Source organism: Maribacter sp. 1_MG-2023 (assembly GCF_030547005.1).
In the GTDB taxonomy this organism is placed as follows: Bacteria; Bacteroidota; Bacteroidia; order Flavobacteriales; family Flavobacteriaceae; genus Maribacter.
The window spans coordinates 1-115343 of the sequence record NZ_JAUOPN010000010.1 but is presented as its reverse complement, the minus strand read 5'-3'; the positions used below and the strand labels follow the sequence as shown (position 1 = coordinate 115343).

111 protein-coding genes and 1 tRNA gene (1 of these 112 running past the window's edge) are annotated in these 115343 nt (G+C 34.9%); 55 read left to right on the top strand and 57 right to left on the bottom strand.

Annotation, left to right across the window (positions count from 1 at the left end):
* The 3 genes in view from Q4500_RS12550 to Q4500_RS12540 are tightly spaced (at most 11 nt apart) and all read left to right on the top strand, a layout consistent with a single transcriptional unit that may run on beyond the window.
* Positions 1 to 897, top strand: the 3' portion of a protein-coding gene (locus Q4500_RS12550; RefSeq protein WP_299323835.1) for a GMC family oxidoreductase. The gene continues 825 nt to the left of window position 1, outside the view; 897 of the gene's 1722 nt are visible here — the last part of the coding sequence; its start codon lies off the left edge, out of view; the stop codon is at positions 895 to 897.
* Between the two features lie 4 nt (positions 898 to 901).
* Positions 902 to 1624 (top strand): gluconate 2-dehydrogenase subunit 3 family protein, encoded by a 723-nt coding sequence (locus tag Q4500_RS12545; protein ID WP_303600031.1) that lies wholly within the window; start codon positions 902 to 904, stop codon positions 1622 to 1624.
* 11 nt (positions 1625 to 1635) lie between these two features.
* On the top strand, positions 1636 to 2457 hold the full coding sequence (locus Q4500_RS12540; protein ID WP_303599995.1) for a sugar phosphate isomerase/epimerase: 822 nt from the start codon (positions 1636 to 1638) through the stop codon (positions 2455 to 2457).
* A 183-nt stretch (positions 2458 to 2640) separates the two neighbouring features.
* On the opposite strand, the gene Q4500_RS12535 is transcribed toward Q4500_RS12540, so the two are convergent.
* Positions 2641 to 3765 carry a glycoside hydrolase family 130 protein gene (locus tag Q4500_RS12535; RefSeq protein ID WP_303599994.1) on the bottom strand — a complete coding sequence of 375 codons (1125 nt, stop codon included), beginning with the start codon at positions 3763 to 3765 and terminating at the stop codon, positions 2641 to 2643.
* 102 nt (positions 3766 to 3867) lie between these two features.
* Between Q4500_RS12535 and Q4500_RS12530 the strand changes: the two genes are divergently transcribed.
* The 4 genes from Q4500_RS12530 (at position 3868) to Q4500_RS12515 (ending at position 7332) form a co-directional block, all read left to right on the top strand.
* Complete coding sequence (locus Q4500_RS12530; RefSeq protein ID WP_303599993.1) at positions 3868 to 4599, top strand: M15 family metallopeptidase; 732 nt, start codon at positions 3868 to 3870, stop codon at positions 4597 to 4599.
* A gap of 15 nt (positions 4600 to 4614) precedes the next feature.
* Positions 4615 to 5526 carry an alpha/beta hydrolase gene (locus Q4500_RS12525; protein ID WP_303599992.1) on the top strand — a complete coding sequence of 304 codons (912 nt, stop codon included), beginning with the start codon at positions 4615 to 4617 and terminating at the stop codon, positions 5524 to 5526.
* 173 nt (positions 5527 to 5699) lie between these two features.
* Positions 5700 to 5773: transfer RNA gene (locus Q4500_RS12520), tRNA-Pro, on the top strand.
* A 404-nt stretch (positions 5774 to 6177) separates the two neighbouring features.
* Positions 6178 to 7332, top strand: coding sequence for a glycoside hydrolase family 5 protein (locus Q4500_RS12515; RefSeq protein WP_303599991.1), 1155 nt, complete (start codon positions 6178 to 6180; stop codon positions 7330 to 7332).
* Positions 7333 to 7435: 103 nt separating this feature from the next.
* Here the strand turns inward: Q4500_RS12515 and Q4500_RS12510 are convergent, their stop codons facing one another.
* From Q4500_RS12510 to Q4500_RS12490, 5 genes are all read right to left on the bottom strand, one after another.
* Positions 7436 to 8716: an MgtC/SapB family protein gene (locus tag Q4500_RS12510; RefSeq protein WP_303599990.1), complete on the bottom strand. Its 1281-nt coding sequence runs from the start codon at positions 8714 to 8716 to the stop codon at positions 7436 to 7438.
* An 11-nt stretch (positions 8717 to 8727) separates the two neighbouring features.
* Positions 8728 to 10410, bottom strand: coding sequence for an AarF/ABC1/UbiB kinase family protein (locus tag Q4500_RS12505; RefSeq protein ID WP_303599989.1), 1683 nt, complete (start codon positions 10408 to 10410; stop codon positions 8728 to 8730).
* Between the two features lie 93 nt (positions 10411 to 10503).
* On the bottom strand, positions 10504 to 10719 hold the full coding sequence (locus tag Q4500_RS12500; protein ID WP_299800257.1) for a hypothetical protein: 216 nt from the start codon (positions 10717 to 10719) through the stop codon (positions 10504 to 10506).
* Between the two features lie 14 nt (positions 10720 to 10733).
* Positions 10734 to 11543 carry a universal stress protein gene (locus Q4500_RS12495; RefSeq protein ID WP_303599988.1) on the bottom strand — a complete coding sequence of 270 codons (810 nt, stop codon included), beginning with the start codon at positions 11541 to 11543 and terminating at the stop codon, positions 10734 to 10736.
* A gap of 42 nt (positions 11544 to 11585) precedes the next feature.
* On the bottom strand, positions 11586 to 12044 hold the full coding sequence (locus Q4500_RS12490; RefSeq protein WP_303599987.1) for a hypothetical protein: 459 nt from the start codon (positions 12042 to 12044) through the stop codon (positions 11586 to 11588).
* Positions 12045 to 12276: 232 nt separating this feature from the next.
* Here Q4500_RS12490 and Q4500_RS12485 point away from each other — a divergent pair, with 232 nt between their 5' ends.
* The 5 genes from Q4500_RS12485 to ccsA all read left to right on the top strand — a co-directional run bounded on the left by Q4500_RS12485 (position 12277) and on the right by ccsA (position 18920).
* A complete protein-coding gene (locus Q4500_RS12485) occupies positions 12277 to 13152 on the top strand; it encodes a universal stress protein (protein ID WP_303599986.1) in 876 nt (291 codons plus the stop codon).
* An 11-nt stretch (positions 13153 to 13163) separates the two neighbouring features.
* On the top strand, positions 13164 to 13457 hold the full coding sequence (locus Q4500_RS12480) for a hypothetical protein (protein WP_303599985.1): 294 nt from the start codon (positions 13164 to 13166) through the stop codon (positions 13455 to 13457).
* A gap of 161 nt (positions 13458 to 13618) precedes the next feature.
* Positions 13619 to 14218: a cytochrome c nitrite reductase small subunit gene (gene nrfH / locus Q4500_RS12475; protein ID WP_303599984.1), complete on the top strand. Its 600-nt coding sequence runs from the start codon at positions 13619 to 13621 to the stop codon at positions 14216 to 14218.
* Between the two features lie 10 nt (positions 14219 to 14228).
* On the top strand, positions 14229 to 15725 hold the full coding sequence (gene nrfA, locus Q4500_RS12470; RefSeq protein WP_303599983.1) for an ammonia-forming cytochrome c nitrite reductase: 1497 nt from the start codon (positions 14229 to 14231) through the stop codon (positions 15723 to 15725).
* Positions 15726 to 15776: 51 nt separating this feature from the next.
* Positions 15777 to 18920, top strand: a complete 3144-nt coding sequence (gene ccsA / locus Q4500_RS12465; RefSeq protein ID WP_303599982.1) for a cytochrome c biogenesis protein — start codon at positions 15777 to 15779, stop codon at positions 18918 to 18920.
* 80 nt (positions 18921 to 19000) lie between these two features.
* On the opposite strand, the gene Q4500_RS12460 is transcribed toward ccsA, so the two are convergent.
* Positions 19001 to 19201, bottom strand: a complete 201-nt coding sequence (locus Q4500_RS12460; protein ID WP_303599981.1) for a hypothetical protein — start codon at positions 19199 to 19201, stop codon at positions 19001 to 19003.
* A gap of 92 nt (positions 19202 to 19293) precedes the next feature.
* Entirely contained in the window at positions 19294 to 19509 is a 216-nt protein-coding gene (locus Q4500_RS12455; RefSeq protein ID WP_303599980.1) for a hypothetical protein, read from the bottom strand.
* Between the two features lie 146 nt (positions 19510 to 19655).
* On the opposite strand from Q4500_RS12455, the gene Q4500_RS12450 reads away from it, so the two are divergent.
* The 7 genes from Q4500_RS12450 (at position 19656) to cls (ending at position 25746) form a co-directional block, all read left to right on the top strand.
* Entirely contained in the window at positions 19656 to 20111 is a 456-nt protein-coding gene (locus Q4500_RS12450; RefSeq protein ID WP_303599979.1) for a universal stress protein, read from the top strand.
* A gap of 11 nt (positions 20112 to 20122) precedes the next feature.
* Positions 20123 to 20419: a hypothetical protein gene (locus Q4500_RS12445; RefSeq protein WP_303599978.1), complete on the top strand. Its 297-nt coding sequence runs from the start codon at positions 20123 to 20125 to the stop codon at positions 20417 to 20419.
* A gap of 169 nt (positions 20420 to 20588) precedes the next feature.
* Positions 20589 to 21017: a hypothetical protein gene (locus tag Q4500_RS12440; protein WP_303599977.1), complete on the top strand. Its 429-nt coding sequence runs from the start codon at positions 20589 to 20591 to the stop codon at positions 21015 to 21017.
* Positions 21018 to 21226: 209 nt separating this feature from the next.
* On the top strand, positions 21227 to 22309 hold the full coding sequence (locus tag Q4500_RS12435; RefSeq protein ID WP_303599976.1) for an efflux RND transporter periplasmic adaptor subunit: 1083 nt from the start codon (positions 21227 to 21229) through the stop codon (positions 22307 to 22309).
* Positions 22306 to 23568, top strand: coding sequence for an FtsX-like permease family protein (locus Q4500_RS12430; RefSeq protein ID WP_303600030.1), 1263 nt, complete (start codon positions 22306 to 22308; stop codon positions 23566 to 23568). The genes Q4500_RS12435 and Q4500_RS12430 overlap by 4 nt, the downstream gene beginning before the upstream one ends.
* A 10-nt stretch (positions 23569 to 23578) precedes the next feature.
* The gene (locus Q4500_RS12425) at positions 23579 to 24268 is read left to right on the top strand and encodes an ABC transporter ATP-binding protein (RefSeq protein ID WP_303599975.1); all 690 of its coding nucleotides are present in this window, start codon (positions 23579 to 23581) and stop codon (positions 24266 to 24268) included.
* Between the two features lie 68 nt (positions 24269 to 24336).
* Entirely contained in the window at positions 24337 to 25746 is a 1410-nt protein-coding gene (gene cls, locus Q4500_RS12420) for a cardiolipin synthase (protein ID WP_303599974.1), read from the top strand.
* Positions 25747 to 25755: 9 nt separating this feature from the next.
* Here cls and Q4500_RS12415 read toward each other — a convergent pair whose 3' ends face one another.
* The 7 genes from Q4500_RS12415 to Q4500_RS12385 form a co-directional block, all read right to left on the bottom strand.
* Positions 25756 to 26394 carry a hypothetical protein gene (locus Q4500_RS12415; RefSeq protein WP_282050473.1) on the bottom strand — a complete coding sequence of 213 codons (639 nt, stop codon included), beginning with the start codon at positions 26392 to 26394 and terminating at the stop codon, positions 25756 to 25758.
* A 110-nt stretch (positions 26395 to 26504) separates the two neighbouring features.
* Entirely contained in the window at positions 26505 to 27875 is a 1371-nt protein-coding gene (locus tag Q4500_RS12410) for an MBL fold metallo-hydrolase RNA specificity domain-containing protein (protein WP_303599973.1), read from the bottom strand.
* Positions 27876 to 27879: 4 nt separating this feature from the next.
* Positions 27880 to 28722 carry an ATP cone domain-containing protein gene (locus Q4500_RS12405; RefSeq protein ID WP_303599972.1) on the bottom strand — a complete coding sequence of 281 codons (843 nt, stop codon included), beginning with the start codon at positions 28720 to 28722 and terminating at the stop codon, positions 27880 to 27882.
* A 1-nt stretch (position 28723) separates the two neighbouring features.
* Entirely contained in the window at positions 28724 to 29035 is a 312-nt protein-coding gene (locus tag Q4500_RS12400) for a hypothetical protein (RefSeq protein WP_303599971.1), read from the bottom strand.
* 300 nt (positions 29036 to 29335) lie between these two features.
* Positions 29336 to 30175: a universal stress protein gene (locus Q4500_RS12395; protein WP_303599970.1), complete on the bottom strand. Its 840-nt coding sequence runs from the start codon at positions 30173 to 30175 to the stop codon at positions 29336 to 29338.
* Positions 30176 to 30239: 64 nt separating this feature from the next.
* Positions 30240 to 31088, bottom strand: a complete 849-nt coding sequence (locus Q4500_RS12390) for a universal stress protein (protein WP_303599969.1) — start codon at positions 31086 to 31088, stop codon at positions 30240 to 30242.
* A 5-nt stretch (positions 31089 to 31093) separates the two neighbouring features.
* Positions 31094 to 31927: a universal stress protein gene (locus Q4500_RS12385; RefSeq protein ID WP_303599968.1), complete on the bottom strand. Its 834-nt coding sequence runs from the start codon at positions 31925 to 31927 to the stop codon at positions 31094 to 31096.
* A 211-nt stretch (positions 31928 to 32138) separates the two neighbouring features.
* On the opposite strand from Q4500_RS12385, the gene Q4500_RS12380 reads away from it, so the two are divergent.
* On the top strand, positions 32139 to 32438 hold the full coding sequence (locus Q4500_RS12380) for a co-chaperone YbbN (RefSeq protein WP_303599967.1): 300 nt from the start codon (positions 32139 to 32141) through the stop codon (positions 32436 to 32438).
* A 24-nt stretch (positions 32439 to 32462) separates the two neighbouring features.
* Here the strand turns inward: Q4500_RS12380 and Q4500_RS12375 are convergent, their stop codons facing one another.
* Genes Q4500_RS12375 through Q4500_RS12365 form a run of 3 tightly spaced genes read right to left on the bottom strand, consistent with a single transcriptional unit; the run spans position 32463 to position 35041 of the window.
* On the bottom strand, positions 32463 to 33302 hold the full coding sequence (locus Q4500_RS12375) for a universal stress protein (protein ID WP_303599966.1): 840 nt from the start codon (positions 33300 to 33302) through the stop codon (positions 32463 to 32465).
* Between the two features lie 34 nt (positions 33303 to 33336).
* Complete coding sequence (locus tag Q4500_RS12370; protein WP_303599965.1) at positions 33337 to 34179, bottom strand: universal stress protein; 843 nt, start codon at positions 34177 to 34179, stop codon at positions 33337 to 33339.
* 16 nt (positions 34180 to 34195) lie between these two features.
* On the bottom strand, positions 34196 to 35041 hold the full coding sequence (locus Q4500_RS12365) for a universal stress protein (RefSeq protein ID WP_303599964.1): 846 nt from the start codon (positions 35039 to 35041) through the stop codon (positions 34196 to 34198).
* A 308-nt stretch (positions 35042 to 35349) separates the two neighbouring features.
* Here Q4500_RS12365 and Q4500_RS12360 point away from each other — a divergent pair, with 308 nt between their 5' ends.
* The 3 genes from Q4500_RS12360 to upp all read left to right on the top strand — a co-directional run bounded on the left by Q4500_RS12360 (position 35350) and on the right by upp (position 37521).
* Positions 35350 to 35988, top strand: coding sequence for a WG repeat-containing protein (locus Q4500_RS12360; RefSeq protein WP_303599963.1), 639 nt, complete (start codon positions 35350 to 35352; stop codon positions 35986 to 35988).
* A 5-nt stretch (positions 35989 to 35993) separates the two neighbouring features.
* A complete protein-coding gene (locus tag Q4500_RS12355; protein WP_303599962.1) occupies positions 35994 to 36755 on the top strand; it encodes an SDR family NAD(P)-dependent oxidoreductase in 762 nt (253 codons plus the stop codon).
* A gap of 112 nt (positions 36756 to 36867) precedes the next feature.
* Entirely contained in the window at positions 36868 to 37521 is a 654-nt protein-coding gene (gene upp / locus Q4500_RS12350) for a uracil phosphoribosyltransferase (RefSeq protein ID WP_303599961.1), read from the top strand.
* Here the strand turns inward: upp and Q4500_RS12345 are convergent, their stop codons facing one another.
* Entirely contained in the window at positions 37522 to 40029 is a 2508-nt protein-coding gene (locus tag Q4500_RS12345) for a cation-translocating P-type ATPase (protein ID WP_303599960.1), read from the bottom strand. It abuts the gene before it with no gap.
* A 146-nt stretch (positions 40030 to 40175) separates the two neighbouring features.
* Here Q4500_RS12345 and Q4500_RS12340 point away from each other — a divergent pair, with 146 nt between their 5' ends.
* Positions 40176 to 40934, top strand: coding sequence for an RNA polymerase sigma factor (locus Q4500_RS12340; RefSeq protein WP_303599959.1), 759 nt, complete (start codon positions 40176 to 40178; stop codon positions 40932 to 40934).
* 106 nt (positions 40935 to 41040) lie between these two features.
* Here Q4500_RS12340 and Q4500_RS12335 read toward each other — a convergent pair whose 3' ends face one another.
* Complete coding sequence (locus Q4500_RS12335) at positions 41041 to 41505, bottom strand: pyridoxamine 5'-phosphate oxidase family protein (RefSeq protein WP_303599958.1); 465 nt, start codon at positions 41503 to 41505, stop codon at positions 41041 to 41043.
* Between the two features lie 194 nt (positions 41506 to 41699).
* On the opposite strand from Q4500_RS12335, the gene Q4500_RS12330 reads away from it, so the two are divergent.
* The 16 genes from Q4500_RS12330 (at position 41700) to Q4500_RS12255 (ending at position 62429) form a co-directional block, all read left to right on the top strand.
* Positions 41700 to 43847, top strand: coding sequence for a VIT domain-containing protein (locus Q4500_RS12330; protein ID WP_303599957.1), 2148 nt, complete (start codon positions 41700 to 41702; stop codon positions 43845 to 43847).
* A gap of 235 nt (positions 43848 to 44082) precedes the next feature.
* Positions 44083 to 44646, top strand: coding sequence for a hypothetical protein (locus tag Q4500_RS12325; protein ID WP_303599956.1), 564 nt, complete (start codon positions 44083 to 44085; stop codon positions 44644 to 44646).
* 21 nt (positions 44647 to 44667) lie between these two features.
* On the top strand, positions 44668 to 45561 hold the full coding sequence (locus Q4500_RS12320; RefSeq protein ID WP_303599955.1) for an SH3 domain-containing protein: 894 nt from the start codon (positions 44668 to 44670) through the stop codon (positions 45559 to 45561).
* Positions 45562 to 45570: 9 nt separating this feature from the next.
* A complete protein-coding gene (locus Q4500_RS12315) occupies positions 45571 to 46602 on the top strand; it encodes a hypothetical protein (RefSeq protein WP_303599954.1) in 1032 nt (343 codons plus the stop codon).
* A 92-nt stretch (positions 46603 to 46694) separates the two neighbouring features.
* Positions 46695 to 49676, top strand: coding sequence for a two-component regulator propeller domain-containing protein (locus Q4500_RS12310; RefSeq protein ID WP_303599953.1), 2982 nt, complete (start codon positions 46695 to 46697; stop codon positions 49674 to 49676).
* Positions 49677 to 49682: 6 nt separating this feature from the next.
* Positions 49683 to 50432 carry a LytTR family DNA-binding domain-containing protein gene (locus Q4500_RS12305; protein ID WP_303599952.1) on the top strand — a complete coding sequence of 250 codons (750 nt, stop codon included), beginning with the start codon at positions 49683 to 49685 and terminating at the stop codon, positions 50430 to 50432.
* A 118-nt stretch (positions 50433 to 50550) separates the two neighbouring features.
* Positions 50551 to 50838, top strand: coding sequence for a hypothetical protein (locus tag Q4500_RS12300; RefSeq protein WP_303599951.1), 288 nt, complete (start codon positions 50551 to 50553; stop codon positions 50836 to 50838).
* 47 nt (positions 50839 to 50885) lie between these two features.
* The gene (locus Q4500_RS12295) at positions 50886 to 51179 is read left to right on the top strand and encodes a hypothetical protein (RefSeq protein WP_303599950.1); all 294 of its coding nucleotides are present in this window, start codon (positions 50886 to 50888) and stop codon (positions 51177 to 51179) included.
* 318 nt (positions 51180 to 51497) lie between these two features.
* Entirely contained in the window at positions 51498 to 53138 is a 1641-nt protein-coding gene (locus tag Q4500_RS12290) for a TldD/PmbA family protein (RefSeq protein WP_303599949.1), read from the top strand.
* A 25-nt stretch (positions 53139 to 53163) separates the two neighbouring features.
* Complete coding sequence (locus Q4500_RS12285; protein ID WP_303599948.1) at positions 53164 to 54480, top strand: TldD/PmbA family protein; 1317 nt, start codon at positions 53164 to 53166, stop codon at positions 54478 to 54480.
* Positions 54481 to 54576: 96 nt separating this feature from the next.
* Positions 54577 to 55197 (top strand): DUF4159 domain-containing protein, encoded by a 621-nt coding sequence (locus Q4500_RS12280; RefSeq protein WP_303599947.1) that lies wholly within the window; start codon positions 54577 to 54579, stop codon positions 55195 to 55197.
* A 12-nt stretch (positions 55198 to 55209) separates the two neighbouring features.
* On the top strand, positions 55210 to 56214 hold the full coding sequence (locus Q4500_RS12275) for a MoxR family ATPase (RefSeq protein WP_303599946.1): 1005 nt from the start codon (positions 55210 to 55212) through the stop codon (positions 56212 to 56214).
* Between the two features lie 22 nt (positions 56215 to 56236).
* Complete coding sequence (locus Q4500_RS12270) at positions 56237 to 57136, top strand: DUF58 domain-containing protein (protein ID WP_303599945.1); 900 nt, start codon at positions 56237 to 56239, stop codon at positions 57134 to 57136.
* A gap of 1 nt (position 57137) precedes the next feature.
* Positions 57138 to 58448: a BatA domain-containing protein gene (locus Q4500_RS12265; RefSeq protein ID WP_303599944.1), complete on the top strand. Its 1311-nt coding sequence runs from the start codon at positions 57138 to 57140 to the stop codon at positions 58446 to 58448.
* A 23-nt stretch (positions 58449 to 58471) separates the two neighbouring features.
* Positions 58472 to 60685: a DUF4175 family protein gene (locus Q4500_RS12260; RefSeq protein WP_303599943.1), complete on the top strand. Its 2214-nt coding sequence runs from the start codon at positions 58472 to 58474 to the stop codon at positions 60683 to 60685.
* Positions 60678 to 62429, top strand: a complete 1752-nt coding sequence (locus Q4500_RS12255; protein ID WP_303599942.1) for a hypothetical protein — start codon at positions 60678 to 60680, stop codon at positions 62427 to 62429. The genes Q4500_RS12260 and Q4500_RS12255 overlap by 8 nt, the downstream gene beginning before the upstream one ends.
* Before the next feature lie 14 nt (positions 62430 to 62443).
* On the opposite strand, the gene Q4500_RS12250 is transcribed toward Q4500_RS12255, so the two are convergent.
* The 15 genes from Q4500_RS12250 to Q4500_RS12180 form a co-directional block, all read right to left on the bottom strand.
* Positions 62444 to 62857, bottom strand: coding sequence for a DUF6691 family protein (locus Q4500_RS12250; RefSeq protein WP_299800204.1), 414 nt, complete (start codon positions 62855 to 62857; stop codon positions 62444 to 62446).
* A gap of 1 nt (position 62858) precedes the next feature.
* Positions 62859 to 63419 carry a YeeE/YedE family protein gene (locus Q4500_RS12245; protein ID WP_303599941.1) on the bottom strand — a complete coding sequence of 187 codons (561 nt, stop codon included), beginning with the start codon at positions 63417 to 63419 and terminating at the stop codon, positions 62859 to 62861.
* 277 nt (positions 63420 to 63696) lie between these two features.
* Positions 63697 to 63882 (bottom strand): DUF2892 domain-containing protein, encoded by a 186-nt coding sequence (locus tag Q4500_RS12240; RefSeq protein WP_299800202.1) that lies wholly within the window; start codon positions 63880 to 63882, stop codon positions 63697 to 63699.
* Positions 63883 to 63940: 58 nt separating this feature from the next.
* On the bottom strand, positions 63941 to 67162 hold the full coding sequence (locus tag Q4500_RS12235; protein WP_303599940.1) for an efflux RND transporter permease subunit: 3222 nt from the start codon (positions 67160 to 67162) through the stop codon (positions 63941 to 63943).
* Between the two features lie 122 nt (positions 67163 to 67284).
* Positions 67285 to 68367, bottom strand: a complete 1083-nt coding sequence (locus tag Q4500_RS12230; protein ID WP_303599939.1) for an efflux RND transporter periplasmic adaptor subunit — start codon at positions 68365 to 68367, stop codon at positions 67285 to 67287.
* 32 nt (positions 68368 to 68399) lie between these two features.
* Positions 68400 to 69704 carry a TolC family protein gene (locus Q4500_RS12225; protein ID WP_303599938.1) on the bottom strand — a complete coding sequence of 435 codons (1305 nt, stop codon included), beginning with the start codon at positions 69702 to 69704 and terminating at the stop codon, positions 68400 to 68402.
* Positions 69705 to 69871: 167 nt separating this feature from the next.
* Positions 69872 to 70066, bottom strand: coding sequence for a DUF6132 family protein (locus Q4500_RS12220; protein ID WP_303599937.1), 195 nt, complete (start codon positions 70064 to 70066; stop codon positions 69872 to 69874).
* Positions 70066 to 70206, bottom strand: coding sequence for a hypothetical protein (locus tag Q4500_RS12215; protein ID WP_170861966.1), 141 nt, complete (start codon positions 70204 to 70206; stop codon positions 70066 to 70068). The genes Q4500_RS12220 and Q4500_RS12215 overlap by 1 nt, the downstream gene beginning before the upstream one ends.
* A 55-nt stretch (positions 70207 to 70261) precedes the next feature.
* Positions 70262 to 71716 carry an NAD(P)/FAD-dependent oxidoreductase gene (locus tag Q4500_RS12210; protein WP_303599936.1) on the bottom strand — a complete coding sequence of 485 codons (1455 nt, stop codon included), beginning with the start codon at positions 71714 to 71716 and terminating at the stop codon, positions 70262 to 70264.
* Between the two features lie 372 nt (positions 71717 to 72088).
* The gene (locus Q4500_RS12205; protein WP_303599935.1) at positions 72089 to 72388 is read right to left on the bottom strand and encodes a hypothetical protein; all 300 of its coding nucleotides are present in this window, start codon (positions 72386 to 72388) and stop codon (positions 72089 to 72091) included.
* 15 nt (positions 72389 to 72403) lie between these two features.
* On the bottom strand, positions 72404 to 73477 hold the full coding sequence (cydB, locus tag Q4500_RS12200) for a cytochrome d ubiquinol oxidase subunit II (protein WP_303599934.1): 1074 nt from the start codon (positions 73475 to 73477) through the stop codon (positions 72404 to 72406).
* A gap of 2 nt (positions 73478 to 73479) precedes the next feature.
* Positions 73480 to 74811, bottom strand: a complete 1332-nt coding sequence (locus Q4500_RS12195) for a cytochrome ubiquinol oxidase subunit I (protein WP_303599933.1) — start codon at positions 74809 to 74811, stop codon at positions 73480 to 73482.
* 269 nt (positions 74812 to 75080) lie between these two features.
* On the bottom strand, positions 75081 to 75560 hold the full coding sequence (locus tag Q4500_RS12190) for a Dps family protein (RefSeq protein ID WP_303599932.1): 480 nt from the start codon (positions 75558 to 75560) through the stop codon (positions 75081 to 75083).
* Between the two features lie 2 nt (positions 75561 to 75562).
* Positions 75563 to 76903 (bottom strand): rhodanese-like domain-containing protein, encoded by a 1341-nt coding sequence (locus tag Q4500_RS12185; RefSeq protein ID WP_303599931.1) that lies wholly within the window; start codon positions 76901 to 76903, stop codon positions 75563 to 75565.
* A gap of 67 nt (positions 76904 to 76970) precedes the next feature.
* On the bottom strand, positions 76971 to 77636 hold the full coding sequence (locus tag Q4500_RS12180; RefSeq protein ID WP_303599930.1) for a peroxiredoxin: 666 nt from the start codon (positions 77634 to 77636) through the stop codon (positions 76971 to 76973).
* Between the two features lie 227 nt (positions 77637 to 77863).
* Between Q4500_RS12180 and Q4500_RS12175 the strand changes: the two genes are divergently transcribed.
* Positions 77864 to 78241 carry a hypothetical protein gene (locus Q4500_RS12175; RefSeq protein WP_303599929.1) on the top strand — a complete coding sequence of 126 codons (378 nt, stop codon included), beginning with the start codon at positions 77864 to 77866 and terminating at the stop codon, positions 78239 to 78241.
* Between the two features lie 81 nt (positions 78242 to 78322).
* Positions 78323 to 80620 carry a TonB-dependent receptor gene (locus tag Q4500_RS12170; RefSeq protein WP_303599928.1) on the top strand — a complete coding sequence of 766 codons (2298 nt, stop codon included), beginning with the start codon at positions 78323 to 78325 and terminating at the stop codon, positions 80618 to 80620.
* A 38-nt stretch (positions 80621 to 80658) separates the two neighbouring features.
* Here the strand turns inward: Q4500_RS12170 and Q4500_RS12165 are convergent, their stop codons facing one another.
* Positions 80659 to 81252, bottom strand: a complete 594-nt coding sequence (locus Q4500_RS12165) for a bifunctional 2-polyprenyl-6-hydroxyphenol methylase/3-demethylubiquinol 3-O-methyltransferase UbiG (RefSeq protein WP_303599927.1) — start codon at positions 81250 to 81252, stop codon at positions 80659 to 80661.
* Between the two features lie 10 nt (positions 81253 to 81262).
* Complete coding sequence (locus tag Q4500_RS12160; RefSeq protein WP_303599926.1) at positions 81263 to 81790, bottom strand: DsrE family protein; 528 nt, start codon at positions 81788 to 81790, stop codon at positions 81263 to 81265.
* 187 nt (positions 81791 to 81977) lie between these two features.
* Between Q4500_RS12160 and Q4500_RS12155 the strand changes: the two genes are divergently transcribed.
* Together Q4500_RS12155 and Q4500_RS12150 are read left to right on the top strand one after the other, a co-directional pair.
* A complete protein-coding gene (locus Q4500_RS12155; RefSeq protein ID WP_303599925.1) occupies positions 81978 to 83015 on the top strand; it encodes a c-type cytochrome in 1038 nt (345 codons plus the stop codon).
* Positions 83016 to 83019: 4 nt separating this feature from the next.
* The gene (locus Q4500_RS12150) at positions 83020 to 84354 is read left to right on the top strand and encodes an OprD family outer membrane porin (protein ID WP_303599924.1); all 1335 of its coding nucleotides are present in this window, start codon (positions 83020 to 83022) and stop codon (positions 84352 to 84354) included.
* A gap of 41 nt (positions 84355 to 84395) precedes the next feature.
* Here Q4500_RS12150 and Q4500_RS12145 read toward each other — a convergent pair whose 3' ends face one another.
* Both Q4500_RS12145 and Q4500_RS12140 read right to left on the bottom strand, forming a co-directional pair.
* A complete protein-coding gene (locus Q4500_RS12145; RefSeq protein ID WP_303599923.1) occupies positions 84396 to 85706 on the bottom strand; it encodes an FAD/NAD(P)-binding oxidoreductase in 1311 nt (436 codons plus the stop codon).
* Between the two features lie 140 nt (positions 85707 to 85846).
* Complete coding sequence (locus tag Q4500_RS12140; RefSeq protein WP_303599922.1) at positions 85847 to 86053, bottom strand: DUF2892 domain-containing protein; 207 nt, start codon at positions 86051 to 86053, stop codon at positions 85847 to 85849.
* 226 nt (positions 86054 to 86279) lie between these two features.
* Here Q4500_RS12140 and Q4500_RS12135 point away from each other — a divergent pair, with 226 nt between their 5' ends.
* Positions 86280 to 87155, top strand: coding sequence for a sterol desaturase family protein (locus Q4500_RS12135; protein WP_303599921.1), 876 nt, complete (start codon positions 86280 to 86282; stop codon positions 87153 to 87155).
* A 32-nt stretch (positions 87156 to 87187) separates the two neighbouring features.
* On the opposite strand, the gene Q4500_RS12130 is transcribed toward Q4500_RS12135, so the two are convergent.
* The 8 genes from Q4500_RS12130 to Q4500_RS12095 all read right to left on the bottom strand — a co-directional run bounded on the left by Q4500_RS12130 (position 87188) and on the right by Q4500_RS12095 (position 93561).
* The gene (locus tag Q4500_RS12130) at positions 87188 to 87457 is read right to left on the bottom strand and encodes a cation transporter (protein WP_303599920.1); all 270 of its coding nucleotides are present in this window, start codon (positions 87455 to 87457) and stop codon (positions 87188 to 87190) included.
* Positions 87458 to 87469: 12 nt separating this feature from the next.
* Complete coding sequence (locus Q4500_RS12125) at positions 87470 to 88102, bottom strand: DUF3365 domain-containing protein (protein WP_303599919.1); 633 nt, start codon at positions 88100 to 88102, stop codon at positions 87470 to 87472.
* Positions 88103 to 88197: 95 nt separating this feature from the next.
* A complete protein-coding gene (locus tag Q4500_RS12120) occupies positions 88198 to 88542 on the bottom strand; it encodes a rhodanese-like domain-containing protein (protein ID WP_303599918.1) in 345 nt (114 codons plus the stop codon).
* A gap of 89 nt (positions 88543 to 88631) precedes the next feature.
* On the bottom strand, positions 88632 to 90041 hold the full coding sequence (locus tag Q4500_RS12115) for a rhodanese-like domain-containing protein (protein ID WP_303599917.1): 1410 nt from the start codon (positions 90039 to 90041) through the stop codon (positions 88632 to 88634).
* 123 nt (positions 90042 to 90164) lie between these two features.
* A complete protein-coding gene (locus Q4500_RS12110; protein WP_303599916.1) occupies positions 90165 to 91580 on the bottom strand; it encodes a rhodanese-like domain-containing protein in 1416 nt (471 codons plus the stop codon).
* An 82-nt stretch (positions 91581 to 91662) separates the two neighbouring features.
* A complete protein-coding gene (locus Q4500_RS12105; RefSeq protein ID WP_303599915.1) occupies positions 91663 to 92463 on the bottom strand; it encodes a sulfite exporter TauE/SafE family protein in 801 nt (266 codons plus the stop codon).
* Between the two features lie 69 nt (positions 92464 to 92532).
* Positions 92533 to 93165, bottom strand: a complete 633-nt coding sequence (locus tag Q4500_RS12100) for a Crp/Fnr family transcriptional regulator (RefSeq protein ID WP_299800170.1) — start codon at positions 93163 to 93165, stop codon at positions 92533 to 92535.
* Positions 93166 to 93171: 6 nt separating this feature from the next.
* Complete coding sequence (locus Q4500_RS12095) at positions 93172 to 93561, bottom strand: DUF983 domain-containing protein (protein WP_303599914.1); 390 nt, start codon at positions 93559 to 93561, stop codon at positions 93172 to 93174.
* A 184-nt stretch (positions 93562 to 93745) separates the two neighbouring features.
* Here Q4500_RS12095 and hemN point away from each other — a divergent pair, with 184 nt between their 5' ends.
* Both hemN and Q4500_RS12085 read left to right on the top strand, forming a co-directional pair.
* On the top strand, positions 93746 to 95107 hold the full coding sequence (gene hemN, locus Q4500_RS12090; RefSeq protein WP_303599913.1) for an oxygen-independent coproporphyrinogen III oxidase: 1362 nt from the start codon (positions 93746 to 93748) through the stop codon (positions 95105 to 95107).
* 48 nt (positions 95108 to 95155) lie between these two features.
* A complete protein-coding gene (locus tag Q4500_RS12085; RefSeq protein WP_303599912.1) occupies positions 95156 to 95977 on the top strand; it encodes a universal stress protein in 822 nt (273 codons plus the stop codon).
* An 82-nt stretch (positions 95978 to 96059) separates the two neighbouring features.
* Here the strand turns inward: Q4500_RS12085 and Q4500_RS12080 are convergent, their stop codons facing one another.
* The 9 genes from Q4500_RS12080 to Q4500_RS12040 form a co-directional block, all read right to left on the bottom strand.
* Positions 96060 to 96557, bottom strand: a complete 498-nt coding sequence (locus tag Q4500_RS12080; RefSeq protein WP_303599911.1) for a GTP-binding protein — start codon at positions 96555 to 96557, stop codon at positions 96060 to 96062.
* A gap of 25 nt (positions 96558 to 96582) precedes the next feature.
* Positions 96583 to 97287 carry a sulfite exporter TauE/SafE family protein gene (locus Q4500_RS12075; protein ID WP_303599910.1) on the bottom strand — a complete coding sequence of 235 codons (705 nt, stop codon included), beginning with the start codon at positions 97285 to 97287 and terminating at the stop codon, positions 96583 to 96585.
* Between the two features lie 2 nt (positions 97288 to 97289).
* The gene (locus Q4500_RS12070) at positions 97290 to 97736 is read right to left on the bottom strand and encodes a FixH family protein (protein WP_303599909.1); all 447 of its coding nucleotides are present in this window, start codon (positions 97734 to 97736) and stop codon (positions 97290 to 97292) included.
* Between the two features lie 17 nt (positions 97737 to 97753).
* Positions 97754 to 99172 (bottom strand): cytochrome c oxidase accessory protein CcoG, encoded by a 1419-nt coding sequence (ccoG, locus tag Q4500_RS12065; protein ID WP_303599908.1) that lies wholly within the window; start codon positions 99170 to 99172, stop codon positions 97754 to 97756.
* A 46-nt stretch (positions 99173 to 99218) separates the two neighbouring features.
* The gene (locus Q4500_RS12060) at positions 99219 to 100175 is read right to left on the bottom strand and encodes a cbb3-type cytochrome c oxidase N-terminal domain-containing protein (protein ID WP_303599907.1); all 957 of its coding nucleotides are present in this window, start codon (positions 100173 to 100175) and stop codon (positions 99219 to 99221) included.
* Entirely contained in the window at positions 100172 to 100363 is a 192-nt protein-coding gene (locus Q4500_RS12055; RefSeq protein WP_303599906.1) for a CcoQ/FixQ family Cbb3-type cytochrome c oxidase assembly chaperone, read from the bottom strand. Before Q4500_RS12055 ends, Q4500_RS12060 begins: the two co-directional genes overlap by 4 nt.
* Positions 100364 to 100374: 11 nt before the next feature.
* Complete coding sequence (gene ccoN, locus Q4500_RS12050) at positions 100375 to 102573, bottom strand: cytochrome-c oxidase, cbb3-type subunit I (protein WP_303599905.1); 2199 nt, start codon at positions 102571 to 102573, stop codon at positions 100375 to 100377.
* A gap of 177 nt (positions 102574 to 102750) precedes the next feature.
* Positions 102751 to 102939, bottom strand: a complete 189-nt coding sequence (gene ccoS / locus Q4500_RS12045; protein ID WP_303600029.1) for a cbb3-type cytochrome oxidase assembly protein CcoS — start codon at positions 102937 to 102939, stop codon at positions 102751 to 102753.
* A gap of 287 nt (positions 102940 to 103226) precedes the next feature.
* Positions 103227 to 105623 (bottom strand): heavy metal translocating P-type ATPase metal-binding domain-containing protein, encoded by a 2397-nt coding sequence (locus tag Q4500_RS12040; protein ID WP_303599904.1) that lies wholly within the window; start codon positions 105621 to 105623, stop codon positions 103227 to 103229.
* A gap of 118 nt (positions 105624 to 105741) precedes the next feature.
* On the opposite strand from Q4500_RS12040, the gene Q4500_RS12035 reads away from it, so the two are divergent.
* From Q4500_RS12035 to Q4500_RS12020, 4 genes are all read left to right on the top strand, one after another.
* Complete coding sequence (locus Q4500_RS12035; RefSeq protein ID WP_303599903.1) at positions 105742 to 106431, top strand: Crp/Fnr family transcriptional regulator; 690 nt, start codon at positions 105742 to 105744, stop codon at positions 106429 to 106431.
* Positions 106432 to 106511: 80 nt separating this feature from the next.
* Positions 106512 to 107384, top strand: a complete 873-nt coding sequence (locus Q4500_RS12030; RefSeq protein ID WP_303599902.1) for a universal stress protein — start codon at positions 106512 to 106514, stop codon at positions 107382 to 107384.
* Positions 107385 to 107514: 130 nt separating this feature from the next.
* A complete protein-coding gene (rpiA, locus tag Q4500_RS12025; RefSeq protein WP_303599901.1) occupies positions 107515 to 108192 on the top strand; it encodes a ribose-5-phosphate isomerase RpiA in 678 nt (225 codons plus the stop codon).
* A 28-nt stretch (positions 108193 to 108220) separates the two neighbouring features.
* Positions 108221 to 108910: a VIT family protein gene (locus Q4500_RS12020; protein ID WP_303599900.1), complete on the top strand. Its 690-nt coding sequence runs from the start codon at positions 108221 to 108223 to the stop codon at positions 108908 to 108910.
* A gap of 12 nt (positions 108911 to 108922) precedes the next feature.
* On the opposite strand, the gene Q4500_RS12015 is transcribed toward Q4500_RS12020, so the two are convergent.
* Positions 108923 to 109849 carry an alpha/beta hydrolase gene (locus tag Q4500_RS12015; protein WP_303599899.1) on the bottom strand — a complete coding sequence of 309 codons (927 nt, stop codon included), beginning with the start codon at positions 109847 to 109849 and terminating at the stop codon, positions 108923 to 108925.
* A 403-nt stretch (positions 109850 to 110252) separates the two neighbouring features.
* On the opposite strand from Q4500_RS12015, the gene Q4500_RS12010 reads away from it, so the two are divergent.
* From Q4500_RS12010 to Q4500_RS11995, 4 genes are all read left to right on the top strand, one after another.
* The gene (locus Q4500_RS12010; RefSeq protein WP_303599898.1) at positions 110253 to 112283 is read left to right on the top strand and encodes a transketolase; all 2031 of its coding nucleotides are present in this window, start codon (positions 110253 to 110255) and stop codon (positions 112281 to 112283) included.
* A gap of 56 nt (positions 112284 to 112339) precedes the next feature.
* Positions 112340 to 112993: a fructose-6-phosphate aldolase gene (gene fsa, locus Q4500_RS12005; RefSeq protein WP_073245215.1), complete on the top strand. Its 654-nt coding sequence runs from the start codon at positions 112340 to 112342 to the stop codon at positions 112991 to 112993.
* Positions 112994 to 113138: 145 nt separating this feature from the next.
* Entirely contained in the window at positions 113139 to 113858 is a 720-nt protein-coding gene (locus Q4500_RS12000) for an endonuclease/exonuclease/phosphatase family protein (RefSeq protein WP_303599897.1), read from the top strand.
* A 226-nt stretch (positions 113859 to 114084) separates the two neighbouring features.
* The gene (locus Q4500_RS11995; protein ID WP_303599896.1) at positions 114085 to 115131 is read left to right on the top strand and encodes a toxin-antitoxin system YwqK family antitoxin; all 1047 of its coding nucleotides are present in this window, start codon (positions 114085 to 114087) and stop codon (positions 115129 to 115131) included.
* Positions 115132 to 115343 lie beyond the last annotated feature (212 nt).

Below are 115343 nucleotides of genomic sequence, written 5' to 3'. Positions count from 1 at the left end.
GATAGAAAAGAATATACACTTAGAGGTAAAGTGGTAGTATTGGCAGCATCAGCATGTAGTTCTGCACGTATACTATTAAACTCTAAGAGTAAGCAACACCCTAACGGGTTAGGTAATAGTAGCAACCTTGTTGGTAGGTATTTACATGATTCAACAGGATCAAGTGCATCGGGTGTAATACCTGGTTTAATGAACAGAAAGACATCTTATAATGAAGATGGTGTAGGTGGTATGCACGTTTACTCACCATGGTGGGGCGATAATTCAAAACTGAATTTCCCAAGAGGATATCATATTGAAGTTTGGGGTGGTATGGGACAGCCAAACTACGGTTTTGGTTGGGATCCAAATGCCATGAACCAGTACTTCGGATTAAAATCAGGAGGTTATGGTGATAGCTTACGTGATGATGTAAAGAAATATTACGGTTCCGTTATAGGATTCGGTGGTCGTGGAGAAGCGATCGCTTACAAAGATAATTACTGTGAAATCGACCCTACTACTGTAGATCAATTTGGTATACCGGTTTTGAAGTTTAACTATAAGCATTCAGAATACGAAGTAAATCAGGCGAAGCACATGCAAGATACTTTTGAGGAGATTATTCATAACATGGGTGGTCACTATTTAGGTGATAAGCCAGGAAAGGATAAAGATTACGGATTAAACAAACCAGGTGAGATTATTCACGAGGTAGGTACCACAAGAATGGGAGATGATCCAAAGACATCGGTTACCAATAAGTTTCAGCAGTTACATGATGCAGACAATGTATTTATAGTAGATGCAGGGGTTTTTGTATCTCAAGCAGATAAGAACTGTACTTGGACGATTATGGCGCTTTCATGGAGAGCATCAGATTATATCATTGAACAATTAAAGGCACAAAATATTTAGGATGATGGATAGAAGAAAGAGTTTACAAACTTTAATACTTGGTGGTGCTGCGGCAACTTCTGGGCTGGTCTTCAATTCATGTAAGACTGAAAATGGCGAATCTGTAGATCAAGATATTGTAGCAAGTAGCGAAAAATATTTTGGTAGAACGCCAGAAGAATTGGATCGTATAGAAAAATTAAATGCAGAGCAATTGTTCAACGAGCATGAGATGGAAACTATTGCAGCTTTAAGCGTAGTGATACTTCCTCCAAAAGAGCCACATGGTGGTCCTATAGAGGCAGAAGTGCCAGCGCTAGTAGAATTTATGGGTAAAGATATTCCAGAAATGGCTCCGACACTATTAGGAGGCTTAATGTGGTTAGATCATAAGAGCAATACTGAATTTGGTACCGAATTTAAGTCGGCTACCTTAGAGCAGAAAAAACAGATTTGCGATGAAATTTGCTGGCATGATACAGAGAAACCTTTAAGTGAGCAACCATTAGAAATTCAATTTTTCTATACCATGCGTGGCTTAACCGTTACAGGGTACTATACCTCTAAAGTAGGTATTGCAGATTTAGGATATAAAGGAAATTCACCAAATGTTTGGGACGGTGTACCCCAAGATATACTTGATCAGCATGGTGTCGCTTATGACCCAGCATGGATTGCAAAATGTGTAGACCAAAGTCAACGTAACGTTATGGCTGAATGGGATGACGAAGGAAATTTACTTACGTAATGAATATCAAGATGATAAAAAAAGTAATGATTGCCACTATCCTTTTGGGTAGTGGTTTTTTAGCGCAAGCCCAAGAGGTAGGTTTACAGTTGTATAGCCTTAGAAATCAATTTAAAATGGATGTTTCTAACACCCTAGGATTGATTAATGAATGGGGAATAACCAAAATTGAAGGTGGCGAAACCTATGATATGCCATTGGAAGATTTTAAAGCTTTACTAGCTGAAAATGATTTAGAGATGGTGAGTGTAGGTGCTGGGTTCGAGGACTTGGAGAATGATGTAGACAAGGTCATAAAAAATGCCAAAGATTTTGGAGCTACATATGTAATGTGCGCATGGGTACCTCATGATGATGATAAATGGGATCTAGAAGAAACAAAACATGCGACAGAAGTATTCAATAAGGCAGGAAAGAAGCTGAAAGAAAACGGACTCGTATTGGCGTATCACCCACATGGGTATGAATTTAGACCTTATGAAAATGGTACTTTATTTGATTATATGGCTAAGAATGCTACAGATTATACGTTTGAATTAGATGTGTTCTGGGCGCAACATGGTGGTGCTGATCCGTTGGCGTTGATGAAGAAATATCCGAAGAAATTTACCCTATTACATTTAAAGGATATGGAAAAAGGTATTGAAGGTAATAATACCGGTCACGAAGAAGATGATACCAATGTTGTTTTAGGAACAGGGCAAATAGATATTGCCGGCATAGTTGCTGAAGCTAAAAAATTAGGCATTGAATATATGTTCATAGAAGATGAATCTAAGAATGTTGTTACGCAAGTACCAAAGAGCTTAGTGTATCTAAAAAGTTTGAAGTAAACCAACAACCAAAAGTGCAATGCAACCTTCTATTTTTAATTAAATAGGAGGTTTTTTATATTTAATAGTAGGAATTAGCTATTCAGAAGTACTGCCAAATAATACACATTTTGCAGCCAAAGCGGTGCGTATAGGTAATCGATATAGTGAAATATTGGTGTGGGAATAAAAATTATTATGTAGTTATTCTTTAATAGCCAAACCAACCATAGAATCGGCGGTTCCGTAATATAAAAACCACTTATTATTGAAATACACCAAACCTTGAATAAAGGTTGTTCCTGCCTTATATTGTCCGCTGATTTCATGAGGTAAGCTTGGGCAAATAAAAGGAACCTCCATTCTTTGAAGCATTTTAGTCGGATCATTTTTATCGAATAAGACTTGCCCACCACAATAAGTACCTTCAGGGTATTTAGTAGTGGCACCATCTCCACTTAAGTTTTTACCGTTGTACAGTAAGAGAATACCCGCATCTGTATATAAGGCTGGCGGTCCTGGTTCGGTTAAATGACTATCAAATTCATTTAAAGTCGGTTTAAAACTATGAAGTAAATCACCTTTTTTAGTTAAGCTAGGTTCCCAATCGACCCCGTTTTCAGAAGTCGCAAGATTGACGAAAAGCTCTCCCCAATACATATGGTATTTACCGTTAATTCTTTTTGCAATTAATCGCTCATCCACTAATTCGGTGACGATTGATCCCGATTTACTCCATTCATCTAAATATTTTCCTTCATAGGCATTTTCAAAAACCGGACCTTCTTTTGTCCACGTTTTTAAATCTTTAGATGTAGCGCTAGAAAGTCTGGCAACATCATTATTCCAACTTGTATAAAGCATAATGAAAGTACCTTCGGGTGTTTCAACAATTCTAGGGTCTTCTACACCACCAGGTTGGTCCCACTGGGCAAATTCATCGTTATCGGGAAAAAGTACAGGTTTTGCATATTTTGTAAAGTGTATTCCGTCAGTACTGTAAGCTAATCCAACGCGTGAGGTTCTTTCTCCTAAAATAGCATCAGGATTATCTTCTGCCCTAAATAATAAAAATACCGTATCATTTTTTACAATAGCTCCCGGATTAAAAACATCGGCCTTTTGCCAACGGACTTCATTCTTTGAAATTGGATCCAAAAATGTATACGTAGAATCTGGTTGCATTATTGGATTAAGCTCAGTTTTCTGAAAACCCAAGAACCAAGGAGATGCCGGTTTTTCTACATCTTTATTCAAAGACTTTTTATCATTCTTACATGAGAAACTTAAAAGCGCTAAGCACAAAATTAGAAATATATGGTTGTTCATGGTTTTGGTTAAATAGAATTGATATTTACTAATTGAAACTACTTTAAAGATAAAGCACCTCTGGTAAAAATCTGTATCTTGAAACACAAATAAAATTAGAACATGTTTAAGAATAGAGTTTGGGTATTGTTAGTATCGGCAATTCTTGTGTTTACGATAGGGTGTAAAGAAGAAGCAAAAAATACAAATACAGCTGCCAATACAAAGCAAGTAGTAGAAATTGTAATAGATTCTATAATAGAACCTAAAGCAGAGAAACCAGTATTTAAAAATCTGGAAGGTATCTCAGATACTACATTCGTTCGATTAGCAGACTATAGTGATGGCTTTGCGTATGACTTAAGATACGCTACAGATAATAATTTCTTAAAAGAGCAGGTATATGATTGTGGTGAATGTTATACAAGAGCAAAAACGGTAAAGGCTTTGCTGAAAGCAAATGAAGAATTTAAAAAGCATGGCGTAAAAATTAAATTTTACGACTGTTACAGACCTAATTCAGTACAGTATAAAATGTGGAAAATTGTTCCTAATCCGCAGTACGTGGCAAACCCTATAAAAGGTTCAATTCATAATAAGGGCGGGGCAGTAGATATTACATTGGTTACTTTAGAAGGAGAGGAATTAAATATGCCTTCGGATTTTGATTTTTTTGGAAAGCGCGCCTATCACGATAATTTTGACTTACCCCAAGACATTCTAGATAATAGAAAGCTGCTTAAAGAAACCATGGAAAAATATGGGTTTTGGTCCACCAGAACAGAGTGGTGGCATTATAATTTACAAGGAGCATCTCATGACCCTATAGCCAACTTTAAATGGGATTGCGAATAACCTAGTATACTACATATGAAAAACACACTATTGTTATTAATGCTAATAGTTATGGGTGATGCCGCTGCCCAAGATACCATTATGCAATTATGGCCAAAAGATAAAATTCCTGATCAGATAAAGAGCTTAGAAAAGGAAGTACATGAGCAAAATGAAATTTTACGAATTAGTAAAGTTCAAGTTCCCACTATTGAGGTGTATTTACCATCAAAACGAGATGCAACAGGAGAAGCAGTTTTAATTTTTCCAGGAGGAGGATATGGTATACTTGCCTATGATTGGGAAGGTACAGATATCGCAAAATTCTTTAACAGTAAGGGAATTGCAGGGGTGGTGGTAAAGTATCGTTTGCCTTCTGATGTTTCTCAAAAAGATAAAAAATATGTACCACTAATAGATGCTCAGAGGGCTATACGGTTAGTAAGAAATAATGCAGAAAAATTTAATGTTGAGGCGGATAAAATAGGAATAATAGGCTTCTCAGCAGGCGGGCATTTAGCATCGACCTTAGGAACACATTTTGACGAAAAAGTGTATAGAACTTTTGATGATATTGATAATGAAAGTGCCCGACCAGATTTTATGGCATTGGGGTATCCTGTAATATCATTTGGCGAAATGACACACCAAGGTTCGAAGATGAATTTAATAGGTGAGAATCCAACGATTGACATGGTCGATTATTTTTCGAATGAAAAACAAGTTACCGAACAAACACCACCAACTTTTTTACTTCATGCTACAGATGACACCGTAGTACCTGTAGAAAATAGCTTGTTATTCTATAAAGCGGTAAAGGATAAAGGGGTTTCTGCAACGATGCATATTTATCCAAAAGGCGGTCACGGATTCGGATTAGGCTTGCATGATGAGCATTTGAAAGATTGGGGAGAGCGAATGATAGACTGGATAGATTCTTTGAGATAGTAATTCAAGTTTTAGTAAAAGATAGATTTTAATCTAAAGAACTTCTCTATTTTTGCAATCGGAATTTTCGGGATGTAGCCCTTCGACTTCTCTCAGGATAAACTGCACTACAGTTCATTTTAAGGCGTTGAAAAACTACGTAATATTTTGGAGACTAATTTCCATTTAAATTTCGGGATGTAGCGCAGTCCGGTAGCGCACTCGGCTGGGGGTCGAGTGGTCGCAGGTTCAAATCCTGTCATCCCGACTGAATAAGAAAATGAACTGTGAGAACAGTTCATTTTTTGTTTTCAAAAGTGTCAAAAACATAGTTTTTGTAAACGATTGGAAACAAAAAATGAAAAGGCGATAGCCTTCATGTTGTTATTTGCAATGAGGGTTCATTAGGATTATTTAAATCCTTTTTTTTTCTTGTTTTTGTAAACGATTGGAAACAAAAAATGAAAAGGCGATAGCCTTCATGTTGTTATTTGCAATGAGGGTTTATTAGGATTATTTAAATCTTATTTTAGTTCAAGAAGCCTTAAAAAGGGGGGTATTTGTCTTGAATAGTATTTTATTTCCTAATTGCTTATATTCCATTTATAAATAAACAAGTCGCAAGTGTAGCATTAATCACACACGATTTGTTCTTTGGATAAGAAGGCGCAAATGAAAAATATTTCTCCGTTTTTAATTCTTTTAAGTATCACTATTTTAATAGGATGCTCTAGTTCAGAAAATCAAGTAAATAATAGTCCTTCAGAAGGTACAGACAGCGTTGAAACACCTGAAAACGATGTTATACCTAGTGAAGTTATTAATGGTGATATGCGAGATATATCGCCCAAAGAATTTGTGTTGGACATGGGTTCTGGTTGGAACTTGGGTAATACTTTAGATACAGAAGATGTAGATAAGACAGCATGGGGAAATCCCTTTACAACCAAGGCAATGATTGATGCGATTTTTGAAAAAGGATTTAAAACTTTACGATTACCTGTTACTTGGAGGTTTCATACAGGTGCGGCACCAGATTATATTTTAGAATCTGACTGGTTAGATAGGGTAGAAGATATTGCAAATTATGCTTTAAATAATGACATGTATGTTATCATCAATATTCATCATGACGATGAGTGGATCATACCTACGTATGAAAATGCACCGGCAGTAAAAGATCGATTAATAAAAACATGGACACAAATAGCTAATAGATTCAAACCTTATGGAGATTATGTAATCTTTGAAACTTTAAATGAGCCACGCCACGAAGGGTCTCCTGAAGAATGGGAAGGTGGTACTGCCGAAGGTCGAGATGTTGTAAATCAATATCACCAAGTAGGTGTTGATGCAATCCGTGCTACGGGAGGCAACAATGCAATTAGAAAAATTATGGTTTCTACTTATGCCGCAGGCACTGGTGACAATGTCTTAGAAGATTATCTAGTTCCTAATAATGATGAAAATATAATTGTATCTATTCATAGTTATTCCCCTTATTTATTCTCTTTAGCGGGTACTGATCCAACTTGGGGTACAGACGCTGATAAGGAGCAGTTAACACAAGAATTTAATACCATTCAAGATAAGTTCGAGACCGAAGGTAGGGCAGTAGTAATGGGTGAATGGGGCTCTACATTTGCAAATAACGTGGCAGATCGTTTAGCACATGCAGAATATTATGCTGAGTTATGCGCTGAGCGCGGTATTTGTCCTATTTGGTGGGACAATGGTAATGCCGATGAATTTGGTCTTTTCAATAGGAACACATTAGAATGGGTTTACCCAGAAATTGCAGATGCTATTGTCAATGCTACGAGGTAATGGGCGAATGTAGAGAATCAACGACTTAAATTTGCTAATTTTATTTTAAAAAAGCGACTTTTTGATAATTTAGATTCAGTAGTGAAGACCTCTATCGCCTAATTTATAATGACCAATTAGCGATTACAACATATAAAACACCAATTACAATAATACCGGCAAAAGTATAGCCCACTAATTTACCAGTTACTTTAGAACCTTTAAATAGGGCAATTCCTAATTTAACAAGCATATTGCTCATTACGGCGGTAACAATTACAGACGATGCTAATTTGATTTTTTCTGTGTCAGAAGCAAATTTTGCCAAACTAATAGTAATGGCATCGGTATCTGCTAACCCGGCAATTAAAGCAGAATAGTACAATCCACTTTCTCCAAAATATTGATTACTATAAAAAACAGCAAAGAGTATTACCACATAAATAACACCGAAACCAATGGCATTAAGAAGATTCATTGGGTTGCCAAGGTTGATATTCGTGTCAGGTTTATTGGTATCTTCTTTAATTAGAATTAAAGAAACTATAAGACATATTACTGAAAACACAGCAAAGGGTATTGCTACATACATAAATAACGCACTATTGAAAATGTAAGTCAACAATGCGAGTCTGGGAAACATAATTGCCGATGCAATGATGATACCCGCAGCATATTTTCTAGACAATTCTGGAGATTCAACACTTCTAGATGCGTAGCTCCATGTCACTGCCGTGCTTGAAATGAGTCCGCCAAGAATAGCAGTCAATAAAATTCCTTTTTTTGAGCCTACAAATTTGACCAGAAAATAACCAATAAAATTTAAGAACGATACAATGACAATAATAGACCCAATCTCAAACGGATTTATTAACTCATTAGGACCGTAATTGTTATTAGGTAAAAACGGTAGGATCAATAAAGCGATTATAGAAAACTTTATCAACGCAAAAAGCTCATCAGAAGTAATGTTTCTAATAACGGTATGAAAACGAGTCTTTAGCGAAAGTAAGGTCACAATAATAACGGCCGTAGCAACTGCATTTCTATAATATTCGGCAGAAACCATTAAGCCTAATATTAGAGTAGCAATTAAAGCAATGTTGGTGGTAAAGCTCCGTTCATACTCAACAGTCTCTTTATATAAATGGTTGAAGCCTAAAAAGAAAATGAAGGCGCCTAAACCAATAATAGGTAACCAGGTAGAGTAGGTTTCGGTTAGGCTACCTAAAGTAAAACCTATAATAGCAACGATAGGGAAAGCTCGTATACCGGCAAATCCTTTATCTTCTTTTAGGTTATTATATTCTCTTTCTAGTCCAAGAATTAGACCTATGCCTAAACTGATGAGTACCCCTAAAATGTAAGGGTCTAAAACTTTGATTATTTTATCAACTTCATCCATTTATGTACTGCTTAAAATTGATCATTTCTGAAAATAGAAATGATAATATAAAACCCTAAAAGTGCAGAAATCACAAAGCCAATAGCACCTAAAAGTGGTATTCCATTAATTAGTGGCGGCATTTTTGCCATTACCAATAATGATGATCCTATTGAAAGTGCAGCTATAATAACGGCGAAAACTAATCGGTTTACAGCTTTACTAGTAGCAGTTTGAAATTCTTTAAGACCGTTATGCTCATGCACAATCTCTAACTTACCCTCTTTTATTTTTTTTACGATGGTGTTTATATCATCGGGCAGTGTATCAGCTAATGCATTAATATCTTTTATACGGTTGAGATTCTTTTTAAACAGGTATTTTAAACTAAATCTCTTTCGTAAAATCTTTGCTGTATATGGCTCTAGATTTTTGGTGATGTTAAATTCGGGATCAAGTTTAAGGCCTACGCCTTCAATAAGAACAATACCTCTTATAAGCATATAAAGGTAATGTGGTATTATAATTTGATTCTCGTATAACACAACTTTGAACTGAGACAAGGTATCGCCAAGTTTAATATTTTGAATGGCGGTATTACTAACACCTTCAAGTAATTGATAAAGGTCTTGTTCTAGTTTTTTATAATCGGGTATATTTGTTCTTATTGCGATTTTTTCAAGTAAGATGATTATTTTTTTAACGTCTTTACTTAAAAAATAGAGTAGTAGATCATTTATAGATTCTTTTTCGTTGGGCAGAATAGTACCCATCATTCCGAAATCTAAAAAGCATACTTTTCCGCTTTCCGGAAGTATAAATATGTTACCAGGATGCGGATCTGCATGAAAAAAACCAAAATCCAATATTTGTTCAATATAAAGGTCTACACCAATTTTGGCAACTGCTTTTGGGTCTATGTTTGTGGTAATCAATGCTTCTACATTAGATACTTTAATGCCATCTATAAACTCCATACAAATAATTTTATCTGTTGAAAGTTCTTTATAGACTTCTGGAACATGAATAAACTCATTACCCGCAAAATTTTGAGCAAAACGTTCGGTATTGTCTATTTCTCTCGCAAACTGAAGTTCTTCTTTTATACTGCGTTCAAAAGATTCTATAATACGAATAGGTTGAAAAGCTTTTGCCTGCGAGCTGTATTTCTCAAGACTATCTGCAACCTGTTTCATGACCATAAGGTCGGCTTCAATAATCTCGGTAATATTTGGTCTTTGAATTTTTAAAATTACCTCTTCGCCGTTTACGAGTTGAGCTCGATGTACCTGTGCTAAAGATGCGGCAGCTAATGGCTCTAATTCAATTGTAGCAAAATACTTGAACTTTTCAATACCTAATTCTTCTTCAACAGTAGCTATAACATCAAAGTCTTTAAGTTTTGGTACATGATCTTGTAATTTTTCTAACTCATCTACTAACTCAAGCGGTAGCATATCTTCACGAGTACTAAAAATCTGTCCGAGTTTTATATAGGTAGGTCCTAATTCCTCTAACACCATTCTTATGCGTTCATATTTAGAAAAGGAAAGATTTGTTTTCGTCTCAGGATGTTTTTCTAAATATTTCTTTGGAATTATTTTAAGAATGGGACTATGTGATAACACATCTTCAAAACCGTATTTAACCAGTACATTGAATAGGGTAGCGTACCGCTTTATTTCTTTTTGAGTTGGAATTCTTAATATGGCCATTTAGTATTGGTCTATTACGGTCTGTTGATTTTTTTAAATATATAAAGTAAGAATAAAAATTGACCCAAGTGTTAGCATAGTATTTTTAAACTGCTATTTAGAACTTATATGCTCCTCTAAATAATGGTTTAAAATCTGTTTTAAACTCTCTAGGTATTCTTGCATAACCACTTTATCCATATGCGGATGTTGACTAACGGGCAAGGTCAAAGGGTTTTCATCTAGCGAACGATATAATTCTGGGTAATTCGTTTCTATATTCAATGTCAACGCGGTAATTTCATTAAGTATTTTATGTAATTGTTTCATATTCTGGTTTTTAATTATTTGACTTGTGATAAAACTAATAAAGGAATTTTTGTTTTAGCACTTAGATTTTTAATGATATTTTCTCTCAAGAGTTGCTTGAAAAAGCCATGTTTGGTTTTTAAAATTATCATGGTATCAATACTCTTATTTTCTTTTTCAATTTGATGAAGAGTATACGCCACATTGTCTTGAAGTTCAATTTCAAAAAAATGATTTTTAACTTCTTTCAATTCACTTTTCAATAATTCTTTGTTCGCTTTTTGTTCATCGCTTAAAGCTTCTTCGGCTTTAACATGCGCAATATTTAATGTAGTTTTTTTTAAGTTAACCATTTTCAAAAGAGGAGATAACTCGGCATTTGTAAACGTATGTTTATAATCGGTGGCCAAAACAATTTCTTTTGAACTAGAGCTCTCATATTCTGGTGGAACAATAATTAAAGCCGAATTTTCTAGATGCTCAATTAAATCTAAAGCATTGCTGCCAATAAAGATCTGACTAAAGTTAGATGCGCCCCTTGTGCCAATAATAACAAAATCGGCATTGATGATTTTTTGAGATTGGTTCGTTAAATTCAAAGCAGATTCCGTTTTCAAAATACCTTCAAAATAGAACTCTTCATCAGCAGTTTGCATTTCTAAACTTTTAACCAAAAGATCTAAAGATTTTTGAGTGGCAGATTTAGACATTTCTGATGAAGGAGCATTATGGTAGCCATGAAGAATATAAAAAGTACACGCTTCATTTTTAAAAAGCTCAAGAGCGTAATCAATTGCCTTTAGTGCATTTAAAGAAAAATCTGTAGGAATAATAACTTTTTTCATAGTTGAATAGCTTTGAGTTTTAATAAGTAAATAGTTTGATTTTTATATCCTTGTAATACCTAATCGTCTTATCATTTCTTCACCATCGATAACATGTTCGGTAATTGCAAATACTTCTTTACGGTTTGCTCTAAATTGCTTTACGAAAAGTGTTAGGTCATCTTCAAGCTGCTCATGTTCAGTTCTAAAGATGTGAGAGTCGTAGGTAAAAGGGTTATCTATTAACTCAGCTAAATGATGTAGGTGCGTATCAATCTTTTTAACTAGTGTATTGCATTTTTTATCTGTATCAATAAGGCTTACTTCAATTTCTCTAACCATATCGATATTATCTTTCTTAGAAATCCACATAAAGTATTTATCTATTAGATGATGTAAAAACTTTAAGTCTTCATTGTAGAAAGCCATATCTGATTTCCAATGTTCGGTCAATACATAGAGCGATTTCCAGTCTGCTTCATGAATGTAATTGTCTTTTGGTCTATTTCTAAAATTGCTCATTTCTACACTTTTTAATTAAAGTATAAAGTTATTACCCCAAGGGTTGAAAATTTATGACCAAAATCATGATTATTATAAAGTTAACCACCAGTCGTGAGTATTTTAAGATAAATCATTCCTATTTAAGATTGTTACCTTAATAATTTATAAAATTTAGTAGACATGATGCTGGTCATGGTCTTTTATTTTGATAGTCAATACTTTAGGTAAAAATATTTAAAATAATAATCTCGTGAAGACCATACTATATTGTACCGATTATTCTGAAAATTCTATAGCAGCATTAAAATATGCGTACCATATGGCTAAGCAAATGGAAACCCGTTTGGTCATTAGTCATGTATTTGATTACCCTACCATATTGGGTACAGATAATCTCGACGAACCTTTTCCACATCTAGACAAAACTGCACATAAATCACACAGATTTAAACTTGAAGAATTCTGCGATGAGCATTTGGGGAGTTCTTGGCAAGATCCCAATGTAGTATTAGAAGCTTATGAAGATAAATCGGTTGTACAAGGTTTAATTTCAGTTGCAGTAGAATGGCATGCTTACCTAATTATTCTTGGCATTAAAGGGGGCAGTACCATTAGAGAAGTGATAATGGGTAGTACTACTAGAAACTTATTAGAAAAATCTCCTTGTCCGGTATTGAGTATACCGTCAGATGCTTCTTATATGCTTATTAAGAATATAGTATATGCAACTGATTTTGAAGAAGAAGATATATATGCCATTCGTAAGTTGGTAGAAATGGCCCAACAGTTAAAAGCAGCTATAAAAGTGGTTCATATTTCTACTAAAGATGAATACAAAGGAGGAATGCAGCTAGAGTGGTTTAAGGAGATGCTCCACGAAAAAGTAAACTATGATCAAATTGATTTTGAATTATTGTTTACAGAAGATGTTTTTGAAACGCTTAGAATTTACCTAGGTGATACAAATGCAGATTTAGTGGTTATTTTAGAAAGAGAACATAAGGGAATTCTAAAAAATGTATTTCATAGAGATTTAGTAAAGAAAATGGAATCTTACGGCAGAGTACCGCTCTTAAGTTTTAGAGGATCAAATCATCAATTATTTTATTTCAAACAGGCACTTTAAAACAGTTAGTCATGGCTAGAAGAGTTTATAGTATTATAATAGCAATTGCATTAGGATTGGGTTTTTATTTGTTCACCATTAGAGACACACATTCAAAAGCATACTTAATTACAATTTTAGCAATCATTTTCACTTTGTTTAGCATGGGTGTTCACAGTCTGCTAGCCCATTCATTAAAACCAAAGGTTAAAGGAGATATTATTATATACCCATTGCTTATGGGCGTACTTTGGGCTGTACTATTTTTCTTGTTCGTATTTGTTTTTCTTCCATTATTGTGTCCAGACTTTTTATTGCATTTATAACATACATCAGCAATAGAGGTAATTTAAATACAAATAAGAAGGGTAATTTTTCCTTATAGGTCATTAAAATGTAATGTTTTTTCTAGAATGGTGTTTGCATAGAATAATTCCTTAAATTGTTATTGAAATACTAATACACATCATTTTGTAAACATTAAGATTTGAGGTTTAAGTCAAAAATACTACCTAAAAAAGGCTCGTCTTTACGTTCTTTTGCTGTTTTTTCTTTAGCGGCAATCATTGGTATTGGCTTTTTTTTAATGAAAGAAGGTGAAGTGCTTTCCTATATGTCAGATAATCCGCAGGCATGTGTCAATTGTCATGTAATGACCCCTGTTTACAATAGTTGGATGCATAGTTCTCATCGAGAATGGGTATCGTGTAACGGTTGTCATGTTCCACAAAATAATGTTGTCAATGCTTATTATTTTAAGGCTATGGACGGGCTTTATCACGCATCAATATTTACGGCCAGGGCAGAACCAGAGGTTATCTTTATGCGAGAAGGCTCTCAAGAAGTAGTTCAAAACAACTGTATTAGATGTCATGTGCAACAAGTTACCCAAACTAAATACGATGGTTTTATAGAAGGTCATAAAGAAAATAGAACTGAGCGTCAATGTTGGAGCTGTCATAAAGAAGTACCTCACGGACGTATTCATGGTATGTCTACCGTTAAATATAATATAGCCCCTTTACCAACCGATCAAGAAGAAACAGTAATTCCCGCTTGGTTAGAAAAAGAAATGGCAACTAAATAACCACCACATTATGAAAAATAAAATTCTATTTGTTGTAACCATTATAGTAGTCTTCTTATTAGGGCTGCTTGCTTCTAGTATTATTAATAGAAAAAGTGAAGCCAAATACCAGTATGTACCTCAAGTAGATATAGGTGAGAATGAACCTAGAAATGAGGAGTGGGGTAAAAATTATCCTAGAGAGTATCAATCTTGGTTGCAAACTTCAGAAACTTCTTTTGCTTCATTTCAAGGAGGTTCTGCCATGAGAGATGTGCTTGAAGAAGATCCACGATTGGTCGTATTATTCGCTGGTTATGGTTTTTCTAAAGACTATAACCAAGGGCGTGGTCATTATTATGCCATTGATGATATTAGAAATACATTAAGAACAGGCGGACCAAAAGGAGACGGGGACGGACCAATGCCCGCTACTTGTTGGACCTGTAAGAGTCCAGATGTTCCACGTTTAATGAATGAAATAGGTGTTGCAGAATTCTACGATGGTAAATGGGCAGATAAAGGTGCTGAAATCGTAAATCCAATTGGTTGTGCAGATTGTCATGATCCAGGTAATATGAAACTACGTATTACTAGACCTGCTCTAGTAGAAGCTTTTGATGCTATGGGCAAGGACATTAATAAAGCTACCCACCAAGAAATGCGTTCTTTAGTTTGTGCACAATGCCATGTAGAGTATTATTTTGATAAGAAAAAACCTGGTGCAGAAGGAACGCCATATTTGACTTTCCCTTGGAAAAATGGTATGACAGTAGAAGCAATGGAGGAGTATTATGATGAAATGGAATTTGCAGACTGGACGCACAAAATAAGTAAAACACCAATGTTGAAGGCTCAGCATCCTGGATACGAAACTTATTTAACCGGTGTTCACGCCGATCGTGGTGTCTCATGTGCTGATTGCCACATGCCTTATAAAAGTGAAGGTGGGCAAAAATTTACCGACCACCATTTACAATCTCCTTTAAACAATGTAGCCAATTCTTGTCAAGTATGTCACAGACAAGAGGCGGATAAACTACGAGAGAATGTTTATGAGCGTCAAAGAAAAGCGACAGAAAATAGATTAAAGCTTGAAGACCTTTTAGTAAAATCTCATATAGAAGCAGGTAAGGCTTGGGAATTAGGCGCTACAGAAGAACAAATGGAATCAATACTTACAGATATTCGTCATGCCCAATGGCGTTGGGATTATGCTGCTGCGTCTCATGGAGCATCATTTCACTCTCCTGTAGAGACCGCACGGGTTTTAGGAGGCGGACTCAATGTTGCCCAAGAGGCTAGAGTGAAATTAGCTAGATTATTGGCTACTTTAGGCTTTAACCAAGAAGTACCAATGCCAGATATTACCTCTAAAGAAAAAGCACAAGCTTTCATAGGTTTGGATATGGAAAAACTAATCAAAGAAAAAGAGGAGTTTAAAACGAATTTATTGCCAAAATGGTTAGAAGAAGCAAAAGCACGTGAAGATAAAATGGATGCCAATGCTGTAAGTATAAACAAATAGGCTTTTAAAAAATAATCTATTTCTAATGGCTTTTATCGCCGTACACTTTTCATGAAAAAAATTTACCGTATTTTTTCTTCTCCAACCTTGGCGTTGGTCTTATTATTGGTCTTTGCCATTGCCATGGGTGCAGCCACATTTATTGAGAACGATTTTGGTACTGCCACTGCTTGGATCAAAGTGTATGATGCTACTTGGTTCGAGTTGGTCATGATAGGCTTAAGCCTTTGCTTTGCTGCTAATATTTTTAAGTATAGACTTTGGCGCAAAGAAAAATGGGCTATTTTAATGTTTCATATTGCATTTATTGTCATTATAATAGGCGCCGGAATTACTAGATATTATTCTTATGGTGGTGTAATGCGTATACGTGAGGGTAAAACATCAAGCACCATAATTTCAGATAAAAATTATTTACAGGTACACATCGCTAAGGGGGAAAAAACAAAACATCTTCAAGAAGAACTGTATTTTTCGCCATTAAGCGATAATGATTTTACCGTCTCTACAGATTTTGAGAATATACCTATCAAGATAACACATAATCAATTTGTAGCAGACGCAACGCCCGAAATTGTAGATGATCAAGAAGCGGGTGTTCCATTATTACAAATGGTGGTAACATCTGGTAATGGACGTGAAACCGTTTTTCTTGAAAAGGGTGAGATAGAAGAAATAGGTAGTCATAAACATAAAATTGGTTTTGAGGCTGCGGGTGAAGATGTTATCAATCTCATTGAAAAAGATGGCAAATTCAAGATATTTTCACCTCATCAGTTAGACTTCTTTATTATGGCAGATCAAACTGCCGGACTTATAAAGGGAGATACGTTACAACCCATGAATTTAAGAACCCTTTACCGTTCTGGAGATCTTTCGTTTGTTCCTTTGTCTTTTCATGACTCTGGTAGTATTGAATTGGTTAGTACATCTGAAAAACCAAAGGATAATGATAAGGTAAAGGATGATGCTCTAGTATTAAATGTACATGTAGAAGATAAAACAGAAGAAATAACATTGCTGTATAGAGATGGTTTTTTACCTACGCATCATGAGATAAATCTAGGAGGTGTTAATCTTCAATTTTCCTATGGTGCTATGCCAATTGAAACTCCGTTTAAAATACAGTTGAATGATTTTCAGTTAGATAGATATCCAGGATCTGAAAGTCCGTCTGCATATGCAAGTGAGGTAATGGTTTTAGATACGAATACAAAAATGCCCTTTAGAATTTTTATGAATAATGTGTTGGATTATGGGGGTTATCGTTTTTATCAAGCAAGTTATGATACAGATGAAAAGGGGACCGTTCTATCTGTAAACCATGATGTATTAGGAACCAACGTTACCTATTTGGGCTATTTTCTTATGATGATAGGGATGTTTTTTACCTTATTTGGGAAAAGTTCACATTTTACAATTATCAATAAAAAGTTGAAAAAGCTAAAAAGTAAAAACAAAGTAATCGCTATGTTTTTATTTGGTTTAATAGCAACAGGGCTAGAGGCGCAACAATCTAATGATTCTATTTCCATTCCAGATTTGGTTGCCCATCAAAATATAGATATACAGCATTCAGATCTTTTCGGTAGGTTAATGGTACAAGATCTTGATGGCCGTGTAAAACCTATAAACACCCTGGCATCTGAATTTTTGCGTAAAGTATCTCGTAAACCTTATTTTACATATAATGTCAACGGAAAAGAAATTCGTTTAGACGCTAACCAAGTATTTTTGGCAATGCATGTTGCGCCAGGAGCTTGGCAACAAATTCCTATCATTAAAATAGATGCAGAAAAAGGGGGTACTTTTTTTGATGCCCTTAAAATTACCGAAGAAGGTCTGATCTCATTTGATGATTTAATAAACCCAAGCGGAGATTATGTACTTACCAAAGTAGCTGAAGAAGCAAATGCAAAAAAACCTGCAGAACATAATGAATTTGATAAAGAAGTTTTAAAAGTTGACGAGCGTTTCAATATCTTGTTCAATATATTTTCAGGAAACTATTTAAAGATTTTTCCCAATAGTTTAGATGAAAATGATACATGGTTTAGTTATACCCATCACTTTAAAGATTTTCCGCCAGAAGATGGGCGTTTTGTTCAGTCGATAACGCCGGCTTATTTTAATGATATTGCAGATAAGAAGTGGGCAGAAGCTAATGAAAAACTATCTTATATTGACACCTATCAAAGTACCTTAGGAGTAGAAATTATACCCAATGACCAAAGGGTAGAAGCAGAATTATGGTATAATGAAATGAACCTTTATTTTTGGCTGTTTCAGGTGTTTTTTACACTTGGTTTTATATTGTTGGCTTTAGCTTTGGCTAGAATATTTATGCAAAAACGGTATATTGATGTACTATGGAATATTTTGGTAATACTCTCCCTTATAAGCTTTTTGGTATTTACAGGTAATATTATTTTAAGATGGTATGTAGCTCAACATGCACCTTGGAGCAATGGTTATGAAATGTTAATTTTTGTTGCGTGGGTATTGATGCTTTGTGGCTTAATGACCTTTAGAAAATCTGATTTCTCTTTGCCTTTGGCAACACTATTTACAGGTTCGCTACTATTTGTTAGTTACCTAGATTGGTTAAGTCCTGAAATTACCAACTTAATGCCGGTATTAAAGTCATTTTGGCTTAAAGTACACGTTGCTACTATTGTAAGTAGTTATGCGCCATTGGCCTTATCGTTTATATTAGGTTTTATGGTATTGCTACTAATGATAATGAAAACTAAAAAATCTAGTGAAGCCATCAATATCAGAATAAAGGAGTTGACCTATATCAATGAAATTTCTATGACCATAGGTGTATTCGTATTATCTGTAGGTACATTTTTGGGTGGTATTTGGGCAAATGAATCATGGGGTCGTTATTGGGCTTGGGACCCAAAAGAAACTTGGGCTTTGATTTCCATAATCATATATGCAATTGTATTGCACTTACGGTTTGTACCGGCACTAAAAAGTAAATATGTTTTGAATGCTGCTAGTGTTTTTGCTTTTGGGTCTATAATAATGACTTCATTTGGAGTTAATTATTATTTATCTGGGTTGCATAGTTATGCTGCTGGCGATCCATTACCGGTACCTAAATTTATTTATGTGCTCATTGCAATTGTTGTAATTACTTCTGCTTTAGCTTACTTTAGAATGCGTCAATTTGATAAGGCAAAATAATAATTAAATTAAGCGGAATATTATAACTAGTCTTGTTTTGTAGTGAATAATGTAGGGTTGATGGTTACCATGATCCATCCTCAATAATTAGAATTATCATCAAAATTATTTTTTAGATATTCCATCCCTTCGGCAGCAAAAAGTTGTGAATAACCCGCTTTAATATTGATGTCTTTTTTAAAATTATAGTTTAGTGTTAGGTCTGTTTCAATACCAAGTTGTATTGTATCTGTGCCTTGTATTTCTGCAGGAGCAGAAAAGTTATGCAGTCGTAGATTCAATGAAGTCTTATCACCGACTTTTACATTTGTCTCTAAATATCTATCCGTTTACCCAACATTATTGGCATGGTTTCCTACGTAGAAATAATCCTTTAGACCGTTAAATTTATGGTTGGTACCATAAAAAGGAGAAAAAGCCTTGTTTTTACATTAGACGAAGATCCATTATCATTACCACTAATAATTTCAACGCCAATATTCAAAGACCACGTAGAATTTAAATGATGGTTGGCTTCCAAGGAAAATAGGTAGGCACTTAAGGCATTATCGTTTACATCTTTCCTAAATTGATAATAAAGATTAGCCATACATGCTAATTTTTGAACATTACCATTTAAATGTGCGCCAATTGTTTGGCTATAACGAGTTTCATTATTTCTGGGTTGATTTGATTTATATATTGAAGTCCCTTATTGAGCAGTAAAAAACTCGAAGAAAGACCATTCCATTCTTGATGAAACTACCCAAATTGCATACTTCTTATATGCCTATTAAGAATATAGTATATGCAACTGATTTTGAAGAAGAAGATATATATGCCATTCGTAAGTTGGTAGAAATGGACCAACAGTTAAAAGCAGCTATAAAAGTGGTTCATATTTCTACTAAAGATGAATACAAAGGAGAAATGCAGCTAGAGTGGTTTAAAGAGATGCTCAATGAAAAAGTAACTTATGATCAAATTGATTTTGAATTATTGTTTACAGAAGATGTATTTGAAACGCTTAGAATGTACCTAGGTGATACAAATGCAGATTTAGTGGTCATGCTTGAAAGAGAACATAAGGGAATTCTAAAAAACGTATTTCATAGAGATTTAGTGAAGAAAATGGAATTTTACGGTAGAGTACCGCTCTTAAGTTTTAGAGGATCAAATTATCAATTATTTTATTTCAAACAAGCACTTTAAAACAGTAAGTCATGGCAAGAAGAATTTATAGTATTAAAATAGCGATTGCATTAGGATTAGGTTTTTATTTGTTCACCATTAGAGACACACATTCAAAAGCATACTTAATTACAATTTCAGCAATCATTTTCACCTTGTTTAGCATGGGTGTTCACGGTCTGCTAGCCCATTCATTAAAACCAAAGGTTAAAGGAGATATTATAATTTACTCACTTCTAATGGGGTACTATGGGCTGTTTTGTTCTTTTTGTTTGTGTTCGTATTTCTGCCGATTCTCTGCCCGAATTTCTTGCTGCAGTTATAGTTAAAAGGTTTAATCGAAGATGATTTAAATATGGTAAATCAATATTTAAGCAAATTATGCTTGATATAGAATACCCCTAGATAGCATGATTTTAAGTTTAATTAAAATACGCTATAGATTTGTTATATGTAAAATTAATGTTAATTTTATGTATATAAATAGTAAACAGAATAATGGTCATAGAAAATAATAATAATGTGTTAGCGGATGAACAACCATTATCACAAGATAGCACGGTAGTACAAGAGCAGGGTGTAACAATTGTTGATGCGATTGAAAATCTAGAAGCAGATTTCGATACAGAGGTGCCGCCTGATGATCCGAAAAAAGAGAAAACGAAGAAAAAGGATATTTCCAAAAAGAAGAGGGAAATTAATAAGCAGATTAAGTCAAGTAATTTTAAATTAAGTAAAAAGATGAAGGCAGCAATTAAAAAAATTAAAAAATCAGCTAAAAAAGTTGATGATTTAAAGAGCAAGTTGAAGAAAGCTAAAAAGAAAGATGCAAAGAAAAGTAAAATCAAAAAAATAAAAAGCAAGTTAAGCACCTCGGTTAAAAGACTGAAAAGTAAAAAGGCAAAACTTAAAAAAGCTTTAAAATAAGATAGAAAAAACCGAGATGAAAATCTCGGTTTTTTTATGCTTTGAAATCGTCAATTTTATTTGAATTTAAAGTGAATACGACTTATATATTCTTTTGATTCACCTTCATAATTTTATGGTGTTTATACCAAGATTCTTCCAGGTATGATTTTACTCATATAATACCACAAAGATTTCCTGTTATTTTGAATTATAATAATCTATAATTCATGCGATATCTGAACATTAGTGTACTATTTCTGCTTTTTCTTTCTTGTGGAGAGAAACAAGAAAAGGTATTTCCGAAAAAATCTCAATTGATATCTTCGGTATATGCGTCTGCCACAGTTCAACCAGATAGCATATATCAAGTTTATGCAGTTGTAGCTGGTATTTTAGATGATAACCTAGTAGAAGAGGGAGATTTGGTCAAAAAGGGAGATCCTATTCTGCAGATAAATAATCGCACTCCTAAATTAAATTCAGAAAACGCATATTTAACCTTACAGCAGTCCAAAGAAAACTTTCAAGGAAATGCCGCTATTTTAAAAAGTATTGAAGATGATATTTACGCAGCAGAACTAAAGTTTAATAACGATTCTATCAATTTTGCTAGGCAGAAACGACTTTGGGAGCAGAATATAGGATCAAAAGCAGAGTTCGATACTCAAAAGTTGAACTATGAGCTTTCAAGAAATCAACTAAATCAACAAAAGTCTAGTTATGAAAGAACAAAAAATGATTTAGAGACTGCTTTACAGCAAGCTAAAAACAGTTATTCATCCTCAAAAATTATAGCAGAAGATTATACTATTAATAGCAAGATTAACGGTAAGGTTTATGCCTTGTTTAAAGAACCTGGTGAACTAATTAATACACTAGAGCCATTAGGTGCAATTGGTAGCGCTACCGACTTTAAAATAGAAATGTTGATAGATGAGGTAGATATCATTAAAATTAAATTAGGTCAGAAAACATTGATAACCTTAGATGCATACCCAATGGAGGTTTTTACGGCTACGGTGAGCAAGATATATCCTCAAAAAGATGAAACATCACAAACATTTAAGGTTGAGGCACTATTTAAAAATCCGCCCAAGGTATTATATCCTGGTCTTGCGGGCGAGGGTAATATTGTAATTTCAGAAAAAGAAGATGCACTTACCATACCCAGAGATTATTTAGTTGATGGTAATAAAGTAATAACTGAAGAGGGTACCGTAACGGTTGAAGTAGGAGCTGAAAACTTAGAAAGGGTCGAAATTATTTCGGGTATAACCGAAAATGATATGATTTTAAAGCCAGTTAAATAATGAATTGGCCAGTTATACTAAATATCGCTAAAACACATCTTCTTACCAAGATGAAATCTACAGCAACGGCAGCACTGGGCGTTACTTTTGGTATAGGTGCTTACATTACCATGGTAAGCTTTATGACCGGTCTAAACAATATGTTAGATGACTTGGTATTGAACCAAACACCACATATTCATTTGTATAATGAAATAGAACCAACCATTGATCAGCCAGTTTCGCTGTATGAGCAGTTTAATAATTCTGTTCAAATGATCAGTTCTATAAAGCCGAAAAACGGACAGAAAAAAATCCATAATGCGCTTCCTATTTTAAATCTTTTAAAGCAAATGGATGAGGTAAAAGGAGCAACGGCACAAGTACGCGCACAGATATTTTATTTATCGGGTTCTATAGAATTGTCGGGTAATTTGATAGGTGTTGACATTATGGAAGAAACTCGGCTTTCTAATATGCGCGATTATATCATTGAGGGCTCACCAGAAGCTTTGAATACTATGGATAATGGAATTTTGTTAGGCTCAGGCCTTGCTAGCAAAATGTCGTTAAGAATTGGCGATAGAGTGCAGATTAGTACTGCGCAAGGAGCTGTTTTTCCATTGAAAATAGTAGGTATTTATCAAAGCGGAGTGGCAGATATCGATAACTCTCAAAGCTATTGTAACTTAAAAACGGTACAACGAATTTTAGGAGAGGCACAAAATTATATCACAGATATAAATATAAAATTAAACAATATTGAAAATGCTCCAATATTGGCAAAGGGTTTCGAAAAACAATTTGATGTTACAGCGACCGATATTAATGAAGCAAATGCCCAATTTGAGACCGGTACCAACATTCGTAACTTAATAACCTATGCGGTTTCAATAACTCTTTTAATAGTAGCAGGCTTCGGAATATATAATATTCTAAACATGCTTATTTATGAAAAAATGAAAGATATAGCCATTTTAAAGGCTACAGGTTTTTCAGGTAAAGATGTACAGTACATTTTTATGAGCCAGGCAATGATTATTGGTATAGTGGGTGGCGTTTTAGGTTTAGTTTTAGGTTTTATTCTTTCGGTATTAATTGATGGGGTTCCCTTTAAGACAGAAGCTTTACCTACAATGACAACGTATCCGGTTGATTTTAGTGTAATGTATTACGTTATAGGTATTGTCTTTGCGTTAATTTCAACTTTTATAGCAGGGTGGTTGCCCTCTATTAAAGCAAAGCATATTGATCCGGTAAAAATTATAAGGGGTACTTAAGAAATAGTAAATGGATATTGTATTAGAAGCAAAAGATATAAATAAGCACTTTCATAAGCCAAAAGATTTTCATGTTTTAAAAGATATTTCCTTTAAAATATTCAATGGGGAATTTGCTTCTATTATGGGGAAATCTGGTTCTGGAAAATCTACATTGTTGTATATTTTGTCAACGATGGATACAGAATATACGGGAGAATTGTTCTTGAACAACAAGTTAGTAACCGGTTTGTCTGCAACCGAATTATCGCTTATTAGGAACGAAAATATAGGCTTCGTATTTCAGTTTCATTATTTATTATCTGAATTTAGTGTGGTTGAAAATGTAATGTTGCCTGCAAAAAAGTTAGCTCGTAAAAGTCATCAAGAGATAGAACATGATGCTATGCAAAAATTGAAAATGTTAGGTATAGAGTCTTTAGCGTTACAAAAAGCATCTCGAATTTCTGGAGGAGAAAAGCAACGTGTAGCGATTGCTAGAGCGCTAATTAATAATCCGTCCATACTTATGGGTGACGAACCTACAGGTAATTTAGATAGTTACAACTCTGATAATGTTTTTAATATTTTCAAGCAATTAAAAGAAGAGGAAGGGTTGTCATTGCTTGTTGTTACGCATGATGAGGACTTTGCCAAACGTACAGATTATATAATTCAAATGGAAGATGGTCGTATTGTTGGTAAATCTAGTAACTTGTAACAAATCACATTTAAAGTCTTTCAAGTAAATAGCACTAGAGGCCATGTGATTTCTAGAATACAAACTTTATGTGGACTTCAATTTTTATTGGTATTTATGTATTAATAGCATTGTCTATAGTGCTGTCTATCTTATTATATGGAGCAAAGCCTACAAAAAACCTGGCTTGGCTTTTAACGATTTTTGCAATGCCTGTGGGTGGTATTTTCCTTTATTTATTATTAGGTCGAAACAGAAGAAGGCACAAGCTTATTCAGAATCAAAAAGAATTGTTCAAAAAGTTACCTAAGCCCAATAAAGAACAGATCAACGTTTTTGATGGTAAGTATGGTAAATTGATTACGCTTAGTTATAAGAATTCTCATTATCCGCCAACTTCAGGCAATGATCTAAAAATATTGAAAGACGGCAGAACAACTTTTGAAACTATATTTGAGGCATTAGAAGGAGCAAAAGTCAGAATACATATTCAGTATTACATTTATGAAGACGGAGATCTAGCCAATAGGTTATTGGTATTATTTAAAGAAAAGATAGCGCATGGTATAGCGGTACGAATGATTTATGATGGTATAGGTAGTTTCTCGTTAAGCAAGAAATACCTAAAGAAACTTTTAGAAATTGGAGTAGAGGTTTATTCTTTTCTGCCATTTAAATTTGGCAGGTACTTTTCTTCCTTAAATTTTAGAAACCATCGTAAAATAATTGTTGTAGATGGTGAAATTGCTTTTACCGGTGGTATTAATGTATCTGATAAATATTTAAAAGGTCAAGTTGGTCTAGGTAAATGGCATGATATGCATTTAAGATTAATAGGTCCTGCTGCTACGCAACTAGATCAGGTTTTTATGACAGATTGGTACTTGGTCAGCACACAATTACTAGAAGCTATAAAATTACCACTGCCTACTGAACCAGAATCTAATGCAAATGAGTTGGTACAAATAGTTGCCGGCGGTCCAGATGATGATTTTCCGGTACTAGAACAAACATATTTTTCTATGATAAATATGGCCAAGAACTATATTTATATCACCAACCCATATATTATACCAGGGCAGGCATTGGTTAGGGCGTTACAAACTGCAGCGTTGAGTGGAGTAGATGTTAGGTTGCTTGTATCAGAAAAGGCAGATAACCAGGTTGTAAGTTGGTCGGTGCATTCTTATTTTGAGCTGTTCTTAAAAGCAGGTATTAAAATATATCTTTTCCCAGACGGCTTTCTACATAGTAAAATAATGGTGAGCGACGACGCCATATCTTCTATCGGTACAGCAAATTTAGATGACCGAAGCTTTGAGCAAAATTATGAGGTAAATGCTATTATGTATCACAAGCAAATTGCCAAACAATTGAAAGAAGATTTTCTAAATGATTGTCTTGTCAGCAATGAATTAACTTATGATGAATTTATAAAAAGACCTTGGAGCAAAAAGCTAAAAGAAGGTGTTGGCAAAGTGCTAAGCCCGTTATTTTAGCATCCAGTTTTATTCTACCTGAGAAGTAAATACCAAATCTTGATCTTCCATAGCAACAATGATCATTTTAACGTAATCATTAATTGCCTTGTTAATGTTGTCTGGCTCAGTAATTTCAATGATCCCCCTCCAAATCATAGCTCTTTCTTTACCTTCACAAATACAATATAATGTTGTCTCCGCATGGTAAATTGTATATTTTTCGTAGTAGTTATCGTCGTAATAAATGCCTTGGTGCTCTAAATAATCGTCATTAAATCTAGACTGGTGGTCATCCCATCTAGAGATTGATTTTACAAAGCTTTCACGATTTTCAGACCCTATTATTTTTGTAAGTAAAATGGCATCAAAATCTTTGTCTAAAAGGCTTTGTTCCACATCGTCTAGTTCTTTATCGGTCTTACGAGAATCGGTAAGAGAAAGGTCAAAAATATCTACACTTCGCCATGCTTCTACATCTCTACTAGTAAATTCTTTTTGTAGTTTGCTTTCAAAGTTTTCTCGCGTATCATCATTTTGTGCCATGCCTACGATTAGAACTTTATTGGCATTGAAAATTACGATATCGGGGTTTTTCCAGTTTTCTACTAAACTAATAGAAGAACAACCCATTAACATCACTGATAATACTACAAATAACTTTTTCATAAGGCAGGTATATTTATATACTAATATCTTTCGAAGATACTATTTAGAAAAAGTTAGAGATATGACCATTGTCAGTCCATAAACATAACAAATCATATTAATAATGCCAGTTATATAAGTAAATCTATCGTTTTTTCTAACTTTGGTATACGACAGTTCCACCCTTTTGTATCTCTTATTTTAACTTTAAAAGCATCTAAAGCACCTGGTTCTCCATGAATTAGGAAAACATTTTCTGGGGTATTTTTAATACCATCAATAAAATGAAGAAGCTCCGCTTGGTCTGCATGTGCAGAAAGGCTCTCAATAAAATGAATACTTGCTTTTACCGGATAATATTTTCCGAATATCTTAAGCTCATGCGTACCCTCTAACAATTGTCTACCTCGTGTACCTTCTGCTTGGTAGCCAACTAATAGAACCTTTGTTTTAGGTTCATCTATCAACTGTTTTAAATAGGTGAGTACTCGCCCACCTGTAACCATACCACTACCTGCAATGACAATTTTGGGTCTTGGGTCGTCTATAGTTTTCCAAGTATCTGCGTATGATGATATAATGGTAAAGTGATTGCACATGGCTTTAAAATCGCTAGGGCTAAGCTTATGCCAATCTGTAAATTGCCCAAAAACATCTAAAACATTACTGCCCATTGGGCTGTCTATAAAAATGGGTATGTTGGGTATTTTATTCTTTTTATATAAATCCCAAAACAAAAACATGAGTAGTTGTAATCTTTCAACGGCGAAAGAAGGTATAATCAACGTACCACGTTCATTAATGGTTTTTTGAACCAGATCACTTAAAATTTCAGTAATGTTTTCTTTAGGATGTAGTTTGTTGCCATAGGTACTTTCTAAAAATAAATAGTCCGCCCATTCTGGTCTTTTCGGCGCCATTAAAAGGGCATCGTTCAGTCTGCCTACATCACCAGAGAAAACGAACATTTTTCCAAATATCTCTAATTCAATAAAAGTAGAACCAATGATATGACCGTTATATCTGTATTTAAATCGGATGTTCTCTGAAAGCTGAACCCACTCATCTCTTTTTCTTCCTGAGAATAATTTAATGGTTTTTTCAGCTTCTAAAATAGTATAAAAAGGTAGTGCTTTAGGGTGTTTAGAAAAGCCTTCTTCATTTGCCTTTTTAGCTTGTTCTTCTTGAATTTTAGCACTATCAAGTAAAATTACACGGGCAACGGATAAAGTAGGATTGGTGCCTATAATGTCTCCGTTAAAACCTTCTTTTACCAACCTAGGTAAGTAGCCAGTATGGTCTAAGTGACCATGTGTTAATAAAACGACATCTATTTTGCTAGCGTCTATAGATAATGGTTCCCAATTTTTTTCACGTAACTCTTTAAGACCTTGAAACATGCCACAATCTATCATAATATTCAGTTCAGGAGTTTCTAAATAAAACTTAGAACCTGTAACCGTGCCAGAAGCGCCTAAAAATTTAATGCTAACTTTTTTCATACTATTAAGATTTACAAAGTTGTGAGAATTCGTCTAAAATCTTTGATTTACGATCGGTAGAAATACCAAGGTGATCCAGGAAAAATTTGTCTTTTACTAGTTGCCTGCACAGAACTACATTTCTGCTTAATAGAAATTGTTTTTCTCGTTTAGATAGTAAGCTAGAAACCGTAATAGGGTAGAGCCCAAGCCTATCAATTCTGTCTTTTAGTCCGTCGTTATGTGGAAAATCCCAACTTAAAAGATAGAGGTCTGCACATTTACCGTAGGTAAGGGCATCTTGGGTAAACCTGGTATTGGTGACCACCCAGCCTTTATTTAATGGTTTGTTATTTTTGTTTGTAACCCAATGTGCTTTTACATCATTATATCTGGAATGTATGTATAGAGGAATTTTAACGTTGCAATTACGACCTTCTTCATTATGAAACTTACACTCTATAAGAGTAGCCGTATCTTTTTTTTCGGCAATAACATCTATTTCATGAGTAACGCATGCTCCATTTACTACGATGTCTACATCAACTTCGTAACCTGAATATTGCAATATTGCGGCTATAAAACGTTCAAAAGGAAAACCAGTCGGGCCCAATTCATAGATTGCCTTTTTGAGTTTGTATTTAGAGGCGAATACAGACTTATTTTTTTTAAGCAACGAATACGCTCTATTATAGATTTCATTAGAGGTAATACCTTCAAAAAGTTCATCATATACCTTACTAACAATTTCTTCTACCAGTTCATGGTTTGCACCACTATGCTTAAGAGAGTTACGAAGCTTGTCTAACGAGAACTTCATTTTCTGCCCAGAAGATTTTATAATGTCAATAGATTCTTTAGTATCCATATTACTTTTTTAAAATAACATTAAGCGGTGGTACCTCTAGTAATTGTAATGTAGTAGAAGCTAGAGTTACTTTACCATTTGTATTAGAAATCGCTTTTTCAATATGTTGAAATAGCGTGTGTTTTGTATTTCTTCTTATTTTATAATCTGTTATATATCTTAGATTTAATTGTACCCAATTATCGGTAAGGTTCATGGCTATCGTAGGTTCGATCGTTGCATCTTCTATATAATAATGAGCTACCATTTGTTGCCATTTGGCTTTCGATTTTTCAGTATAATCAGATAAAAATTCGGTAGCCGTATTCAACATTATTGTTTTGGCAAGTTCAGCATCAGAACCATAGGTAATGAGAATGTTCAGTTCATCCCAAACGAAAGGAAAATCCTCGAGTAATTCTTTATCGGCCCTTTAAAAACAAAGGCATTACTGATTTTTACAATTCTACCAGAATAGTTATCGCTGCTAACCCATTCATCCATATGAATTATTTTAAAAAACCGCCAATGAAGCGAATTCTTTGACGGTTTAACTTTAGACATCAACCAACCAAAGATGTCTAAAATGTTTTATGAATTTTATCTGTTCGTACTCATCAATTCCATTAACAAATTAATGCAAAGCTAGAATAGGTACATCACTGTCATAACCAATTTCCTTGATTAAAGGTCTAGAGAAAACATTACCAAAAAAGAAATGTTTACGGTTAATGAAAGACACCATATCGCTTTCTCTACTTTCAACAAAGCTCTGAATACCTTTGCCCAAATTCTTTTCTGTAAGTGTATGAAATTGATGCGCAGTCTCACTTAAAATAGATGATAATAATTGCTTATTGCTCAATTGAATTTTAGAAAGTTCTTTATTTTTTTCTAGATGTAATATGGCTATTTCAGCATTGTGCATTTTAGCCAACTCTATAAGGTATCTAAACTCCGATCGTTTATAAACATCTTTAAAATCTGTCGGAAAAACAATTTCTTTAGGTGACATGAAAGAAACATGCTCAGGTATAGCCAATACAGGACATTCCCTTATTTTTTCCATTGCCATTACAGTATTACTACCAAATAGAACACCTTTAGCTCCTGTAGCGCCCTTAGTACCCATAGCCACCAAATCAATATCTTTTTCAGTAATGATTTTCTGTATAGCTTCAGAAAGAAAACTATAAGATGATTCAGTGTAATAATTATGCTTCAGGTTGTCTGGGTGCAATGCTAAGGTATCTAGAAGCTTTACAAAATTCTTTTCACAATCTTCTTTAGCCTGTTCAAATGCAGCGCTACCTTCTTCGGGTATACTTAAACTATTAGTTGTGTATTTATCAAAACTGAATACGCTCAGAAAATAGAAATCACAGTTTAATTTTGCATATAAATCAATAGTATATCTAATCGCGTTCAATGCATTTTTAGAGAAATCTGTAGGTATTAGAATACGCTTATTCATTGTTAAATGATTTAGATTGTTCTATAAATATATAATCTAGGCTATTAATTTACTATGATAAATATCAGTCTTGTACCGGTAGAATTAAAAACGGAATAGTGGCATAAATACTTAAATCCATAATTACGGGTTCATGTAAAAAACGTTCAAAGAATTTTCTTCTATGATACGCCATTGCCAACATGCTAATCTCTCTTTCAGCTATAAAATCTTGAATAACATTTGCCTTATCAGCATAGTTCCAAATCTCATCAAAGCTATGCGGTGTTTCTTGAAAGCAGGTATCTAATAGTTTTTGGTTAGATAACTGTTTAGAAGTCATTACTTCTCCTTCATTAATATGCAGAACAGCAACAGATGCATCTGAAATTGATGCGATATCTAATAGCGTAGAAGTAGAGCTTTTAGTACAACCCTTTTTATAGTCGGTAACAAAAGCGATTTCTTCAATAGGTTTAAAGGCGATTTCTCTTGGTATGGCCAAAATAGGGCATGTTGTAATAGTATTTGCAATTTGTATGGTATTACTGCCCATAAATAATTCTTTGGCGCCCGTTTTACCTTTGTTGCCCATTACTACCAAATCGATATTATGGGTATCTATAGTTTTGTTAATTACACTAGCAAGGCTGCCTTTACTAGAAATAGTATTGAATTTGTGTATTTCATTACCAGTATCAAGCACAATTTTATGCGCTGTTTTTGTTAAGTTTTCTTGAGACAGATTCTGTAAATGTTCCATCTCTTTCTGTCCTGTAAATAGCGCATTTTTCGCACTCAATACAATATCGTCATAGGCATGAACTATATGAAAAGTACATGCTGTTGATGCAAAAATTTTGGTTGCATAAAAAAGCGCGTTATAGGCTTCATTAGAAAAATCTGTTGCTACAAGTATGTTTTTAATGTTCATAGTTTTTATTGAGGAATTACTAAAAATGGTAGTGTTACATGAAAGCCGATTTTCTTAATTACCGGTTCAATAAACAAGCGTTCTAAAAAGGTATGCTTGTTTTGTACCATGACTAATAAGTTTATTTTTTGCTTAATTTGAAATTCATTTATTGCCGTTATAATCTCATTACTACTTACTTCATGAAAAAATCCGCTTTCAGATAATACCTTAGCTAGTTGTTTTTTATTTTTTTCTTGAACAGGAGTAAGGTCGTCACCAGTATATACATGCATGACGTTTACCTGAGATACATGAGAATTGGTAATCTTTAACAATTGAGCCAAGCTTTTTTTATCTAGTGATACTTCAAAATCATTAGGAAAAAGAATCTGCTCTGGTGCTTCAAATTCAAAACCAGATGGTAAGACCAAAACAGGGCATTTAGAATTTTTGATAACGTGCACCGTATTGGTACCTAACAATATTTCTTTGGCACCTGTAGCACCCTGTGTTCCCATCACAACAGTATCTATACCTTCGGCTTCCACCGTTCTAGTAACTTCACTAGAAAGCACGTTTAGCGCAGAATGTGTAATGAAAATATGTAAAGGATTATCAAACTCTTTTTGCAATTTTACCTTAAGGTTTTCAAGGTTATCTTGAGAATTCTGTTGAACGATATCTCCCAGACCTATTTGTGCCGGGCTCCCCATTAAATATTCAGTATGGTATACAGGCGGCATGTAACTGTTTAAAAGATAAAAAGTACATTTTAAATCTTTATACAATTTCAGCGCATAATGTATTGCCGTTAGAGAATTTTTAGAGAAATCTGTGGGTAATAAAATACGTGTCATAGTACTATAGTTTTGATACTTTAAAAGTAATCAGAGAAGATTACAATTAGTATGATATTCGTCATCACCGAAGATTTTATTAATTATTATTATTATTAAGTAGAAAACCAACCTGGGGAATGCCTGCGAGGTATTCAATTTTGATTTTTGTTTAGATTTCGACTCAAGCGTCGGAACATTTAAATCTCGATTAGCGACTAAATACAAACCGATGAAAAAGAAATTCAGAAAAAGGATAGCAGAAGATATACCTACTTTGGTCTATTTTTATGCGACTTGGTGTGTACCCTGTAAGTTGATGAGACCTATTGTAGAACAAGTGGCGGGGGAGTTGGGTACTGCAATAAGCAGTATAGAAATAGATGTAGAAATTAAGAAAGGAATAGTTAAAAGATATAAAATTAAAGGTGTACCAACTTTAATACTCTTTAAAAGCGGTACAGCCCTTTGGCGACATACAGGTGTAATGCCAGTTGAAGATATAAGAATAGCAATAAAAGAACATTTATGATTCTATTATTGAAGCTGTTAAATATTATTCGTGTATGACTAAAAACGGCACTTTCGTATGGTAGCTAATTTTTTCAACAGTCGGTCTAAATAGAATCCGCTCTAAAAAATTAAGGTTTTTCGCGACCATTATCAACATATCTAGATTTCTACTTTCTGTAAAACATTGAACGGACTCGTCTATATGTTTGCCTGTAACTTCATGAAAAGTGCATTCCGTTTCTTTATAATAGTCAAGTAATAAATTTTTAATTTTTATTTGATTGGCATTTAGTTCTTCTCCTTTACTAGAAACATATAACAATCGTAAAGCAGATTTTTTTAATAGGATAATATCTTTGATGGTATCTAGTATTCTTACATCATAAGCCAAATTTAAATCAGAAGGAAAGCCAATTTCTTCAATTTTTTCATAGGTAGCATCTTCTGGTACAGCCATTAGTGTGCAAGGCACTTTTGTAATAACATTACCGGTATTACTACCCATAGACACAGATTTAAGACCAGAAGCCCCTTTTGTACCCATAATTATAAGTTCAATACTCTTTTTTTTGACCAAATCTTTAAGCTGATCAGTTAAAAAACCATAGATAGCTTTAAAATGAAATTCATGCTTAACGTTTAATGGTAATTGCTCTATTTTTTGACTAAGGGTCTTAAGTTGTTCTCTACTTTCTGCCAATATTGTGGATTCTAAAATATCTGGTGCTATGTACATTGCAGCTTCACCACTAACGTTGGTATCAATGGCATTAATGTGAACAATATGAAAGGTACAGTGTGTCTTTTTGAAAAAGGAAATTCCGTAAACCAATGCGTTCCAGGCATTATCAGAGAAATCTGTAGGTATTAATATATTTTTCATTTTAATAGTTTAAAGTATTAGAAAAGATGCGGTGCTATTGGGGTAAGAATAAGACCGGTATTTTAGAATGAAATGCAATCTTTTTTACAACTGCCTCACCAATAACTTTTTCCCAGAAAGTATGTTGATGGCGTAATATGGCCAAAATGCTATCATCTTTCTCTTCAGTATACATGTCAATACTTTTAGAAGTATTGATTTCAAAAGGTATGTTCTTAAATTTAATATCAAACCCAGCTAAACGTTCTTTTAAAACTTCTTTATATGCCTCTTGATGATCATTTAAATTAAATTCTATAGCCACGTGAACTATTTCAATATTGGCACTCCAAATCTTACTAAGCTCGATAATAGGGTCAAATAAATTTTTCGTGTAGGGTGCACTAAAATCAGTTGCAAAAAATAGTGTTTTTAGACTTTGAAAGTTAAAACCAGTGGGTACCACAAGAATGGGTATGCTTTTTATAAGATTCAATACCTTAACGGTGTTACTGCCTAAGAAAATTTCTTTAGCCCCTGTTGCACCTTGTGTACCCATAATCAATATATCGATGTCATTCTCGTTTAGAACAGCTTCGACTGAATCTTCTAAATTACCTGGTTTAGAGAGTGTTGTTAATTGATGCTTTGGGTTTTTATGGTTTATTTTAAGATATGAAAGCACTTCTTTTAGCTCTTCTGTAGAGTATTTTGAAAGTGAATCATATATAACACCTAACCTTTGTTGGCTTTTTGAGCCCATTAAATTTAATGGTGTAGGTTCATAAGCGTGCAATAAGTAAAAATGACAATCTACTTCTGCGTATATTTTTAATCCTGTAAAAATGGCGTTCCAAGCATTATCTGAGAAATCTGTAGTAATGAGTATTTTTTTCATAGTAGAATAACTTTAGTTAGCGGGGTAGATTTTGCAATACTAAAAACGGAATAGTAGGTGAAAGACCAATTTCATCAATAGTAGATTGGTACAACAAGTCTTCTAAAAACGAATGTCTTGAGTTTACCATCACTAGTAAATCGATATCATTCTCTTTGATATATTCAGTAATCGCATTTGCCCTATTATGAACACCAGTTCTTACAAATGATAATCTAGCATTTGGTAAAGATTCTTCTAAGAATTTTTTGTTATCTAGTTGTCTAAGGCTTAAATCTTCAAAATCTGAGATGTATAAACTAAGAACTTCTGCTTTGAATTCTCCTGCCATAATATCTAACAGTTTCAATTCTCGACGTTTATAGGGAAGCATGTAGTTACTTGGAAATAGTATTTTCTTAGGTTGGTTATAACTATATTGATTAGGTACAGCCAAAACCGGACATTTCACATACTTAAATACTTGCACGGTATTACTGCCAAAGGTGATTTTAGAACTGGCGGTTTTACCTTTGGTACCCATTATTATTAAGTCTATATTTTTTGAGTCGGCAAAATCATTAATAGCATCAACCATAGATTCGAAAGAAGAAATTGCTTCGTATTTATGAAGCGGGTTGTGCGTTTTTGTTTGCGTATTGGCAACAAGCTTTTGTAATTTATTCTCAGATTCATCGGCAATACTATTTTTTTGTTTGTCGAATGTATCCTTGTCGACATTATGATATGGTCCATATACTTCATCTGCATATGCATGTATAAAGTAAAAATTGGTACGCTCACACTTAAAAACATTAAGGGCATATGTAATTGCGTGATCTGCATTGCTCGAGAAATCTGTAGGAATGAGAATATTTTTCATGGCTTTCGTTTATTGATACTTTAAAAGTATTGGAGGGGGCGAAAAAAACCTATGATAAATATCATGACGGGTAAATAGTCAACCCGAAAATTTCTATTTAGATACCGGCAAGAAAGATTTGTCCATTAAAAATCTAGTAGCTATTTAGTTATTGAAAGGAGTATTTTAAAATGAGATGAAGAAATTTCGAAAGATTGAATAATGCGGTTTGCATGTAAATAAGTTAAGATTTAAGAAGCCTGATATTCGTCATAGTAATTTAGTGTTCAACTAAATACATTAGTAGAACATTCTAAAATTTAGAAATTATGAAAAAAACACTAATCTTATGGGTATTAGCACTGATGGTAACGATACCCGCTTCAGCACAAGTTTTAAATAATATTGATGAAATAGCTCCTTTTAGCGAGGGCTTGGCGGCAGTGCGTAAAGGCAAGCAATGGGGGTTTATCAATGAAGAGGGAAAAATGGTTATTGAATATAGAGATGACATATTTGCGAGCGCAAAAGTTGATGAAACCAAAACAGATGTTTCAGGAGTTAAATACCCCATATTCAGCGAAGGTTTATGCATTATAAAAAGTACAGTAGAAGATGGGGTGCCTGTATTCGGATTTATGGATACCTCAGGTAAGATTGTCATTGAACCACAGTTTTTAAATGTGTTTCCCTTTAAAGACGGCTTTACGACAGCTGTTTTATTTGATAAGAGCTTCAAAGGTGAAAATGAATTTAAATTAAAGATTTTCGAGTATAAGTTTTTTGATGTACGCGTTAGTTCAACTGGTGAAATTACAGATTATTTCGAAAAAAGAGATCATGTTCAAATGACCGTTAAACGCTATCAAATGCCAGAGATAGGTGCTAAGATTATACATAAAAATTTAGTAGCTACACATAAAGCAGGACAAGGTTGGACTATTGAAAATCTAGAAACTAAAAAATAAGTACGATGAATAGATTAAAAGATAAAGTAGCCGTTATTACAGGTGGCACAGGTGGTATTGGTTTGGCAACTGCCAATTTATTTTTAGAACAAGGAGCTAAAGTTGTTTTGGTAGATATTAATGCAGCTGCTATTGAAGAATCTCGAGCTAAATTTAATAACAAAAACGTTTCCTTTTTTCAAGCAGATGTTTCTAAAAAAGAGGACACTTTGAAATTCCTGAGCCATGCCTTGGCCACTTTTGGCAAAATAGATATTTTCTTTGCCAATGCCGGTATTGAAGGCACACCAACTTCGATAGCAGAATATCCAGAAGAGATGTTCGATAAAGTAATTGCTGTAAACTTAAAAGGGGTTTGGTTGGGTTGCCAATATATAATTCCTAAAATGGAACAGGGTGGCAGTGTCATTATAACATCTTCAGTTGCCGGTTTAAAAGGGTTTACAGGTTTAGGCGCCTATTGTGCTACAAAACATGCTGTTGTAGGTATAATGAGGGTTGCAGCTAATGAAAATGCTAGTAGAAAAATACGTGTCAATACCATACACCCTGGTCCGGTTGATAATGATATGATGCGTAGAATAGAAAGCGGTATGGCTCCCGATAATCCAGATGCTGTAAAAGACGGATTTACGGCGACAGTACCTTTCGGGCGTTACGCTACTTCAAAAGAGATTGGAGAATATGCCTTGTTTTTGGCTTCTGATGACAGTAAATATATTACCGGATGTACACATCCAATTGATGGAGGTATGTTAAGTGCATAAGCACTAATAGAATGAAATTGAAAATAGTGAAACTTGAATATATAAATGGTAACATTGATATATTCAAGTTTTTTATTTTAAAACAGTACCTTACAATTAAAATATAGCATTCATGGTCATTCATAATTTAGGCGACGAAAATTCAATACTAAATACTTTCATTTCAGAGATAAGAGATTCGCACATTCAGAAAGATGCAATGCGTTTTCGAAGAAATATAGAAAGAATAGGAGAGGTGCTAGGTTACGAGGTAAGTAAAGAATTAGAGTACCATATTAAAAATGTTACTACTCCGCTTGGTCATAAATCCATGAATTTAAGTCAAGATCAAGTAGTTATATGTTCTATTTTAAGAGCAGGTTTACCATTACACCAAGGACTTTTAAATTATTTTGATAACGCTGAAAACGGATTCATATCTGCATTTAGAAAACATGAAGGCGATGAAGATAATTTTGAAGTGATTGTGGACTATTTTGCGGCACCATCTTTAGAAGGTAAAGTACTTGTACTTACAGACCCAATGTTGGCTACAGGTAGAACTTTAGAAAATGTATTGGAAGGTTTAAAAAAACATGGCACTCCTAAACAAATTCATATTGTCTCTGTTATAGGTTCGCAGCAAGGCATTGAATTTATCGAGAACATTTTTCCGCAAAATACTCATTTGTGGATTGCGGCAGTTGATCCAGAACTGAATGCTCGCGGTTATATTTTGCCAGGTATAGGCGATGCTGGAGATTTAGCATATGGAGAAAAACTATAATTATACATTTTTCTTAGCGCGTTTTATCCATTTTACAAGTTCGAACCAAAGTACAGAAACAGCACCTACAATTATTGTTGTGCCTAGTTGAGACATAGATAATTTTTCAAATTCAAAAAAGCGGGTCAATGCAGGTACATATAACATAGCTAGTGTAAGTATGATGGTAAGACCTATAATTAGCGGAACCAAATTATTCTTGTATTTCAAGGTCGTGAATATGGAATAATAAAAAGATCGGTTCACCAAAGTCAAAAAGATATTAGCTACGATCAAGACCATAAATACCATGGTTCTAGTAGTATTCTCAGAGAACCCAACAACTACGGTATATTGATAAATAACTAATGCACCTATAGTTATAGCTAAGCCCTGTAAAACACTTGTAAATAGTTCTTTATAGTTAAAAAAAGTAGTTGAAAAAGGTCTCGGTTTTTTAAACATGAGGTTCTTCTCTAATGGTTCGTTTTCAAAAATTATAGAGCAGGTTGGTCCCATAATCAATTCTAAGATAATGACATGAGATGGTGAGAATATATTCGGATAGATCCACCGTAACGCCAAGGGTATAAATACGGTAAGGATGATTGGTATGTGTATAGAAATGATATACTGAATAGCCTTTTTCAAGTTGGTGTATATTTTTCTACCCATGGCAACGGCATCAACCATTCTAGATAGGTCATCATCAACCAATATAAGAGATGCTGCTTGTTTGGCAATTTCAGTACCTTTTTTACCCATGGCAATACCAATATGTGAAGCCTTTAAAGCTGGACCGTCATTTACACCGTCGCCAGTCATTGCTACCACCTCATTGTTTTTCTTTAATGCATTTACAATTCTCAATTTCGCATCGGGGAACATTCTAGAGAATACGTTGATGTGCTTTACTTTTTCTTGTAATTCGGCATCTGTTAGTTGCATTAACTCATCGCCAGAAATACATTTTTCATATCCTTTAAAATTGATTTGTTTGGCGATTGCCATAGCGGTATTCGCATTATCACCTGTAACCAGTTTCACTTGTATGCCCGCACTATCAAAGTCCTTCAGTACTTGTGAGATGTTTTCTTTTGGTGGATCATAGAAAGCGATAATTCCCTTAAAATCAAATTTAAAATCTTGTTGTTCTTTCGGGTAATTTTCTCCTTCAAATATCGCCATACCCACGGCAAGCATTCTATACCCATCTTTACCTAATTCGGTAAGTGTTCTTTGTATAATTTCAATTTCAGAAGTAGTAAGATTAGCTACTGCTATAATAGCTTCAGGCGCACCTTTAGCGGCAATAATCTGGTTGCCCTCTTTATTCTGAAAAACATGGGTCATCATTGGCGGTTTACCACCTAAGGGGTATTCATGAACCATTTTATAATTGGTGCGCTCATCGTTATCTGTTGAACTACCGTATGCATTATGTATAGCAATTTCCATTGGGTCAAATGGTATTGGTTCACTTGCCCACATAGAAGTTGTGATAAGTTCTTTTTCATTGACGCCTAATATATCTTTAGTATTAACTATGGTACCGGTCTTTAATGTGAACAGTTTGGCTAAAGCCATTTTGTTTTGGGTGATAGTGCCGGTTTTATCAGTGCAAATAACAGTTGCACTACCTAAGGTTTCAACGGTCTTCATCTGTTTTACGACGATACCCATTTTCATTAATCGCCACGCACCTAACGCCATAAAAGTGGTAAATGCAACAGGAATTTCTTCGGGTAAAATACTCATAGCTAAGGTCAATGCCTTTAGTAAACTGTCGAGTACAATACCAGAACGCAGGTAATTTATTCCCCAAACGAGTAGAAATATAACGCCGCCCCAGATGGACATTAATTTTACGAAGTTGAAAATCTTCAGTTCCAAAGGTGTTTTTTCTTCGGTGATGTCTTCAAGGCTTTTGCCTATTTTTCCCAGTTTGGTTGAGTTGCCAATTGCGGTAATTTGGGCAATTGCCAATCCGCTAGCAACGGTACTTCCTGTAAAAATTAAATTATCTGTACTTGTGGCGTCCTTATATACAGAAAGTGATTCGCCGGTTAATATGGATTCATTTACAGAAAAATCATTTGAGTGAACTATAACGCCATCCGCAGAAATGGTAGTACCTTCTTCAACCATAAGAAAATCACCAACAACAATATCTTGGCTATCAATTTCTACAACGGCACCATTACGTATGACCTTGCTTTTTGGGTGGGTAAGGTTTTCGAGATTTTCTAGAGCCTTTCTACTTCTAGAATCTTGATATAGCGATATGGAGCCAACAAGAACAATGGCAGAAGCCAAAAAAACGCCATCACCATAATTACCGGTTATAAAATATATAGATGAAGCTATGAGTAACAATATAACCATGGGCTCTTTAGCAATACTTTTTAAGGCATTTAAAAAGCTATTTTCTTTCTTATAATTAAAAGAATTTAAGCCATGTTCCTTTTTAGAAGCATCAACCTGTTGGTCTGTGAGTCCGGTAATTCCAAAGTCGGTAGGATTGATCATACTATTGTTTTTCGGTATTAATTTGTAAAAGGCATATCAAGTACTAAATTATCTGAAATCTTTAGGCAACTCACTGACATTTATCATATGATTTACGCCTATAAGATTGCAATTTTATAGTGTAATAATCTTAAAAGTAAACTATTATGGAAACTGCCATGAACGATATAAGAATAATAATGAAAGAAACATACTCTCAGCTGGTTACGTTTAAGCGTAAAGAGAATAGAGAATCTTTTAATAAAGAACTATTAAAGGTACTCCCTCAAATTTACCGATACGTTTCTAAAAGATTGAATAGTGCCGTGGCAAACGGCAAGCTGAATAAAGGTATGTTTAACCCGAGCGATTTTACCGATCAACTATTTATAGAGGTATATGATAATATCGATGATATAAAAAGTGAAAATGAATTGCATGTTTTTCTATTTAAAAAAGTAGATGAGTTATTAGAAGATAGTTTAGTAGAAGAGGAGTTTGATCATGTCTTTTTTGATAATATAGATACCTATTCTAAGCCAGAATGGGATGCTATGGAAGAAAATTATACACAAGACGCCGATGGTGATTTTTTACTTTTAGATGAGATGGATGATAAGTCTTTAGATAAAAGCAACTATTCTCTTAACCACGTCTTTATAACGGAGGAAGAAAAGAAATTGGCAGATAAGCTAGATGCTACATTAGATAAAGAACGTATCTATAACCATATGCAACTGGTGTTAGATAAAATGAATTTACCCATGAGAACGGTATTTGAACTTTTTACGAATGAAGGTTTAACTACTGAAGAAATAGCAGACATTCGTAAAACAACACTAGATCAGGTTGAAGAGTTGTTGGCTTCGGCAAGGCAACTACTTAAGAACAGTTTTGAGAAACGATTTCTTATAGATAGCAATTAGAATTGAAAAAAGCTCTCATTTAAATGAGAGCTTTTTTTTTACATTATAAATAATAATAACCACTGGACAATAACAAGTTAGGCATTGAATTAAAAAAGTTAAATCTCTATTGTTTATCGGTTACTCTTAGTTTTCCCTTCAGTTCGTTGATGTTGATCCTAAAAATGATAGGAGCATCTTCGGTATCAATTTTCGCAGAGAATTCACTTATACATTTTGGGTGTTCTCCGTAATTAGTTGCGATCACTTTTTTAACTCCCTCAGAAAATTCATGTAGCATATGTTTTGCATCTATACGAGAAAGTTCCTCAAAAGTACCTTGCAATAGAACAGATTTCCAGTCTGCAATGGAGGTTATTTCATCTATCGACAAACATACAGCCGTATTTTTCCTCATTTCCTGAATTTTATGACCTTCAGAAGAATAGCTTGTGATAGTGTTAGTTTCAGGATCGTAGAAATAGGTAATGGGTACAATATGTGGAGATCCGCCAGAAATATAAGCCAGTCTACCAATGTAGTTCTGTGTCAATAATGTTTTGCATTCCTGTTGATTTAAATTTCTTCTCATGACCTATTGTTGTTTGTTGATGCGATAAAAGTATAAATCATTGAATTAGTGATACATGATATTCGTCAGTAGTTGAATAACTATAGTGGACTACGAATTCTAGTTCATACCCAACGAATACTAAAAGGTACCCATTTTACGAGTAGTTCGCAGTTAGATTTGACTTCAAATAATAATAATCTAAAACTACGATCATGAAACTACTTTACACCTTTTTACTGTGTTGCACCATCTTCACAGGCTTTTCTCAAGATAATGACAGTCCGTATTTATTGGTATCTACAGAAGATGCGGTTATTCCTTTAAAATCTTCAAAAACAGAAGTTGAAATATCTGGTACTATTGCTCATGTTAGGGTAACACAGGTATATCAAAATAAGGGAGCAGGGGCAGTAGAAGCAAAATATGTATTTCCGCTTTCTACACAAGCAGCGGTTCATAAAATGCAGATGACTATTGGCAATAAAATTGTCAATGCCAAAATATTTGAAAAGCAAGAAGCCCAAAAAGTATATGAAACCGCTTTGAGTGAAGGCAAGCGGGCAGCGAAGTTAGACCAAGACAGACCCAATGTGTTTAAAATGAATGTGGGTAATATTATGCCTGGCGATGAAATTACCATAGATATTTATTACACAGAAATATTAGTGCCTGTAAATGGGGAATATCAATTTGTAGCACCAGGTGTTGTGGGTCCAAGGTTCACTGGTGAGAGCACTGAAAATGAAGAGAGCTTTAATATGCCATACACGACAAAGGGTATTGCAGATAGTTTTGATTTTGATATGACGGTAACCTTGAATGCGGGTATGATCATTCAGAATATTAATAGCACTAGTCATAAAGTAACCGTAAAGCATCCTGATGCGAAAACAGCCGAAGTCTTTTTATCCGAAGAGAATACAAATCCGTCGAACAGAGATTTTATATTGAATTATAACTTACGAGGAAACCAAATACAAACGGGGTTATTGATGTATGAAGGGGAAGAAGAGAACTTCTTTACCTATCAAATGGAGCCAAGTAAAAATGTGGAATTAGATGATATTCCGTCACGTGAGTACTTGTTTATTGTAGACGTATCAGGTTCTATGAACGGATACCCTTTAGAAGTATCAAGACAATTAATGCGAAACCTACTTTGCAATTTACGAATGAGCGACACCTTCAATGTTCAGTTATTCGCTTCTAGTTCAACTGTTTTTAGCCCCACACCGGTAGAATCGACCGAACAGAATATTGAAGCAGCCATTCGTTTTTTATCAGAAGGTCAAGGCGGTGGTGGCACCCAATTATTAAGTGCATTACACGAGGCATATAAATTACCAAGAAAAGATATGGGTAGTGCCCGTTCTATGGTCATTATCACTGACGGCTACGTAAGTGTAGAAAAAGAAGCTTTTGAGCTGATCAGCTCAAATTTGGATAAAGCCAATGTATTCACCTTCGGTATAGGATCTAGCGTGAATAGATATTTAATAGAGGGTATGGCTAAAGTGTCGAACAGCAAATCATTTATTGCAACTACATCTGAAGAAGCGGAAGAAGTTGCCAAAGATTTTGCTAAATACATTTCTACACCATTATTAACCCGAGTAAAAATTGAATCAAAAGGCTTTGATATGTATGACCTTGCCCAAAAGAGCATACCAGATGTATTTGCTGCGAGACCAGTTATTGTTCATGGTAAATATAGAGGCAAGGCTGAGGGTAAAATTATTGTAACCGGCTATCAAGGTAAAAAGCGATTTAGAGAAGTGTATAATGTATCTGACGGACAATTAAGTAAGCAAAACAAAGCATTACGTTACTTATGGGCAAGAAAGAAAATAGGGGAGTTAGATGATTACAGCAACTTATTTAATGAAGACGTAAAAGCAGAAGTAATTGAATTGGGATTGAAATACAACCTACTTACCAACTACACTTCTTTTGTAGCGGTAGATGAAGCCATAGTAAATGAAGATGGCACATTGACCAAAGTGAAGCAACCGTTGCCAATGCCTAATAATGTAAATAATTCAGCCGTTGGTGCAGAAGCTGAGGTAAAAGAGAGTAGCAAATTTAAGCGCACATTTACCATAGATTTTGAAAACGAAATAGAGAAGAATGTAAAAAGACAATTGACGATGGAGTTCAAAGTAATGTATACCAAACTAATAACCGAGTACTTAAAAAAGTATGAAAGCTTGCGCATAAAATTCAATGCAGAAGGCAAGGTTATACGTGTGGAGAAACTAGAAAATGGTAGCTGGACGATGGATAAAACCATACAGTTAGAATTGGAGAAAATCAGTTTACAATCCGTTAAAAAAGAAATCACATTAACATTGAAAAAATAGGTAGTTAGTTTTTGTTAGTTGGTTCTCCTTATGGAGAAGAAGACCTGTAAGATGTGTAACATTTTGCAGGTTTTTCTTTTACTATAATTCCAAGTTAGCACAGATAGTATCTGAATAAATACGGGTATTTCAACGAATTCTAGATGAGGTGCTACGAATACTAGAACACCCTCATAAAAGCCCTGTCTCTGCTGTAATTTAGTAGTGTAGAAAGAAAACAACTAAAAATAACAATATGAAAAATTTAATCCTATTCGCCTTTTTATTCAGCATTTGTATCACCAATGCACAGGAGTTTCTATTAACGGATACCTACGATATCACGAATCAAAGAAGTAGTGGTCAAGAAGACGAAGACACTTGGTTGGTAGACGTAATCGAATCAAACAATCCAGAGCGTCTTGTGGCAACATTGTCAATTGCCGATTTCGGTTTATTAGATGAAATACGCATTTCGGTTTTAAGTAATCCGGATTTAGAAGATATCAAGGAAATTTTAAAAGTAACACTAGAATATAACGCTTGCTGTTCAAGCACAGAAGAGTACTATTATTTGGTAAGTAATGACAATGATTTTATCGCGCTGCCAAGTATAAAGAATGAGTATGCCTACGAACCTATTTTAGACATACACTACATTTTTCCTAGCCAATTATTCGGCAAAGAAGGAACCATACTAAGAGCAGTATTAGAATACACAGAAACAGCTACTATTAAAGACATTAAAGTACTTAGAAGCATCGCCTGGAACGACGATGATTTTGATACTGAAGACGCTATAACAGCAATTAATTATTAATAACCCTTAAAATTTAGAATTATGAAAAATTTAAAGAAAAGTGCCTTATTCCTATGCTTATTTGCATTTGTAAACATGTTCGCCCAAAGTGTAGAACAAGTAGAATTTGAAGTGATGGATAAAGATATTCCTGCAGAAGAACTAACGTATGAGTATTTATTGGCCCACAAAGTATTCCTTCGTGAAAAGCCATCTGTTAGAAGTAAAAAAGTTACACTTCTAGATATTGGAACTAAAATGGTACTGTGGGAAAAAAGCATGTACTCTAAGGAGATAGATGGCATCAATAGCCACTGGTACCGAGTAACAACAGGCAATGAAACCGGATGGGTTTGGGGAGGTATGATCGCTCAAAAATCTTTTGGGAGTATTGCAGACAACCAAGTGAAGTTTGTGTATGGGTATGAAAGTAGTGCCAAAAACGAATCTGGAGTTACAGAAACAGAATTCCAGTTACGTGCCTTTAAAAACGGACAACAATTAGACAAAATGGTGTTGGATAGTCTTGCTGCCATTCCGGTTCATATTGAAAATCACGGTAGTTTAGGTCTGTTTAATGTAGAAGATGTGATTACAGTAGATTTAGCTGATAAAGACACAGGTTACCAAGTAGGTAAAAGCTACCTGTTTTGGAATAATGGTAGATTCAAGAAAGTGGCGGATTTAATAGATTATGCAGACACCAATTACTTAAAGACCGAGTCTTTTGTTTTTCCGTCGGATATGCAAGGTGTTAAGAGTACTATTTTACTGAAAACGACTATAACAAAAAACATCAAAACACTTGATGATGCATTGGCTCAAAACAACGTTGAATTCATTACCACAAAGTATGTGTGGAACGGCTCTAAGTTGACTAATAAAGAACAAGTTCGTGAGGTTAAGGATGATGCTGTAGTTAGTATAGACTTTTAAAAAATAATTATGAATAAGTGTTTAATTATAGTATTGGTTAGTATGCTAATGCTAGGTAGTAAGAAGCCGTTTTCGCAACAGTCGGAGGCGGCACTTGCTTCACCTACCAAAAAAGAAATGGTACAAGAAGCTATTGTTTTTATTGCTGGTTTTGATGAAGGTGATAACACCTATTATAGCAATGCCAAGCAGTATTTTGAAAAGCAAGGAATGCCAATTGTAGATAGTTTGTATGCTATTGATGAGATTTTAAGTTATCTAAATAGTGTAGGAGAAAATCAAGTGCGTTTTAAAGAAATACACATTGTAAGCCATAGCAATGCCTGGTTGGGCATGTCTTTAAAGACTACAAAAACAGGAGAGCGAATTACTGTTTCCACTTTACAAAATGCAATACAAGATTATAGTATAGAAACGATTTGTGAGAACATTGCTAGTAGTTCTAAAATCATATTTCATTCGTGCGGATTAGGGGAAAATCAACCCTTACTTCAAGAATTGAAAAATACGTTTAAAGCAGATCAAGTAGTGGCGTCCTCATATTTTAATGTATTCGGCGGTAAATATGCAGATCACTATTTGGCAAAACCCTACTACGCGTATTACCCAACAGCAGAATCTAAAGGACCTGCGCATCTTGCAAAGGAGTTTAAACAAGCATATCCTGATGTAGCTATCGATTGGTTTAAAGCGTTAAAGACGAGGCAAGAGTCTTCATTTGGTAAAGCCTATAGTTTCAAGTTTAATATTCCGGTAGATTGGGAGTTTACTTTTGATGCTGTTACCGATATTCCTAATTTAGAAGACAAAGAGGCAATTATGGATTGGATTTCAGAATCTCCAGAAATGGCTGAGGTACTATTTAAATTGAACATTCCGATAGAAAAATTCCGTTGGAGAAGTAATGTACAAGGAAATAAACTAATAATAAAAGGAAAAACAACCGTACTCTGCGTATTGGCACCTATTTTGCAGCCTAATGATACCACTGAGTACCAAAACACAAACATACAAGACCCTTTATTATATCAAATATTATAAGCATAACAACGTTAGATAATTACTTAAAATAGAACACATATTTGAATCTGCTTAGAACATACGTCTTATCGGTATTTTGTTTTTTTGGAACAATGTATGTAGCTGCGCAAAATAGCCAGCTACGAGCATATACCATTGCAGATGGTTTACCACAGTCTCAAGTATATGATATTATACAAGATGAAATGGGTTATCTGTGGATGGCAACCCAAGGTGGCGGATTGGCAAATTTTGATGGAAATGCATTTGAGGTATGGAATGAAAGTGACGGATTACTTTCAAATTATATTGATGCCTTATATACCACAAATGACTCGCTTTTTGTGGGAACCAGAAAAGGACTTTCTATAAAAGTAAAGAACAACTTCGTAAATTTTAATTCCCCACAAATACTTGAATTCTACAATGCTGAAAATGTACTGTATGTAGGTACTAAAAAGGGACTCTATAGCTATTCTAAAAATAAAGAATTAAGTAAGATTACTATTAATCCTGAAATAGATTCTAGCGAAATTAATTTCATTCTTTTTGATGGAGATTACTATTGGTTAGCAACTAATAATGGCTTATGGAAACTTAATGAATTAAGAGATTCTGCAACAGAAAAAATAAAATTAGAAGTCAATAATTTTAAGTCCGTTATTGCACATCAAAACAAAATTCTTGCGGCTACTTTTGATGATGGTGTATTTATCATCGATCAAGATAATAACGATGACCGGTTTCTAATGCCAGAACCATCACGTATTAACTCCATGTCAATTCAAAATACAGATGAGTTATGGGTAGCGACTGACAATGATGGAATTACTATTGTAGAAACGAATAAATTTGCAGAGGTCAAGCAATTGAATACAGCTAGTGGTTTAGCAACTCCGCATATTAGAAAAGTAGTAAAAGATGATAATGGCAATTTGTGGATTGCTACATCCGGTGGCGGATTTTACAAGTACTTTCAGAATAACTTTAAGCACTATAATCAAAGATCAGGTCTAAAGGGAAATCGGGTTTATGCGGTGCATAATACAGCAGACGGATTGTGGTTTTCCACATCAGAAGCTGGTTTAGCAAAAATAGATTCCACAGGAATTCAATCATTACCAAGTAAGGGTACATTTTTCGATGTCAAAATCAAGACAATCGATAGCGATGCAAAAGGCAATATTTGGGCAGGATCAGACAATAGAGGGCTTTTATTTCGAGAAACTAAAATGGTGGACAGTTTGGTGTTCTCTTCAAGCGAAACCTTTTTAATACAGATAGATACCGTTTCCGTTGAAAGAACCACCAATCATATCATTGATGAGAGCAAAGGCTTTCCTTCAGATTGGGTGCGTACCGTAATTGCCGAAGATGATTATATCTGGGCAGCTACGTATGCCCATGGTATTGTTAAATTCAATTACTATTCAGATAATGACAGCCTAGTGGTTAGAAAAACCTTTTCTAAGCGCAATGGTATTACCGATATGCTGATAAAAGGCATGGTAAAAGCCCGAGATGGTAAGTTGTGGTACGCTACACAAAATGGTCATTTAGGGTATATAGAAAATAACAAGGTGACCAGTATTGAAACCGGTTTAGAACAACAAACCGCAGTTAATACCATTTTGTTTCATGATGGTACTATTTTCTTAGGTACATCGGGTAAGGGTATTTGGTATGCGAACAGCACAAACCTTGTAAATTTTCAGCAATTAAAAGGAAACAAGAATTTATCTTCTAATAACATCTATCAGCTCATTTTCGATGACCAAGGGTACATGTGGGCAGGTTCCGAAAGGGGAGTGGATAAGATAGAATTGAACACCGATAATGAAATTGTAGACGTCTATCACTTTGGTAGAAATGACGGATTTCTAGGAATAGAAACCTGCTTAAATGCCGTAGATAAAGATGACTCTGGAAATCTATGGTTTGGTGCCATTTACGGATTGACCAAACATGTGCCTAGTGAAAGCAAAAAGGCGTCGTTAGCACCAACAGTTTATTTTACGGCAGTAGAGGAGCGGTATAAGAATATTGATTCCTTAATTTTAAAAGACTGGACAAATAGTAACAAAGTACTACAACTAACTCCAGAGCAGACGCAATTAGGTTTTTCGTTCAGAACGGTAGATGTGGATCACCCAAATGAAATTGAGTACAGAACAAAACTAGATGATACAGAATGGAGTCCGTGGGTAAAAGAGAACAAGCAAAATTTTGCGGGTCTGGCTTATGGGTCTCATACTTTTCAAGTGCAATCTAGAAATTACAGATGGCAAGAAAGTGATCCTATCAAATTCAGCTTTTTTATCGATAGTCCGCTGTACAAAAAAGATTGGTTTCAATGGTCGGTCTTGGCATTGGCAATTGTTGTATTGTTAGGTATTGGGTGGTTTTACATTCGTAAGATAAAAGCAAAGAACAAAGCGGAGCAAGAACGATTGAAAACACAGAATTACCTGCTAACCTTAGAGCAGAAAGCATTGCAATTACAAATGAATCCGCATTTTATATTCAATGTTTTAAATGGGATAAAAGCGATGGCAGGCAACAAGCCAGAAAAGATGGATACCACCATTAATAGCTTTGCCATATTATTGAGAGAAACACTACAGAATTCGAGGAAAGAACATATAAGTTTAGACCAAGAAATTAAGGCGTTGCGGCATTATGTAGAAGTAGAGCAATTAATGGCACAGAAACCTTTTGAGTATACCATTGATGTTCAAACCAACCCTGATGCCGAAGAGATATTGATTCCGCCAATGTTAATTCAGCCATTTGTAGAAAATGCCATTAGACATGGTATTTTAAAAGGCAATAAACCCGGTAAGCTTGAGATAGGTTTTAGTACTAGCGAGACCCATTTACAATGTAGTATTATTGATAACGGATTAGGTATTTTTAAATCGCAAAGCGAAAAGCCAAAAACAGACCATCAATCTATGGCATTGACCGTTACCAAAGAAAGACTAGAATCAATTGTAGGTACCAATACCCTGCATATCAGTGAAATTAAAAATGAAGACGGTAATATTGATGGTACCAAGATTACCTTTAAAATACCTTTACTAACAGATTATTAAAGACCTATGCATACAGCGATAATAGTAGAAGACATGATCGATGCCATGACCCTTTTAAAAAAGGATATTGAGACCCAGCATCCAGAGATTGAAATTATCGCCACGGCACAGAGTGTAGTGGAAGCCGCAAAAGTGCTACGCAAAAATCAGCCCGATATTCTGTTCTTGGATATTATGTTGGGAGATGGTACGGGCTTTGATATTTTAGAGATTTTCCCAGACCTGAAGTCTAAAATCATATTTGTAACAGCCAGTGATGAATTTGCGATACGTGCTTTCAAGTTTGCAGCAATCGACTATGTATTAAAACCATATGCTAATGAAGATTTGAGCTTAGCTATATCTAGAGCAAAAGAGCAATTGCAGCCAAATAAAGAACGTTTACAGATTTTAAAAGAGACTATTTCTGCACCAGAGAAAAAACCAAATAAAATATCGTTACATACACTAGATCAAATTATCATTGTCAGCTTAGATGACATTATTCGGTGCGAATCTGATAGTAACAACACCATTTTTCATCTTCAAGACAAACGTAAGATATTCGTAACAAAGACCTTAAAGTACTTTGCAGACCTTTTAAGTAGTCACGATTTTGTGCGTGTACACCAAAGTCATTTAGTAAACCTTCAATGCATCAGCGCCTATATAAAAACCGATGGCGGTTATTTAATGTTGAAAAATGGAGAGAATGTTCCAGTATCAGTCCGAAAGAAAACCGAGATTATGGAGATTTTAGATAGGATGCATAGATAGGATGCATAGATAGTCTGTTAGTACTTTCTAAATTATAGCATAAAACCCTCCACTTTTCGAAGAACATCCTTGGGAATAAATTGTTGAAACATAATTATTTTTGGTCAACTCTTAAAATATGGATTTGCAGAAAAATATTTTATTCTTCATCTTTACTTTACTTACCACTTTATCTATCTATTCTCAGAATAACGATGACTCTTATTTAGAATTCATGTTTGGTAGAAGTGTTCATGGTTCGGCAGATATACCTGGCTATCATTATGGCTTTAATTATGGACAAGAACTATCCAAAAAATCATATTGGCAACTAGGTTTTGAAGGTACCTTGAATGATACTCCAGATTATTTATTGACTTATAAAGATTCGAAGGTAATGTGTATGATGGCTCTCTACATACCGTAACTGCAGGATATCAATTGGTTTTGGGGTTTAGGTATAACTTTATTGAAATGAATAGACACAAACTTGGTGCAACTATTCTTTCAGTGTTTAGGTATCAAGCTACTTCTCTAAGTGATTTTTATATAACACTGTATCCTGCAGCTACAAACTTACCGATTCCTGTTAGGGATATTACTAGATTGGAACCAGGGCGTACTTTTGCTTTTGGTGGTTCTTTACGTTTACATTATAGTTATGAAATTGCAAATTCATATTTTCTGGGGATTGTAGCAGCAACTCAAACAGATACAAATGGAGATACCATTCCACACTATTCTTTGAAAATCGGAAAAAATTTTTAGATTTTAACAATAGTCAAAAAGATATTTCAATCTCCAATCCTTCCGAAGAATAGAAAATCACCCTCCTATTTTTCCATTATTCCCAAAAACATCACTTTCCGTTATATTTTATGTTAAGGTTAACATAATTGTTACAAAACCCTGTCTATTTTTAGAGGGCTAGAATTTATGGTGTAGTATAAGCTTCTCATCTTCCTAGTAAATTTTTGGTTTTCATTTTACAAAACGAGAACCAAAACTATACATAATGAACTCACTATATATGTTATTCTTTGGGGTTGCATATTCGATTATAAAGAACCAATTTAAAACTAACACATGAAAAGAAGAGATTTTGTACAGTACGCCGGGTTGGGTGCCGGAGCACTAATGATGCCATCATTATTGCTAGGAAATGACATCCCCACGGAGGCTTTACTAGAACCTGGTATGGATACCTTGGTAAAAAAGAGAATGGCAGATGTGGCATTGAACACAGCCAAATCTTTAGGAGCAACATATGCAGATACCAGAATTGGTAGGTACCTTAACCAATATGTATTCACTAGGGAAGATAAAGTACAGAATGTAGTAAATACAGAATCTTTCGGTATCGGTATTCGTGTTATTGCTAATGGAACTTGGGGTTTTGCCTCAACCAATAGCGTTACCGAAGACGGTATTAAAAAAGCAACTGAACAAGCCGTTGCAATCGCCAAGGCAAATTCTAAAATTCAAAAAGAGCCGGTAAAATTGGCTCCCGTAAATGCTTACGGAGAAGTTTTTTGGAAAACACCGATCAAGAAAGACTTTAAAGAAGTACCTGTTTCAGAAAAGGTAGACCTTTTATTAAGCGCAAATGCAGCCGCTTTGGATAACGGAGCAAACTTTGTGAATTCCGCTTTATTCATGGTTAACGAGCAAAAGTATTTTGCATCTACCGATGGTTCTTATATAGATCAAGATATACACCGCTTGTGGCCAACATTAAGGGTAACTGCTGTTGATAAGGCTGCGGGTACTTTTAAGACTAGAGAGAATATGAGTGCACCCGTAGGTATGGGGTATGAGTATTTAGACGGATTAGAATCTGAAAAACTTGAAGGTCCTGCAGGGTTACGTTTATACAGAAATAGTTATGACATGGTAGAAGATGCTACTATGGCAGCGAAACAAGCTAAAGAAAAACTAACGGCAAAATCTGTTGATGCCGGTAAATATGATTTGGTATTAGAACCCAATCACCTTGGATTGACTATTCACGAATCTGTAGGTCACCCATTAGAATTAGATAGAGTATTAGGCTACGAAGCAAATTATGCCGGTACTAGTTTCGCCTCTTTAGATAAGTTGAAATCGGGCAATTTTAAATACGGTAGCGATATTGTAAACCTTGTTGCGGATAAGACCCAAGTTGGTTCATTAGGCGCTGTTGGGTATGATGATGAAGGAGTGAAAGCCAAGAAGTGGGATTTGGTACGTAACGGAGTATTGACAAATTTCCAAGCTATACGTGACCAAGCACATATGATCGGAGAAGAGGAATCTCACGGTTGTTGCTACGCACAAAGCTGGGACGATGTTCAGTTTCAGCGTATGCCTAATGTTTCTTTAGAGCCGGGTAAAGAGAAGTATTCTATATCTGAAATGATCAAAGATGTAGAGAAAGGTATTTATATAGCGGGTCGTGGATCATATTCAATAGATCAGCAACGTTACAATTTTCAGTTTGGTGGTACTGTTTTTTATGAAATTAAAAATGGAGAAATCGTTGGTATGTTAGAAGATGTAGCATACCAAAGTAACACCCAAGAGTTTTGGAATTCATGTGTTAAGATTTGCGATAAAGATGATTACCGTTTGTTCGGTACATTCTTCGATGGTAAAGGGCAGCCTTCACAGGTGAGCGCAGTATCTCATGGTAGTTCTACTGCCAGGTTCAATGATGTAAACGTAATTAACACTGGTAGAAACATTTAATTGTTTCACTCAAAAAAGAACAACAATGGCAATTTATACAAAAGAAGAAGCAAGAAAAATATTGGAGAAAGCATTGAGCTTTTCCAAAGCCGATACCTGCGAGATAAATTTAAGCGGTTATAACAGCGGTAATATAAGATATGCACGAAATACGGTATCTACATCTGGGTACAGTTCTAATCAAAGTTTGGCGGTACAATCTAGTTTTGGTAAAAAATCAGGTACGGCAACTATAGATGAATTCGATGACGCATCATTAGAAAAGGTAGTAAGAAGAGCCGAGGAATTGGCGCAATTATCTCCTGAGAATCCTGAGTTTATGGAGCCTTTAGGTCCGCAAATGTATGATGAAGCAATTACATATAGTGAATCAACTGCCAATGTAACTCCGGAATATAGAGCAGAAGTAGCGAGCAGCAGTATTGTTCCTGCAGATGCAAAAGATGTTACTGCAGCAGGTTTTTTAAATGATTCCGCTGGTTTCAGCGCAATGATCAATTCTAAGGGATTGTTCGCTTACAACCAAACTACAGATGTCGATTTTACGGTAACCATGCGTACCAATGACGGTACTGGTTCTGGTTGGGTTAAAAGAGATTTTAACGATGTTGATAAGTTCGATGCTGATGAAGCTGCAAAAACCGCAATAGACAAGGCAGTATTATCTAGAGAAGCAAAAGCAATAGAGCCAGGTAAATATACAGTAATATTAGAACCGGCTGCCTCGGCAGATTTGTTGCGTAATATGTTTAGATCATTAAATGCACGTTCTGCAGATGAAGGTAGAAGCTTTATGTCTGCACCAGATGGTAAAAATAAAATTGGCGAGAAAATAGTTGACGAACGCGTTAATATTTATTCAGATCCATTGAATCCGGAAGTGCCTACAGCAACTTGGAACAGCGAAGGGCAAGCTATAAAAAAGACAAGCTGGATTGAAAACGGAGTTGTTAAAAACTTGGCTTATGATCGTTTCTGGGCGAAAGAGAAAGGTGTTGAGCCAGTTCCTTTTCCGTCGAATGCGATTATGACCGGTGGTGATGCAAGTTTAGAAGAATTGATAAAGAGTACCAAAAAGGGAATTCTGGTAACACGTTTATGGTACATACGTAGTGTTGACCCACAGACCTTATTATATACGGGACTTACAAGGGATGGAACTTTTTACATCGAGAACGGGGAAATTAAATATCCTGTAAAAAACTTCAGGTTTAATGAGAGTCCGATCATCATGTTAAACAATTTGGAAACCCTTGGGCAACAAGTACGTATCAATGGTAATTTAATACCATATATGAAGGTTCGTGACTTTACGTTCACCAGTCTTTCAGATGCCGTATAAATGATATTATGAATATCTAAACTGGTTGTTTGTGACTCGTCACGACAACCAGTTTTTTCTTTTTTCTATCGGAATAAAAACACAAATCAATTGCCCTTGAGCAACGAATTTTTCTTCACGAGATTACAGTATGAGTCCGGCGATTGGGATGTGGATCAACGTATGCCTTCTAATTTGTTGAATTCATTGGTAGAGTACACCACCTTGAAAGTAGACACCCAAGAAAAGATAATCACACTAGCGAGCGATGATATTTTTAAGAGTCCGTTTTGCTATATCTCAGGACATAAATTGGTGGAGTTCACTAAAAAGGAACAAGAGAATTTTGAGAAATATGTGCGTAACGGAGGCTTCGTTTTCGCAGATGATTGCAATCATGATATAGACGGATTGTTCGCTAAATCTTTTGAAAGGCAAATGGAAGAAATATTTGGTTCGTCCGCATTAAAAAAAATACCCAACGACCACGAAATCTATACCATATTCTTTGACTTTGAAGATGGACCACCAACCACATCACAAGAGCTGAACGGCTGGGGAGATGATTTGGTGCATGATTATTTAAAGGCAATTGTCATCAATGGAAGAATAGGGGTGTTGTACAGTAATAAAGATTACGGCTGCGAATGGGATTATGATTTTAGAAATAAACGTTGGTATAAAATAGACAATACACGGTTTGGGGTAAACATCGTCATGTACGCCCTAACCTCATAAACACATTTTTGAATGGATAAAGAATTACAACGTATTGCAGATGAGGTGGAAATGCTTTCCGGTAAATTGAATGCTTTAAGGCAAGAAATAGGAAAGGTGATTATAGGTCAAGAAGAAACCGTATCGCAATTATTGATTACGTTTTTAGCCGGTGGTCATGCTTTGTTAGAAGGAGTACCCGGTTTGGCAAAAACCTTAATGATCAGAACTTTGGCAAATGCAATCGATTTAAAGTTTAAAAGGATACAGTTTACGCCCGATTTAATGCCTTCGGATATTATCGGGACCGAGATATTGGAGGAAGATCATACCACAGGTAAAAAGTTCTTTAAGTTCAATAAAGGACCTATATTTTCTAATATTATACTAGCGGATGAAATAAACCGTACACCGCCAAAAACTCAGGCGGCATTATTGGAAGCAATGCAAGAATTTGAGGTTACTTACGGAGATAAAACGTATCCCTTAGATAAGCCGTTCTTCATTCTAGCAACACAAAACCCTATAGAACAATCGGGAACCTTTGTTTTGCCGGAAGCGCAGCAGGATCGTTTTTTACTTTATATAAAAATTGGATATCCTACTCAGAAAGATGAGGAAACCATTTTAAAGGCAACTACGGGTGGTATAAAAAAGAAGCTGAACAAGGTAATTTCTGGTGATGATATCGTACGGTTACAACAGTTAGTACGTGAAGTTTCTATAAGCGATGCACTGATCAGTTTTGTGAGTGATATGATTCGTGCTACGCGACCGGAAACCACAACAGATTCTTATGTTAAAGATTGGGTAGACTGGGGTGCAGGTCCGCGTGCAGGTCAAGCAATGATCTTAACGGCAAAGGCTAATGCATTGTTATCAGGTCGGTTATCGGTTACGTTAGACGATATTAAAAGTGTAGCGTTACCAGTGCTTCGCCATAGAGTTTTGGTCAACTTTAGAGCAGAGGCAGAAGGCATAACTTCAGATAAAGTAGCATCACATTTATTGAATGCTATAGAAATAAAAGGCAAGTAACGAACTCTCTATTATCGAGTACATGGCAATACAGGACTATCAAGATTTATTAAAACCAGAGGTCATCAATACAGTTGAGGGACTTTCCTTGATATCACGAATTGTGGTCGAGGGTTTTACGTCTGGTTTAAATAAAAGTGCCAGTGTGGGGCCGGGTATGGAGTTTAGTCAATACCGTGGTTATCAACCTGGGGATGATTTACGTTTGTTAGATTGGAAAATGTTGGCACGTTCGGGCAGGTATTACATTAAACAGTCAGAGATAGAAAGTCAGGTGACTATTAAGTTTATTGTAGATGCCAGTGCTTCAATGCTGCACAAAGAAAAGGACTTGTCGAAAGTTGATTTTGTACGTCTCTTGGTGGCTACACTAGCATATATGGCTCATAAGCAAGGAGATTCTGTTGGTCTTTTTGCCTTAAATGAAAATGATGTGGTCAGTATTTACCCCAACGCAGATAAAAAACATTACAACAGATTGCTGCTAGAATTAATTAATCTTTCTAATTCTGGTAAATGGCCAGAAACACATATTTCAAATAAACGCATACCGAATAGAGGCGGTAAAGAATTGATTTTCTTTTTGACCGATATGTATGAAACAGGTGATGAGATTTCAAAGTTTATCAAAGGATTAAAATCAGCAAGAAATGAAGTGATCGTACTTCAAATTATGGGATCAGCTGAAATGGATTTTAATTACGGTCCAAACATCACTTTTGAAGATTGGGAAACAGGGGCACGAGTAAAAGTAGATACCGAAAAAGCTAAAACAGAATATTTGGCTGCTTTAGAAAGTAGATTGAAAAAAATTAAGGACGAATTACTTTCAAACGGCATTGATCACCATGTCTTTCGTATGGATGCACACTTGGGTGAAGCATTACTATTATTTTTAAAACAACGTAAAAGACTCGGTTAATATGTCATTCGCAGAACCTTTGTATTTATGGGCTTTATTGGGACTTTTAGTTCCTATAGCTATCCATTTATGGAGTAAGAAGGAAGCGAAAACTATAAAAATCGGTAGTGTTCAACTGCTATCAGAATCAAAATCAAGACAATCTAGTAGTATTCAATTAAACGAATGGTGGTTGTTGCTACTGCGTATGGCAATTATTTCCCTGATTACTTTGGTCATTGCAAAACCGCAATGGAAATCAAAGGTGAACAACAGCAAACTGACCTATATTATTGAACCTGAATTAGCCCGGAATGAAAATTTCATGGCTCGTTTTATTGATTTACAGGCAGATCAAGATATAAGGCTTTTACAATCAGGCTTGCCTGAAAACGATATTGAATATGCCAATTCACAAGATTTTAGAAGTGCAGATTACTGGTCATTAGCATCAGAAATGAATGAATTGAAAACTGATAGTATTATTGTTTTTACCCATGGATATACAAAAGGATTAAAAGGAGCTAGACCAGAAACCAATCATGATATCAATTGGATAGTTTTGGATTCGGCTCAAAATCTTGAAAAGCCTTTACTAGCATATCAGAAAGAAAAAAATATAGCTTTATTTACAGCCAATAACAGTCCGGTAGTTTCAAAAATAGCAACGAAGACTATTGAGCTAGGTGATGCATACCAACTAACATCAAATGGTGATAGTTTACAGGTTTCAAGTTCAAGTTCAAGTTCAAGTTCAAGTTCAGTAAAAATTCCTTTAATTCAACAATCTGCTTTAGAAGTTTCTTTGGTGTATACCGATAGTCTAAGTACAGATAAAAGGTATATTGAAGCAGCATTGGCAGCTTTATCGACTTACTTAAATAGAGAAATAAAAGTCGAAAGTTTTTTAGATAGCGAACTATTGGAGAATAAGGAAGCGGATTTAATGATTTGGTTAAGTACTAAGCCTGCTCCAGTTACAGCTCGAAAGACACTTGTATTTAAAAATGATTCCATTGCTAATTCACTTATAACAAATGATGAAAATGAAAATACATTTTATATAACAGAAAGAATAACCACAGAAAATGCCTTATCTGGGCGATTAACAGAGAATCTACTAAGCATTTTAGATGTCGATGAAGAGCTACGTGAACTACAAGCTAATGCTGATATTCGCTCGGTTATGGAAGTAGATTTAGAAACTAATTTTATAGAAAGTGGCACATCTAAAACCCACCAAGTCAGCTGGAGTCTGAATCCGTATTTGTGGATTGTTCTGCTAGTATTATTGATTGTAGAACGCTTTGTAGCATATAAACGAAAACAGTAATGGAATCAGGTAAACTACACTTGATGAAATTTCACAGGCGCTGGCAAATCTTGTCATACGCAGAAGCTGCCTTGTATGCAGTTGGCATTGCCGTTCTTTTCTATTTAGTATCAAAAAATCTATGGCTTGGCGTTTTAAGCTTTGTAGTTGCGGTAGTCGTAGTGCTTTTTATACATAAGCCTTGGAAACAAAATTTAGCTACCACGGGCACTTATATAGATGCACATGTAGATGAAGCATCGTTTAGTACAGGCTTATTGTTGCAACCAGAAGATTCATTGTCAAATCTTGCCAAGCTACAACGCTATAAAGTATCAGAAGAGCTTAGCAAAAGGTTAGGTGCTATTCATCCGCCTAATAAATTAAAACAGGCGCTACTGATTACGCTAGGGTTGGTCTTGCTTGGTATTGTTGTTCAACAATTAGATTTGTTTAAAAGCGTAGAAAGCGTTTTAGGGAATGCTACTAACGAAACACAAATTCAGTTTATAGCAACAGATAGTATTAGTGAGAAGTCCATCATTCCAAAAATTTCTAGTCAAGATATTAGTGTTACTTATCCATCCTATACCCGAAAAGGTACAATTGCTGTAAGTGACCCAAACATAAAGACGATTGCTGGTGCTACGGTTCAGTGGCTGTTGGAATTTGATAATCCTGTTAAAGAAGTCTACCTAGACCGCATGGGGGAACTAATTCCGTTGCAAAAAGGCGAAAAGGGGTATCGTATTAAGCAAGTATTATCAGCATCGGGTTTTTATAGTTTTAAATTCAAGAGTGAAGACGGTATTGAATTTACATCAGATTTATTCTCGTTGGAAGTAATACCCGATAATCCGCCAGAAATAGAGATTTTAGGATTAGAACAATATACCTATTTTGATTTTTCAGATAAAAAGGTTGTCGAACTACAAAGTACAATTACTGATGATTACGGAATTGACGAAGCCTATATCATAGCAACCGTAAGTAAGGGATCGGGAGAATCGGTGAAGTTCAGAGAAGAGAAATTAAAATTCAATGAAACTATTTCGAAAGGTGTGAAATCGGTTAGGGCTATGAAAACATTAGATTTAAATGCCTTAAAAATGGAATTAGGTGACGAGCTCTATTTTTATATTGAAGCCTTTGATGAAAAACAACCCAAACGAAATGTTGCGCGTAGCGAAACTTATTTTGCAGTTATAAAAGATACGGTGAGCGAGCAATATGGCGTAGAAGGGACTTTGGGAGTAGACCAAATGCCCGATTATTTTAGAAGTCAGCGCCAGTTGATTATCGATACCGAGAAGTTGATAAAAGATAAACCGAGCATTACGATTACCGAATTTAAGTCGAGAAGTAATGAACTGGGGTTTGACCAAAAAGCGTTGCGCTTAAAATATGGTCAGTTTATGGGCGATGAATCTGAAATGGAAGAAGCTCCAGAAGAGATCGAAAGTGAAGAAGAAGGTGAGGACCATGATCATGCTGAAGATCAAGAAAATGTAATAAAAGAATTCATGCATGACCATGATGGTGATAATGAGCATAATCTGGTAGAAAAGCATGAACATCATGAAGAAAATGATACCGAAGAAGCAGAAGATCCATTACACGACTATCTTCATAATCATGATGATCCTGAGGAGTCTACTCTGTTTGAAGAATCTTTGAAAACAAAATTGCGAAAGGCATTAAGCATTATGTGGGATGCCGAATTACACCTACGATTAAACGAGCCAGAAAAGTCATTGCCATTTCAATATGAAGCTTTAAAATACATTCAAGAAATAAAGAATAGTGCCCGTATTTATGTACACAGAATAGGTTTTGATCCACCACCAATTAAAGAAGACAGCAGACTTACCGGTAAAATAAAGGATATAGAGAATTATCGAAAGATTGAAACCAAAGAGGTAGAAAATCCTTTTGAAGCACTTGAGAATGCAGTTGCTCGCTTAGAACAGTTTATTCAGCAAGAAAGCACTTTTAATGAGGCTGATAATACCCTTTTTGCAGCTACAGGCAATGAATTGGCTCAATTGGCTATAGTTAGCCCAAGTAAGTATTTACGAGTGTTACAGGGCTTAAAAGGAATTGAGAATAATACGGAGCGAACAATGGCTAATTATAAATTCGTACAAAAAGGATTATTAGCAGCCTTACCGAAAACACCACAAGTACCTGGTGCTAAAAAAGAGTATACAGATGAAATCAATTCATTATTTCTAAAACAATTACAGGTGTATGATTGATGGATTCTCATTTATGCAAAAAGAGCTCATGATCCCCATCTTACTTGGCGGATTAGTAGTTTTTAATAGCTATGTTTGGAAAGAATGGAAAACCAAGCGTAGTGGTCGGTTTGTCGTAAATACTATTGTAGCTTTAATAACCATCTTGGCATTGGTTATGTTAATTCTAGAGCCTACAAAAAAGGTGGAAATTAATGATAGTCAGGCAGTAGTTTTGACCAATAATTTTGATGAGATAATAAAAGACAGTCTTTTAAACCGTTATGAGGGAATAAAGGTTTTAGATTATAATCCTAAAAAATCGATTCGTAAAGAGCTCGATTCACTTACCAATGTTATTGTACTTGGTGATGGTATTGAGCCGTATGATTTTTATTTGTTCGATAGTCTACCAACTACCTACATTCCTAATGCTGCTCCAATGGGAGTAACACAATTGAACTATACGGAACAGCTTGTAATAGGTGAAGAATTAATGGTTTCTGGTAGTTATTCTCAACCAATTGAAAAATCATTTTTAGTACTACAAGATTCAAGGAATAACGGGTTAGACTCTATTCAGTTCACTGAAGATAAGAATGCAGATTTTAACCTAAAGACTCGCCCAAAAGTAGCTGGGTCGTATATCTATCAATTAGCTGTTAAAGATAGCACAGGCGTTGTTTTAGAAACGAATCCGCTACCTATAGAGGTGATGAGAAAAGAACCGTTACGGGTTTTGATTTTAAATACCTTCCCCACGTTTGAGACCAAATACTTAAAGAATTTCTTGGCTGAATCTGGTCATGAGGTTATTGTTAGAAGTCAGTTGACAAAAGGGAAATATAAGTTTGAATATTTCAATACGCCTACGCGACCAATATATCAGTTTACCAAAGAGACCCTTAAAAATTTTGATATTGTAATTGTTGATGCTGAAACTTATACGGGTCTTGGAAATACGATTAGAAAAAGGTTTGAATCAAGTATTAAAGAACAAGGTTTAGGACTATTTATTCAACCAAGTGATTTTCTTTTTAATAGCCGAAGCAGCGATGCTTATTTTAAATTTAGACGTGATAGGATGAACACTGTGAAATTACCAGTTTATGCCGCAGAAACAGAAAAGTACCCGTATCAGTTTAATGAACAATTATTAGTAGAGCCAATTCATTTAGGTGGAACATCAAACTTGGCAGCGTATAGACAAATAGGAAATGGTAAAATTGCAATTACCACATTATTAAATAGTTATCAGTTTTTGTTGAATGGTAAAAGTGAAGTATATCATGGTATTTGGACCACTATTTTAGATAAGATAGCAAAGAAGAAAGGGCAGGCAGTTTCATGGCAATCCAATACGAAATTTCTTAAAATAGACGAGCCATTTCATTTTGAGATTCGAACAAATTTAGAGGAGTACGGTATTATAAATGAAGATAGTATTTCAGTGTCGCTTGTTCAAAATTCATTGCTGCCTAGTCACTATTCAGGTACTGTTTATCCGAAGAAAACAGGGTGGAATTCATTACAAGTTGAAAATGATAGTACGAACTTTTCATACTATGTTTTTGAACATAAAGATTGGAAGGCTTTAAAAAGTATCGCGAACATAGCAGCAAATAAAAATCAATTCGGAAAAGAAATTCTAAAAAACAGGAAGGTTGTTGTGGACCGTCCTGTTTCTCTACTAGTATTTTATATCCTCTTTCTATTAGGGGTAGGGTGGTTATGGCTTTCACCAAAACTATCCGCCGAAGGCTGAACCACTTTATTAAGTTAGTGGGGTAATTTATTTTTTACCAATCCGTAAACGAAAGTACCTAAAAGAGCTCCGCCAATAACAACCAGAATAGAGTAGTATCCAGCACCTACAAGTACATACATTGGTCCGGGGCAAGCACCAGCCAATGCCCAACCTAATCCGAAAATAATACCACCAATTAAATAACGGGCAACACTTTTAGTTTTAGGGTGTAAATTCATTTCATTACCACCAATCGCTTTTATCTTATATTTTTTGATGATTTGCACACCGATTACTCCGATAACAAGGGCAGAACCTATAATCCCATACATATGGAAAGACCCAAACTGAAACATTTCATAAATACGAAACCACGATGCGGCTTCAGATTTATACATGATGATACCGAAAAAGATACCTATGGTTAAATAACTTATATATTTCATTTTAACTGAATATTAGAGGGAATAAAAGGTGAATCATAACTAGACCACCAATAAAGAAACCGATAACGGCAATTAGGGAAGGCAACTGTAAATTACTTAATCCAGATATGGCATGCCCACTGGTACAACCACCGGCGTAACGAGCTCCAAAGCCCACTAAGAATCCTCCAATAATTAAAACAGCCAACACAAAAGGGTCGCTAAGGTTTTCTGTTGCAAAAAGTTCAGTTGGTAAATATGCTTCACCGGCACTTTCAATTCCGTAATCAGTTGTAAGTTGTTGAGCAACATCAGGGTTTATAATAACCTTGTTATTAGACATAAATTGAGAAGCGATAAAGCCGCCAATAATGGCACCAATCACAACAACTAAATTCCACCGTTGTGACTTCCAATCGAACTTAAAGAAATCGGAGTATTTGCCTGCACCACCAATAGAACACATGGTTCTAAGGTTTGATGACATTCCAAATTTTTTACCGATAAAAAGCAAAACAAACATCGTGAGGGCAATTAAAGGTCCGGCCACATACCATGGCCATGGATCATATAGTAAATTCATACTCAATTTAATTCAAGTTCAAAACCGCTAAAGAAAACGCAAAGAAAATCATTCTTATGTAACTTAGGTTACATAAGAATGACATTAACTAAAATGAATTACTATTTTTTGAAAAGAAACCTTAGTGCGATATAAGGTTTAGTCAGTGTAAAATTCTGAAATGTGGTATGTTATGAGAAGATGTTCACTTGCGTTTTATTTTTTTTAAAATAAAACGTGCATAGCAACTTTAACAAAGTACTAATCACATTTTACAGCACATGAAATAATACTACTACTAATTTTTAATTCCGAATTTTTTAAGAATTGTCTCTAATAAGCACCATTTCGTAAAAGCCGACTGTATAATATTTACACCTATAAATACTGTAAACCATAACCAGTTTATATCTACATAAACAGCTAATACAACACTTAATAAAACCATTGTACCTACTATAACTCTAAAATATGTGTTTAACATGTTGTTCTATTTTTAGAAGAATCAACAGCACAAAAGTTGCGCTGTTGAATCCTATTTTCTATTTATTAATTTCTTGGTTATCCGTTTCTGGATAGTTTTTCTTTTCGATCATATAATACACCAATGGTACCACCAATAATGTAAGAACTGTAGATACAATAGTACCGCCCATTAAAGAGATAGCCAGACCTTGAAAAATTGGATCGAATAAGATTACGAAAGCGCCAATTACCACGGTGCCGGCAGTTAATAAAATAGGAGTTGTTCTTACCGCACCAGCTTCAATAGCAGCTTGCTTTATGGGCACACCTTCGGCTAAACGAAGATTAATGAAATCTATAAGTAGTACCGAATTCCGCACCATAATACCTGCAAGGGCAATCATACCAATAAAAGAAGTAGCGGTAAAAAATGCTCCCATGATCCAGTGACCTAAAATGATTCCTATTAGAGATAATGGTATTGCAACCATCATTACTATAGGTGCTTTAAAGTTTTGAAACCATCCTACGATCAAAATATAAATTAAGATGATAGCTCCCATAAAGGCAATACCTAAATCACGAAATACTTCTAGAGTAATTTGCCATTCGCCATCCCATTTAACGGTATAGTCATCTTCAAACTCAGGTTGACCTAAGTACATTTCGGTAATTTGATATCCTTTTGGTAGCGCAATTTCTTTAAGCTTTTCTTCCATACCTAATATTGCGTATGCGGGACTCTCCAATTCTCCGGCCATATCTGCCATTACATATACAACACGCTTTTGGTTCTTACGGTAAATGCTCTTTGCGCTTATGGTTTCTTTAATATCTACTAAATCGGCAATAGGAACCATGTTACCTTGTTTAGAGGTAATTTTCAGTTGTGAAATATCTGTAATAGTCGATTTTTCTTTTTCATCTAAAGCCAGTACCAAACCAACTTGGTCTATTGCATTCTCATCATATAAATTTGTGATTGCTCTATTAGATAAAGCCATATTCATGGTATAGGCAATTTGTTGTGGCGCCACGCCATAAAGCATTGCTTTCTCTTTGTTAATTTCAAATTTATATTCCGTTTGGTCAGCTTCCACAAGCCAGTCGATATCTACAACATCATCAGTGTTTTTCAAGATATCTTTTACACTATTCGCAATTTTAATCTGTTCCTCATAATCAGGTCCGTATACTTCTGCTACAATCGTAGAAAGTACAGGAGGTCCTGGCGGAACCTCAACTAACTTAACATTGGCATTGTATTTAGCGGCTATTTTTTGGATATCTGGTCTCAGTAAACTCGCAATATCATGACTTTGAGCAGAACGTTCGTCTTTATCAATAAGGTTTACTTGAATATCTGCCATATTACTACCACCACGTAAATCATAATGACGTACCAATCCGTTAAAGGTAATAGGGGCAGAGGTACCCACATAGTTTTGATAATTAACAACCTCTGGTCTAGTAGAAAGATATTGAGCAATTTCTTGAGCAACTACACCTGTACGCTCAAGGGTAGTACCTTCTGGCATATCAATAACCACTTGAAACTCGTTTTTGTTATCAAAAGGCAACATTTTAACAGCTACAGATTTGGTAAAAAACAATACCATTGATCCCATTAGCATTAAAAATGTCAGTCCTAAAAACAACCAACGTTTGCTTTTGTTTTCAATTAGTGGACGTTCATATTTGTTGTAAATTTTGTAGATATAGGTTTCCTCCAATGGTTTCTCTACCTTTTCTACTTCGCCTTTTTTACCTTTTTCTCTCAAGAAAATATACCCTAAATAAGGCGTTATTGTCAATGCTACAAAAAGTGATAAAATCATGGCAATAGAAGCTCCAATTGGCATAGGTGCCATATATGGTCCCATAAGTCCAGATACGAATGCCATTGGTAGTACAGAGGCAATTACAGTAAATGTTGCCAAGATGGTAGGATTACCAACTTCGTTAATTGCATAGAGGGCTGCCTGTTTAAAGGGTAGGCGCTTCATTTTAAAATGCCGGTGCATATTCTCGGCTATAATAATGGAATCATCTACCACAATGCCTGTCACAAAAACTAAAGCAAATAATGTAATTCTGTTCAATGTATAATCAAGCATATAATAGCTTAACAATGTTAAGGCAAACGTAATAGGCACCGACAAGAATACTACCAAGCCACCACGCCAGCCCATAGCCAGCATCACAACTAAAGTTACCGCAATTATAGAACCTATTAAGTGTAATAAAAGTTCAGACACTTTGTGGGATGCCGTTTCACCATAATTTCTGGTGATTTCTACATGAACATCATCAGGAATCAACGTAGTACGTAAGTGTTCAACTTTATCAATAACGATGTCGGCAATTTTCATTGCATCTGCACCTTTTCTTTTTGCTACCGATATAGTAACGGCAGGGTATTCAGATTTGTAATCTGAGACCTTATCGCTTGCTTGACCAAAACCTAATGAAACATAACTTTGAGGAATTTCTGGTCCGTCGATAATGCTGGCAATTTGCTTTAAATAAATAGGTTGATTTTGTTGAACACCAACTACAAGATTTTCAACATCAGTAACCGATGCCAAAAAATTACCTGTATTCACTAAGAACTCCGTATCATTTTTATCAAAACTACCAGAACTCAATTGGGCATTATTCGCCTTTATCATTTCAGAAACAGATAAGAAATCCAATCCGCTAGCGGCTAGTTTGTCTTTATCTAGAACCACGCGTAATTGACGGTCTTGATTTCCTATTTTATGAGTAATGGCAACATCATTTACTTTCTTGATTTCACCTTCTAGTTCTTGAGCCATTTGGCTTAACTGATACCCATCATAGTTTTCGCTCCATAGGGTAAGTCCCAGCATAGGTACATCATCAATAGCACGGGTTTTTACTAACGGAAAGGTTACGCCTTGCGGCATAATATCCATATGCTTATTAATTTCGTTGTATAGTTTTACAAAAGAACGCTCTATATCTTCGCCCACATAAAACTGAACGATGACCATACCTTGTTCTTTCATAGATGTTGAATACACATACTCTACACCTTTGATGTTAGAAATTAATTTCTCTAAAGGTTTGATTACCCGCGATTCTACTTCTTCGGGACTCGCGCCAGGGTAGCCTACAAAAATGTCTGCCATAGGCACATCTATTTGTGGTTCTTCTTCCCTTGGAATCAAAAACGAACTGTACACCCCAATGACCATGAATACAATCATTAAAAGTACCGTTAACTTACTGCCTATAAATAATTTGGCAATTTTACCAGCTAAACCTTCCTTCATTATTTCTTAATTTTATTTGTGTGTTCCCACCTGTAAAAGACAGGCGGTCGGGCTTTTCGCTCTTACTCCTCGGCATAAAAATGCCTGTGGGGTATCCGCTACAATCCCTAACCCAGACTCGTTTATTGATTTGAGATTTTGGCGCCGTTAAATAATTTTCCTTCGGCAGAAACTATATATTGCTCGTCTGCCGATAAGCCAGATAATACTTCAACTTGATCACCAAAAGTTCTTCCCAGTCGTAACCAACGTAATAAGGCAGTATTGCTTTGGCTAACCGTATAAATACCAGATAGTTGACCTTTCTTAACTATAGCTTCTACCGGAATCATTACAGCAGAACTTGTTGTCTTACGTGCAATAGGAAATTGTACGGTAGCGTACATGCCAGAAAGTATTTGTACATCTGTTTTATCTAAAATGACCTTTACCAAGTATTGACCACCTGTGTTCTTAGAAGAAGTACTTACTTCGGTAACTTTTCCTTTTATACTTTTATTCAAAGCTTTGATCTGTACGCTAACTTCAGTATCATTTTTAACAGCAAGAATTTCAGATTCAGGCACCATAGCAAGTACTTGGTATTTACCAGGAGATTCTACTTCCATTAAAGACATACCTGGGTTTGCCATATCGCCTGCATTTATAAATTTATTGGTTACCACACCGTTAAATGGAGCACGAATATTCGCATAGCCCATTTGAGCGTTGACACCGTTTTTCATTTGCTTGGCAGATTCTACTCTCGCCTTTGCCATATTATAATTGGCGGTAATATCATCTAGCTCTTTCTGCGAAGCACTGTTTTCTTGGAATAAGGCAGTAAAACGGTTAAAGTCTTTTTCTGCATTTGTATATGCAGCTTCAGCTTCGGTAATACCTGCATTTACTTGTGCCAGTTGCGCAGAAACATCTGCATTATTAACACTAATTAATAATTGACCTTTGGTTACTTTATCACCAATACCAACATATATTTTATCTACGTACCCCATCATTCTAGTGCTGATGTTTGCACTCTTGGCAGCTTCAATTTTACCACTAACCGTTAAAAACGGATTACTACTATCTTCCGAAACGGTTTTTGTTTGAACGGTAATAGCAGGTGAGTTGTCAACTACTGCTTTTTTATCATCGCTGCCACAACTAGCGAGCAAGATTGTAGCACCTAAAATAGCTGTGATTATATATTTATTATTTTTCATCTTTATGAATGGTATTTATTGATATTAGGGTTTTATTCTTTTGTTAAAAACTGTACATACGCCAAGGCGTAATTATGTTGAAAAACTGTAGCATAATACTCTAATTGCTTTTGAGAATATTGCGTTTCAGAGAGTAATAGATCAGTAGTTTTTTCTAAACCTTGCTTAAACCTATTGGTTCGGATACGCAATGATTCTTCAGATTGTTCTAGTGCCAGCTTTGTCAGCTTCAGTTTATTTTGTGCATCTTCAAAACCTCTTTTCGCTTTGTTAAGTTCTAATTGACTTTCAGATTTGTACTGCTCTAATTGTAATTTAGATTTGTCATATTCAGCCTTGCTTTTTTGAGATTTGCCAAAACGCTTACTACCTTCAAAAAGGTTCCATTTTAATTCTGCACCAAATAGATAACCTTGGGATTGACCTTGAAAAATATCATCGTCATGTAACTCGTAAGTACCAAAAGCATTTAAACGAGGTAAGAAAGCCATTTGGTCTGCCTTATGCATTTGTCTATAGGCTTCGGTAGCAGAATTCATTGCTAAAATATCTTTTCTGTTTTCCGATAAGTTTATGTCCGTAGTACTAGCATAACTAGTAATTGAAAGTGAATCAGAAGGTTTTAAAATTTCACTTTCATCAGTATTCATTAGAACAGACAAATAGTTGCTGGCATTTAGAATGTTACTCTTTGCATATTGTAATTGATTATCGATTTCGGTAACTCTTACTTCTACAGAAAGAACATCAGATTTTTGTAAGTAACCTTGCTTGTAACTATTGTTAGCAATACGTTTATTTTCTAAAGCAGTTTCTTGAGCTTTCTCTAAAACGGTAACGGTTTTATAAGCAAGTTGTAATTGCATGTACGCCTTTTCAACTTCAAGAGCTAAGTAATCAACTGTTCTGCCAGACTGTAGTTCGGTAGCGGTCAATTTTGCCTTTGCCGCTTTACGCTGGTAGATGCCATCGAAGTTTATTAATGGTTGTTGTACTTCTACACGAGTTGCAAAATCTTCAATTTGACGTGGGTCATTTAATACATCAGGATTAAAATCTGCAGCGGTCAAAATTTCTTGATTAAGTTTAGATCCAAATGCCATTAATGGGTTCGTGGTAGCAATACCAGTGTGCGATACACTAATGTTAGGCAATAGAATAGCATTGGTCTGATTGAAATCACCCTTGGCAGCTAACACATCTTGTTCTGCCATTTTAAGTGTGTTATTACTTTCTTTTACCTTAATCAACACTTCATCTTTTGTAATAGATTTTACTTCTTGTGCCAAGCCAGAATAAAAGACGAACAACAATATCCATCCTAGTTTATATTTCATGGTATTCATTTATTTGATACAAAATTAAGGTGGTAAAACAGCCTGCACAGTAACTAATGTTACCGAAGGAAATTTCTTTCTCAAAAAACAAATTTTTAAAAATGAAAAGGCACCCTTTTATAAAGAGTGCCTTTTACTACCAATTGAAAAATAAATGTGAATTCAGTTTATTTTTCAGGAGATTTAATAAATGTATTAGCAAGTAAACCACCCATTAAGCTACCGTATAATGTGCTATTTAGGGGTTTAGATGTAATTGCACAAGTACCACTTAGACAGCCTATTTCGACATAATATAGGTAACCGGCAATAGCACCGATGACTATGCCTATAGTGGTAATGACAAGTGTTTTCTTATTCATTAATTATTAGCTTTTCTAGTACCGCCATGACCACCGGCAACTACTAACATGATTTTTATACTCAACCAAATGAATTTAAAGAATTGAATTATGGGGTTCATCATATAAAAGCGCTTAGATTTTGATATTCTTTGTGTCATTTTTTTTAGATTTTAAGTATTATTCTTTCAAGTTTTAGAGATGTTGCACTTGAAATTATTCAGGAATTAGCCACCAAAAAGGCTTCATTTTTGCCTTGTAAATAAAAGCATAATGCAACGCTAGTTTTAGCCAGTGACCAGCTAGACCTATTTCTCCAAAGGTTTTACCTAATTTACGACCTTGGGTATCTGGGTATTTGTTGTAGTCAGGTACAATGGGGTAGGTGGTAATACTTACGCCACTACCTTTTGTCATGCCATAACCAGCAGAAGCAATACAAGCAGCACCCATGTTACCTAGAGAACCTTTATGGTGTAAGCCTTTTTTTCCGTTAATAGTATCGATGATATTGTCTGCAACCAGCTTTGCGGTAATACCAGAAGGCATGCCCGTACGCGGTGGCGCAGGAGATATCGAAGTACCATTTTTGCTTACGCGAGGTTTTGAAATTGCATGTGGTGGGGCAAATGCAATACCAGGTGCGAATATGTTTTTGTATGACGGATTTTGATAGGTTTCTGGCCAATCTTGTACGCTCCATTCTTCATATGGTTTAGCGGTATAATCGGCATCGACCAACATAAAACCTTTAAATAGTTTTTCGGTAATGTCTTCATTATTCTTATCAAAGGCTTTAAAACCATGACCAGAAAATGCAGGTATTAACATGGCAAAATCATATGTTTCAGATTTATACTCTCCATCTAATGTTTCATAATGCGCTATACCATCTTCAATTTTATTTACCCCGGCACCAAGAATCCATTTAATTCCGCGGTCTTCAAAAACCATTTCAACCATTTCGCTAGATTTCATAATGTTGTCACCGTAACTAAGTAGCACACCATCCATACCAAAATCGCCCAACTGAAACTCATTGGCAATCCATATTACTTCAGCCTGATCACGTACATTATGCCTTCTAAGTTCTTGTTCTACATTTAAAATATATTCAAAAGCAGCACCTTGGCAAGTAGATTTTGCATGCCCGGTTCCAATTAAAATTTTAGCTTTCTTACCTTGTTTCATTTGTTGAATCAAATCATCTAAAGCATGCCACGCATGCTCTGCATGACTATAGGTACAAACAGAGTAGGCTTTATTAGTGCCAGGGTTTAAACCCTCTGTCATGTCAAAGGCTAATTTTGGTCCGGTGGCATTTATAAGGTAATCATAGGTGATATTTTCAATTTTACCCTTTTCTTCACCGGTAACGTATTTAATCTTTACATACGCACTTTTAGTTTCTGCATCACCTTCTGGGTGAAATGTAGTTACAAGCGCTTGTTTAAAACTTATATTTTTTTTCTTGTATAATGGAGCCAAGGGAAATAGAATTTGGTCAGACTTCATACGACCGATACCTACCCATATATTAGATGGTATCCATTGGTAATTGCTATTTGGTGAAACAACCAGAACTTCATGTTCTTTCGATAGTTTTCTTCGAAGGTGCGCAGCAGCAACATGCCCTGAAATTCCAGCACCTAATATGACTATTTTTGACATTATGACAAGGTTTAAAGTTTACACGAAGTTCACTTTAAACATAGTGCTACACAGCAACATTTGTTACATATAGCACTTTATTTTACTTGGAGATTTTGAGTAAAATGGCGATGATCAATTTATAGTCTAAAATTGATTAATATCATATTTCTATTTCTATATGATGATTAGTTTTGAACTTATTTTCTAAGATAGATTACAAATGAGAGGAAGTTCAAATACACTGATTTATGTTATTGCAGGTATCATCTTGCTTCACTTTATTGTAGGTTTTATTTGGCTTATTTATAAGCTCAACAAGAAAAAAGAAGAGAAAGAATAAATCTGACCTAAACTGAAAAAGTTGGTTCTACAATAAATAGGTTGTGACGTTTAAGATTTATTGAATTTCTGATAGACCTTTTTTGCAATTATAAGACCTAAAACACCGCCAATAGCAGATACTACTAAATTTATGGCTAGGCGAAAACCATCAAAATCTCCATTGTTCATTATAGACCACGGGTTAAAGCCTAAACGACCAAAGGTTTTTATTAATAAGATACTTCCAAAAACACCAATTACAGTATTGCCGGTAAAGCCAAAAGAATACTTCTTTTTAAAATTACCAAAAACGTTAGCGGCAATAATACCTATAAGAATACTGATCAATGATATTAACGTACCTGTCATGATGGTCTCTTTATACTAATGCCCATAATCCATATTGTCGACTTTACCCTTCATCAATCTTTTTTGAATGATCATGTAAATTAATATAAGGAGGAACCCTAAAATACCCCAATAAATGCCCACAGACAACCCGTATTCTGATGCTGCAGTATTATAAATAGTTAACGGTTCATGAGTATCGTTCACTGAAGGTAATATTACAGGGAACAAAGAAGCCAACGACGATGTAATGCCACCAACAATCAATAAAGACGATAGTACAAATGCGTGACTGTCTTTTTTTATTTTTTTGATAAAAAACAATCCTACCAATCCACTTAAGTAAATTAATGGAAATATGAGTAAATATGGTTTGTCACCAAAGTTATCTAATGAATTCGGATTCACTACTTGCCATACAACTAATGAAAAAACGGTAAGAATAGCTAAAATAATATTTAGCTTAAAAATGACCCCTTTAAGCTTCGTGTTTATAGAGGAATTAGTTTTTAAGATAATCCAGTTTGCACCATGTATAGCTAGGGTTACCACAGCTATTAATCCTATAATAATTGTAAACCAATCTATAACTCCAGGGTGCTCGGTCAAAGGGCTAAAGCTACCATCCCATAACGGTAAAAAGAAATAATGTCCTTCGTGAACAGATATTCCATTATCGACACCACCTAGGTTAACACCTCTTACAATATTGCCTAAAGCAATACCAAAGAATAAGGCTAATAGTAAACTAGAAACTCCAAAAGATGTATCCCAGATATCTTTCCACATTTGAAATTTAAACTGACTCCTTAATTCAAGTCCGATAGCTCTAAAGATTATGAGCCATAAAACGAGTATTAATGGCAAATAGAATCCGCTAAAAACAGAAGCGTAAAATGTGGGGAAAGCCATAAAAAGCATCCCACCGGCAGCGACTAACCAAACCTCATTAGAATCCCAGAATAAGCCAGCAGATTTTGCAATTACTTCTTTGTCTTTTTCGGTTTTGGCGAAGAATAAATGAATGATTCCTGTTCCGAAATCATAACCATCTAAAATAAAAAATACAGCTAAAACAACGGCTATTGAAATGTACCAGAATATTTCCATAATTAATGTAATTTAGATTTAGGACCTTCGTTAATAGTTTTACCGACTAAGACTAAAAATAGTAGTCCAAGTAGCATATATAAAGCAACAAAACCTAGTAATGTAAACAAGGTGTTACCAGATGAAACGGTTGGTGAAATACCATCGCTAGTTCTTAATAAGCCATAAACCAAATATGGCTGTCTTCCTAATTCAGCAGTGTACCAACCTGTTAGGTTTGCGATATAAGGAAACGGAACTAGAAACATAATTGTCCAAAGTAGTGGTTTTATATTGTATAATTTTTTACGCCATAATAAAAAGGCAGCCAATGCCATGATACCCATAAACACGGTACCCAAACCAACCATAATATGATACGAATAATATAGGGCAGGTACGTTGTCTGGTAATTCCTCTTTTTCAAATTTATCCATTCCATTAATCTGTTTATCCCAATCTTGATAGGTTAAAAAGCTTAATATGTTTGGTACGGCAATTTTGTTGTCCAATTTTTTTTCAACCATATTAGGTTGTCCTATAAGCACAATTTCGGCACCAGCCTCTTCAGTTTCAAAAATACCTTCCATTGCCGCAAAAGCCGCAGGTTGGTGTTTAGCAACATTTTTAGCATTCCAGTCTCCCGTAGGGAAAGCAACCAAAATACTAGAAATTAAACCAAAAATGACTCCGGTTTTTAAAAACAGCTTACCATGTTCAATTTGCTTATTTCTTAGAATATAAAAGGCACCTATACTTGCTACAACAAACGAAGAAGTAACAACAGAAGCTAGTTGATTATGTAAGAACGCAGGTAAGAGCCACGGGTTGCTAAACAGTGCAGAGAAGTTTTCTAAAACGAATTTACCGTTTTCTAATATTTCGTAACCAACGGGGTGTTGCATCCAAGCATTGGTCGCTAAAATAAACCAACCACTTGCCCAAGACCCTAAGAATACCAGAAAGCCTGTTAAGAGATGGAGTTTTTGCCCCATTAACTTTTCACCAAAAATAAATAGTGCTAAAAAGGAAGATTCTAGAAAGAAAGAAAACATGCCTTCCATAGCTAAGGTCTGACCAATTATACCACCTGTAAGTTCAGAGAATTTTGCCCAGTTGGTACCAAATTGAAATTCCATAGGTATGCCGGTTACGACACCCATGGTAAAATTGATAGCAAAAATTTTCATGAAAAATTTAGCCGAATCATTATATTTTTCAATCTTATTTCTAAGGTATTTCCATTTAAAATAGACTATCATTAAAGATAGGCCCATTGTTAATTGTGGAAATATATAATGGAATGTGATAGTAAAAGCAAATTGCAATCTATCATAAAAAATCATGTCTTCCATAGTCTATATATTTTATAATATGTAGTATGATGACAAAAGTAAACAACACCTGATTTTTAAAGGTAACCAATGTTACATATTTGAAGAAAAACCAAAATAAATAAGAATTTAAATCAAAATATAAGAGCATATAGAATAATGCATTTAAATTCTTATTTGATGCTATGTATTTATGGGCAGAATTCTCCACTCACAAAATTGGGGGCAAAGAAAAATCCCTAGAAATTGAATGAACAAATTCTAGGGATTCAGAGATATCAGCGTTTGACTTAGTCTTTATATGCAGAAAGCATCCAAACTAATTTTTCTTGTTGTGTAATATAATCGCTCATTAGAGAAACGGTACCTTCATCTTCTGCATCGGCAGCAATTTTAAGGGTAGCTCTTTCTTTTTTCAATAAGATACTTAAGCTATCTAAAATATTGTCTACCGCCTTATCGCCATCTACTACATTTTCACTGGCTTTAATTTCAGAATTATCAATATACTTTGTGAACGTATGAATAGGAGTGTTGCTTAGCGTTAACACACGCTCTGCAATTTCATCGACTTTGATTAAAGCGTCATTATACAACTCTTCGAATTTAAGGTGAAGTTCAAAAAACTTCTTCCCTTTAATATTCCAATGAAAACCTCTTAGGTTCATGTAGAACATTTGATAATTAGATAGTAAATCATTTAAATGATTTGCGATATCGTTAGAATCTTTTTTATCTAGACCGATGTTTGATAAATTTGAATTTGCCATAATTATGTATTGTAGTTATTTATTTTTTCGCTTAGGTCGTACACCTGGGTGTTTTTTATTTCTTTTGATACGATACTTGAACCTGCGGCACTTCTATAGCCGCCTGCACAATGTATAACAATTGGTTTGTTTGTCGGAATTTTATCAATAGAATTACGTAATTCATTTAAAGGTATATTAATTGCGTTATCAAAAAAATTACCTTCATTGAATTCACTTTTATTCCTAATGTCTACAATGGTATAATTTTCTTTGTTTTTATCAAAGTCCACGAAATCAAATTCATCTTCCTTTTCGTAAACCTTATCTAACGTTAAAACTGCTTTTACTTGACTTTCGTAGCCTATTTTGGCTATTCGTTCAAGTATAACTTGTCTATCTGTTATACTATCTACGACCATATAGAACGGTTCTTTAGGCTCAACAATAGACCCTAACCAAGTTTCAATTTTATCATCAATATTTCTTGCCATAATATTAATGGAATTTGGCAAGTGATTTTTCTTGAATTCAGCCTCATCTCTGGTATCTATAACCAAAATATTCTTTTCAATTTTAAAAGCTCCAATTTTTAAAGGTATCTGAGAAATAGTACTCATAAAATTTTCAGCACCTGTTTTATTAATAGCCACATCATAGCCAAAATACGATGGTATAAATGGCTGATCCTGCAGAATATGCGTTACAAATTCATCTTTGGTTAAGTTTTTAAAAGCCCAATTACCAATACGTTGATTACCTAAGGTGCTAGAAGAATCACTACTCATATTTTTACCACAAAGTGAACCAGCACCATGCGCCGGATAAACTAAAGTGTCATCAGGTAAATGATTGAATTTGGTTTGCATCGTACTAAACATGGCTTCAGCAAGTTGCTCTCGTTTTGCTTTCATGTTACCAGCTTTCTCTCTTAAATCTGGTCTACCCACATCACCTATGAATAAAGTGTCGCCTGTAAATATGGCTTGTTTAGCATTTTTATCTTTTGCTACAATAGTAATTCCGTCAGGTGAATGTCCGGGAGTATTAATTGCCGTGAAGGTTACCTCATTCATTTTAAAAGTAGCGCCATCGTCAAATGTTTTATGTGGATAATCAGCACCTACTAACTCACTCACATAAATTATGGCTTCAGTTTCCTTATGAATTTCTAAATGTCCACTAACGAAATCGGCATGAGGATGCGTCTCGAAAATGGCAACAATTTTAGCATCGTTTTCCTCAGCAAATTTATAATACGGTTCTGGATCTCTAGATGGATCCACTAAAGCCATTTCATTACCACTTAAAATCGCGTATGAATAATGAGCCAACGGTTTATCTTCAAATTGTTTAATTATCATAAGAACAGTTTTTAACGATTAAAAAAGAATCGGTTTTGAAAACTGTTCAAAACCGATTTCTATATAATTATAAAGATTTTTTGGCAAGGTACCAATCAACTTTTTCTAAAGTATCATCTTCTAATCGAGCGTTAAGCTCATCTAATGTTTTTGGTGGAGATACAATAACCTTGTCACCTCTTTTCCAATCTAAAGGCATAGCAACTTTATACTTGTCAGAAGTTTGTAAAGCATCTAAAGCACGAAGTATTTCATCCATATTTCTACCTACGTTTAATGGATAATACATTACCAATCTTATTTTTTTCTTGGGATCGATAAAAAATACCGCTCTTACTGCTGCAGTTTCACTTTCGTTAGGTTGTAACATTCCGTAAGCTTTAGAGACCTTCATGTCAAGATCTGCAATAATTGGGAAATCGAAATAAACACCTGTATTTTCTCTTACGTTCTGTACCCATCCTAAGTGTGCATGAACACTATCTATACTTAAACCTAAAAGTTCAGTATTAAGTTCATCAAACTCACTTTTACGCGATGCAAAACCGCTCATTTCTGTTGTACAAACCGGAGTGAAATCTGCAGGATGCGAAAACATAACAATCCATTTGTCTTTCGCAAAATCAGACATTTTAATTTTACCCTTGGTTGTCACAGCTTCAAAATCTGGTGCTATATCACCAATTCTAGGCATTGAAATCACTTGTTCTTGTATATTATTTTCGTTATTCATAATAAATATAATTTATAGTTTTATAATTCTTGATAAAATTAAATTATCAAACAGAATTGTAATGTAACCTTGGTTACACATATAAATTTTTAACATTTTTTTACAAATACAATCAAGCATTACCTTATAGTATAGCTCTGGTAAATAAAAATTAGTACAGTAAAGTTTAAGTTGGTAATGTGACTAATGTCACATTAAAAACCAATTAGGGCACTTAATTTTGCGGCATGAAGTTGTCAAGCTTTACGATAGCAATATTGTTTACATTCATTTCTTTGGCAAGTAGTCTTAAGACTGCCAGCGTTATGGGCTATTATGCTATGTTTACAAATGATTTTGTAGAACGTTTTTGCGAGAATAAGGACCGACCAGAATTAAAATGTGATGGTAAATGTGCTTTATCCCAAATGTTATCTCAGAAAGCTGATGATGAAAAGACGCCCATTAATTTAGATTTGCTTAAAAACGAAATAGTATTATTTATAGGATTGTTGACTACATACACGTTTGTACAACAACCTAGAAAAGTGCTGCATAATGTAGTGTATCGTGTTCTTTACGATTTTCATTTTTTTGAGCGTATCAAGCATCCACCAGAAGTTTAAATTTTGTATTTCAATCTAATGTGTCTACCACCTAATTAATAGGTAGTTGGATAGTATTTCAATTATTTAAAAATTTAAACAATGAACCTAAAATATCTTTGGGTGCTTGCGATATTATTATCGACACCCTTATTATACGCACAAAATTTATCAGGAAAAATCATCTCTGAAATTGACCTACAACCACTTGATGGTGCTCACATTTTAGCTAGTAACGGATTAGCAACATATACTAATTTTGATGGTGATTTTGTTCTGAAAAATGTTGAAGAAAATGTGATATTGACCATATCTTATGTTGGATATAAAACCATACAACAGCAAGTACTTGACATTAATACTCCAATAGTAATCACTTTACAAGAAGCGCCCATTGACATAATTGGAGTTTTAGTGACAGGAAATATGAAAATTGATCCTGTACTTACCATAGAGACCAATGATTATGTCAAGAGAATAGTTCAGCCTAGAAATGTAGCCGATTTATTTAATGATGTTAATGGTTTTTCGTTGATTAAAAGAGGTAATTATGCAATTGATCCTAGTTTTAGAGCAACGCAATATGAGCAGTTAAATGTGCAGTTTGATGGTGGTACAAAAGCTATGAATGCTTGCCCCAATCGTATGGATCCCATTACTATCCATGTGATACCAGAGGAAATTGAAAAAATTGAAATTATAAAAGGACCATACTCCGTTAGATATGGTGCTACTTTTGGTGGTATCGTTAACATGGTTACTCAAAAACCAACGGTAGAAGATTATGGTCTTCATGGTAGTGTAAGTGGTGGCTATGAAAGTAATGGTAATTCTATGGTCTCCAAGGCAAGATTACAACAGGCAACTGAGAAATATGACGTAGCAGGTAATATTGGTTTTCGTGATTTTGGTAATTATGAAGATGGTGACGGTACAGAAATTCCGTCTTCTTTTAGAAGCTTGGATTATGGCATAAAAGCAGGTTTCAATTTTACTGAAAATCAAAGACTACAAGCACATTGGCGACAGTCTTTCGGGCGCGATGTTTTGCACGCAGGTTTACCTATGGATACCGAAGAAGACAACAGTAGTATTCTCTCTTTAGATTATAAATTAGGGAGTATGCCAGGTCTTGTTGAAAGCATAGATTCTAAAATTTATTATAGCTATGTAGATCATATAATGACTAATTACAATAGACCAACCTTTATGATGACATCTGCCATTTCTGCAATTGACGCTACTACGGCAGGTGGTAAAGTAGAATTAAAATTAAAACCAACAGACAATCTAGCCCTATTTACAGGTGTTGATGTTTTGCATATTGCACGAGATGGCAATAGAACACGATTAGTGAAAAGCAATGCTATGGGTGTTTTAGATACACCCTTAACATTTGAAGATAAGGTGTGGCAAGATTCATATATAAATGATATTGGATTATTTGCAGAAAGTAAATACCCCTTAACAGAAAAAACAATGTTAACTGCAGGTGTACGTTATGACAATGTTACTTCTGAAGCTAAAGATCCAGAAGCTGATTTTACTGCTTTATACACTGATTTAGATAAAAGAACGGAACATAATTTTAGTGGTACAGCTTCAATTAAATATGTGTATTCTCCACAATTTATTATGGAAGTGGCTTATGGTCGTGGTGTTAGATCAGCAAATATGATAGAACGTTTTATTAATCATTTCAGCGTAGGTCAAGACGCGTATGAATATGTTGGTAATCCTAACTTGGATGCAGAAGTAAATAATCAATTTGAGGTAGGGTTTAAAGGGAAGATGCCTATTTCAGAAAACACTTCAGATATGTTTAGTTATAGTACATCTTTCTATTACTCGCTTTACGAAAATTATATTGTCGCTATCATAGATGAAACACAGACCAGAAAATTCATGCCAATGAATGAACCCTCTAATGCTAAAGTTTTTAGAAATTTAGATGATGCGTACAAGACAGGTTTTGAAATTATGGCTGGTGTAGACTTCTGTACTAATTTTAACTTTACAACTGAACTTGCTTATGTATATGCTAAGAATAATGACTTAAATGAGTCATTACCCTTGGTACCACCTTTAGTTACAAGATTTAAATTGGGCTATGAAAAAGAAAAGTTTTGGGTGAATGCAGAATATAGGCTCACTGCCGAGCAAGATAATATTGCGTATTCTTTTGGTGAGCAGGTTACACCAGGTTATGAAATAATGGATTTACGTTTAGGTGTAATACCAATGAAGAACCTAACCTTAGGTGTTGCGGCATTAAATGTTTTTGATAAAACGTATAGTAATCACCTCAATTTTGCATTTAATAATCAGGCTGAATTTGGAACAGAGCCCATCAATGATCCAGGAAGAAATCTATCGGTTTTTGTTCAATATGAATTTTAATAGATGAATATAAAAAAGGGACCAAATGTGGTCCCTTTTTATATTTTAGTGCCGGTAAAATCAATAACCGAAGCATTGCCAATATGGTATAGTCCTTCGTTCAATTCTATTTCCTTTTCTTCTAAAATTTTAAAATTTATTTCAAGAAATTCATCTTCCACTTCATCAATATTATAGAGCATGTCTATATTTTTTGGTCCGCCAGAAGGTTTTCCAAGTTGATTTTTAGAGAACGCCTCAAAAATGATATGTCCGTTTGGTTTTAATGATTTTAAAAGATGTTGGTTTGCTTTCTTTCTAATAGCTGCAGGAAAATGCGCATAACAGAAGGCGATTACATCAAACTTTTTAGTAACATTAAATTTAAGGGAATCAATTACTTGATAATCCAAGTTCAAATTATAAGTAGCAGCTAGTTTTTTAGCTTTAACCATTGCAGATTCGCTAAAGTCTAAAGCCAATACTTCCCAACCTTTAGATAGTGCATAGACGGCATTTCTGCCTTCGCCTTCAGCAGGCAGCAAAATAGAACCTACTTCTAATTTATCTAGCTGTTGTTTAAAGAAATCATTTGGCGAGCTTCCGTAGGCATAACTTTCTTCATCATAACGCTCGTTCCAAAAATCTTTCATAGGTAATTATTTATGGCATAAAAGTATACCCATCCATTTGGTAATTGGCAAGTACCATCATTGCAGATAGTCCTAATTCTGTATTCGGGTTCAAATCTGCAGCGGTAATATCTCTAGCAGCGGTAGCTTGTGCGCACACATAAAATTCTACCCCGTAATCCTTTAATAATTTTATTACGGCTTCATTTGGATTTTCCTTTTCGTATTTAGCCTTGTATTTCGCTTCGTTTAAGGCAGTAAAAGTAGCTCCACCATGTACAGCAGCGATTATATTTACTTTATCGGCAGAAACACCACCAGCACCAAGCATATTTATCATTCTAGCAATTTTAAAATAACCAACATTAATACCATCTAACTCACGTTCATCTTTAAGATCAAATACAAGATTATATTCTTTGTTAGGGTCTGCCTGAACGGCAACATCCTTAAATTCTTTTATCTTCCCATAACCATCAATAATGGGTGTGGTCCAATCTTGTGCGGTTGTCATTTTTGCTGCCATAAGTACTATTGCAATTAGAAGTGCTTTTTTCATGTGTTCGTCAATTTAAAAAAAGAATATAATTTGGTTAAAATAAAATGTTGATTACTACTAATGTCCGCTATTTTTGATTGGAATAAAAGTAAGTTAAAGTATTTAACGTTACTGTAACTAGGGTTACAGTAATAATCATGTGTAAATTATAGTTTCGTTATTTAAATTAGCTTAAGATTACAGTTCTATGAAAGATTTACGTGTATTTGCGAAATTACTTTTTAAGCTATTTATAATAATCTTCGTTTTAGTCAGTCTTGTCTTTATATGGTTGTTAACCTATGAACCAAGCACTGAAAATGATGTGATTATTGAAGCTGAAGAAATAGTAGCTAACGATGATTGGCAACCTAAAGATGCCATGGCAGAATTGACTACTATGTCTGCGACAGTGAAACAGGGGTATTACCTTATTGCAGAAACCTCAAAGTATATGGGACCGAATGCAGCGCGTGCCGAAGATAGATATAGTGGAAATAATTTGGCTTGTGCCAACTGTCATTTACAAAAAGGGGCACAGGCGGGCTCTGGTTCTTGGGTAGGTATTATTGAACGATTTCCACAGTTTGGTGATCGAGGTAATAAAGTAGGTACTATTGAAGATAGAATAAATGGGTGTATGGAGCGTAGTATGAACGGCAAAATGCTTCCTGTAGATTCTGACCAAATGAAAGCGATTGTGGCATATATGAATTGGATGAGCGAAGATGTACCCGACAATAGAAAGGCAGAGTTTAAAGGATATCCAAAAATAAAGATACCTGCTGTAGCGGTAGATCTAGAAAAGGGAAGTCAGGTATATGAAAAAGAGTGTATCATCTGTCATGGTGAAAATGGAGCGGGAGTTCTAAATGCGGTCGATGGTAAAAGCTACACCTATCCGCCACTTTGGGGTCCGGATAGTTTTAACGATGGTGCAGGTATGAATAGGGTGATTACATCTGCGGAATTTATTAAAAGTAACATGCCATATTTACAAGCCACTTGGGATAACCCCAAACTAACTGATGAAGAAGCGTATCATGTAGCTGGATATATCAATAGTTTTTCTAGACCGCACAAATTAAATACAGAAAACGATTATCCTGATAAGAAGTTAAAACCGGTTTCTACGCCTTATGGTCCGTGGGTAGACGATTTTTCTCCAGAGCAGCACAAATACGGACCTTTTTTACCGATAATGGACTTTTACAAAAAGGAATACGGAATTACCAAAACAAAGTAACCCCATGCGATTAGTATATCTGTTCATTTTTTGTTTGCCTATTTTTTCTATGGCACAAGATACTGTAGCGGTAAAGAAAAAAGGAACCCTATCTGGGCAATGGCGAACGTATTACATGATGACGTCAAATAAAGGGGAATTAAAAGACTTTAATGCTTTAGCGACAGGAGGTAAATTAAAGTACCGGTATAATCTACTAGAAAACTTAGAAATAGGTGCAGCACTATATAATTCTACCAATTTAGGATTACAAGATTTAACCATACCAGATGCAACAACCGGAAGAATTAGTAGATACGAGGAAGGACTTTTTGATAGGATAGATTTAGAAAATGATGCCATCTTTTTACTTGGTGAGCTTTATGCTAAATACACCTTAAAGAATCATGCATTTACGTTGGGTAGAATAAAAATCAATACGCCCTTAATTAATCCTGAGGATGGTAGAATGATACCCACTTTAGTTCAAGGGTTTTGGTATAAATACAATAAACAAAAGACATCGTTTCAGCTTGGAATATTAAATGAAATAGCACCACGCTCCACGGGAGAGTTTTATGGTATTGGTGAAAGTATAGGTACATATCCAGTGGGTAGAAATAAGCTTGGTAGTGCATCTCAATATACAGACAATACGGTATCTGATTATATTTTATTGGCAAATGTCGATTTTGAAGTAACTGACGATTTTAATGTGAAAATATGGAACCAATATGTAGACAATATATTCAATTCGTTCTATATAAAACCTGCTTATAAAATATCTAAATCGTTGACGTTAGAAGGGGAGTGGTTACATCAAAATAAGGTGGGTGATGGTGGTAGCAGTGTAGACTCACTTCGCTATTATAATCAGAAAACTGCAGATGTTTTAGGGTTGAAAATTGGGTATAAAAATAAAGTAGGACTAGTTTCTTTGGCATATAATAGAATACTACCGCACGGTCAACTTATATCGCCAAGAGAATGGGGTAGAGAAGATTTATTCAGTTTTCAAAAGCGAGAACGTAGCGAAGGTTCAGCAGACAATCATGCATTAGTATTCAATTATAAAAAAGACTTTACCCTATTTAAAGATCTAAATCTTATGTCGATCTTAAGTATCGGTAAGCATTGGAAACCAGATCCAACCGATACTACTTTAAATAAGTATGCTATGCCAGATTATACGCATATTAATCTTGATATTTTCTTCAATATTAAAAAGTTAAAGCGTTTAAGACCAGAGCTGTTGTTGACCTCTAAAATAGGTAATGGTGATATACCGGACAATGCCAATCTCTATTTTAATAAGGTAGATATGTTTCACCTAGATGTCATTCTTAATTATAATTTCTAAAGGGCATAAAAAAATCTCTGTGTAAACAGAGATTTTTAAAATTAAACATCTTGACCTTTCATCATTTTGTTCCAGTATAAGTAGGGTAGTCCGTATTTTTTAAGCATCCATAATCTCCAGTGCTCTTTAGAAGAATCATTTATGAGCATTCTTTTCAATTTAGGATCTGGCGTAAAGTTATTGTCATAATCAAATTCTGCCAACACCATTTTTCCATAGTCCGTTACCAATGGGCAAGAAGAATATCCGTTATAAGATTTAGTTCCCATTTTATGACTATTCATTAAAAGATTTAAGTTATCAACAACAATAGGCACCTGCTTACGAATTGCGGCTCCGGTTTTAGCAGTAGGTAAGGCAGCGACATCTCCTAAGCCAAAGATATTGGCATAGGTATTATGTTGCATAGTTTGATGGTTAACATCTAACCAACCCGCAGCGTTGACTAAAGTCGAATCTTTTACAAATTTAGGAGCTACAGAAGGTGGGGCGGTATGCATCATATCATAATGAATTCCATAACGGTTGCCATCAACGCTAACTTTTACGTCCTTATAATTATATTGAAATTTTTCGTCTAATTTTAAGTCATCGACCTTGTTGCTAGAGATAACCACACAACCACCAGCGGTAATTTCTTGCCCCATTTCATACCAGGCAATTTGTTTATCACCATCGACAGCCACAAGTTTATGATGAAACCTAAGGTTAATATCCTTACGGTCAACTACCTCCATTAAGGTTTTAGCTATTTTCTTTACACCAAAAATAACCGTACCACCAGTAGCGAAAATGACATCTGTTTTTTTACGGATTCCACTTTTTCTAAAATGACTTTCTGCCAAGTACATTATTTTTTGTGGTGCTCCACCACATTTAATAGGGGTTGTAGGTTGCGTAAAAAGTGCGGTACCACCCTTGAAGTTTTTAATAACATCCCAAGTATGTTTAGGGTCTGTATAATTACTACATACAACACCTTTATCTATAGCTTCACCTAAGCCAGGCACTAAGCTGAAATCATATGCAAGACCTGGTGCAACTACTAAGTAATCATATGTAATATCCCCTTTTGAGGCAGTGTGTACGATATTATTTTCGGGGTCGAAACCTGTTGCCTTATCTTTTATCCAAGTAGCATTTTTTGGAATAACCGATGACATTGGGCGGGCAGTTTTGTCAAAGTCATAGGTACCGGCACCTACTAGAGTCCATGCAGGTTGATAATAATGCGTATCTGCGGGTTCAATAATTGCAACGTCTTTTGCTTTCTTTTGAGTAAGAAGCTGTGCTGCTACCATGATACCTGCAGTACCTCCCCCAATAATTAATACCTGATGATGTGAACTCATTTTGCTGTTATTTTTATGAATTTGATAAATATAACAGATGCAAAATAGATATTATGTAACAAATGTTACATAACATTACCAAAACGCAAATTAGTCGTCTATTTCTTTAAGTAAATTATTTTAGGGTAATTAAGGTAACCTTACTTTTTAATTTTACAGGTATTAGCGCCAAAAAGTGTATACAAAGGGCAAAAACTAACAAAAGAAGTTAAGATGAAAATAGCTGCTATTGCTAATGCTATATAACCCAAAACACCTGTTAAGGCATCTGTGAAAAATGCAATCAAAAGTATTGCGGCAATGATAAATCTTATGAATTTGTCTGTGGTTCCCATATTCTTTTTCATGATACTAGTTTTTAAATGTTATTTGTAATGTTGACACTATATAGTAGACATACTCAATAGTTATAGTACTTGATATATCTTATACTTTACCAAAGTACTATAAACTAAGAAATTGACATATGACATTGGTCAGCTCAAAACTAATGGCTGACCGTGGTTTTTAAAGTAACTTTTGTTACAGCAAGGCCATAATTATTACATTATTTTTGCAAAAAGCGTTAGAGGAATGGAAGCATATATAGATGCGTTTTTAAATGCGATAACAGGAACTTTAAGTTGGACATGGAAATCAATCATTTTTCAAGTGCCCTGGTATCTTAATTACTTTTGGGGCTTAATTTCTATATCGCTTATAGTTTGGCTTTTAGAAATTATTTTTCCTTGGAGAAAACAACAAGGGGTGTTTAGAAAAGACTTTTGGTTAGACGGTTTTTATATGTTCTTCAACTTCTTTCTATTTGCCATTGCCATAAGTGGTATTTATAAATTACTACAAGTGTTTTTTACTGATATAGGTGTAAAAGCAAATAGTTTGGCATTAATAGATATTTCTGGTTGGCCAATGTGGGGACAGTTGTTATTGTTCTTTATAGTGTTGGATTTTGTGCAATGGTTTACACATACATTATTACACAAGTATGCCTTTCTTTGGAAGTTTCATCAAGTACACCATAGTGTAAAAGAAATGGGCTTTGCAGCTCATTTACGTTACCATTGGATGGAGAATATTCTATACAAACCATTAAAGACTTTCGGTGTAATGATTCTTGGAGGTTTTGAGCCAGAACAAGCCTATATCGTTCATTTTGCCGCTATAGCAATTGGTCATTTAAACCATTCTAATATTAAAATTACATGGGGATCTTTGAAGTATATTTTAAATAACCCTGTTATGCACTTATACCATCACGCATATGATTTGCCGGAGGGCACTTACGGTGTAAATTTCGGAATCAGCTTAAGCCTGTGGGATTATATATTTAAAACGAACTATATACCGGAAGACAGCGGAGATGTTAAATTAGGTTACCCAGGAGATGAGAATTTACCGCAAGACTTTTTAGGACAGATGACTCATGGGTTTAAAACAAAGAAGAAGTAATACGTAATTACTTCTTCTTTATATTTTTAAAATTAGTCAGATAGTTTACCTGTGGCGCAACTTACAAAGGACTTCGCTTTTGAAAGTACCGAATTCTCTTGGTCTAGACTTGGATAGCCAATAGCCTTTAATTTAGTTTTTGCAGTAGCTATATCTTCTTGCTTTAAAGCATCAAAAGAAACTGATGATGATTCTACTGATACTGATACATTGGTTATGGTAGGTATCTCTTCTAATTTAGAAATAATTGTTTTGGCACAGCCACCACATTTTAAATTTTGAATAGGAATTACTGATGTCATATCTTATTTATTTTATTTGTCTTTAAAACTTATACTCCAAATGCCTCTAACCTCATTTTCTTTATAGCCTATAGCTTCGTCATATGGGTATTTATCGGTCAAAAGTTGTGTAACCTTTGGGTCGATATTTGTTTCTGGTACACCATGGCAATTTAGGCACATGGTATTAGTAACTATAGGGGAATAGAAATTAGTAATTCCATTCTCATTCGTTAGTATAGGTTCATAAGACTCGTTGTTATTAATTTTTGATTTAAAAATCTCAATATATTCAAGCTCTTTTTTACTTGCTTTATTATTTTGATTTCTAGGTTTATCGCTTACCCTTTTAATTTTAGCATTATGAACAATTGCCATACTATCTGTTAGAGGATATGCCTTTTCATTACAAAACGCTACAGCACCTAATGGACCATTTTTTTGAATGTTGAGCATAAGATTCTTACCTAAAACTTTTTGGGTAGTTTGGGCATACATTTTACCTTTTTCTAAAAGTAGACTATCGTTTATGTTAGTATCTATTTCTGGTGTGCCAATGCTCAAAGATGTACTGTCAGAATTGTCTAAAACTTCTTGTTTTACCTTTGGAGAATCTTTACAACTGAATGCAAAAACAATCGCTAATATTAAAAAGATATTTTTCATAAGTATGACATTTAAACTATGTTGATTGCCTTTAAATTATACTACCCTTAGTAGATAAACTACCAAAAGCTACCTATTAAAGATAGCTTTTGATTTTAATTCCAAGAAGTATAACCTCCTTTAAGATCATATACTTGTGTAAAGCCCATTTTTAATAGTTTACGAGCTGCTTTTTGGCTTCTTGCACCTGATCTACAATATACAAATACCGGTTTTTCTTTATTTACTTTTTCAAAATAAGCGTTAAAGTTCCCACCGTTAAAAAAATCGACGTTTATAGCGTTTTTAATGTGACCACTGTTATATTCAGACGGTGTTCTAACATCAAAAGGTTTGATATTGTTAGCTACAATTTGCGTGGCATATTCGTTCTTGTTAAGTATAGTGATATTACCTGCGGTTTCTTCCTTTTTACCAAAGAGTGTACTTAAAAATGACATAGTATTTTATTTAAAATTAATATTCAACAATAGAAAGAAACGGTCTTGGTATATGACCGTTTCTTTCAATAACCAACCAATAAAAATAATTATAATGTAGTAGGGCAAACAAATTCAGTTACTGGTATACCAGCATCTTTAATATCTTTAAATCCGCCTTTTACATCTATAAGATTATGAATACCTCTACTTTTTAAAATAGATGATGCGATCATACTTCTGTAACCACCTGCGCAATGCACATAAAATGATTTTTTGCTTGGGAACTCGGCTAAATGATCATTTAAAAAATCTAGCGGTGTGTTTTTAGCATCAATAATATGTTCAGAAAGATATTCGGACTCTTTGCGTACATCGAATACCGGTACGTGATCGGTTTCAATAGCTTTCTTAAGTTCACCTGCATCTACCTGACTTACAGTGTCATATTCCATTGCAGCTTTTTTCCAAGCATCGAAGCCGCCTTCTAAATATCCTAGCGTACCATCAAAACCAACTCTTGATAATCTAGTAACCGCTTCTTCTTCCATACCCACAGGAGTAACCAGTACAATAGGTTGTTTTACATCTGCAATCAATGCACCTACCCATGGGGCAAAACTACCATCCAAGCCTATAAATATGGAACGTGGAATATGACCCTTAGCAAAATCATCTTGATGACGAACATCTAAAACCATAGCTCCGGTTTCATTTGCCGCAGCTTCAAAGGCTTTTGGAGAAAGAGCTCTTGTGCCACGTACCAAGACTTCTTTTATATCTTCATATCCTTCTTTGTTCAATTTTACATTTAAAGGAAAATATTGAGGTGGTGGCAGTAAGCCGTCTATCACTTCATCAATAAATTCTTCTTTCGTCATATCTGCACGTAGGGCATAATTCATTTTCTTTTGGTTGCCCAAGGTATCTACCGTTTCTTTCATCATATTCTTACCACATGCAGAACCGGCACCATGGGCAGGGTAAACGATTACGTCATCTGCTAAAGGCATAATTTTTTCACGTAGACTGTCAAACAAGAATCCGGCAAGGTCACGCTCAGTTAGTTCGCCCATTTTCTGAGCAAGATCTGGTCTGCCAACGTCACCTAAAAACAAGGTGTCTCCGCTAAAGATAGCATAGTCCTTACCTGATGCATCTTTTAATAAATACGTGGTACTTTCCATTGTATGACCAGGTGTATGCAAAGCGGTAATACTAATATCTCCTAATTTAAATTCTTGATTATCTTTTGCGATAATAGCTTCGAAAGACGGATTCGCTTTTGGTCCATATATAATATCTGCACCAGTTTCTTTAGCTAAGGTTACATGACCACTTACAAAATCTGCATGAAAATGAGTTTCAAAAATATATTTGATTTTAGCATTGTCTGCAGCAGCTTTTTTAATGTAAGGCTGTACTTCTCGTAGAGGATCAATAATGGCGACTTCGCCATTGCTTTCAATGTAATAAGCACCTTGCGCAAGACAACCAGTATATATTTGTTCTACTTTCATAAGTTCATATTTATTATTGATACAAAACTACATTGGTAAAAAGGACTACACAGTAACTTAGGTTACATAGGTATTTAGAAGTAAAACAGCACTGAAAAATCAGCGCTGTTTTAGTCTTGAATTTTACAAAAGTGTTGAAGGGCAAACATATGCGGTTTTAGGTAGTGTTGTTTTTGAAATAGCTTCAAAACCACCTCTAACATCTGTAAAATCTTGCCATCCTCTTTGCTTTAAAATTGAAGCTGCGATCATACTCCTATACCCACCGGCACAATGTAAAACAAAGGGCTTGTCTTTTGGAAACTGAGATAGATGCTGGTTAATTTCATTTAATGGCACGTTGATTGCCCCAACCACATGTTCAGAATCAAATTCGCTCTTTTTTCTAACATCAATGATTAAAGGTTTATCCGTTTTATATTCAGCTTCTAATTCATCGGCATTAATTCTTTTGCTTACCTCAAAATCTTTTCCTGAGTTTTTCCATGTATCAAAACCACCATCTAAAAAGCCAACGGTATGATCATAACCAACTCTTGCTAAACGGGTAATGGCTTCTTCTTGTTTGTCTTTGTAAGTGACCAATAAAATTTCTTGTTTAATATCTGGTATCATTTCACCTACCCATTGCGCAAAACTACCTTCGAGTCCTATATTGATACTATTAGGAATAAAACCTTTAGCAAAATCTTCTGCATTTCTGGTATCCAAAACCAAGGCGCCAGTTTCATTTGCAACAGCCTCAAAAGCTTCGGGAGTGTATGGGGTAGTGGCACGATCCATAATTTTATCTAAACTCTCGTACCCTTGAATGTTCATTAAAACATTTTTAGGAAAATACCCAGGAGGAGTTGTGAGTCCTGTTAAAAGTTCTTTGATAAACTCATCTTTGGTCATATCTGGTCTTAAGGCATAGTTTACTTTCTTTTGATGCCCTAACGTATCGGTAGTTTCTTTACTCATCATTTTACCACAAGCAGAACCTGCACCGTGATTAGGGTACACAATTAAATCATCGCTCAGTGGCATAATTCTATTGCGTAGAGAATCGTATAGGTAACCAGCTAGCTTTTCTTCGGTTAAATCCGCTACTACGTGTTGTGCTAAATCTGGTCTACCAACATCACCTATAAACAAGGTGTCGCCAGTAATAATACCATGCTCTTTTCCTTTTTCATCTATTAATAAGTAGGTGGTACTTTCCATTGTATGACCAGGCGTGTGAATCACTTTTACCTTGTAATCACCCACTTCAAAGATTTGATTGTCCTTTGCCGTAGTAGCTTTATAATTAGGTTTTGCACCAGGACCAAATACAATTTCTGCACCTACCTTTTTTTGTAAATCTAAATGGCCACTTACAAAATCTGCATGAAAATGGGTCTCAAAAACATATTTGATTTTTGCATTGTCTTTTTTTGCACGGTCAAGGTATGGCTGTACTTCTCTTAACGGATCAAATACTGCAGCTTCACCATTACTTTCTATATAATAGGCAGCGTGTGCCAAACATCCTGTATAAATTTGTTCTACTTTCATGTTGTTTTATATTTTGATTTACAACATAAAATTACCCTTTCTTTAAAACGTGTACAGTGACATTAGTCACATAAGCGAAATTTTATTTAAAGAATTCCATGTAAAAAATAAAGACCGCCATAACAAGAATAAAATAGCCGAAACCTTTCTTCAATTTTTTACCATCTATGAAGTTGCTGAGGTAACTACCAATAAAAATTCCAACAAAAGATAGTGATGTAAAAATGGCAAGAAACTTCCAATCGATAAGCATGTTCATTGCATCGCCTAAAAAGAAACCCATTAAAGATTTAATGGCAATTATAATTAAAGAAGTACCTACGGCAACTTTCATTTCAACATTCGCCAGTATGACCAATGCGGGAATAATTAAGAATCCGCCACCGGCGCCAATTAAGCCAGTAATGCTACCTACTATGAGTCCCTCTAGTAAGATTAATGGATAGTTATAAGAGACATTTCCGACTTTGATAGTATTTTTTTCATTTTTAAGCATAGAGTAAGCAGCAGGAATCATTAAAATGGCGAATAGACCGAACATTGCCATTCTACGTGTAAATTGAAAGTTTTCAATTTGAAATAAAACATTAGGCATTGCAGGAACCACATAGTACCTAACCAAGGTAACACCAATAATAGCGGGAATACCAAATACGATGGCAGTACGCCAATCTACGTAACCTTTTAAATGCTGTTGCCAACCGCCGACCAATGCACTTGCACCAACAATAAAAAGGGAGTAAGCGGTTGCAGCTTTTTCGTTAATTGAAAATAGATAAGCTAAAACAGGAACTGCCAAAATAGAACCACCACCTCCAATTAAGCCTAATGAAATACCTATAATTAAGGCACTGATATAACCAATAATTTGCAAAATTTCCATGTGATGTATTTGATATCACAAAAGTAGAGCGGTGCGGAAACCTTCGCAGTAACATTGGTTACAGAGGTATTATAAATCTAATATTTCTAAATAATTACGGTGAAGTTTAATCTTGCCCATTTCTTCAAGCTTCTTTAAAAGTCTGGAAATAACTACTCTAGAACTATGAAGATCGTAGGCGATATCTTGATGGGTACTATGAATTATATTATCTTTTGTTACCCTAGCTTTTTCTTTTAGATAGCCAATTAGGCGTTCATCCATCTTTTGGAAAGCGATATTATCTAAAGTGCTTAAAAGTTCATTTAATCTAACATGATAACTATTGAATACGAAGTTTCTCCAAGATTTATATTTGCCGGTCCATTCTTCCATTTTCTGAATAGGCACCATAATCAATTTGGCATCTGTTTCGGCTATAGCTCTGATCTCACTTTTTTTGTCGCCCATACAACATGCCATGGTCATAGAGCAGGTGTCACCTTTTTCTAGATAGTACAGCAATAGTTCATCGCCATCTTCATCTTCTCTTAAAATTTTAATAACTCCAGATATTAATAAAGGCATACCTCTAATGTAGTCACCGATCTCCATGAATTTATAACCTTCTTGTACTTCTTTAAACGTACCTACCTGTACAATTTCATTGATGAGCTCTTCTTCAAAGATATCTCCGTATTCTTCCTTTAAGTCTTGAATCATTCTTGGTTAATTAATTTTCCGTGCTATTTCTTTATCAAATTTAAAAAACATATTCGCCCAAATAGATTTAGAAACTGCTGCTATCCAAGGCATTGCTAAAACAAGCGATGCAACGATTACAATAAACAAAGCACCTATGGAGAGTTGAAGTCCAAATAGCAATGTTAACACATACGCAGCAACTGCCACAGCAATACCTACAGCGTAAGAAACATACATAGATCCTGTATAAAAACTAGGTTCGATACTATATTTTAAATCGCACTTTGGGCACCGTTCTTTTACCTTATTGAAGTTACTTAATTTATAAGGATTTGCCTCAAAAAATTCGCCCTTATGACATCTAGGACATTTTAGAAATATAATACTGTATAATTTGGAACCTTCTGGTAACATGGATATAAATTTTAAATCAAAATTATTGGATCTGAATAATTTTTTAGGTAACATAGGTTACATAAAACAACTATTAGTATTATAATTTCTGGGAAAGTTATTTTTTTTCAATGTGCTATGAACTGATATAAATCATATTCTATACTGACTTAGACATGTAAGTTTGTGACTAAATTAGAAGTTTATGTGTTCGCTTGTTCAAAAGTATAATGTACCAGGACCTAGATATACTAGTTACCCTACAGTTCCTTTTTGGGATATTAATACCTTTTCAGGAAAAAAATGGAAAGCATCTGTGAAAAAGAGTTTTCACGTTAGTAACTCTGTATCTGGTATTAGTCTTTATATACATTTACCATTTTGTGAAAGTATGTGTACGTTCTGCGGATGTCATAAGCGAATTACAAAACGACACGATTTAGAGATACCCTATATAAAAGCTGTATTAAAAGAATGGCAATTATATAGAGAGTTGTTTGATGAAAAACCGATTATAAAAGAGCTACACTTAGGCGGTGGTACACCAACATTTTTTACTCCAGAAAACTTGAAGTATTTAATTGATGGTATTCTACGAATAGCCGATAAGGCAAATGATACCGAGTTTAGTTTTGAAGGTCACCCTAACAATACCACTAAAGAACATTTGTTAGCATTGTATAATGTTGGCTTTAGAAGAGTAAGCTTTGGTGTGCAAGATTATAATGAAACTGTACAAAAGGCAATCAATAGAATTCAACCTTTTGAAAATGTGAAAAATGTAACCGAGTGGGCTCGTGAAATAGGGTATACTTCAATAAGTCACGATATCATATTTGGTCTTCCGCACCAGAAATTAGAACATGTAATTAATACAATAGAAAAGACCAAAGAACTAAAGCCAGATCGTATTGCTTTTTACAGTTATGCGCATGTGCCTTGGTTGGCAGGCAATGGTCAACGTGGTTATAATGATGCAGATTTACCTACGGGAGATGAAAAGAGAACGCAGTATGAAGTTGGTAAAGAATTGCTATTGAATTATGGATATCATGAAATAGGAATGGATCATTTTGCACTAGAATTAGATAGTTTGTTTCAAGCGATGGAAAATGGAAGCCTGCACAGAAATTTTATGGGCTATACCAGTTCTAATACCCACTTAATGGTTGGGTTAGGAGCATCGAGTATTAGTGATAGTTGGTACGGGTTTGCTCAAAATGTAAAGAATGTTGAGGAGTATCAGAACTTAGTGGAAAATGATATAATTCCGCTTTATAGAGGTCATATTTTAACAGAAGAAGATCAGATTATAAGAAGACATATCTTAAATTTAATGTGCCAGTTTAAAACAACTTGGAGCGAATTTAAGTTACATCTACCACAAATAGATAGTATTATTAATAGGTTGAAAGAAATGGAAGAAGATGGTTTAGTGACCATTACCGCAGGCAGTCTTCAAATTACCGAAAAGGGTAGGCCGTTTGTTAGAAATGTGTGTATGGCTTTTGATTTACCATTGCAGAAGAAGTCACCAGATACCAAACTTTTTTCAATGACCGTTTAATTTTAAAAATAGAAGTTCCTAATCTTAATAATTGCTAAATAAATAACAATGAAAAAAATAATCGTACTTACAGATTTTTCAAATCAATCAGAACAAGCGCTTAAGGCAGCTTCAGATTTGGCTAAAAAACATAAAGTTGAACTATTGGTCGTTCATATGTTAGAACTGAATCAGGCAATAATTACTTCGCCCGATGGTATGTACATCGAGCAGACAGTTTTCTTGGTAAAATTGGCAGAAAAGAATTTAAAAGAGTTTTTAGAAAAACCTTATTTAGAAGGTGTTACCGTAACTCCTGTAATTAAGCATTATAAAGTATTTAGTGAGCTAAATGCTATTGCAAAAGAGCATGATGCAGATTTAATAGTAATGGGTTCTAATGGAGCTAGCGGATTTGAAGAAATGTTTATTGGTTCAAATGCTGAAAAAGTGGTTCGTAACGCTACCGTACCGGTTTTAGTAATTAAAGGAGAGATTACAAATTTAAGTTTAGATCGTTTTGTATTTGCGTGCGATTTTAATGATGATAATTTACCTGCCTTTCAAAAAGCAAAAGAATTTGCAGAAATGTTAGGAGCTAGTATGGAGGTTGTTTTTATTAATACGCCAAACGATGAATTCTTAAGTAATAGAGATGCCTATCAAAAAATAAATAAGTTTTTAACAAAGGCCAATTCGGCACAACAAGTTGAAATTTACAACGATTACAGTGTGGAACAAGGTATTCTCAATTATGGTAATACCATTTTAGCAGATGCCATAGCAATGCCTACTCACGGTCGTAAGGGTATTTCTCATTTATTCAATGGCAGTATTGGCGAAGATGTCGTAAACCATGCTAGAATACCGGTTATCACTTTTAAAATATAGATACTAACCTAATCTGTAAACAAGAATAAACCCAAGGCATATTCCTTGGGTTTATTTGTTTGGGGTCTTTTCAATAACTTAATTATAATTGCTTTTCAATAACATTCGTCATAAACTCATGTAATTGGTGCATTTGGGGTTTACCTTTTCTTTTTCCGCTTCTACCTGTAAAATATAGTACGAACCATAGCGCTGTTAGCATGATCATGACGCCTACTTGAATGTGGTATTCCTTACCTAAAGATGCACTTGAATATGCCCAAATACCTATGATTATAAAAAGTGTTGCAATGACAAAGTGTATAAACATAAAGAAGGTCCATAGGGTAGGATTGGGACCGAAAACGCCATATAATTTACAGCTAATATCATCAACCTCATCTATTTCTAAATGTAACTGTGGAGACCAAAAGTGATGCTCTTTTTGGTTGAATTTGATGAACACATGCTCATCTAAGCGTTTAATCAAAAACGGATTTTCTTTTGATTCCTCAAATTTGCTAAGAACCGTTTCTTTGTTTTTTGATAGATGCATTTGAAACCTTGGGCGAAGTACTATTTCGTTCGGTAATGGTTTCATATGAATTTGTATTTGGTCTCAGCAATTAGTTATGACATTCTATTGCACTTGAAGCTAATTGTGTAACTGGTGCAGGCGATACGTACGGTATACCTAAACCAAGACCTCTAAGAATAAAAAGTGCACCTATAATAACAACAAATACCGGAATTGCCTTTTGTACTTTTTGACGTACACCACCTTTTAGTAAATTACTGAAATAAATGGCAGCGGTCATCAGTGGTAAGGTACCCACGCCGAAAAGCATCATGTATAAACTACCTTTTAAAGCATCGCCCATAGCTATAGAACCAAAAAGCGCCATATAAACGAGACCGCATGGTAAAAAACCGTTTAAGAATCCGATAGTTAAAAAGGTATCGGGCGATTTTTTCTTTAATTCTTTGCCTAATTGGTTCTTAACTTTTGATATGATTTTGTAGATGGGTTTAGAAAGGTTGTATTTATTGAATGTTTTATACGGAATCAATACTATCAGAATCATAATAATGCCAATACCAATAGATAACTTTTGTTGAATACCAAAAATGGAAAGCCCTTTACCTAGTAATCCGAATATGAGACCTATAAGCCCATACGCCATTAATCGACCAAAGTGATAGATAAATATCTGTCCGAATTTTTTGTAGTTATTCGTTCTATCTACCGGAAGCATAAAGGCAATGGGTCCGCACATACCTACGCAGTGCAAACTACCCATTAGACCTAATATGAGTGCAGATAGTAGCATATTTAAAAGGTAATACTCTCTTTATGTAGAAAATCTTTTCCTTCGTGTTCCCAAGTAATTTTAATGTCCCAGCGACCATCCAACAATTGATTGTCAGGTATGAGCAAATGTGAATTGGATAAACTAATGGGCAAATTAAAATCCAAATTCTTGTTGGATGGTCTGTATAGGGACACTAAACCTTTAACATTGGTATCATCATATCCTTCAGGAAAAAGTATCATTAACCCTTCGGAAGATTTTTGTATTTCTATTTGTGTAGTTGCAATTTGAGCGTTATTCTCTGCATCTATTTCTTTTTGAAAACCAAGCTCCGCTTTATAATAATCTTCGGTAACCAAATCATGATTAGCATTATGACTGGTGGTCATAGTAATTACAAAAAACAAGATAAAGCCCATGAATGCAACTATGGCAATGACAATACCGGTACCCCAATTAATTTTCATGATTTTTTCTTTAAGTACTATTTGTAACTACGTGGTGCTAAAAAGCGAGCCGTAGTAGTCTCAATTAATTTATCTTTACTATAAACCCCAATTTTAAGGTTGTTCTTATCACCACTTAAAGCAGATGCGTTTATTTCTATGAACATGGTGCCTTCTGCCAATGCTTCTGCAGCCACATCAAAATTCTCATGACGTACCAGTTTAATTTCTCCTTTTGGCGATATCAGCTTAAAGTGAACATCTTCAACCGGTTTAGTGGTTTTGTTCAATAGTTTATAGGTGTAAACATTACTAATGATATTCCCTTCTTTGTGTTCGTACAATTGCCCAGGCAGTCTTAATATATTTGCTTCAAGATCATTTCTCAAAAACATCATACCTACTAACACTCCCGTTAAAATAACTAATACAGCAGTATATCCTTTTAAACGTGGCGTAAATTTGAATTTCTCTTTCTTAGTAATTTCATCTTCACTTGCATAGCGAATCAAGCCTTTAGGTAGATCCACTTTTTCCATGATGGTATCGCATTCATCGATACAAGCGGTACAGTTAATACATTCTAACTGCGTTCCGTTTCTAATATCGATACCAGTAGGGCAAACGTTTACGCATTGATTACAATCAATACAATCGCCATTACCTAATTCTTGACGATTTTCATTTTTACGCCATTTTTTTCTACCATTTTCAGCCTCACCTCTTTCATAATCATAGGCAACTACAATCGATTTATTATCAAGAAGTACGCCTTGCATTCTACCATAAGGGCAGGCGATGATACATACTTGCTCTCTAAACCAAGCGAATATAAAATAGAATACACCAGTAAAAATCAATAGGGACACCATAGTGCTTACATGTTGTGCAGGACCGTCTGTGATGTATTGAATTAAGCGGTCACTACCAATCAGGTAGGCAAGAAAAACATTGGCTATAACAAATGAAATTATGAAAAAGATAATCCACTTTAAAACACGTTTACGAATCTTTTCTGCATTCCATTCTTGTCTATCTAGTTTTATCTGAGCACCGCGATCTCCGTCGATCCAATATTCTATTCTACGGAAAACCATCTCTAAGAATATGGTTTGCGGACACATCCATCCGCAGAAAATACGTCCGAAGGCTACTGTAAACAGGGCGATAAAAACGACCCCAATAATCATAGATATTACAAAGAGGTGAAAATCTTGAGGATAAAAAGGAAATCCGAAGATATTGAAACGTCTTTCCAATACATTGAACATCAAGAATTGGTTGCCGTTTATTTTTATAAATGGAGACGCGATCAAGAAAGTAAGTAGCACATAACTTACATATTTACGATATTCATAAAGCTTACCACTCGGCTTTTTAGGGAATACCCAAGCTCGTTTACCATCTTCTTTGATGGTACCGATAGAGTCTCTAAAATTATCTTGATCTTGTGACATTGTATCTCTCTTTATTGGCTTGAGAGGCTTTAACCTCTCACTTAACTCAGTTCATGGTAACCGCTGCAGAATCAATAACTACTTCAGTAGCTTCTGCTTCAGCTGGAGTTTCTTGTTCTGGCGCATTAGGGTCAATCCAAATATCACCTTCTGCAGCTTTCGGGTTTGCAGGTATTGTACCTTCAAAACTTAATACATAACTAGCTACTTGTGCTATTTCTGCAGGTTTTAAGTTTTGTTTCCAAGCGATCATACCTTTACCGTCTCGACCACCTTCAGAAATGGTATGGAAAACGTTTTTTATACCACCACCAAGAATCCAGTTTTGATCCGTAAGGTTTGGTCCGATACCACCGCCACCATCTGCCATATGGCAAGCAACACAATTGCCTTCAAAAATACTTTTACCGGCACTAATATCTGATGCATCTGTTAATAACTCAACCGTATTGGCATCAACAAGACCTTTTGCAGTTTTCTTATATGCTTCAATTTCTAATTGAGCGGCAGCAACTTCTTGTTCGTATTCTAATTTTTGATTATAGTCATTAAAAACATGAAAACGAAGCAGGTAAATTACACCAAATACGATAGAAGCATAGAATAAGTATACCCACCAAGGTGGTAAATTATTGTCTAACTCACGTATACCATCATAGTTGTGATCGAGTATGATTTCACCTTCGGCTTCCATAGGTTTACTACCCAACAATTTGTTGTACATGTTCTTACCCCACGTCCATTCCCATTTTTCATCTTTGGCTTCTAAGTAACGTACCTTTGCTTCTTCGTCAAGCGTGTTGTAAAGTACATTTTCAATAGCTTGTACGATAAAAGCAATCGCTATTAATAGTAATAGGATAAGTGCCATAAAGCCAAACATCAACGTAGGATAGGCTAGAAAAGCAGGTTGATCACCACTATCAATATAAACTTCCATAAGTACAATGACCGCGAAAAAGGCCACTGTTATTCTTAACCACCAGGCTGTATTGTTTTTCATAATTGGTTGTTTTGTTGGTTATCTTCTTCTAAAGGCAATTCGCTAACTTCTTTGATATATGACTTCGAGGCTGTGATTACCCACCAAAATAATAAGGTAAAAAACACAAAGAAGATTAGTAATGATATCATGGGGTAGGTTGCTATGCCATCAATAGTTTCCATGTAACCTTTTACAAATTTGAACATGATTTTATATTTTATTTATCAGATAATAATTCGCCAGTTTCTTTAATCTTGATATCGGTACCTAAACGTTGTAGGTAAGCAATCATAGCTACAATTTCACGGTCTCTCATTTCAATAAATTCTTCACCATTTTCAGCAGCATATTTTTTATCTGCCTCATAAGAGTTTGCAAAATCGGGATCGCTATATAAGTTCTTTTCGATTTTTTCTGCTTGTACATCCATAAGAGCAACGGCATTTGCAATGTCTTCTTCGGTATATGGTACACCTAAGGTTACCATAGCTTCCATTTTAGTTTGTATGTTACCTCTGTCATGTTTATCACGCACTAACCAAGAATACGAAGGCATTATAGAACCAGAAGAGGTACTTTGAGGATCGTACATATGATTTAAGTGCCAGTTGTCAGAGTATTTACCACCAACTCTCAATAAATCTGGACCAGTACGTTTACTACCCCAAAGAAATGGGTGGTCATAAACGAATTCACCAGCTTTAGCGTATTCACCATAACGTTCTACCTCACTTCTAAACGGACGAACCATTTGAGAGTGACAACCCACACAACCTTCACGAATGTATAAATCACGACCTTCTAATTCTAAAGGCGAATATGGTTTTACACTGGTAATAGTAGGTATGTTAGATTTTACCAATATGGTAGGTATAATTTGTATAATACCACCAATAAGGATAGCAACAGTAGCTAAAATGGTTAATTGAATAGGCTTACGTTCTAGCCAAGTATGAAAAGTTTCACCTGCAGTTCTACGTTTAGATACTACGGTAAGTGCAGCTGCTTCTGCTAATTCATCTTCTATAACGCTACCAGATTTTATGGTACGAACTACGTTATATATCATAACACAAGCACCAACAATATAAAGGCTTCCACCAATGGCACGCATCCAATACATTGGCATGATTTCGTTTACTGTTTCTAAGAAGTTACCGTAGACCAAAGTTCCATCCGGATTAAAATCTTTCCACATTAGCGCTTGAGTGAAACCAGCAACATACATTGGCAACGTGTAAAGAATGATACCCAATGTGCCGATCCAGAAGTGGAAGTTCGCCAACGCAACAGAGAATAATTTATTCTTGGTCATTTTAGGAACCAAATAGTAAATCATACCAAAGGTCAAGAATCCGTTCCAGGCTAAAGCACCTACGTGAACGTGAGCAATAATCCAATCACTAAAGTGGGCAATTGCATTTACGTTTTTAAGAGAAAGTAAAGGACCTTCGAATGTTGCCATACCATAACCGGTAATTGCAACCACCATAAATTTCAAAACAGGATCGGTACGAACTTTATCCCAAGCACCACGAAGTGTTAGAAGTCCGTTAATCATACCACCCCAAGATGGAGCCAATAACATAATAGAGAAGGCAACTCCTAAATTCTGAGCCCAATCAGGCAAAGCAGAATATAATAAGTGGTGCGGACCTGCCCAGATATAAATAAATATCAATGACCAGAAGTGAACGATAGACAGTCTATATGAGTATACTGGTCTGTTCGCTGCTTTAGGCACAAAATAATACATAAGTCCTAAGAACGGCGTAGTCAAGAAAAATGCAACCGCATTATGACCGTACCACCATTGTACCAATGCATCTTGTACACCGGCGTACACAGAGTAACTTTTAAAAGCACTAACAGGTAATTCTAAACTATTGAAAATGTGAAGTACTGCTACCGTAACAAAAGTTGCCAGATAAAACCAGATAGCCACATAAAGGTGACGTTGTCTTCTCTTTATCATGGTGCCAATAAGGTTTACACCAAATGCTACCCAAACAACAGCAATAGCTAAATCTATAGGCCATTCAAGTTCAGCATATTCTTTAGAACTTGTATAACCAAGGGGTAGCGTAATAGCTGCAGCAACAATAATTGCCTGCCAACCCCAAAAGTTGAACTTACTTAAAAAATCGCTATACATACGCGCCTTTAACAGACGTTGGGTAGAGTAGTATACTCCCGCATAGATAGCATTTCCTACAAATGCAAAAATTACCGCGTTGGTGTGCAACGGGCGTAAGCGACCAAAACTTAACCATGATATACCATCGGTTACGTTAGGGAACATGAACATGAAGGCTAATAATAAGCCCACAGACATACCCACAATACCCCAGAACATGGTTGCATAAAGGAAATTTTTCACGATTTTGTTATCGTAATAAAACTGCTGTACTTCCATAATTATACTTGTTTATTTAGTTGGATTTTTTTTAAAAAAAGAAGAACAGAAAGAAAATAATTTAGAGACGAGACTCTTCTTAATTTTGCTTTTTTTCTACACATTCTACTATTAAATTTTTAGTACTTTTTAAAAGTTTGTATTTCAATTAATTTGAAATATTTTACTCTTTACTCTTTACTCTTTACTCTTTACTTTATTTTCTGCTTCTTTTGCAGGCTTCACCAGTTCATCTTCAAAAAGCATACGCACAGATGGAGTGTAAGCATCATCATATTGTCCTTGCCTTACCGATACGATAAAAGCGACAAAAAAAATAATTGCCACAACTAGACTAATAGCTAGTAAAACATAAATAACACTCATACCTACCTGAATTATTCCGTAAAAATAAGAGTGATGCATACCATAGAAAATGACAATTGTCATACTTTAAATATTTTCTTAAAAAATTTAAAGTGGTAAGTATCCTGAATTCTATTTTTTGGGCTTTAAACAACTGTAAATTAGTCAATAATGTTGATTTAGGAGGTGTATATTTCTCTAATTAGAATTATTTTAAATACTGAGGTAAATAGAAAAGTTGAATAATGGAGATTGAATCTTACTCGTAAAGATTGATACAATATGGAATGTTGAAAATTACGCTTTGATTATGGAAGTTTTCTGCCAATAAGGTTGGTCATTACGGTAGTAAAAGCAACAATGGTAATAGAGCTTAATGGCATTAGAATTGCAGCGATAACAGGCTCTAACTCTCCAGTAATGGCAAAATAAAGTCCTACACAATTGTAGAGTAGCGATAATAAAAAACTCATTTTAATAATATGCATCGCTTTTTTAGATGCGAGAATATAGCTGTACAATTGTTGAAATTTAGAAGCATCTAATATGGCATCGCAAGCTGGTGAGAATACATTGATATTTTCAGATATAGCAATACCTACATTACTTTGTGCAAGCGCACCGGCATCATTTAATCCATCGCCTACCATCAATACTTTCTTACCTTGATCTTGTAATGATTTTATAAACTCTAGTTTCGTTTCGGGTTTCTGGTTAAAGTACAGCGGAGTCAATTTTGGTAACAACGCCTCTAATCGTTCTTTTTCTCCTTCATTATCACCAGAAAGTATCGCTAAACTTATCGTTTCAGACATCTCTTTGAAAACAGATGAGAGTCCGTCTCTATATTGATTTTGAAAAACGTATCTCCCTTTATAAGCATTATTAGAGCTGATATAAATAGAGGTGTCGAGCAAATTTTCTGAGGTGCCTTTACCTACAAAATTTGCAGAACCAATTTTCATATTAATATCATCTTTAGAGCTTTCCAGTCCTTTGCCAACATGTTCTTCGTATTCATCTAAGGTGATGATATTCTGTTCTTTAAGTAGATCATATAAAGATCTGCTTAAAGGGTGGTTAGAAGCTCTAATAGTATTCTTAAGTATCGATTCTTCATCAGGTGTTAAAGGCATACCTTCGTAGTGCGCCGTGCTTTTTTGCGTCGTTGTAATGGTACCGGTTTTATCAAAAATAGCGGTGTCAATTTTAGCCAAGCGCTCAATGGTTTGGGTGTCTTTAATATAGAATTTCTTTTTGCCAAAAATTCGTAGCATATTGCCTAGGGTAAATGGTGAAGCTAATGCTATGGCACAAGGGCAGGCAATAATCAATACTGCCGTAAAAACATTCATGGCTTTAGAAGGGTCGTAGAACAACCAAAAAGCAGTGGATATAAATGCGATAGAAAGTACGGCAATGGTAAAGCGTTTTCCGATACTATCAGTAAGGTTTTGAAATGTGGTCACTTTATCGGTCTTAAAAACAGCATTTCCCCATAGTTGTGTCAAATAACTTTGCGATACCGATTTTAAAGCAATCATTTCAATAACACCGTTAAGTTGCTTTCCGCCTGCAAAGACCTGTTCTCCGATTTTTTTAGAAACGGGTTCAGATTCCCCCGAAACAAAACTATAGTCAATTTGTGCATTTCCGTATACTAGAGTACCGTCAACGGGAATCATTTCTTCGTTACGTATCAATATTCGATCACCCTTTTCAATTTCTTGAACAGGCACGGTTTCCTCTTTTCCTTTTAGGTTCAGTCTAGTAATTGCTATAGGAAAGTATGATTTGTAATCGCGTTCAAATGATAAAAAGCTATAGGTTCTTTGTTGAAAGAATTTACCAAGTAATAGAAAGAATACCAGCCCAGTAAGAGAATCGAAAAATCCGCTACCTAAATTAAAGGCAATATCATAGGTACTTCTTAGAAATAATACAAGAATACCAAGCGCAATAGGCACATCAATATTTAAAAGTTTCGCTCGCAGCCCTTTAAATGCGGAAATAAAATAATCCCATCCAGCATAAAATATTACGGGTAACGAGAAAATGAACATCATCCATCGAAATAAGTCTTGGTATTTATTTAACCAATATTCACCACCAGAAGCGGCGCTAGAATTTAAGTCGAAATATTCAGGAAAAGAGAGAAACATGACATTACCAAAAGCAAAACCTGCAACACCTAGTTTGTAAATTAAGGTTTTATCAGAGACCTTCTTTTTACCGTCAAAATCTTCTAAAGAAATATAAGGTTCATATCCAATTTTAGCCAAAAGTAAGACGAGTTCTTTTAAGCTGAAACCCTCTTGTTTATAGTTAATACGAATTGTTTTTTTCGGAAAATCTACTTGAGAATTAGTTACATTCTTATTAAGCTTATTCAAGTTCTCTAAAATCCAAATACACGAGCTACAATGAATAGTAGGTATATAAAGATTGATGATTTGAATATTACCATCATTGAATTCTGTTAGTTTAGCTATGATCTCTTCGTTGTCTAGAAAATCATATTTACCTTCAATGACATCAGGTGTTGAGCCTGCAGCAGCTTGAAGTTCATAATAGTGAGACAAGTCGTTTGTTGAAAATATTTCATAAACGGTTTTACAACCAGCACAACAAAATGATTTTTCATCAAATGTTATAAGTTGTTTATCACAAGGGTCACCACAATGAAAACAATTAGTTGCCTGCATAAATATTTAAAAATAGTAATTACAAAGGTGAAAATGATACAGTTTTTAAAACATGATAATTGTCAGTTACTACAATTATAAGCTTGTTTAATTTTGCCTAAGATTAATTTATGAAGCTATGGAAAGTAGATGTGAAAATTGCATTATCCGACAGTTTAATTCACTTCGTGCATTGAGCAAAGACGAATTAAAAAAGGTAGCAGACTCTAAAACCTCTAAGAAGATTAAAAAAGGAGAGGCTTTATTTATAGAGGGGCAGAAGCTTGATGGTGTATTTTGTGTGCGAGATGGTGTTTCTAAGTTGTCTAAATTAAGTAGTAATGGCAAAGAACAAATTGTAAAATTGACCAATAAAGGTGAGATAATGGGGCAGCGTTCTGTAATTGCAGAAGATTTTACCAATTTAAGTGCTACCGCTATTAGTGATATGGAAGTGTGTTTTATACCCAAAGAGGTAATATCGAACACATTGAATACCAATCCTTATTTTTCTTTAGAAGTATTACGGCATTTGGCGCATGATTTAAAAGAAGCGGATGATGTTATTGTAAATATGTCTCAAAAAACAGTAAAACAACGTTTGGCAGAGGCGTTTGTTTATTTGAAGAAAAATTATGGTGAAGACGAAAACGGATTTCTATTATTGACACTTAGTAGAGATGATTATGCAAATATTGTTGGTGCGGCAACAGAATCTTTAATTCGTATGATTTCTGAGTTTAAGAAAAAAGGATTCATAAAGACAGAAGGTAAAAAAATTGGAATCGTAGAAGAGGAGATGTTGCAAGAACTAGCTGACGGATTTTAAATTTTTTAGTATTCTGATAAATGTCATAGTTTCAGTTCTGTAGGGAGGCTACATTTATCATCAAATGATGTGTCTCATTTATGAAAAATATATTAATACCGACCGATTTTTCACAACCTGCATGGAATGCAATACAGTATGCCTTGCAATTATTCGCAGAATCTGAATGTGTATTCCATTTATTAAATGCCTATACTCCAGAATTACATAGTAACCGTTTAATGGCGGGGAGAGTAACGGAAGCCGCTAAAGATTATTCTGCACAAACAGCATCAGAAAAAGGATTGAAAAAGACTCTTCAGCACATCAAAAAACAATACAATAATCCGCTTCATAACTATAAAACAATTTCTAGCTTCTCAATGCTTATTGACGAAGTAAAAGAAGTTGTTGAAAAACAGCACATAGATTTTGTAATTATGAGTGCCAGCGGTGGTGCAGATGATGAATCTATTTTTTTAGGTAGAAATACGGTAAGAATATTAAACCATGTCAATAAATGCCCAATTATGGTAATACCTCCAAGGGCAGTTTTTGAAAACTTACATTCGATTTCTGTTGTATCAGAACTCAATCATTTATTTAAAAGCGATGAATTAAGCCCGGTAGTAGAATTGGCACGGTATTTTAATAGTACGGTACAAATTGCAAGTATTCAAAATGCTACGCCACAGATCACAGAGTTACAACATATAAATCATGAGATTATAGCTGAAAAACTAGGGTCTATATATCATAATTTCTACAAACTAGATACCGAACATTCTTTAACAACCACTTTAAAGAGGTATGTTGATCATACTAATTGTCAGTTACTTGTTGTGTCTAACAATACCAATAGTTATTTAAGAAAATTATGCAATGATTATATAGTAGGTAAATCAATTTTCTGCTGCCATGTGCCAATGTTATCATTACAGTTAATTGAAAATAACATCAGTATCAGTCATTAAGATCTTCCCTTTAGATAATTATTAGCGAAGGTTTCATCACAAAATTTTAGGCATTACTTAATGCTTTGATGAATGCTATCAATTAATTCTAAATATCTTTATAGCCAAATAACCATAATACAACCAAAAAGTGAGCACGGTAAACGAGAAGAAAGTAGCAGCATTAGAAGCGGTAAAATATATAAAATCTGGAATGATCGTTGGTCTAGGCACTGGGTCTACTGCATTTTATATGATAGAGGCAATAGGCGAAATGGTAATGAACGGACTAAAAATCAAAGCCGTTGCAACTTCTGACGAAACCGAAAAATTGGCAAGAAAACTGGGTATACATGTGATTACTCTTGCAGAAGCTAAAAGATTAGATGTTACCATTGATGGTGCGGATGAGGTCGATGAAGACTTTCAATTGATCAAAGGCGGAGGTGGAGCGTTACTACGTGAAAAAATCGTCGCCCATAATTCTGATATGAATATTATTATTGCAGATTCTTCTAAGAATGTTGCTAAACTAGGTAAGTTCAAATTGCCTATTGAAACGATACCCTTTGCTACACAACTTATTATTAAAGAATTAGAATCAATGAAATTGTTTCCTGTACAGCGAAAGAGGGGTGCTGACGATTATAAAACCGATGAGAATAACGATATCGTTGATATTGATATTTGGGATACTGATATAAAGCTGACAGATTTAGAGCAGCAATTAAAAACAATCCCAGGTATCGTAGAAACCGGATTATTCTTAACCACTACTAATTTGGTTATTATTGGCAAAGGGGAGAAGGCTATTGTAAAAAAGCGATAGTAGTTAACTACAGTAAAATTCACAAACTATGCAAGACGAAAAACATTATGGTACGCGGAGTAATTGGTTGCGAGCGGCAGTACTTGGTGCTAATGATGGTATTTTGTCCACAGCAAGTTTGGTTATAGGTGTCGCAGCGGCAAGCACAACTAGAGAGCCAATTATTTTAGCAGGTGTTGCAGGTTTGGTTGCAGGTGCCTTGTCAATGGCTGCAGGGGAGTATGTATCTGTAAGTTCGCAAGAAGATTTAGAAAAAGCCGATCTAGCTCGCGAGATGAAAGAGCTAGAAGAAATGCCAGAAGAAGAACTTAAAGAACTCGCTTTAATTTATGAAGAGCGCGGTTTAGATTCAGGTTTGGCGTTACAAGTAGCTACACAGTTAACGGCACATGATGCCTTGGGTGCACATGCAAGAGATGAGCTGGGTATTAATGATATTACACAGGCAAATCCGTTATTGGCGGCATTATCGTCTGGTGCATCTTTCGTTTTCGGTGGATTACTTCCTGTTCTGGTAGCTTATTTTGGTCCGTTAGAACAAATGGAATATGTGCAATATGGTTTTGCTGTTCTGTTTCTAGCGGTGTTAGGTGCTATTGCAGCAAAGGCAGGCGGTTCAAATATTCTGACAGCCGTTTTAAGAATTAGCTTTTGGGGTACGGTAGCCATGGTTATCACTGCATTGATCGGGCATTTGTTCGAGGTAAATGTGGCGTAGTGTTATTTTTTTCTATCTATTGGGTGAAGTAATCGATTCAAAATCCTTCATAGTAGTTTCTCCATGTAAGATTGCCATTAAAAATTCATGAATCAAATCAGGAAATTTAAATCCGAGTGAGGCCCATTCGTGTCCGCCTTCTTCATTGTAATACACTTTGTAATTTCCATCTATCTCAGAAAGGCGTTCGGCAATAGCTTTGGGTCCGTTGATTTGTAGGAAACCAACATCTGTTGGCTTGCAAAACCGATGCGGATTCGTATCATAAGGGACAATGGAATCTTTAACTCCGTGAAAAAACAGGGCAGGAGTCTTATTGCTGGCATCAATATAATTCTCATCCAATACAGCACCAGAAAAACTTACTAATCCTGCAATTTTAGCATTAGGGTAGGGCAGTCTTTTAAAACGATAATCGTATCGCATAAATTGAAAATTCAAAACGGTTTCGGCACCCGCGCTGCTTCCTATTAAGAATATTTTTGTCGGGTCGGTTTTAAAGGGTAATGAATCTTTTGTTATGTAATTTATCGCCTTAGACAAATCGGCAACCGCCTCAACGTAGGTATCAATTTTTATAGATGTTGGGCAAACGCACCCAAAAGATTTCCCTTTTCTAGAAAGTCTGTAATTTATAGAAGCTACGTTAAATCCTTTTTTAGCTAGATAAGTACTCAATCTTTTTTCATCGCCACCATTCCGTTGTCCGGCTGTAAAGCCACCACCATGCACTAAAACAACTGTTGGTTTAAGTTCTATGCCATTAGATGGGATAGTATAAAAATCAAGTTGTAGTGTATCGGCATAATTATAGGTTCTCATCTGAACGGCATCCGGTTTGGAGTTTGAATCTTGTGCAAATGTGGGGCTACTGGTAGAAAAGAAACCAAATAATATAATGAAGTAACTAAATATATGCAATGTTGTTTTTGAGGTCATAAGCGTAATTATAGTGTTTTGGTGAGCATCTGAAATAAACAGAATACCATAAAAACGTTACATAACAAAGGTTGTCAGTTTTATAAAAATTTGAAATCGATAAAAACTTACAGTAATACGTCTTCACTAAAAATGCATAAAGCGTGCAAATGTACAGCGTAAGTGTCTTACTTATAGTAATTAAAGGTGAATTGGGTTAAAAAATGATTCACAGAATGTTTTCGAAAACCCTTTCGCAATAATATTTATGCGAAACTAGTGGTGTATGAGCGCTTATGACTTGAATTCTATAGAATTATGTTGGGCTAAATATTTTAATTAGCGCCTTATATAAAGTATCTTTGGGAGAGATTTTAGTAGATCATAAAATAAACACGAACCTGAAAAATAATCTAATAATATAATGAACAAGGAACTAGATCAATTAGCAGCCGATAATATAAGGGCATTGGCTGTAGCGATGGTAGAAAAGGCAAACTCTGGACATCCAGGTGGCCCAATGGGAGGCGCAGACTACATGCACATTTTATATTCTGAATTTTTCAACTACGATCCTTCTGATATGAAGTGGCCGTTTCGTGACCGTTTTTTCATGGATGCTGGGCACTTATCTACTTTAATGTACGCTCAGTATTATTTATTGGGTAATTATGAAAAAGACGATGTAGCTAATTTTAGACAATGGGGATCGGTAACACCGGGCCACCCAGAAGTTGATGTTGCAAGAGGTATAGAAAACACATCTGGACCATTAGGTCAAGGTCATACTATGGGTGTTGGTGCTGCAGTAGCGGCTAACTTTTTGAAAGCACGTTTTGGAGATTGGATGAACCATAAAATTTATGGTTTTATTTCTGATGGTGGTGTACAAGAAGAAATCTCTCAAGGTGCAGGTAGAATTGCAGGTCACTTAGGCTTGAGCAATTTTATTATGTTCTATGATTCTAATGATGTTCAATTATCATCTAAAACAGATGAGGTTACTTCAGAGAATACGGCAATGAAATATGAGGCATGGGGATGGAAAGTTGTAACTATCGACGGCCATGACCATGATCAAATAAGAAAAGCACTTACAGATGCTAATGCGGAAACAGAGAAGCCTACGTTGATTATCGGTCAAACGATAATGGGTAAAGGCTGTGTAACTGCAGACGGCACGCCTTATGAAGGGTATACAGAACTACACGGTAAGCCAATTGGCGATACAGGTGCAGATTATGAAAAGACCTTATTGAACTTAGGTGCAGACGTAGCAAATCCTTTTGATATCTATTCAAAAGTAGAAGAGTACTACGAAGGTATTATCAATAAGAAGAAAGACGAAGCACAAGCTAAGAAAAGAGAGATCGATGCATGGCGTTCAGAAAATGCTGAGCTTTCTGCAAAATTAGATGGTTTCTTAGAAGGTAAATTACCAGAATTAGATTTTAGTTCTGTAGCACAGAAAGAAGGTCAGGCAACTCGTGCAGCATCCTCTAACGTTTTAGCGTATTTAGCGCAAAATGTAGAGAATATGATTGTATCATCTGCAGATTTGTCGAACAGTGATAAAACAGACGGATTCTTAAAGAAAACACACATTTTAAAGAAAGGTGATTTCTCTGGCGCATTCTTACAAGCAGGTGTAGCGGAATTAACAATGGCAACTATGGCAAACGGTATCGCACTTCACGGTGGGGTAATGGCTGTAGTAGCAACATTCTTTGTATTCTCTGATTATATGAAACCAGCTATTCGTTTAAGCTGTATTCAAGAATTACCGGTTAAGTTTGTTTGGACACATGATGCTTTTAGAGTAGGTGAGGACGGACCAACACACCAACCAATAGAGCAAGAAGCTCAAATACGTTTGTTAGAGAAATTAAAGAATCACAGCCACGAGCAAAGTTTCGTAGCATTGCGTCCTGCAGATTCTCAAGAAACAAATGTAGCTTGGAAAATGGCAATGGAAAACCAAAAGACTCCGACCGGACTTATTTTATCTCGTCAAGGGATAAAAGATCTTCCTGCGAAAAGTGGTAACCGTTATCAGGAGGCTTTAGGAGCAGAAAAAGGAGGATACTTAATACAAGAAGTAGCCGATCCAGATGTTATTTTGATTGCTAATGGTTCTGAAGTTGCAACTTTGGTAGCGGCAACTAAATTATTGGAAGAGAAAGAAGGTTTAAAAGTGAACATTGCTTCTATACCATCTGAAGGTATTTTTAGACAACAGTCAGAAGCTTACCAAGAAAAAGTGATTCCGCCAAATAAACCAGTTTTTGGACTTACAGCAGGTCTTCCTGTAAACTTGGAAGGATTAGCAGGAGCAAACGGAAAAGTGTTCGGTTTAGAGCATTTTGGTTATTCTGCACCAGCAACGGTACTTAATGAAAAATTCGGATTCACCGGTGATCAAGTATACCAACAAGTAATAGATTTTTTAAAGTAAACGATTTTTAGGGTTTGCCCTAAAGACATTCATTATAAATTAAAAATTAGAAAAAGATGAAATTTTTTATAGATACAGCGAATTTAGACGAAATCAAAGAAGCTCAAGATATGGGTATTTTAGATGGTGTTACAACAAACCCGTCTTTAATGGCAAAGGAAGGCATTACTGGTGCAGATAACATTTTGGCGCATTACAAGAAAATATGTGATGTAGTTGACGGTGACGTAAGTGCTGAGGTTATTTCTACCGATTATGAAGGTATGATCGCGGAAGGCGAGAAGTTGGTTAAAATTAGCCCACAAATCGTAATTAAAGTACCTATGATCAAGGAAGGTGTAAAGGCAATTAAGTATTTCTCTGATAAAGGATACAGAACTAACTGTACATTGGTATTCTCTTCTGGTCAAGCATTATTGGCTGCTAAGGCAGGTGCAACTTACGTATCGCCATTCATTGGTCGTTTAGATGATATCTCAACAGACGGATTAGGATTGATCGCTGATATTCGTTTGATCTATGATAACTACGGTTACGAAACTCAAATTCTTGCAGCATCTGTACGTCACGTAATGCATATTATCGACTGTGCTAAAATTGGTGCTGATGTAATGACTGGTGGTTTAAGTTCAATTGTCGGACTTTTAAAGCACCCATTAACTGATAGCGGTTTAGCTAAGTTCTTAGCTGATTACCAAAAAGGAAACTAAGTCGTAAGATTTAAGCTATTGATATCGAGAACCATCACTGGAAAGTGATGGTTTTTTTGTTTTATATTAGTTGGCATATAAGATGGATATAGTAACTTGTTATCTTATACAGTTGTTGGCATGCATTATAAAAATCTAACCAAAATTGAAAATTATAACTTGGAATTGTAACGGTGCATTAAGAAATAAGTTCGAATCGTTGTTGGACTATAATGCTGATATTTACATAGTACAAGAATGTGAAAACCCAGCTGAAACTAAACATGCCGAATATAAAAATTGGGCTATAAACCATCTGTGGATTGGTGATACCAAAAACAAAGGAATAGGGATTTTTGCAAATACCAATGTAAAATTGGAAAAGCTAGATTGGTCTGATATTTATAAAAATCATAAAGTCAAACACTTTCTTCCTTGTTCAGTGAATGAAGACTTTAATCTTCTTGCTGTTTGGACTCACAATAACAAATCCCCTACTTTCGGTTATATTGGGCAATTGTGGAAATATCTACAACTTAACAAATCTCAATTACATAAAAGTTTAATAATCGGTGACCTAAATAGCAACAAAATCTGGGACAAATGGGACAGGTGGTGGAATCACTCAGATGTTGTGAAAGAACTAAGTGAAATTGGAATTAAAAGCTTATATCACAAATATTTTAAAGAAGAGCAAGGTGTAGAAACTCGACCGACTTTCTATCTGCAAAGGAAACTAGAAAAACCATATCATATCGATTATGTTTTTGCGAGTGTGGACTTTCAAAACGGATTACAGAAAATGGAAGTTGGGGATGTAAATCAATGGCTTAAGATTAGTGACCATTTACCAATAGTTTGCGAATTCGATATGAAAAAAAAATAACGCATGCCAACACAACCTATACGTAATGCGGACTTTAGGGCTAAAACGGAATGGTTTGTCTATATTTATAAAGTCGCTAAATCTTATGGATTTAGCTTTGGAAAAGAAAAAATAAAACTAAACAATAAGCTTTAGCTTAGTGCTAAGACGGAAACGAAAAGTTTCCTTATCTCCGCACTACGCTTAGCTAAACCGTTACCTGTAATTTAACGAGACATCGTAGACAATGACAAACATTCATGATTACATTACAATAGTTTTACAAAAAAATAAAATCGTAAATTTTGAATATGCTTTATTTCTTTTAACTGTAACGAATGACTTATTAAGACTTGAGTTAGCTTTAAGGGAATGTGAATCTCATTTATTAAATAAATTTGATAAAATTGACCAAGCTCACTTAAGAGAGTTAGGATTACCTAGTTACGAAGGATATGATATTGATATTATTGAAAATAAAAATATACGAATTGAGTTTATTTACGGAATTAATGCGCCTGAACCTGAAGTTTGTAATATACCACTCATCTTATATAAAGCACTTTTACAAGATTACTATTTACATTTAAAAGAAGATAATTTCTTTCAAAATGGACAGATTAAAGTTGAAGGGCAATCACATAATTATTTAAGACAAGGGATTTGGACAGAATATTATTCAAACGGACAAATTTTATCTCACGGAGAGTATAGCAATTCACAAAAAATTAATAGTTGGAAATATTTCTTTGAAAATGGAAATAAAAAAAGAATCGAAAACTATGATAAAAAAGGTTTTAGAGAAGGAATATGGAAAGAATGGCATCAGAATAAGAATTTAAAATCAAAAAATAGCTTTAAAAATAATGAGCATATTAGTGAAACTAAATTTTGGGCTTATGGAGCACATACCTACAAATCCTTTGAAATTTGGCTTGAAAATGTTTACAGCGAAGAAACACAACCTGGATTAAATATGAATTATGCTTCAATCAATTCCAATAATGAAAAATTCATAATACCTAAATTTCAATTAGGCATTAACTCAATTGCAAATTACTCTTTAGGATATAATAATTGGATTTTTATAGCAAAAACAAGAAATTATTACTTGCTAGATTTGGACAGCGGTGAAGTTTTTAATCAATTAGTCTGGTTTAGAGAAAATGGTATGAATCATTGTGATTCATTAGTGAAAAATTATTTTAAAGATGATAAATTGTACATTATAAATACAAGAAGTAAAATCATTTTTAACTTATTAACAAAGGAAAAAGAAATAAAAAAGGATTAATAAAAACTACAGGTAACACCGTATAAAACTAATTGCTAGTGATAGCCTACTTACGAAAGTCCTTGCGGACTTTCTATCTGTGATTTATTTGCTAACTTTAGTGCTTAAATCACGCAACTAATCTTATACAATTCCGTTGTAAGTAATTTGGCATCGCTAATGTTCTTTTTGCTTAGGATTACCTGAGATATATTGTGGATATAAAAATCGGA

Coding starts and splice junctions, on each gene's coding strand:
- Q4500_RS12545 (WP_303600031.1), top strand. CDS start 902: ATGGATAGAAGAAAGAGTTTACAAACTTTAATACTTGGTGGTGCTGCG.
- Q4500_RS12540 (WP_303599995.1), top strand. CDS start 1,636: ATGATAAAAAAAGTAATGATTGCCACTATCCTTTTGGGTAGTGGTTTT.
- Q4500_RS12535 (WP_303599994.1), bottom strand. CDS start 3,765: ATGAACAACCATATATTTCTAATTTTGTGCTTAGCGCTTTTAAGTTTC.
- Q4500_RS12530 (WP_303599993.1), top strand. CDS start 3,868: ATGTTTAAGAATAGAGTTTGGGTATTGTTAGTATCGGCAATTCTTGTG.
- Q4500_RS12525 (WP_303599992.1), top strand. CDS start 4,615: ATGAAAAACACACTATTGTTATTAATGCTAATAGTTATGGGTGATGCC.
- Q4500_RS12515 (WP_303599991.1), top strand. CDS start 6,178: ATGAAAAATATTTCTCCGTTTTTAATTCTTTTAAGTATCACTATTTTA.
- Q4500_RS12510 (WP_303599990.1), bottom strand. CDS start 8,716: ATGGATGAAGTTGATAAAATAATCAAAGTTTTAGACCCTTACATTTTA.
- Q4500_RS12505 (WP_303599989.1), bottom strand. CDS start 10,410: ATGGCCATATTAAGAATTCCAACTCAAAAAGAAATAAAGCGGTACGCT.
- Q4500_RS12500 (WP_299800257.1), bottom strand. CDS start 10,719: ATGAAACAATTACATAAAATACTTAATGAAATTACCGCGTTGACATTG.
- Q4500_RS12495 (WP_303599988.1), bottom strand. CDS start 11,543: ATGAAAAAAGTTATTATTCCTACAGATTTTTCTTTAAATGCACTAAAG.
- Q4500_RS12490 (WP_303599987.1), bottom strand. CDS start 12,044: ATGAGCAATTTTAGAAATAGACCAAAAGACAATTACATTCATGAAGCA.
- Q4500_RS12480 (WP_303599985.1), top strand. CDS start 13,164: ATGGCTAGAAGAGTTTATAGTATTATAATAGCAATTGCATTAGGATTG.
- nrfA (WP_303599983.1), top strand. CDS start 14,229: ATGAAAAATAAAATTCTATTTGTTGTAACCATTATAGTAGTCTTCTTA.
- ccsA (WP_303599982.1), top strand. CDS start 15,777: ATGAAAAAAATTTACCGTATTTTTTCTTCTCCAACCTTGGCGTTGGTC.
- Q4500_RS12455 (WP_303599980.1), bottom strand. CDS start 19,509: ATGGCTAATCTTTATTATCAATTTAGGAAAGATGTAAACGATAATGCC.
- Q4500_RS12450 (WP_303599979.1), top strand. CDS start 19,656: ATGAAACTACCCAAATTGCATACTTCTTATATGCCTATTAAGAATATA.
- Q4500_RS12445 (WP_303599978.1), top strand. CDS start 20,123: ATGGCAAGAAGAATTTATAGTATTAAAATAGCGATTGCATTAGGATTA.
- Q4500_RS12440 (WP_303599977.1), top strand. CDS start 20,589: ATGGTCATAGAAAATAATAATAATGTGTTAGCGGATGAACAACCATTA.
- Q4500_RS12435 (WP_303599976.1), top strand. CDS start 21,227: ATGCGATATCTGAACATTAGTGTACTATTTCTGCTTTTTCTTTCTTGT.
- Q4500_RS12425 (WP_303599975.1), top strand. CDS start 23,579: ATGGATATTGTATTAGAAGCAAAAGATATAAATAAGCACTTTCATAAG.
- cls (WP_303599974.1), top strand. CDS start 24,337: ATGTGGACTTCAATTTTTATTGGTATTTATGTATTAATAGCATTGTCT.
- Q4500_RS12415 (WP_282050473.1), bottom strand. CDS start 26,394: ATGAAAAAGTTATTTGTAGTATTATCAGTGATGTTAATGGGTTGTTCT.
- Q4500_RS12410 (WP_303599973.1), bottom strand. CDS start 27,875: ATGAAAAAAGTTAGCATTAAATTTTTAGGCGCTTCTGGCACGGTTACA.
- Q4500_RS12405 (WP_303599972.1), bottom strand. CDS start 28,722: ATGGATACTAAAGAATCTATTGACATTATAAAATCTTCTGGGCAGAAA.
- Q4500_RS12400 (WP_303599971.1), bottom strand. CDS start 29,035: ATGTTGAATACGGCTACCGAATTTTTATCTGATTATACTGAAAAATCG.
- Q4500_RS12395 (WP_303599970.1), bottom strand. CDS start 30,175: ATGAATAAGCGTATTCTAATACCTACAGATTTCTCTAAAAATGCATTG.
- Q4500_RS12390 (WP_303599969.1), bottom strand. CDS start 31,088: ATGAACATTAAAAACATACTTGTAGCAACAGATTTTTCTAATGAAGCC.
- Q4500_RS12385 (WP_303599968.1), bottom strand. CDS start 31,927: ATGACACGTATTTTATTACCCACAGATTTCTCTAAAAATTCTCTAACG.
- Q4500_RS12380 (WP_303599967.1), top strand. CDS start 32,139: ATGAAAAAGAAATTCAGAAAAAGGATAGCAGAAGATATACCTACTTTG.
- Q4500_RS12375 (WP_303599966.1), bottom strand. CDS start 33,302: ATGAAAAATATATTAATACCTACAGATTTCTCTGATAATGCCTGGAAC.
- Q4500_RS12370 (WP_303599965.1), bottom strand. CDS start 34,179: ATGAAAAAAATACTCATTACTACAGATTTCTCAGATAATGCTTGGAAC.
- Q4500_RS12365 (WP_303599964.1), bottom strand. CDS start 35,041: ATGAAAAATATTCTCATTCCTACAGATTTCTCGAGCAATGCAGATCAC.
- Q4500_RS12360 (WP_303599963.1), top strand. CDS start 35,350: ATGAAAAAAACACTAATCTTATGGGTATTAGCACTGATGGTAACGATA.
- Q4500_RS12355 (WP_303599962.1), top strand. CDS start 35,994: ATGAATAGATTAAAAGATAAAGTAGCCGTTATTACAGGTGGCACAGGT.
- upp (WP_303599961.1), top strand. CDS start 36,868: ATGGTCATTCATAATTTAGGCGACGAAAATTCAATACTAAATACTTTC.
- Q4500_RS12345 (WP_303599960.1), bottom strand. CDS start 40,029: ATGATCAATCCTACCGACTTTGGAATTACCGGACTCACAGACCAACAG.
- Q4500_RS12340 (WP_303599959.1), top strand. CDS start 40,176: ATGGAAACTGCCATGAACGATATAAGAATAATAATGAAAGAAACATAC.
- Q4500_RS12335 (WP_303599958.1), bottom strand. CDS start 41,505: ATGAGAAGAAATTTAAATCAACAGGAATGCAAAACATTATTGACACAG.
- Q4500_RS12330 (WP_303599957.1), top strand. CDS start 41,700: ATGAAACTACTTTACACCTTTTTACTGTGTTGCACCATCTTCACAGGC.
- Q4500_RS12325 (WP_303599956.1), top strand. CDS start 44,083: ATGAAAAATTTAATCCTATTCGCCTTTTTATTCAGCATTTGTATCACC.
- Q4500_RS12320 (WP_303599955.1), top strand. CDS start 44,668: ATGAAAAATTTAAAGAAAAGTGCCTTATTCCTATGCTTATTTGCATTT.
- Q4500_RS12315 (WP_303599954.1), top strand. CDS start 45,571: ATGAATAAGTGTTTAATTATAGTATTGGTTAGTATGCTAATGCTAGGT.
- Q4500_RS12310 (WP_303599953.1), top strand. CDS start 46,695: ATGTATGTAGCTGCGCAAAATAGCCAGCTACGAGCATATACCATTGCA.
- Q4500_RS12305 (WP_303599952.1), top strand. CDS start 49,683: ATGCATACAGCGATAATAGTAGAAGACATGATCGATGCCATGACCCTT.
- Q4500_RS12300 (WP_303599951.1), top strand. CDS start 50,551: ATGGATTTGCAGAAAAATATTTTATTCTTCATCTTTACTTTACTTACC.
- Q4500_RS12295 (WP_303599950.1), top strand. CDS start 50,886: ATGAATAGACACAAACTTGGTGCAACTATTCTTTCAGTGTTTAGGTAT.
- Q4500_RS12290 (WP_303599949.1), top strand. CDS start 51,498: ATGAAAAGAAGAGATTTTGTACAGTACGCCGGGTTGGGTGCCGGAGCA.
- Q4500_RS12285 (WP_303599948.1), top strand. CDS start 53,164: ATGGCAATTTATACAAAAGAAGAAGCAAGAAAAATATTGGAGAAAGCA.
- Q4500_RS12275 (WP_303599946.1), top strand. CDS start 55,210: ATGGATAAAGAATTACAACGTATTGCAGATGAGGTGGAAATGCTTTCC.
- Q4500_RS12270 (WP_303599945.1), top strand. CDS start 56,237: ATGGCAATACAGGACTATCAAGATTTATTAAAACCAGAGGTCATCAAT.
- Q4500_RS12265 (WP_303599944.1), top strand. CDS start 57,138: ATGTCATTCGCAGAACCTTTGTATTTATGGGCTTTATTGGGACTTTTA.
- Q4500_RS12260 (WP_303599943.1), top strand. CDS start 58,472: ATGAAATTTCACAGGCGCTGGCAAATCTTGTCATACGCAGAAGCTGCC.
- Q4500_RS12255 (WP_303599942.1), top strand. CDS start 60,678: ATGATTGATGGATTCTCATTTATGCAAAAAGAGCTCATGATCCCCATC.
- Q4500_RS12250 (WP_299800204.1), bottom strand. CDS start 62,857: ATGAAATATATAAGTTATTTAACCATAGGTATCTTTTTCGGTATCATC.
- Q4500_RS12245 (WP_303599941.1), bottom strand. CDS start 63,419: ATGAATTTACTATATGATCCATGGCCATGGTATGTGGCCGGACCTTTA.
- Q4500_RS12240 (WP_299800202.1), bottom strand. CDS start 63,882: ATGTTAAACACATATTTTAGAGTTATAGTAGGTACAATGGTTTTATTA.
- Q4500_RS12235 (WP_303599940.1), bottom strand. CDS start 67,162: ATGAAGGAAGGTTTAGCTGGTAAAATTGCCAAATTATTTATAGGCAGT.
- Q4500_RS12230 (WP_303599939.1), bottom strand. CDS start 68,367: ATGAAAAATAATAAATATATAATCACAGCTATTTTAGGTGCTACAATC.
- Q4500_RS12225 (WP_303599938.1), bottom strand. CDS start 69,704: ATGAAATATAAACTAGGATGGATATTGTTGTTCGTCTTTTATTCTGGC.
- Q4500_RS12220 (WP_303599937.1), bottom strand. CDS start 70,066: ATGAATAAGAAAACACTTGTCATTACCACTATAGGCATAGTCATCGGT.
- Q4500_RS12215 (WP_170861966.1), bottom strand. CDS start 70,206: ATGACACAAAGAATATCAAAATCTAAGCGCTTTTATATGATGAACCCC.
- Q4500_RS12210 (WP_303599936.1), bottom strand. CDS start 71,716: ATGTCAAAAATAGTCATATTAGGTGCTGGAATTTCAGGGCATGTTGCT.
- Q4500_RS12205 (WP_303599935.1), bottom strand. CDS start 72,388: ATGACAGGTACGTTAATATCATTGATCAGTATTCTTATAGGTATTATT.
- cydB (WP_303599934.1), bottom strand. CDS start 73,477: ATGGAAATATTCTGGTACATTTCAATAGCCGTTGTTTTAGCTGTATTT.
- Q4500_RS12195 (WP_303599933.1), bottom strand. CDS start 74,811: ATGGAAGACATGATTTTTTATGATAGATTGCAATTTGCTTTTACTATC.
- Q4500_RS12190 (WP_303599932.1), bottom strand. CDS start 75,560: ATGGCAAATTCAAATTTATCAAACATCGGTCTAGATAAAAAAGATTCT.
- Q4500_RS12185 (WP_303599931.1), bottom strand. CDS start 76,903: ATGATAATTAAACAATTTGAAGATAAACCGTTGGCTCATTATTCATAC.
- Q4500_RS12180 (WP_303599930.1), bottom strand. CDS start 77,636: ATGAATAACGAAAATAATATACAAGAACAAGTGATTTCAATGCCTAGA.
- Q4500_RS12175 (WP_303599929.1), top strand. CDS start 77,864: ATGAAGTTGTCAAGCTTTACGATAGCAATATTGTTTACATTCATTTCT.
- Q4500_RS12170 (WP_303599928.1), top strand. CDS start 78,323: ATGAACCTAAAATATCTTTGGGTGCTTGCGATATTATTATCGACACCC.
- Q4500_RS12165 (WP_303599927.1), bottom strand. CDS start 81,252: ATGAAAGATTTTTGGAACGAGCGTTATGATGAAGAAAGTTATGCCTAC.
- Q4500_RS12160 (WP_303599926.1), bottom strand. CDS start 81,790: ATGAAAAAAGCACTTCTAATTGCAATAGTACTTATGGCAGCAAAAATG.
- Q4500_RS12155 (WP_303599925.1), top strand. CDS start 81,978: ATGAAAGATTTACGTGTATTTGCGAAATTACTTTTTAAGCTATTTATA.
- Q4500_RS12150 (WP_303599924.1), top strand. CDS start 83,020: ATGCGATTAGTATATCTGTTCATTTTTTGTTTGCCTATTTTTTCTATG.
- Q4500_RS12145 (WP_303599923.1), bottom strand. CDS start 85,706: ATGAGTTCACATCATCAGGTATTAATTATTGGGGGAGGTACTGCAGGT.
- Q4500_RS12140 (WP_303599922.1), bottom strand. CDS start 86,053: ATGAAAAAGAATATGGGAACCACAGACAAATTCATAAGATTTATCATT.
- Q4500_RS12135 (WP_303599921.1), top strand. CDS start 86,280: ATGGAAGCATATATAGATGCGTTTTTAAATGCGATAACAGGAACTTTA.
- Q4500_RS12130 (WP_303599920.1), bottom strand. CDS start 87,457: ATGACATCAGTAATTCCTATTCAAAATTTAAAATGTGGTGGCTGTGCC.
- Q4500_RS12125 (WP_303599919.1), bottom strand. CDS start 88,102: ATGAAAAATATCTTTTTAATATTAGCGATTGTTTTTGCATTCAGTTGT.
- Q4500_RS12120 (WP_303599918.1), bottom strand. CDS start 88,542: ATGTCATTTTTAAGTACACTCTTTGGTAAAAAGGAAGAAACCGCAGGT.
- Q4500_RS12115 (WP_303599917.1), bottom strand. CDS start 90,041: ATGAAAGTAGAACAAATATATACTGGTTGTCTTGCGCAAGGTGCTTAT.
- Q4500_RS12110 (WP_303599916.1), bottom strand. CDS start 91,580: ATGAAAGTAGAACAAATTTATACAGGATGTTTGGCACACGCTGCCTAT.
- Q4500_RS12105 (WP_303599915.1), bottom strand. CDS start 92,463: ATGGAAATTTTGCAAATTATTGGTTATATCAGTGCCTTAATTATAGGT.
- Q4500_RS12100 (WP_299800170.1), bottom strand. CDS start 93,165: ATGATTCAAGACTTAAAGGAAGAATACGGAGATATCTTTGAAGAAGAG.
- Q4500_RS12095 (WP_303599914.1), bottom strand. CDS start 93,561: ATGTTACCAGAAGGTTCCAAATTATACAGTATTATATTTCTAAAATGT.
- hemN (WP_303599913.1), top strand. CDS start 93,746: ATGTGTTCGCTTGTTCAAAAGTATAATGTACCAGGACCTAGATATACT.
- Q4500_RS12085 (WP_303599912.1), top strand. CDS start 95,156: ATGAAAAAAATAATCGTACTTACAGATTTTTCAAATCAATCAGAACAA.
- Q4500_RS12080 (WP_303599911.1), bottom strand. CDS start 96,557: ATGAAACCATTACCGAACGAAATAGTACTTCGCCCAAGGTTTCAAATG.
- Q4500_RS12075 (WP_303599910.1), bottom strand. CDS start 97,287: ATGCTACTATCTGCACTCATATTAGGTCTAATGGGTAGTTTGCACTGC.
- Q4500_RS12070 (WP_303599909.1), bottom strand. CDS start 97,736: ATGAAAATTAATTGGGGTACCGGTATTGTCATTGCCATAGTTGCATTC.
- ccoG (WP_303599908.1), bottom strand. CDS start 99,172: ATGTCACAAGATCAAGATAATTTTAGAGACTCTATCGGTACCATCAAA.
- Q4500_RS12060 (WP_303599907.1), bottom strand. CDS start 100,175: ATGAAAAACAATACAGCCTGGTGGTTAAGAATAACAGTGGCCTTTTTC.
- Q4500_RS12055 (WP_303599906.1), bottom strand. CDS start 100,363: ATGTTCAAATTTGTAAAAGGTTACATGGAAACTATTGATGGCATAGCA.
- ccoN (WP_303599905.1), bottom strand. CDS start 102,573: ATGGAAGTACAGCAGTTTTATTACGATAACAAAATCGTGAAAAATTTC.
- ccoS (WP_303600029.1), bottom strand. CDS start 102,939: ATGAGTGTTATTTATGTTTTACTAGCTATTAGTCTAGTTGTGGCAATT.
- Q4500_RS12040 (WP_303599904.1), bottom strand. CDS start 105,623: ATGCAGGCAACTAATTGTTTTCATTGTGGTGACCCTTGTGATAAACAA.
- Q4500_RS12035 (WP_303599903.1), top strand. CDS start 105,742: ATGGAAAGTAGATGTGAAAATTGCATTATCCGACAGTTTAATTCACTT.
- Q4500_RS12030 (WP_303599902.1), top strand. CDS start 106,512: ATGAAAAATATATTAATACCGACCGATTTTTCACAACCTGCATGGAAT.
- Q4500_RS12020 (WP_303599900.1), top strand. CDS start 108,221: ATGCAAGACGAAAAACATTATGGTACGCGGAGTAATTGGTTGCGAGCG.
- Q4500_RS12015 (WP_303599899.1), bottom strand. CDS start 109,849: ATGACCTCAAAAACAACATTGCATATATTTAGTTACTTCATTATATTA.
- Q4500_RS12010 (WP_303599898.1), top strand. CDS start 110,253: ATGAACAAGGAACTAGATCAATTAGCAGCCGATAATATAAGGGCATTG.
- fsa (WP_073245215.1), top strand. CDS start 112,340: ATGAAATTTTTTATAGATACAGCGAATTTAGACGAAATCAAAGAAGCT.
- Q4500_RS11995 (WP_303599896.1), top strand. CDS start 114,085: ATGACAAACATTCATGATTACATTACAATAGTTTTACAAAAAAATAAA.